Annotated in this window: 117 protein-coding genes, 2 pseudogenes and 1 riboswitch (1 of these 120 cut by a window edge); of the genes and pseudogenes, 47 read left to right on the forward strand and 72 right to left on the reverse strand. The window is 40.2% G+C overall.

Going from position 1 to position 99,692, the window contains the following annotated elements; genetic code table 11:
* Window positions 1–169, reverse strand: partial view of a molybdopterin-dependent oxidoreductase gene (locus tag ACNAZ4_RS09430; protein WP_415814034.1) — the start only. It extends 1,016 nt beyond the left edge of the window; the window shows 169 of its 1,185 coding nt (coding positions 1–169); the start codon lies at window positions 167–169; the stop codon falls past the left edge of the window.
* Window positions 170–880: 711 nt separating this feature from the next.
* Between ACNAZ4_RS09430 and ACNAZ4_RS09435 the strand changes: the two genes are divergently transcribed.
* Entirely contained in the window at window positions 881–1,354 is a 474-nt protein-coding gene (locus ACNAZ4_RS09435; protein ID WP_415814037.1) for a hypothetical protein, read from the forward strand.
* 180 nt (window positions 1,355–1,534) lie between these two features.
* Here ACNAZ4_RS09435 and ACNAZ4_RS09440 read toward each other — a convergent pair whose 3' ends face one another.
* Together ACNAZ4_RS09440 and ACNAZ4_RS09445 are read right to left on the reverse strand one after the other, a co-directional pair.
* A complete protein-coding gene (locus ACNAZ4_RS09440) occupies window positions 1,535–1,693 on the reverse strand; it encodes a DUF3934 domain-containing protein (RefSeq protein ID WP_415814038.1) in 159 nt (52 codons plus the stop codon).
* A 226-nt stretch (window positions 1,694–1,919) separates the two neighbouring features.
* Entirely contained in the window at window positions 1,920–2,750 is an 831-nt protein-coding gene (locus tag ACNAZ4_RS09445) for an MBL fold metallo-hydrolase (RefSeq protein WP_415814040.1), read from the reverse strand.
* A 387-nt stretch (window positions 2,751–3,137) separates the two neighbouring features.
* Here ACNAZ4_RS09445 and ACNAZ4_RS09450 point away from each other — a divergent pair, with 387 nt between their 5' ends.
* The 3 genes from ACNAZ4_RS09450 (at window position 3,138) to ACNAZ4_RS09460 (ending at window position 5,472) form a co-directional block, all read left to right on the forward strand.
* On the forward strand, window positions 3,138–3,779 hold the full coding sequence (locus ACNAZ4_RS09450; RefSeq protein WP_415814042.1) for a pyridoxamine 5'-phosphate oxidase family protein: 642 nt from the start codon (window positions 3,138–3,140) through the stop codon (window positions 3,777–3,779).
* Window positions 3,780–3,879: 100 nt separating this feature from the next.
* Window positions 3,880–4,218, forward strand: a complete 339-nt coding sequence (locus tag ACNAZ4_RS09455; protein ID WP_415814045.1) for a hypothetical protein — start codon at window positions 3,880–3,882, stop codon at window positions 4,216–4,218.
* A 150-nt stretch (window positions 4,219–4,368) separates the two neighbouring features.
* Window positions 4,369–5,472 carry an amidohydrolase family protein gene (locus tag ACNAZ4_RS09460; RefSeq protein WP_415814046.1) on the forward strand — a complete coding sequence of 368 codons (1,104 nt, stop codon included), beginning with the start codon at window positions 4,369–4,371 and terminating at the stop codon, window positions 5,470–5,472.
* Between the two features lie 65 nt (window positions 5,473–5,537).
* Here ACNAZ4_RS09460 and ACNAZ4_RS09465 read toward each other — a convergent pair whose 3' ends face one another.
* The 6 genes from ACNAZ4_RS09465 to ACNAZ4_RS09490 form a co-directional block, all read right to left on the reverse strand.
* Window positions 5,538–6,095: a thioredoxin family protein gene (locus ACNAZ4_RS09465; protein ID WP_415814047.1), complete on the reverse strand. Its 558-nt coding sequence runs from the start codon at window positions 6,093–6,095 to the stop codon at window positions 5,538–5,540.
* A 28-nt stretch (window positions 6,096–6,123) separates the two neighbouring features.
* Window positions 6,124–6,561 (reverse strand): GNAT family N-acetyltransferase, encoded by a 438-nt coding sequence (locus ACNAZ4_RS09470; RefSeq protein WP_415814049.1) that lies wholly within the window; start codon window positions 6,559–6,561, stop codon window positions 6,124–6,126.
* Between the two features lie 23 nt (window positions 6,562–6,584).
* A complete protein-coding gene (locus ACNAZ4_RS09475; RefSeq protein ID WP_415814052.1) occupies window positions 6,585–7,070 on the reverse strand; it encodes an NUDIX hydrolase in 486 nt (161 codons plus the stop codon).
* Window positions 7,071–7,197: 127 nt separating this feature from the next.
* The gene (locus ACNAZ4_RS09480; protein ID WP_415814053.1) at window positions 7,198–7,680 is read right to left on the reverse strand and encodes an AraC family transcriptional regulator; all 483 of its coding nucleotides are present in this window, start codon (window positions 7,678–7,680) and stop codon (window positions 7,198–7,200) included.
* A 57-nt stretch (window positions 7,681–7,737) separates the two neighbouring features.
* On the reverse strand, window positions 7,738–8,517 hold the full coding sequence (locus ACNAZ4_RS09485; RefSeq protein WP_415814054.1) for a nitroreductase family protein: 780 nt from the start codon (window positions 8,515–8,517) through the stop codon (window positions 7,738–7,740).
* A 38-nt stretch (window positions 8,518–8,555) separates the two neighbouring features.
* The gene (locus ACNAZ4_RS09490) at window positions 8,556–9,056 is read right to left on the reverse strand and encodes an acyl-CoA thioesterase (RefSeq protein WP_415814055.1); all 501 of its coding nucleotides are present in this window, start codon (window positions 9,054–9,056) and stop codon (window positions 8,556–8,558) included.
* 224 nt (window positions 9,057–9,280) lie between these two features.
* Here ACNAZ4_RS09490 and ACNAZ4_RS09495 point away from each other — a divergent pair, with 224 nt between their 5' ends.
* Window positions 9,281–9,676: a VOC family protein gene (locus ACNAZ4_RS09495; RefSeq protein WP_415814056.1), complete on the forward strand. Its 396-nt coding sequence runs from the start codon at window positions 9,281–9,283 to the stop codon at window positions 9,674–9,676.
* A gap of 149 nt (window positions 9,677–9,825) precedes the next feature.
* Here the strand turns inward: ACNAZ4_RS09495 and ACNAZ4_RS09500 are convergent, their stop codons facing one another.
* Both ACNAZ4_RS09500 and ACNAZ4_RS09505 read right to left on the reverse strand, forming a co-directional pair.
* Complete coding sequence (locus tag ACNAZ4_RS09500) at window positions 9,826–10,809, reverse strand: DUF4003 family protein (protein WP_415814057.1); 984 nt, start codon at window positions 10,807–10,809, stop codon at window positions 9,826–9,828.
* Between the two features lie 155 nt (window positions 10,810–10,964).
* Window positions 10,965–11,486: a hypothetical protein gene (locus tag ACNAZ4_RS09505; protein WP_415814058.1), complete on the reverse strand. Its 522-nt coding sequence runs from the start codon at window positions 11,484–11,486 to the stop codon at window positions 10,965–10,967.
* Window positions 11,487–11,830: 344 nt separating this feature from the next.
* Between ACNAZ4_RS09505 and ACNAZ4_RS09510 the strand changes: the two genes are divergently transcribed.
* Window positions 11,831–11,986: a hypothetical protein gene (locus tag ACNAZ4_RS09510; protein WP_415814060.1), complete on the forward strand. Its 156-nt coding sequence runs from the start codon at window positions 11,831–11,833 to the stop codon at window positions 11,984–11,986.
* A gap of 569 nt (window positions 11,987–12,555) precedes the next feature.
* Here the strand turns inward: ACNAZ4_RS09510 and ACNAZ4_RS09515 are convergent.
* Window positions 12,556–13,446: an acyl-ACP desaturase gene (locus ACNAZ4_RS09515; RefSeq protein ID WP_415814061.1), complete on the reverse strand. Its 891-nt coding sequence runs from the start codon at window positions 13,444–13,446 to the stop codon at window positions 12,556–12,558.
* A gap of 370 nt (window positions 13,447–13,816) precedes the next feature.
* Here ACNAZ4_RS09515 and ACNAZ4_RS09520 point away from each other — a divergent pair, with 370 nt between their 5' ends.
* Complete coding sequence (locus ACNAZ4_RS09520; RefSeq protein ID WP_415814062.1) at window positions 13,817–14,155, forward strand: n-acetylglutamate synthase; 339 nt, start codon at window positions 13,817–13,819, stop codon at window positions 14,153–14,155.
* A 146-nt stretch (window positions 14,156–14,301) separates the two neighbouring features.
* Here ACNAZ4_RS09520 and ACNAZ4_RS09525 read toward each other — a convergent pair whose 3' ends face one another.
* A complete protein-coding gene (locus ACNAZ4_RS09525) occupies window positions 14,302–14,934 on the reverse strand; it encodes a LysE family translocator (RefSeq protein ID WP_415814063.1) in 633 nt (210 codons plus the stop codon).
* Between the two features lie 263 nt (window positions 14,935–15,197).
* Between ACNAZ4_RS09525 and ACNAZ4_RS09530 the strand changes: the two genes are divergently transcribed.
* Window positions 15,198–15,635 carry a VOC family protein gene (locus ACNAZ4_RS09530; RefSeq protein WP_415814065.1) on the forward strand — a complete coding sequence of 146 codons (438 nt, stop codon included), beginning with the start codon at window positions 15,198–15,200 and terminating at the stop codon, window positions 15,633–15,635.
* A 176-nt stretch (window positions 15,636–15,811) separates the two neighbouring features.
* On the opposite strand, the gene ACNAZ4_RS09535 is transcribed toward ACNAZ4_RS09530, so the two are convergent.
* Complete coding sequence (locus tag ACNAZ4_RS09535; RefSeq protein WP_415814067.1) at window positions 15,812–19,027, reverse strand: M36 family metallopeptidase; 3,216 nt, start codon at window positions 19,025–19,027, stop codon at window positions 15,812–15,814.
* A 274-nt stretch (window positions 19,028–19,301) separates the two neighbouring features.
* Between ACNAZ4_RS09535 and ACNAZ4_RS09540 the strand changes: the two genes are divergently transcribed.
* The 4 genes from ACNAZ4_RS09540 to ACNAZ4_RS09555 all read left to right on the forward strand — a co-directional run bounded on the left by ACNAZ4_RS09540 (window position 19,302) and on the right by ACNAZ4_RS09555 (window position 23,675).
* On the forward strand, window positions 19,302–20,198 hold the full coding sequence (locus ACNAZ4_RS09540; RefSeq protein WP_415814068.1) for a carbohydrate kinase family protein: 897 nt from the start codon (window positions 19,302–19,304) through the stop codon (window positions 20,196–20,198).
* A 265-nt stretch (window positions 20,199–20,463) separates the two neighbouring features.
* Window positions 20,464–21,603: a YibE/F family protein gene (locus ACNAZ4_RS09545; RefSeq protein WP_415814069.1), complete on the forward strand. Its 1,140-nt coding sequence runs from the start codon at window positions 20,464–20,466 to the stop codon at window positions 21,601–21,603.
* Window positions 21,600–22,355, forward strand: a complete 756-nt coding sequence (locus ACNAZ4_RS09550; protein WP_415814070.1) for a YibE/F family protein — start codon at window positions 21,600–21,602, stop codon at window positions 22,353–22,355. The genes ACNAZ4_RS09545 and ACNAZ4_RS09550 overlap by 4 nt, the downstream gene beginning before the upstream one ends.
* A gap of 87 nt (window positions 22,356–22,442) precedes the next feature.
* A complete protein-coding gene (locus ACNAZ4_RS09555; RefSeq protein ID WP_415814072.1) occupies window positions 22,443–23,675 on the forward strand; it encodes an MFS transporter in 1,233 nt (410 codons plus the stop codon).
* 2 nt (window positions 23,676–23,677) lie between these two features.
* Here ACNAZ4_RS09555 and ACNAZ4_RS09560 read toward each other — a convergent pair whose 3' ends face one another.
* The 4 genes from ACNAZ4_RS09560 to ACNAZ4_RS09575 all read right to left on the reverse strand — a co-directional run bounded on the left by ACNAZ4_RS09560 (window position 23,678) and on the right by ACNAZ4_RS09575 (window position 26,614).
* Entirely contained in the window at window positions 23,678–24,583 is a 906-nt protein-coding gene (locus ACNAZ4_RS09560; RefSeq protein ID WP_415814073.1) for an AraC family transcriptional regulator, read from the reverse strand.
* A gap of 444 nt (window positions 24,584–25,027) precedes the next feature.
* Window positions 25,028–25,864 (reverse strand): STAS domain-containing protein, encoded by an 837-nt coding sequence (locus ACNAZ4_RS09565; RefSeq protein ID WP_415814074.1) that lies wholly within the window; start codon window positions 25,862–25,864, stop codon window positions 25,028–25,030.
* Window positions 25,865–26,054: 190 nt separating this feature from the next.
* Entirely contained in the window at window positions 26,055–26,438 is a 384-nt protein-coding gene (locus ACNAZ4_RS09570) for an ATP-binding protein (RefSeq protein WP_415814197.1), read from the reverse strand.
* Window positions 26,387–26,614 (reverse strand): hypothetical protein, encoded by a 228-nt coding sequence (locus ACNAZ4_RS09575; protein WP_415814075.1) that lies wholly within the window; start codon window positions 26,612–26,614, stop codon window positions 26,387–26,389. The genes ACNAZ4_RS09570 and ACNAZ4_RS09575 overlap by 52 nt, the downstream gene beginning before the upstream one ends.
* Before the next feature lie 177 nt (window positions 26,615–26,791).
* Here ACNAZ4_RS09575 and ACNAZ4_RS09580 point away from each other — a divergent pair, with 177 nt between their 5' ends.
* Window positions 26,792–27,250, forward strand: coding sequence for an NAD(P)/FAD-dependent oxidoreductase (locus ACNAZ4_RS09580; RefSeq protein WP_415814198.1), 459 nt, complete (start codon window positions 26,792–26,794; stop codon window positions 27,248–27,250).
* Between the two features lie 77 nt (window positions 27,251–27,327).
* On the opposite strand, the gene ACNAZ4_RS09585 is transcribed toward ACNAZ4_RS09580, so the two are convergent.
* The 4 genes from ACNAZ4_RS09585 to ACNAZ4_RS09600 all read right to left on the reverse strand — a co-directional run bounded on the left by ACNAZ4_RS09585 (window position 27,328) and on the right by ACNAZ4_RS09600 (window position 30,118).
* The gene (locus ACNAZ4_RS09585; RefSeq protein WP_415814076.1) at window positions 27,328–27,630 is read right to left on the reverse strand and encodes an EthD family reductase; all 303 of its coding nucleotides are present in this window, start codon (window positions 27,628–27,630) and stop codon (window positions 27,328–27,330) included.
* A 148-nt stretch (window positions 27,631–27,778) separates the two neighbouring features.
* A complete protein-coding gene (locus ACNAZ4_RS09590; protein ID WP_415814200.1) occupies window positions 27,779–29,149 on the reverse strand; it encodes a nucleoside recognition domain-containing protein in 1,371 nt (456 codons plus the stop codon).
* 29 nt (window positions 29,150–29,178) lie between these two features.
* Window positions 29,179–29,874: a FeoB small GTPase domain-containing protein gene (locus ACNAZ4_RS09595; protein ID WP_415814078.1), complete on the reverse strand. Its 696-nt coding sequence runs from the start codon at window positions 29,872–29,874 to the stop codon at window positions 29,179–29,181.
* Window positions 29,867–30,118 (reverse strand): FeoA family protein, encoded by a 252-nt coding sequence (locus ACNAZ4_RS09600; protein WP_415814079.1) that lies wholly within the window; start codon window positions 30,116–30,118, stop codon window positions 29,867–29,869. Before ACNAZ4_RS09600 ends, ACNAZ4_RS09595 begins: the two co-directional genes overlap by 8 nt.
* A 605-nt stretch (window positions 30,119–30,723) precedes the next feature.
* Between ACNAZ4_RS09600 and ACNAZ4_RS09605 the strand changes: the two genes are divergently transcribed.
* The 3 genes from ACNAZ4_RS09605 to ACNAZ4_RS09615 are packed head-to-tail and all read left to right on the forward strand — an operon-like array spanning window position 30,724 to window position 32,550.
* On the forward strand, window positions 30,724–31,320 hold the full coding sequence (locus ACNAZ4_RS09605) for a TetR/AcrR family transcriptional regulator (RefSeq protein ID WP_415814080.1): 597 nt from the start codon (window positions 30,724–30,726) through the stop codon (window positions 31,318–31,320).
* A 16-nt stretch (window positions 31,321–31,336) separates the two neighbouring features.
* Window positions 31,337–31,747 (forward strand): transcriptional regulator Spx, encoded by a 411-nt coding sequence (gene spx, locus ACNAZ4_RS09610; RefSeq protein WP_415814081.1) that lies wholly within the window; start codon window positions 31,337–31,339, stop codon window positions 31,745–31,747.
* 38 nt (window positions 31,748–31,785) lie between these two features.
* A complete protein-coding gene (locus ACNAZ4_RS09615; protein ID WP_415814082.1) occupies window positions 31,786–32,550 on the forward strand; it encodes a GTP pyrophosphokinase in 765 nt (254 codons plus the stop codon).
* A gap of 351 nt (window positions 32,551–32,901) precedes the next feature.
* Here ACNAZ4_RS09615 and ACNAZ4_RS09620 read toward each other — a convergent pair whose 3' ends face one another.
* Window positions 32,902–33,024, reverse strand: a complete 123-nt coding sequence (locus tag ACNAZ4_RS09620) for a hypothetical protein (protein WP_415814083.1) — start codon at window positions 33,022–33,024, stop codon at window positions 32,902–32,904.
* 165 nt (window positions 33,025–33,189) lie between these two features.
* Here ACNAZ4_RS09620 and ACNAZ4_RS09625 point away from each other — a divergent pair, with 165 nt between their 5' ends.
* Complete coding sequence (locus ACNAZ4_RS09625; protein WP_415814085.1) at window positions 33,190–34,083, forward strand: helix-turn-helix domain-containing protein; 894 nt, start codon at window positions 33,190–33,192, stop codon at window positions 34,081–34,083.
* Between the two features lie 84 nt (window positions 34,084–34,167).
* On the opposite strand, the gene ACNAZ4_RS09630 is transcribed toward ACNAZ4_RS09625, so the two are convergent.
* Window positions 34,168–34,614, reverse strand: a complete 447-nt coding sequence (locus ACNAZ4_RS09630; protein WP_415814087.1) for a hypothetical protein — start codon at window positions 34,612–34,614, stop codon at window positions 34,168–34,170.
* Between the two features lie 23 nt (window positions 34,615–34,637).
* Window positions 34,638–35,261 carry a hypothetical protein gene (locus ACNAZ4_RS09635; RefSeq protein WP_415814088.1) on the reverse strand — a complete coding sequence of 208 codons (624 nt, stop codon included), beginning with the start codon at window positions 35,259–35,261 and terminating at the stop codon, window positions 34,638–34,640.
* Window positions 35,262–35,590: 329 nt separating this feature from the next.
* Between ACNAZ4_RS09635 and ACNAZ4_RS09640 the strand changes: the two genes are divergently transcribed.
* The 4 genes from ACNAZ4_RS09640 to ACNAZ4_RS09655 all read left to right on the forward strand — a co-directional run bounded on the left by ACNAZ4_RS09640 (window position 35,591) and on the right by ACNAZ4_RS09655 (window position 38,212).
* On the forward strand, window positions 35,591–36,226 hold the full coding sequence (locus ACNAZ4_RS09640) for a helix-turn-helix transcriptional regulator (protein ID WP_415814089.1): 636 nt from the start codon (window positions 35,591–35,593) through the stop codon (window positions 36,224–36,226).
* A gap of 568 nt (window positions 36,227–36,794) precedes the next feature.
* The gene (locus ACNAZ4_RS09645; RefSeq protein ID WP_415814091.1) at window positions 36,795–37,223 is read left to right on the forward strand and encodes a MarR family winged helix-turn-helix transcriptional regulator; all 429 of its coding nucleotides are present in this window, start codon (window positions 36,795–36,797) and stop codon (window positions 37,221–37,223) included.
* Window positions 37,224–37,257: 34 nt separating this feature from the next.
* Window positions 37,258–37,893 (forward strand): nitroreductase family protein, encoded by a 636-nt coding sequence (locus ACNAZ4_RS09650; protein WP_415814092.1) that lies wholly within the window; start codon window positions 37,258–37,260, stop codon window positions 37,891–37,893.
* A 22-nt stretch (window positions 37,894–37,915) separates the two neighbouring features.
* The gene (locus ACNAZ4_RS09655) at window positions 37,916–38,212 is read left to right on the forward strand and encodes a putative quinol monooxygenase (protein WP_415814093.1); all 297 of its coding nucleotides are present in this window, start codon (window positions 37,916–37,918) and stop codon (window positions 38,210–38,212) included.
* A 221-nt stretch (window positions 38,213–38,433) separates the two neighbouring features.
* Here ACNAZ4_RS09655 and ACNAZ4_RS09660 read toward each other — a convergent pair whose 3' ends face one another.
* From ACNAZ4_RS09660 to ACNAZ4_RS09680, 5 genes are all read right to left on the reverse strand, one after another.
* The gene (locus ACNAZ4_RS09660; protein WP_415814094.1) at window positions 38,434–38,616 is read right to left on the reverse strand and encodes a hypothetical protein; all 183 of its coding nucleotides are present in this window, start codon (window positions 38,614–38,616) and stop codon (window positions 38,434–38,436) included.
* Between the two features lie 115 nt (window positions 38,617–38,731).
* Window positions 38,732–39,196, reverse strand: a complete 465-nt coding sequence (locus ACNAZ4_RS09665; RefSeq protein ID WP_415814095.1) for an ankyrin repeat domain-containing protein — start codon at window positions 39,194–39,196, stop codon at window positions 38,732–38,734.
* Between the two features lie 131 nt (window positions 39,197–39,327).
* Window positions 39,328–39,537, reverse strand: a complete 210-nt coding sequence (locus ACNAZ4_RS09670) for a hypothetical protein (protein WP_415814096.1) — start codon at window positions 39,535–39,537, stop codon at window positions 39,328–39,330.
* A gap of 153 nt (window positions 39,538–39,690) precedes the next feature.
* Window positions 39,691–40,440, reverse strand: a complete 750-nt coding sequence (locus ACNAZ4_RS09675; protein WP_415814097.1) for a GNAT family N-acetyltransferase — start codon at window positions 40,438–40,440, stop codon at window positions 39,691–39,693.
* A gap of 61 nt (window positions 40,441–40,501) precedes the next feature.
* Window positions 40,502–41,716 carry an MFS transporter gene (locus tag ACNAZ4_RS09680; protein WP_415814099.1) on the reverse strand — a complete coding sequence of 405 codons (1,215 nt, stop codon included), beginning with the start codon at window positions 41,714–41,716 and terminating at the stop codon, window positions 40,502–40,504.
* A 433-nt stretch (window positions 41,717–42,149) separates the two neighbouring features.
* Between ACNAZ4_RS09680 and ACNAZ4_RS09685 the strand changes: the two are divergent.
* Window positions 42,150–42,947: pseudogene (locus ACNAZ4_RS09685) on the forward strand (tyrosine-type recombinase/integrase).
* Between the two features lie 342 nt (window positions 42,948–43,289).
* On the opposite strand, the gene ACNAZ4_RS09690 reads toward ACNAZ4_RS09685, so the two are convergent.
* From ACNAZ4_RS09690 to ACNAZ4_RS09700, 3 genes are all read right to left on the reverse strand, one after another.
* Window positions 43,290–43,934, reverse strand: a complete 645-nt coding sequence (locus ACNAZ4_RS09690; RefSeq protein ID WP_415814100.1) for a hypothetical protein — start codon at window positions 43,932–43,934, stop codon at window positions 43,290–43,292.
* Between the two features lie 354 nt (window positions 43,935–44,288).
* The gene (locus ACNAZ4_RS09695; protein ID WP_415814101.1) at window positions 44,289–44,450 is read right to left on the reverse strand and encodes a hypothetical protein; all 162 of its coding nucleotides are present in this window, start codon (window positions 44,448–44,450) and stop codon (window positions 44,289–44,291) included.
* 86 nt (window positions 44,451–44,536) lie between these two features.
* Window positions 44,537–44,947, reverse strand: coding sequence for a tetratricopeptide repeat protein (locus ACNAZ4_RS09700; RefSeq protein ID WP_415814103.1), 411 nt, complete (start codon window positions 44,945–44,947; stop codon window positions 44,537–44,539).
* 271 nt (window positions 44,948–45,218) lie between these two features.
* Here ACNAZ4_RS09700 and ACNAZ4_RS09705 point away from each other — a divergent pair, with 271 nt between their 5' ends.
* The 5 genes from ACNAZ4_RS09705 to ACNAZ4_RS09725 all read left to right on the forward strand — a co-directional run bounded on the left by ACNAZ4_RS09705 (window position 45,219) and on the right by ACNAZ4_RS09725 (window position 50,146).
* The gene (locus ACNAZ4_RS09705) at window positions 45,219–45,611 is read left to right on the forward strand and encodes a hypothetical protein (RefSeq protein ID WP_415814106.1); all 393 of its coding nucleotides are present in this window, start codon (window positions 45,219–45,221) and stop codon (window positions 45,609–45,611) included.
* 271 nt (window positions 45,612–45,882) lie between these two features.
* A complete protein-coding gene (locus tag ACNAZ4_RS09710; RefSeq protein ID WP_415814108.1) occupies window positions 45,883–47,565 on the forward strand; it encodes a GMC family oxidoreductase in 1,683 nt (560 codons plus the stop codon).
* A 453-nt stretch (window positions 47,566–48,018) separates the two neighbouring features.
* Window positions 48,019–48,357 carry a L,D-transpeptidase gene (locus ACNAZ4_RS09715; RefSeq protein WP_415814110.1) on the forward strand — a complete coding sequence of 113 codons (339 nt, stop codon included), beginning with the start codon at window positions 48,019–48,021 and terminating at the stop codon, window positions 48,355–48,357.
* A gap of 535 nt (window positions 48,358–48,892) precedes the next feature.
* Window positions 48,893–49,060, forward strand: coding sequence for an aspartyl-phosphate phosphatase Spo0E family protein (locus ACNAZ4_RS09720; protein ID WP_415814111.1), 168 nt, complete (start codon window positions 48,893–48,895; stop codon window positions 49,058–49,060).
* Between the two features lie 690 nt (window positions 49,061–49,750).
* Window positions 49,751–50,146 carry a DUF3224 domain-containing protein gene (locus tag ACNAZ4_RS09725; protein WP_415814112.1) on the forward strand — a complete coding sequence of 132 codons (396 nt, stop codon included), beginning with the start codon at window positions 49,751–49,753 and terminating at the stop codon, window positions 50,144–50,146.
* Window positions 50,147–50,486: 340 nt separating this feature from the next.
* On the opposite strand, the gene ACNAZ4_RS09730 is transcribed toward ACNAZ4_RS09725, so the two are convergent.
* From ACNAZ4_RS09730 to ACNAZ4_RS09740, 3 genes are all read right to left on the reverse strand, one after another.
* Window positions 50,487–50,936: a hypothetical protein gene (locus ACNAZ4_RS09730; protein WP_415814113.1), complete on the reverse strand. Its 450-nt coding sequence runs from the start codon at window positions 50,934–50,936 to the stop codon at window positions 50,487–50,489.
* Window positions 50,937–51,268: 332 nt separating this feature from the next.
* Window positions 51,269–51,559 carry a helix-hairpin-helix domain-containing protein gene (locus tag ACNAZ4_RS09735; RefSeq protein ID WP_415814114.1) on the reverse strand — a complete coding sequence of 97 codons (291 nt, stop codon included), beginning with the start codon at window positions 51,557–51,559 and terminating at the stop codon, window positions 51,269–51,271.
* 160 nt (window positions 51,560–51,719) lie between these two features.
* On the reverse strand, window positions 51,720–52,682 hold the full coding sequence (locus tag ACNAZ4_RS09740) for a helix-turn-helix transcriptional regulator (protein WP_415814115.1): 963 nt from the start codon (window positions 52,680–52,682) through the stop codon (window positions 51,720–51,722).
* A 115-nt stretch (window positions 52,683–52,797) separates the two neighbouring features.
* Between ACNAZ4_RS09740 and ACNAZ4_RS09745 the strand changes: the two genes are divergently transcribed.
* Both ACNAZ4_RS09745 and ACNAZ4_RS09750 read left to right on the forward strand, forming a co-directional pair.
* A complete protein-coding gene (locus tag ACNAZ4_RS09745) occupies window positions 52,798–53,277 on the forward strand; it encodes a GyrI-like domain-containing protein (RefSeq protein ID WP_415814116.1) in 480 nt (159 codons plus the stop codon).
* A gap of 21 nt (window positions 53,278–53,298) precedes the next feature.
* Window positions 53,299–53,766 (forward strand): phage tail protein, encoded by a 468-nt coding sequence (locus tag ACNAZ4_RS09750; RefSeq protein ID WP_415814117.1) that lies wholly within the window; start codon window positions 53,299–53,301, stop codon window positions 53,764–53,766.
* 367 nt (window positions 53,767–54,133) lie between these two features.
* Here ACNAZ4_RS09750 and ACNAZ4_RS09755 read toward each other — a convergent pair whose 3' ends face one another.
* The gene (locus ACNAZ4_RS09755; RefSeq protein ID WP_415814118.1) at window positions 54,134–55,360 is read right to left on the reverse strand and encodes a phospholipase D-like domain-containing protein; all 1,227 of its coding nucleotides are present in this window, start codon (window positions 55,358–55,360) and stop codon (window positions 54,134–54,136) included.
* Between the two features lie 621 nt (window positions 55,361–55,981).
* On the opposite strand from ACNAZ4_RS09755, the gene ACNAZ4_RS09760 reads away from it, so the two are divergent.
* Window positions 55,982–56,488, forward strand: a complete 507-nt coding sequence (locus tag ACNAZ4_RS09760; RefSeq protein WP_415814119.1) for a DUF3189 family protein — start codon at window positions 55,982–55,984, stop codon at window positions 56,486–56,488.
* Window positions 56,489–56,658: 170 nt separating this feature from the next.
* On the opposite strand, the gene ACNAZ4_RS09765 is transcribed toward ACNAZ4_RS09760, so the two are convergent.
* From ACNAZ4_RS09765 to ACNAZ4_RS09810, 10 genes are all read right to left on the reverse strand, one after another.
* Complete coding sequence (locus ACNAZ4_RS09765; protein WP_415814121.1) at window positions 56,659–56,943, reverse strand: hypothetical protein; 285 nt, start codon at window positions 56,941–56,943, stop codon at window positions 56,659–56,661.
* A 108-nt stretch (window positions 56,944–57,051) separates the two neighbouring features.
* Window positions 57,052–57,402: a cell division protein FtsK gene (locus ACNAZ4_RS09770; protein WP_415814122.1), complete on the reverse strand. Its 351-nt coding sequence runs from the start codon at window positions 57,400–57,402 to the stop codon at window positions 57,052–57,054.
* A 74-nt stretch (window positions 57,403–57,476) separates the two neighbouring features.
* Window positions 57,477–58,016, reverse strand: coding sequence for a hypothetical protein (locus ACNAZ4_RS09775; RefSeq protein WP_415814123.1), 540 nt, complete (start codon window positions 58,014–58,016; stop codon window positions 57,477–57,479).
* Window positions 58,017–58,155: 139 nt separating this feature from the next.
* Window positions 58,156–58,401 carry a hypothetical protein gene (locus ACNAZ4_RS09780; protein WP_415814124.1) on the reverse strand — a complete coding sequence of 82 codons (246 nt, stop codon included), beginning with the start codon at window positions 58,399–58,401 and terminating at the stop codon, window positions 58,156–58,158.
* Between the two features lie 210 nt (window positions 58,402–58,611).
* Window positions 58,612–58,863, reverse strand: coding sequence for a DUF4236 domain-containing protein (locus tag ACNAZ4_RS09785; RefSeq protein ID WP_415814125.1), 252 nt, complete (start codon window positions 58,861–58,863; stop codon window positions 58,612–58,614).
* Window positions 58,864–59,046: 183 nt separating this feature from the next.
* The gene (locus ACNAZ4_RS09790; RefSeq protein WP_415814127.1) at window positions 59,047–59,226 is read right to left on the reverse strand and encodes a hypothetical protein; all 180 of its coding nucleotides are present in this window, start codon (window positions 59,224–59,226) and stop codon (window positions 59,047–59,049) included.
* Window positions 59,227–59,841: 615 nt separating this feature from the next.
* A complete protein-coding gene (locus ACNAZ4_RS09795; RefSeq protein ID WP_415814129.1) occupies window positions 59,842–60,411 on the reverse strand; it encodes a GNAT family N-acetyltransferase in 570 nt (189 codons plus the stop codon).
* A 111-nt stretch (window positions 60,412–60,522) separates the two neighbouring features.
* Window positions 60,523–60,879, reverse strand: a complete 357-nt coding sequence (locus ACNAZ4_RS09800; protein WP_415814130.1) for a DUF952 domain-containing protein — start codon at window positions 60,877–60,879, stop codon at window positions 60,523–60,525.
* A 243-nt stretch (window positions 60,880–61,122) separates the two neighbouring features.
* Complete coding sequence (locus tag ACNAZ4_RS09805; protein WP_415814131.1) at window positions 61,123–61,821, reverse strand: SurA N-terminal domain-containing protein; 699 nt, start codon at window positions 61,819–61,821, stop codon at window positions 61,123–61,125.
* Between the two features lie 157 nt (window positions 61,822–61,978).
* Complete coding sequence (locus ACNAZ4_RS09810) at window positions 61,979–62,809, reverse strand: hypothetical protein (RefSeq protein ID WP_415814132.1); 831 nt, start codon at window positions 62,807–62,809, stop codon at window positions 61,979–61,981.
* Between the two features lie 301 nt (window positions 62,810–63,110).
* On the opposite strand from ACNAZ4_RS09810, the gene ACNAZ4_RS09815 reads away from it, so the two are divergent.
* The 3 genes from ACNAZ4_RS09815 to ACNAZ4_RS09825 all read left to right on the forward strand — a co-directional run bounded on the left by ACNAZ4_RS09815 (window position 63,111) and on the right by ACNAZ4_RS09825 (window position 66,017).
* Window positions 63,111–64,124, forward strand: coding sequence for a serine hydrolase domain-containing protein (locus ACNAZ4_RS09815; protein ID WP_415814134.1), 1,014 nt, complete (start codon window positions 63,111–63,113; stop codon window positions 64,122–64,124).
* Between the two features lie 21 nt (window positions 64,125–64,145).
* Window positions 64,146–64,676 carry a hypothetical protein gene (locus ACNAZ4_RS09820; protein WP_415814135.1) on the forward strand — a complete coding sequence of 177 codons (531 nt, stop codon included), beginning with the start codon at window positions 64,146–64,148 and terminating at the stop codon, window positions 64,674–64,676.
* Between the two features lie 612 nt (window positions 64,677–65,288).
* Window positions 65,289–66,017 (forward strand): TspO/MBR family protein, encoded by a 729-nt coding sequence (locus ACNAZ4_RS09825; protein ID WP_415814136.1) that lies wholly within the window; start codon window positions 65,289–65,291, stop codon window positions 66,015–66,017.
* Between the two features lie 20 nt (window positions 66,018–66,037).
* Here the strand turns inward: ACNAZ4_RS09825 and ACNAZ4_RS09830 are convergent, their stop codons facing one another.
* Window positions 66,038–66,325: a 2-acyl-glycerophospho-ethanolamine acyltransferase gene (locus tag ACNAZ4_RS09830; RefSeq protein ID WP_415814137.1), complete on the reverse strand. Its 288-nt coding sequence runs from the start codon at window positions 66,323–66,325 to the stop codon at window positions 66,038–66,040.
* A gap of 182 nt (window positions 66,326–66,507) precedes the next feature.
* On the opposite strand from ACNAZ4_RS09830, the gene ACNAZ4_RS09835 reads away from it, so the two are divergent.
* Entirely contained in the window at window positions 66,508–67,455 is a 948-nt protein-coding gene (locus ACNAZ4_RS09835; protein ID WP_415814139.1) for a threonine ammonia-lyase, read from the forward strand.
* 48 nt (window positions 67,456–67,503) lie between these two features.
* Here ACNAZ4_RS09835 and ACNAZ4_RS09840 read toward each other — a convergent pair whose 3' ends face one another.
* The 7 genes and pseudogenes from ACNAZ4_RS09840 to ACNAZ4_RS09870 form a co-directional block, all read right to left on the reverse strand.
* A complete protein-coding gene (locus ACNAZ4_RS09840; RefSeq protein ID WP_415814140.1) occupies window positions 67,504–68,112 on the reverse strand; it encodes an alpha/beta hydrolase in 609 nt (202 codons plus the stop codon).
* Complete coding sequence (locus ACNAZ4_RS09845; RefSeq protein ID WP_415814142.1) at window positions 68,109–69,050, reverse strand: ring-cleaving dioxygenase; 942 nt, start codon at window positions 69,048–69,050, stop codon at window positions 68,109–68,111. The genes ACNAZ4_RS09840 and ACNAZ4_RS09845 overlap by 4 nt, the downstream gene beginning before the upstream one ends.
* Before the next feature lie 80 nt (window positions 69,051–69,130).
* Window positions 69,131–70,069: a ring-cleaving dioxygenase gene (locus ACNAZ4_RS09850; protein ID WP_415814143.1), complete on the reverse strand. Its 939-nt coding sequence runs from the start codon at window positions 70,067–70,069 to the stop codon at window positions 69,131–69,133.
* A gap of 28 nt (window positions 70,070–70,097) precedes the next feature.
* Window positions 70,098–70,495: pseudogene (locus tag ACNAZ4_RS09855) on the reverse strand (DoxX family protein).
* A 59-nt stretch (window positions 70,496–70,554) separates the two neighbouring features.
* Window positions 70,555–70,989: a MarR family winged helix-turn-helix transcriptional regulator gene (locus tag ACNAZ4_RS09860; protein ID WP_415814144.1), complete on the reverse strand. Its 435-nt coding sequence runs from the start codon at window positions 70,987–70,989 to the stop codon at window positions 70,555–70,557.
* 61 nt (window positions 70,990–71,050) lie between these two features.
* Entirely contained in the window at window positions 71,051–71,578 is a 528-nt protein-coding gene (locus tag ACNAZ4_RS09865) for a YceI family protein (protein WP_415814146.1), read from the reverse strand.
* An 806-nt stretch (window positions 71,579–72,384) separates the two neighbouring features.
* Complete coding sequence (locus ACNAZ4_RS09870; RefSeq protein WP_415814147.1) at window positions 72,385–73,098, reverse strand: toast rack family protein; 714 nt, start codon at window positions 73,096–73,098, stop codon at window positions 72,385–72,387.
* A 424-nt stretch (window positions 73,099–73,522) separates the two neighbouring features.
* Here ACNAZ4_RS09870 and ACNAZ4_RS09875 point away from each other — a divergent pair, with 424 nt between their 5' ends.
* On the forward strand, window positions 73,523–73,978 hold the full coding sequence (locus tag ACNAZ4_RS09875) for a hypothetical protein (RefSeq protein ID WP_415814148.1): 456 nt from the start codon (window positions 73,523–73,525) through the stop codon (window positions 73,976–73,978).
* Between the two features lie 26 nt (window positions 73,979–74,004).
* Here ACNAZ4_RS09875 and ACNAZ4_RS09880 read toward each other — a convergent pair whose 3' ends face one another.
* Window positions 74,005–75,273, reverse strand: a complete 1,269-nt coding sequence (locus tag ACNAZ4_RS09880) for a glutamate-5-semialdehyde dehydrogenase (protein WP_415814150.1) — start codon at window positions 75,271–75,273, stop codon at window positions 74,005–74,007.
* Window positions 75,274–75,291: 18 nt separating this feature from the next.
* Window positions 75,292–76,416: a glutamate 5-kinase gene (proB, locus tag ACNAZ4_RS09885; protein WP_415814151.1), complete on the reverse strand. Its 1,125-nt coding sequence runs from the start codon at window positions 76,414–76,416 to the stop codon at window positions 75,292–75,294.
* Between the two features lie 759 nt (window positions 76,417–77,175).
* Here proB and ACNAZ4_RS09890 point away from each other — a divergent pair.
* Window positions 77,176–78,177, forward strand: a complete 1,002-nt coding sequence (locus ACNAZ4_RS09890) for a DUF3231 family protein (protein ID WP_415814152.1) — start codon at window positions 77,176–77,178, stop codon at window positions 78,175–78,177.
* 277 nt (window positions 78,178–78,454) lie between these two features.
* Here ACNAZ4_RS09890 and ACNAZ4_RS09895 read toward each other — a convergent pair whose 3' ends face one another.
* From ACNAZ4_RS09895 to ACNAZ4_RS09910, 4 genes are all read right to left on the reverse strand, one after another.
* Entirely contained in the window at window positions 78,455–79,000 is a 546-nt protein-coding gene (locus ACNAZ4_RS09895; RefSeq protein WP_415814153.1) for a helicase, read from the reverse strand.
* Between the two features lie 189 nt (window positions 79,001–79,189).
* A complete protein-coding gene (locus tag ACNAZ4_RS09900; protein WP_415814154.1) occupies window positions 79,190–79,405 on the reverse strand; it encodes a hypothetical protein in 216 nt (71 codons plus the stop codon).
* A gap of 328 nt (window positions 79,406–79,733) precedes the next feature.
* On the reverse strand, window positions 79,734–80,639 hold the full coding sequence (locus ACNAZ4_RS09905) for a zf-HC2 domain-containing protein (protein ID WP_415814155.1): 906 nt from the start codon (window positions 80,637–80,639) through the stop codon (window positions 79,734–79,736).
* On the reverse strand, window positions 80,636–81,124 hold the full coding sequence (locus ACNAZ4_RS09910) for an RNA polymerase sigma factor (protein WP_415814156.1): 489 nt from the start codon (window positions 81,122–81,124) through the stop codon (window positions 80,636–80,638). Before ACNAZ4_RS09910 ends, ACNAZ4_RS09905 begins: the two co-directional genes overlap by 4 nt.
* A gap of 376 nt (window positions 81,125–81,500) precedes the next feature.
* On the opposite strand from ACNAZ4_RS09910, the gene ACNAZ4_RS09915 reads away from it, so the two are divergent.
* From ACNAZ4_RS09915 to ACNAZ4_RS09935, 5 genes are all read left to right on the forward strand, one after another.
* Window positions 81,501–82,145 carry a hypothetical protein gene (locus ACNAZ4_RS09915; protein WP_415814157.1) on the forward strand — a complete coding sequence of 215 codons (645 nt, stop codon included), beginning with the start codon at window positions 81,501–81,503 and terminating at the stop codon, window positions 82,143–82,145.
* A 674-nt stretch (window positions 82,146–82,819) separates the two neighbouring features.
* Window positions 82,820–83,062 carry an ATP synthase subunit c family protein gene (locus tag ACNAZ4_RS09920; protein WP_415814158.1) on the forward strand — a complete coding sequence of 81 codons (243 nt, stop codon included), beginning with the start codon at window positions 82,820–82,822 and terminating at the stop codon, window positions 83,060–83,062.
* Between the two features lie 318 nt (window positions 83,063–83,380).
* On the forward strand, window positions 83,381–83,680 hold the full coding sequence (locus tag ACNAZ4_RS09925; protein WP_415814159.1) for a DUF2089 family protein: 300 nt from the start codon (window positions 83,381–83,383) through the stop codon (window positions 83,678–83,680).
* Window positions 83,680–83,964: a hypothetical protein gene (locus tag ACNAZ4_RS09930; protein ID WP_415814160.1), complete on the forward strand. Its 285-nt coding sequence runs from the start codon at window positions 83,680–83,682 to the stop codon at window positions 83,962–83,964. Before ACNAZ4_RS09925 ends, ACNAZ4_RS09930 begins: the two co-directional genes overlap by 1 nt.
* Window positions 83,965–83,982: 18 nt before the next feature.
* Window positions 83,983–84,627 carry a stage II sporulation protein M gene (locus tag ACNAZ4_RS09935; protein ID WP_415814161.1) on the forward strand — a complete coding sequence of 215 codons (645 nt, stop codon included), beginning with the start codon at window positions 83,983–83,985 and terminating at the stop codon, window positions 84,625–84,627.
* Between the two features lie 74 nt (window positions 84,628–84,701).
* Here the strand turns inward: ACNAZ4_RS09935 and ACNAZ4_RS09940 are convergent, their stop codons facing one another.
* Window positions 84,702–85,577 carry a DUF3231 family protein gene (locus ACNAZ4_RS09940; RefSeq protein ID WP_415814162.1) on the reverse strand — a complete coding sequence of 292 codons (876 nt, stop codon included), beginning with the start codon at window positions 85,575–85,577 and terminating at the stop codon, window positions 84,702–84,704.
* A 352-nt stretch (window positions 85,578–85,929) separates the two neighbouring features.
* Between ACNAZ4_RS09940 and ACNAZ4_RS09945 the strand changes: the two genes are divergently transcribed.
* Complete coding sequence (locus ACNAZ4_RS09945; protein WP_415814163.1) at window positions 85,930–86,430, forward strand: ferritin; 501 nt, start codon at window positions 85,930–85,932, stop codon at window positions 86,428–86,430.
* A gap of 524 nt (window positions 86,431–86,954) precedes the next feature.
* Here the strand turns inward: ACNAZ4_RS09945 and ACNAZ4_RS09950 are convergent.
* Window positions 86,955–87,173 (reverse strand): hypothetical protein, encoded by a 219-nt coding sequence (locus ACNAZ4_RS09950; RefSeq protein WP_415814164.1) that lies wholly within the window; start codon window positions 87,171–87,173, stop codon window positions 86,955–86,957.
* 136 nt (window positions 87,174–87,309) lie between these two features.
* On the opposite strand from ACNAZ4_RS09950, the gene ACNAZ4_RS09955 reads away from it, so the two are divergent.
* Entirely contained in the window at window positions 87,310–87,855 is a 546-nt protein-coding gene (locus ACNAZ4_RS09955; protein ID WP_415814165.1) for a GNAT family N-acetyltransferase, read from the forward strand.
* A gap of 30 nt (window positions 87,856–87,885) precedes the next feature.
* On the opposite strand, the gene ACNAZ4_RS09960 is transcribed toward ACNAZ4_RS09955, so the two are convergent.
* Window positions 87,886–88,122, reverse strand: a complete 237-nt coding sequence (locus tag ACNAZ4_RS09960; RefSeq protein WP_415814166.1) for a YuzF family protein — start codon at window positions 88,120–88,122, stop codon at window positions 87,886–87,888.
* A gap of 165 nt (window positions 88,123–88,287) precedes the next feature.
* Between ACNAZ4_RS09960 and ACNAZ4_RS09965 the strand changes: the two genes are divergently transcribed.
* Together ACNAZ4_RS09965 and ACNAZ4_RS09970 are read left to right on the forward strand one after the other, a co-directional pair.
* Window positions 88,288–88,743, forward strand: a complete 456-nt coding sequence (locus tag ACNAZ4_RS09965; RefSeq protein WP_415814201.1) for a GNAT family N-acetyltransferase — start codon at window positions 88,288–88,290, stop codon at window positions 88,741–88,743.
* 241 nt (window positions 88,744–88,984) lie between these two features.
* Entirely contained in the window at window positions 88,985–90,868 is a 1,884-nt protein-coding gene (locus ACNAZ4_RS09970) for a M48 family metallopeptidase (RefSeq protein WP_415814168.1), read from the forward strand.
* A gap of 51 nt (window positions 90,869–90,919) precedes the next feature.
* Here the strand turns inward: ACNAZ4_RS09970 and ACNAZ4_RS09975 are convergent, their stop codons facing one another.
* From ACNAZ4_RS09975 to ACNAZ4_RS09995, 5 genes are all read right to left on the reverse strand, one after another.
* Window positions 90,920–91,099 carry a hypothetical protein gene (locus tag ACNAZ4_RS09975; RefSeq protein WP_415814169.1) on the reverse strand — a complete coding sequence of 60 codons (180 nt, stop codon included), beginning with the start codon at window positions 91,097–91,099 and terminating at the stop codon, window positions 90,920–90,922.
* A 136-nt stretch (window positions 91,100–91,235) separates the two neighbouring features.
* Window positions 91,236–91,463 carry a hypothetical protein gene (locus ACNAZ4_RS09980; RefSeq protein ID WP_415814170.1) on the reverse strand — a complete coding sequence of 76 codons (228 nt, stop codon included), beginning with the start codon at window positions 91,461–91,463 and terminating at the stop codon, window positions 91,236–91,238.
* Window positions 91,460–91,825 (reverse strand): MEDS domain-containing protein, encoded by a 366-nt coding sequence (locus tag ACNAZ4_RS09985; protein WP_415814171.1) that lies wholly within the window; start codon window positions 91,823–91,825, stop codon window positions 91,460–91,462. Before ACNAZ4_RS09985 ends, ACNAZ4_RS09980 begins: the two co-directional genes overlap by 4 nt.
* Before the next feature lie 159 nt (window positions 91,826–91,984).
* Window positions 91,985–94,048 carry a DUF4179 domain-containing protein gene (locus ACNAZ4_RS09990; RefSeq protein WP_415814172.1) on the reverse strand — a complete coding sequence of 688 codons (2,064 nt, stop codon included), beginning with the start codon at window positions 94,046–94,048 and terminating at the stop codon, window positions 91,985–91,987.
* Window positions 94,049–94,330: 282 nt separating this feature from the next.
* Window positions 94,331–94,597, reverse strand: a complete 267-nt coding sequence (locus ACNAZ4_RS09995) for a hypothetical protein (RefSeq protein WP_415814173.1) — start codon at window positions 94,595–94,597, stop codon at window positions 94,331–94,333.
* A gap of 416 nt (window positions 94,598–95,013) precedes the next feature.
* On the opposite strand from ACNAZ4_RS09995, the gene ACNAZ4_RS10000 reads away from it, so the two are divergent.
* Window positions 95,014–95,460, forward strand: coding sequence for a GNAT family N-acetyltransferase (locus ACNAZ4_RS10000; protein ID WP_415814174.1), 447 nt, complete (start codon window positions 95,014–95,016; stop codon window positions 95,458–95,460).
* A gap of 74 nt (window positions 95,461–95,534) precedes the next feature.
* Here the strand turns inward: ACNAZ4_RS10000 and ACNAZ4_RS10005 are convergent, their stop codons facing one another.
* Window positions 95,535–96,884 (reverse strand): TrkH family potassium uptake protein, encoded by a 1,350-nt coding sequence (locus tag ACNAZ4_RS10005; RefSeq protein WP_415814175.1) that lies wholly within the window; start codon window positions 96,882–96,884, stop codon window positions 95,535–95,537.
* Window positions 96,885–96,977: 93 nt separating this feature from the next.
* Window positions 96,978–97,128, reverse strand: a riboswitch (cyclic di-AMP (ydaO/yuaA leader).
* A 186-nt stretch (window positions 97,129–97,314) separates the two neighbouring features.
* On the opposite strand from ACNAZ4_RS10005, the gene ACNAZ4_RS10010 reads away from it, so the two are divergent.
* Window positions 97,315–97,470 (forward strand): hypothetical protein, encoded by a 156-nt coding sequence (locus tag ACNAZ4_RS10010; RefSeq protein WP_415814177.1) that lies wholly within the window; start codon window positions 97,315–97,317, stop codon window positions 97,468–97,470.
* Between the two features lie 131 nt (window positions 97,471–97,601).
* On the opposite strand, the gene ACNAZ4_RS10015 is transcribed toward ACNAZ4_RS10010, so the two are convergent.
* The gene (locus ACNAZ4_RS10015) at window positions 97,602–98,873 is read right to left on the reverse strand and encodes a DUF4179 domain-containing protein (RefSeq protein WP_415814179.1); all 1,272 of its coding nucleotides are present in this window, start codon (window positions 98,871–98,873) and stop codon (window positions 97,602–97,604) included.
* A complete protein-coding gene (locus ACNAZ4_RS10020; protein WP_415814180.1) occupies window positions 98,860–99,396 on the reverse strand; it encodes an RNA polymerase sigma factor in 537 nt (178 codons plus the stop codon). The genes ACNAZ4_RS10015 and ACNAZ4_RS10020 overlap by 14 nt, the downstream gene beginning before the upstream one ends.
* Window positions 99,397–99,692 lie beyond the last annotated feature (296 nt).

Consider the following 99,692-nt stretch of genomic DNA (forward strand, 5'->3'; position numbering starts at 1 on the left):
GGAAGACAACCGTTGCAAAACCGATCCAAATATGGGCATCCTTCAACATGACACGATACGAAGCCAACGGCCCCCTTAATGAAGGAATGAAAAGCAAGATCCCACTTATGAATAAAAATAAGGTAGCACATCCATTCAGATGGTGAAGTCTTTTTAATCTATTCCACATTTCGCTGCACCCACCTCTCGTTTATTCAGAAGCTTGAAGCTAAAACGTCTCCCTTTTTACACCGATTGCCCCTCCTTGGTACTGAACAAGAGGCAGGGAGGGTTTCCTTGTGCCATTCCGGAGAGAAGCCTTTTGTTTACATCTGCTTAAGTCATTGATCAACCAGACCATTCAAACAGGACGGGCATGATAGATAAATCGCACCAGTATCCATATGATACATGTTCCAATAATCTATAATTATAGACTACTAGCAATAGTATATTCTAATTTCAATGGGCTAGAATGGTACCGATGTAAGACACATGGACAGTTCAAGAATGATGAAAAACAAAATAAAGGCCTTCCCTGCCAATGGACATAACGGGTTCCCTTTTGGAGTGCAAAATCTAAAAAACAGAAAAAAAAACGATAAACCACTTGGATTTATCGCTCGGGTATTAAGTCCGTTTGGTCGGCACGCCATTCGGCCAGGCTGAATTTTTCTTCTTCGGTCAGCTCGATGTAGAACGAGTCCGGACCGGATTATTAATTGGTAGTTCTTTTGTTATCGAAAAATCCCAATAATTGAAAATGTCATCCTGTTGAAAATACATATATCATTCCGTTAGAAGGAACAAAAAGGACACCCCACAATTTTATACATATATACACTTTTAATGATAGGCGGTAAAATGTTGACATTAGAGGTGAGAGGGGTTAACTAAGATTATGCAAATGAACAGGAAGAAATATTACATAGGAACGTTTGCTGGAATCGTAATAATAGTCCTGATTTTATTTTGGTATTTTAGGATGCCTTTACCTGCTGATATTGTATTAAAAGGAATGGACAGTGTAGAAAAAATCAATTTTGGTGATTATAGAGATGAAAGATGGGATTATATCTATAATATTGATATTGTGGATGAAAAAAAAATAAACAAAATAATGGGTGAGTTCTCCAAAAGTCAATATACTAGGGTGACATATAAAAATATAATAAATGACGGTCGATATTTATCAATGGCAATCATTCATGATGGAACAATCTATAGAGTGGGAATTAATGACCAGGGTTATTTAAATATTGACGACGACGCAACCTATAAATTCACTAAAAATAATTCGACTATTTTTAATGAACTCAAAAAACATTTGGTCTCTGGGAACGAACCATTTTATGAGAATGATAAAACGCGTTAATTTAAAAAGCGTGCTGGAACTGATGTGACCCACGAAAGTTAGAGTTTAATATTACGCAGCGAATTGGCTGGTATGAAGACGGAATTGAACCGAGAAGCATAGGGACGTACCTTTTGCTTCCAAACACAAATACGAAAAAAGGAGCAAAAGGTCCGTCCCTTTGCTCCCATGAAATCTATATCAGTCATCATTACTCGTCTTGGACCCATCTGCGTGTTTTACACCTTTACTTTTGTAAGGTTTAGCACTTTTTGCTTTGTTTGCACTAGCTTGCCAGCGGTTCCAGCCTTTCTTGCCTGTTCCTCTGCCTGTTCCGCTTTTACCCTTGGTTTTACTCATTCAATCAACTCCATTATTCTTTACGTTGTTGTACCGCTCATTGAATAGTCTTAACCATTTTACATTGGTAAAACCAAAAAGCAATGAACTATAAGCATATTACATTAGATAGTATTTTACCAACACATTTTAAAGTAATTCGTCCTATGCTTCTTGAAGGTATTATCGGAAAATAAAGTTAAACGCCTGGTTTTTATCAACCAGGCGTTATTTTCTTATGATCATTTTAATTGCTGATATTAACGAACTTTCCCTCCAAAGCCTCAATATACCTATTAGCGGATTTTTGAACAGACTGATGGGCATCTTCCTTAATGACACGATGAAATGCGTTATATAGTCTGTCAAAATTGAGAACACTGACTTTGGCTGCCATCTCCTGAACCTTGTTAGCTGGCAATGGAATAAGGTTTGGATAACTATACATGAAACTCACCCACCGGCGATCGGCGACTATTTGAATGATATCACCAGTAAGAAGTACCCCTTGCTTGTTCACATCATTTTCCCAGTGTAAAACACTTCCCCCATTAAAATGACCACCCAAACGATACAATGTAACACCACCATCAAGCTCCAGAGAATCACCTGACCAGAAGATAATCCTGTCACTGTGCCTTGTGACCCACTGGCGATCGTTTTCGTGGATATAAATGCTTGCTCCGAATCGTTCAGCCCATTCAACCTGTGTCGAATAATAATGCGGATGGGATAATGCGATGGCATCGATTCCTCCTAGAGACTGTAGTTCATTTTCAGTTTTTTCATCCAGGTAAGTGATGCAGTCCCATAACAAGTTGAACCCTTCATTTTGAACTAAATAAGCTGTCTGCCCAATCGCAAACGAAGGAGTAGTCGTAAGGCTGTACAGTCCTTCCTCTTCCTCGACAATGATATTTTTATAGTTCCCTGAATCCACAAGCTTTTGAAGCGTAGTCCATGACTGTCCATCAGGATGGATGTACTGCCTTTCGTCAGCGCAAATTGAGCAACTTTCAGGAGCATGAGCAGAATTGGCATATTGGACACCGCAAGTATTACATATATAATGGTTCATCTTGAACACCTTCCTCTGATTTTTCTTATCTTAATTATAGGCAAACAAATAAGCGATCTCATCGGAGGAATGGTGTAACCTATCTACAACTTTTGGCTGAGAAACAGGAGAAGCACGGGGAAGGTTTCAGGTCTTTGATGTGACGTGAAGGGACCCTTCCAGCTTCAACTGGATAAGAGAGATCAAACGATTCGATTCCTTATGGTGCTTTCAAGGTAAGACAATTCAGGGTGGACGGAGCTTCGGTCCATTTTAATCAAACGTTTGATTAAGAGAAATATAAAGCTACACTGAGACGGTTTCCCGGCTTAACTCTTTCGTTCATGGATAGTAATGCACCGATATTAAATAAATGGTAAAATTGTTACAAATACCCATTTCGAAAGCATGATATCAAACTATAAAAATATAATCTCATCACAGGAAGAATTTGAAGCGTTTCGTTCTTCGATTGGAAAGCCAAGCCCGAGGGCGGCGAATAAAGTCATTTCTTTTATTGACGATCATTGTAAAAACTTCATTTCAAAGTCTCCCTTTTTATCTATGTCCACTTCTCACGCTGACGGCCATTGCGACGTTTCCCCACGCGGCGATTTCCCTGGCTTTGTGGCAGTACTTGACGAAAAGCATCTCTTTATCCCAGAACGTCCCGGAAATCGCAGGATGGATTCTGTTCATAACATCATTGCGAATCCTCATATTGGGCTGCTCTTTCTTATACCAGGGCTGGGTGAAACATTAAGGATCAATGGGAAAGCCTATATCTGCCGTGATGCTGACCTTCTCGAAAAAACAGCCGTCAATGGAAAGACTCCTTTGTTTGGTATTTTAGTAGAAGTCGAAGAATGTTACGCGCATTGTGCCAAAGCATTCATCAGATCAAAACTATGGCAGCCGGACTCATGGTTACAGACAGAAGCCCTTCCTTCTGTCCCTAGCATGCTAGTAGCGCACTCAAAGCTTCCAAACACGACCGCAGAACAAGTTGCAAAGGAATTAAATGAAGGATATACAACCAGACTTTATTGACCAGATACAAGAATCATAGAAGCAGGGACGTACCTTTTGCGCCCAAACTTGATCAGTTGAAAAGAAGCACGAGGTGCCTATGAGTAGGGAGAGGATATGTATGAAGAATACAATCAGAATCATTCTAATGATTGCCATGGCTATAATTTTTTTAGCATACTGTATTTTTGTTTTTAATTCTCCGAAGGATCATCCCATTTTACCCTCACTCACACTTGTGGGTGTGGCTGGAATAATCATTTCAATCCTGCTCACCTATAAATCTGCAAATTGGGTGTCCTTCTTATTCGACGCACTGCCGATGTATATCTTTTCGCTATTAAGTTTTGTTTATTCTATATTGGGGGCGCATCAGTACCTTAAATACGCCTTCTTCACTTTATTATTTATCTATTTAATTCGGCTTGTAAAAATAGGATGGAAAAATAATGATATTTAAAATGTTTAACGAAGCAGGGAAGCACCTTTTGCGCCCAAACTTGTTCAGTTGAAAGAATGCACGATTACGTCACCGTGCTTCTTAATATCCAATTTATAGGATCCCGATTACAACGGCAAAGGGGGAGTTACGATTAAGAGAATCACATTAATGATAAGCCTATTAATATTTCTTTCTGCTTTATTTTTCCTCTTCGATCGTTCCGTGAAAATTATGCCAGTTACCGAATATACAAAAGACCCCAATCTTCGTCTTGAAATAATAAAGATGCGCAAACAAAAAGAGGATGGCCGAGATTTGATTGACGTATATAAAGACCTGCCTTTGATTGATGTGCATAGTCACGACGTACATTTGGTGGATCGAAATGAGAAAAGAATACAGGATTACGGTTCCTATATGAATGTTTGGGATACTTATGGCATTGACCAGACCGTATTATTCGGCGATATATCAGAACCATCTGCTGTCCAATCCGACCGTTTAACCTGGAAATATTATAAAAAATACACCGATTATATCATTCCTTCTTTTGCGGGAATTCCTCTGAATAAAGATGAAAACGGGGTTGAACTTGCAAAGGAAAAATTAGAGCAGGGGTACTTAAACATTGGGGAGATTATAGCCTCTTCTACTTATTCGCCATTTGCAAATGTACTATGGAAGGCTAAACACCCATATGATGGTGCATTACCGGAAATTTATCATCTTGCTGGTGAATATAAAGTACCTATTTTGCTGCATATCGATCCTCCGAATGGAGTGCCCATCAATTCCCTTAAAACAGCGTTAAAGAACCATCCAAAAACAACCTTTATCTTCGCACACGGGAATGTATATAATTCTCCTGGAAATTTGGATTCACTTTTAAAACATTATGATAATCTCTATATTGATTTTTACGCAGGGTTTTCACGTTATCATAAAGGCAGCGAACAAGACCTAGAAAATTTTGTACCGTTGATTGAAAAATACCCCGATCGCTTCTTTTTAGGCTCAGATTCCGGGTACGATATTGGATTAGAAAATGCTTATAGAGCGATGTATGAATTAATCGACCTGTTAACTCCAGAAACAGCGGCAATGGTAGCATCAGAAAACTATAGAAAATTAATAGAAGAACAGCCGCCAACAGATTATCAGATTAAAGAAATAAAAAGATTATCCAAGCAACTTAACCTTAAAGAAAAAAGTTATCGTCTAAATAAGCGGCAAGCAAATGAACTCATTTTCTCTTTAGAAAAAACCAAGTAAGAGGCATAGAGACGTACCTTCTGATCCTATAACTAATCAAGGTACGTCCCCGTGCATTTGATATCCTACTTCAAAATAGCTAACACCGTCTCCTTAAAACTATCATAAACATCTGACCAAAGGGCTTGTTCCTCTGTATACCTTTTTCTTAAAGAACCAAAGGCTTCTTTTTGTTTTCCCGCAAAGGATGGATCGTCTTTTGGCGGCAATGAAGCACGAACTTCATCCACAATTTGCTGGGCTTTGGGTGCACGAGGCCCCCACTTTCCAAGTAATTGTCCTTGATTATTCAAGATTAAAATCATCGGAATGGACCGTCCGCCGTTTGTTAAGTGACGATCAATTAGATCTGTATCTGCATCCCGTAACGCGACGCGCACTTCAATATCTGCCGCTTCAGCTAATTTGCGGATAATGGGATTGATCATCATCGCATCTCCACACCAATCCTCAGTGATCGTAAGGAAATGAAGCTGATGTTGTTTTAACTGTTCAGCAAATCCATCTGCAGGAAGTTGAAATTGTTCATAAACGGCATAGCTTTCCTCTTTTAACATACTCATCTCATTCATATAAGTTCGAATTGATTTTCCCTCTTCGAAATACTGTTGTTCGGTTTTCATCTAAGTTCCTCCTATGTTTGTCCTAATTTTACAATGTTTTTCTAAATGAATAGCACCATTTATCATAATCCAATTTCTCTTCGTAAAAACGGTGGGCTTTGTCTCGCTGAATTCCTGATTCCAATGCCACATACTCAGCTCCATTTTCTTTTGCCCAATTATGAATATAGCTTAATAATTTCTCTCCAAACCCAGATGATCGGTAAGCATGATCCGTTACTAGATCATAGATAAAAACGTGTCGTTTATTATAGAAGTTCACTCTCCAGCTCAAACCAGCTAAGGATACAATCCGATTATCTTTATATAAAGCATATAAAGTATATCCATCCTTCCTCATTTCCTCTAATAACTCCAGATATTTCTCTTGGGTCAATTCAGTACGTAACTGCTTCATAATTGGAAAAGCTTCTAACCATTGTTCTTTATTCGTTAATTCTTGAGTGGATTCCGCCGTAGAACTCACATTTACACCCCCAAGTATTTTATTCATGGTCTTACTACCGATAAAACTGCATGTTCAATCCCCCTGCTGTCCTCCAACTTTTGCAACTGAGGAACAACAAATTCGGGTACGATCTTGTACTTATCGAGTTCATGTATCTCAATCCATCTGTGAACGTATCCTTCTTCCATTCCTTTGAACTCATTTTCATAGTTAACTAATTTATGATCTTCCGGCATTTCCACAAGATAATGCATACCTAACTCCTGGATTTTTTTATTCCCTGCCTTTGAAAAATATTCCACTACCCAACAGAGTTTCATATGGTCGGCTTTCAAGTTGAACTCTTCTATTAACTCCCTTTTTAGCGTCTCCTCTGTTGATTCAAAATGTTCGACCCTTCCCCCTGGTAAAAACCAACTTTCACTGTTAACCGGCCTTTGAAATAAGACCTTTTCATTTTGAATGATAATCGCAGCAGATCTTAAGTGAAAGCTTCTATCTTTATCTATTGAGAACTTGATCATCATTTTGGTTCCACCCTCACTTTTAACAATAAAACGACTCTTGAAATTATTATTCGCCACCCGAAATGAATACCCCTTCTTTCCGTTCCTACAAAGAAAAAATGTCACCGATGATTGGTGACACTTTGTTCTAAGACCTTCTCTTCTCAACGGGTATAAATAAATCAACTCTGCATTTCCCTTCAGGATCTTCGGATGGGTTATTCATATTGAATTCCAGGTTATGTCTTTGGTAATCGGCTGCATATTCGCTATTTGGCAGCCATTCGCCAAACATATATTGATAGGCAGAATGTAGTTTTTCAGGTTTTTCATAAAAGGAATACAGCGCATATTCCCCGCCATCCAACTTCCTGAATTCAACATTTTTATGGTCTTCTTTAATAAATCCGTCAGGTAATGTTACGCAGGCATCGTGACGGCAATCCTTGCTTTCCACTTGCTCCGGATTATCCAAGGATATGCCGATGAATGACTGCTGCGGAGGATATAGTCCATTGCTGGCCGCCCAATTGACCAGCGTTCCCCAGTGTTCCTGGGGTTCAAAATAACTCCCCGTACGTCGGACATAGGCTATTTCCATTTCAGGTAAGTTCTTGATTAAGATATTCATTTTTTACATCCTCTTAAAAAAGATTTGGTCTGCCGCTAGTTTTGTGGTTTCCCATCATTATTCATTATTCATGAAGTTCTGTCTCTCCAGATACTTCAGCACGGTTTGTGAAAACTCCTGATGTGATTCCTTCGTATACTTGGCTATCGTGTAGATCTGTGCAAGATTTTTCAGCCCTAATTCTTCTGTCATTTCTTTAAGTTTCGGGACGGCCATGTAGCGGTTCCATCCTTTTTCATTTCGATCTTGATAGATTTCCTGGATATCCTCATCCGAATAATCGCGATACTGATCGTAGTGAACGAGTCCCTGCATTGGCAGCCGATCACGCGGGGCAGGGTTTTCTGCTGGATACCCTAATGAATAGCCAACAATAGGTACGACATTTGGCGGTAAGTTCAGCAATTCACCAATCTGATCACAATTGGCTAGCGTAGAGCCCATATAGCAAATGCCCAGCCCCTCATTTTCCGCTGCTAAAGCACAGTTTTGTCCGGCCAGGGCTGCATCAATGGCCCCAATCATAAAGCTCATGTAATTATCAAACTGTACAGGTGCATCGTTGAGTGCAAGCCATTTCCTCATCCGATTAAAATCAGCACAGAATGTTAAAAGGATCGGCGCATCAACAACCATCGATTGCTCCATATGCGCATGGTATAATTTTTCCTTTAGCTCTTTGTCTTTCGTGACGATGATCGAATACGATTGCATATTGCCGCTGGATGAAGCACGAATACCCGCCTCCAAAATCCGGTCCAGCAGCTCTTGACTAATTTCTCTATCCTCATATTCCCGGATCGATCGGTGCCCGTGGATCACATCATACAATTCCAAAACAAATCACTCCTAATGATCAGTAACTTTTGTTTCTATTATTCTAGTTCAACTAAATATTCGTTCAATCGCTCTTTTGTTTCAGAGGAAAGCGGCGCAGACTTCCTAGTGTGCTCGTCCATTTGCACGATGACGGTTTCCGCCACTGCAGCAAGCTTTCCTTTTTGATAGATTCCTTGAAATAATGAAAAGGAACTGTTGCCAACTCTTGTAATGGCACTGCCGATTTCCACTGTCCCAGGCCATCGTATTTCAGAAAGCAAGTCCAGCTTAAGATTCGCTATGACAAACGACGCGTTTTCAGCATGCAGCGGCTCCTTTGCATAGAGAAGCTCCGTTCTTCCCGTTTCCAGGAATGTTGAAAACAGTGCGTTATTTACATGTCCCTGCCGATCCGTGTCCGCATACCGGATCTTGTCATATGCCTTTAATGGGAAATCCTCATATTCCGGCCTCAACTGCATCACCATCATTCCTCCTGCCTCAATGCTTCTAGATACATTGTTCAACACCTTGACCAATAAATCCTTCTTCAACATTTCTGCTCCTTTATCGAGAGGTGGAAGGACCGTCACAGATGTCGTTTAACTGCGCAAAATTTGTACAGCGTGGAATAGCGCCCATGCTCTCTAAAAAAGGTTAACCTCTAGTACTTGGCAATTTAGTATAAATCATCAGTTTAATACCATAATGAAAAAGGAGTACCCAACAGTTATGTAGAAATACATTCTAGAGGAAATATTTATCTAATTAGGAGGTAATCATGGGTAGATTAATACATTTTGAAATACATGTAGATGACATGGACCGTGCAAAAAAGTTTTATGGTGAAGTATTTGGATGGACATTTGAAGATTGGAGTGAATTTGCTGGTATGCCTTATTTTGGGGCAGTGACTGGTGGTGAAGATGAACCTGGAATTAACGGTGCTTTAGTGCAACGTCAGGGTCCTCCTCCAGAGTCAAACCAGCCTTTGAATGGTTATGCATGCACAATGGGAGTAGAAGATTACAATGCGGTCGAAACAAAGATTCTTAATAATGGCGGCATAGTAGCATTGCCCAAATACGCTCTGCCTGGCATGGCGTGGCAAGGGTACTATAAAGATACAGAAGGAAATATATTTGGCATTCATCAACCTGATGTAAATGCAAAATAGAGTAATTCAATTAAGAAATGGCACATCATTCCTGCCTTTTCTTATTTCATTTTTTCTTATAGATACATAGGTCTGCAGCTGATACTCCTACAATGAATCAGTTGAAAAGAAGCACTGGGACAGGACATCCCAGTGCTTCCAATATTCGATTACTCTCCTCCATTTGAAGAAGCTGCGACTGCTGCACCTGAAATCGCTGCAATCGACGCTGCTTGCTGAGCCTGGATCAGTGTTTCGATTGTCGTTGAAAGGCTGGTTTGAAGCAGGAATGAATGATCGATTTTGTCACTGATGACGAAAGTAACGGCCATCATGAAATTGATGTCTTTCCTCCATTTAAAAAGCTTCTCCTCGTTCAGTTGCTGCCATATTGCTTTTATCTCCGAAAGATTATCGTTCCCTTTTTCAATCAAGGTGAGCAGTGCAATCTGCGGGTAGAACATGGATTTGGGTTTGATTCCTTCTTTTTTCATTCTGTCATAGATTTCAGCGGACAGAGCAACCATGTCATCTGCCTGGCTATCTTCATTCAGGGATAGTATATGGCTCATGCTTTGCAGATCATTTCCTTTCCGGAAACCGTTTTGCGAAAGCTTGCTGTACAAGTCTTCAATATGAAAAATCATCTCATCCGTCGGGCGGTCGTGTTGAGCCAGCATGACAGCAAGCGGATAATCGCTGTGCCCAGTCAAAAACAAATGCTCCTCCCTCATTTTCTTGTAGATTACTCTTGCCCGTTCAGAAAGAGACGTAAGGTTTTCTGGATTTGCTGTGACCATGAGCATGGCCGCAATGTAGGTGAAAGTATTTTTGCTGAATCCTGCTGAGACCAATGCATTGTATGCAGCGATAAACGCCGGATATTGATCTTTGGGATTTTCAAACTTTGTCTCCAGCATGGCGGCAAAGGTAAAACGAGACTCAGAACGCAGTGGCGAAAACAACCCAGACTCCCTTTTTATATAATCCGCAAGCTCCGTAAATCGATCAATATCAAAGGTCCGGTTATTGGAGATATACAAAGAAGCAACCATCATCAAAACCGATTGATCACTAACCTTCCAACGGTATCTCTCTCTTAGCTGGGAATAAATTTGGATATAATCCTCAATACACCTGTTTGCTTTTTCCATAGGAACCTCCATTGATCAGTCATATCTTACATACGGTTCAGAATGGAAAAAGTTTTGTATTTTTATGGCTAAGTACGGTTTAACTGTCCCAAGATTGTCTCACAAAAAAAGAACCACAGGGTACGCCCCCATGATTCCACTTCGCTTTCTCATTTTTAGGATGATGGTGAATTGTTGAACCACTTTTGCAAATCATTCACAAGTTCTGGCGCGGAATCAGCAGAAACTTTCCTGGGTTTGAACCCGCCCAGCTCCACCACTTCAATATGGTCTTCCCCTTCAATCTGCACCACACAATAATCTTCATATGGGGAAGCCTTAATTTCCCTGACATTTTTGTCTTGATAGAGTTCTAGAATGCCTTCAAGGTCATGAGGCGACGGGTACCAATTCTTTTGTTCTACACCCTTTGGAACGTTGCTTGAGGATGCCGATAGCTCCGACCTCTCCTGATGGAGTTGACCATAAATTTTTTGCAGCAAAGCAATGATTTCAGAAAACCCAATGAAAAGCATCCCTATGACAATACTGTAAAACAGGACAGACAAGGCGCCACCCCAATATAGACCGCCCTCTGGTGATTGGGACCCTAATATAAATAGCAGGATAAGGCCGCCGATTATTATGGCAATCCCAATGAATCGTAACACTTTGGCAACAGAACTCTGTTTCTCCACTTGTTCTCCCCCGTTTCATCCCTGGATTTTTTTTATGCATCCCAGGTGGATTATTAAAATCTACTAATCTTACATTTTATGACATCACTAATGAATATTCGATTTCGAAATATAAAATCCTTCTTCCATTGAACCAAGAGGCACAGCGACAGTTCTCGTTTCTCACGCAGGAACTGATGTATTGAGATGAGCCATTTAAATTTTGTTTAGGTCCATGTGTACGGAAAACAATCCCCATGTCTCTTCCACTGAAAATTTTCTCTTTCAGTCAACATAAATTTAGTTTCAACAAATCGTTTTTTAGGTAAAAGTATCTAAAACTTTCATCACAGGAGGCGTCTTATTTGGCGAAAGAGGAAATAGTCATTTATCAAGGAAAAGAATATGCTATTGTGCATCAATATGATTCTGGCTATGTGGAAATCAGAAAGCTAACAAGCAGGAGCATTGAACTGGTACACGAGTCGGAATTAAAACCACTCAGTAATTCTGATTCCTAGAAAAATGGTGATTTCATAAAAATAAGACGCAGAAACCTTTCCCTAAGGAGGAAAAAAGCCCTTTTTGTGACCTCTTCACCATGCCAAAGGGTATCTTTATTGGTGAAAGATATCCTTATGAAGCCTCCCTTCCTTGCATAAGGGTATCTTTATTGCCGAAAGATGACCTTATGAAGCCTCCATATCCTGCATAAGGGTATCTTTATTGCCGAAAGATGCCCTTATGAAGCCTCCATATCCTGCATAAGGGTATCTTTATTGCCGAAAGATGCCCTTATGAAGCCTCCATATCCTGCATAAGGGTATCTTTATTGCCGAAAGATGCCCTTATGTGACCNCCAANCNACGCCAAAGGGTATCTTTATTGCCGAAAGATGCCCTTATGTGACCCCGAATCCACGCCAAAGGGTATCTTTATTGCCGAAAGATGCCCTTATGAACCCCCATCCCACACCAAAGGGTACCTTTATACACGAAAGATACCCTTATGAGAACTCGAATCCCCGGAACCGTCCCCTTATCACATAGTTAATAAAAAACCAGCGGAGCTCGCCCGCTGGTTTAACTGATCACTTTGTTTTATAAAACCTGTCCCTAACCCTTTTTAAACGGGCATGATACCTCAGGATATCAAGCCTGGCTTTTTCAGCTTCCGGTGCAATCGGCCGCAGCTTTTCAATTTCCCAGTAGTCCACAATGACATCTAGTACCTGATCGAAATATTCCAGTGGGCCGTAATTGGCTTCCTTGGCAATGATGGACATCCGGTCTTCGAAATCAGGCATGACGGCACCGGGCATTTTGAAGTTCATGATGACATTCCCCAAGTAGTAGCAGTAATTAGGCTCTAGTTGCAGATGATATTTTATGACATCCCGGTAAAAGGCGTAATGCAACGTCTCGTCCTTTGCCAGGCGCCGCAGCAGGCTGGATAAATCCCGATCGTGCGGGCCTGCTACCTTTGCCACATTATTATAAAAGACCATGGTGGCCAGCTCCTGCAAAGAGGTATAAACCATCGTCTCAAATGGCGTATGGAAATCAGGGTTCCAGCCATTTTCAACGGTTTGCTTATGCAGCTGATGGAGCCGGTTCGGATTGACATTCCGCGTGATTAATAGATACGTTTCCAGCAAGTTTGAATGCTGATCCTCTTCTGCTGTCCAGGTATGGACAAAATCCTTGATGACCGTTAACGATCCTTTGAAGGTCTGATCCAGATAAGACGTAAACCACGGTAAATTCACTTCCGTTAAAAGAGCTGTTTCAACAGCGATGATGACGGATTCAGGCAGTGTCACCTGGCTTTCGTCCCATGGTACACGCCTGAAATCCTGCGCCTTATCCCACGGTAAAAATTCATGATAGCCCCAGTCTATTTTCTCAGCTCTCTTCTTATGCTCCTCATATAACTCCCTTACCTTGGGTTCAAGTCTGAAATCTAAATGGTTAGTTAGCAAAGTACACCCTCCATGACGAATAAAGTTTGTTTCATAAACCGAAATCCAATCCTGAAAACTTTTTACAACTAACTTATAGGACCTGTTACTAATTTAACTATATCATATTAACACTATAGAAAACTAAGATTTAAATTCTTCTATTTAATTCCGGGACTTTTAGCCTCTGTTACTAATGGAGGTTTCAGGTCCTTTACCGAACCAACGACGCGGCGAAAAAGAGATTGAATAACTGCATTGTGTTATATGGGATTTGCCATTTATGATGTAAATATGGAACTATCACATATAAAGTCATTTCAATAGTTGTATTCTTCTTGGCCGTAACTAAGATAGAAACATTAACATATTAAATAAGGGGAGAAAAAATATGATTAGTTATCACAATCGTACATTTGTATCAATTGATAATACTGCTAACGGGGAAGTATCTTCCAAAACAACCTTTAGATATAAGCAAGAAGGGAATATTATCTCAGCAACGTACAGTGGTGGAGAAATTGTCAAAGGCTTACTAATTGGTATTGTTAAAGAAGATGGATGTTTAACGTTCAGGTATAACCATATTAATAGGAAAAATGAAATTAGGGGAGGAGAATGTGTTTCAACTCCTGAAATCCTGTCTAACGGCCGGATTAGGCTGTTTGAGAAATGGAAATGGCTAGATGCAGAACAAACTGAGGGAACTTCAATTATTGAGGAAGTTTAAATATAAATTCAATAGTCCTGATTAAACAGCGGAGGCCATTGTTCGATAATGGCAGTCGCATTACAGCCTTGCGGAAGAATAGGATATTTTATTTATCCAACAAAAAAACCCCTTGATATCATTAAAATCAAAGGGTCTTATCCATCTTAATGATGAGCCTTTTCAAGAGCCAGTTTTATACCAAAACCTATCAGTATTGCACCTGTGATTCCTTCAATTATATTTTGAGTTTTAGGTTTTTTCATGAAGGCGCTAATTTGATTGATTAAGGAGACATAAAGCACAAACCACGCAGCAGTCAATACAGTATAAGTGATGCCCATCATAAGGAACGGAATAAAGGTATTACTTCCAGGTTCCACGAACTGAGGCAAAAAGGTTAAGAAAAAGACAGCAACTTTGGGATTTAGAATATTGGTAAGGAACCCTTGTTTAAAACAAGATGCGTTAACATGCTGGGGTTTTGTGACCACTTCAACGGTGGCTGCTTCTTCCTTTTTTCTCAAAGACCATAAAGTCCTGACACCAAGATAAATTAAGTAAACAGCACCTGCGAATTTGAAGATAGAAAATAATAACGCTGATTTTACAATAATTGCCGAAAGTCCTAATACAGCAGCAGTAGTATGGATTAGAAGGGCGCAACAAGTACCTAAAACTGTTTTGAACCCTCCGATTCTCCCTATGGCAACCGTATTTTTTGTCGCAATGGCAGTATCCGGACCAGGTAAAATAATGAGAAAAATACACATGAGGACAAACAGATAAAAGTTTTCCATTTAACTACCCCCTTTTTGGTGGCGATAATAGGTAATTCTTACACTGTATTATCTATAAACCGTATTATTAATCGAACATAATTCTTATTGATTTGTTAAAAGATCCGGTGATTTTGCCCAGGAAGGATTAGCACCTTATGTATTGACATCTCTATTGTGCTATCGCACAGTTTGTTGAAGAAGGATTTCCGTTTTAAGAATTGCAAATAGTCCCAGCACGTCTACAGGTTTTGAAAATATCAGGAAAAGAAGAGGTATGAGATATGAAGATAAAAAGAATCGATCATGTAAGTATAAATGTAAATGATCTTGCAGAGGCTAAAGCATTTTTTATTGATTTAGGACTTGAAGTACAGGCAGAATGGGAAATGGCTGGAGAACAGTTGGACAGAATAGTTGGGCTTACTGATGTTAAAACGACATGTGTAGGACTTGGGATGCCAGATGGTGAGGCATGGATAGAGTTAGTCAAATTTCATACGCCATCCGATGAAAAAGGGATTCAGCAATCTTCCGCTAATACGCTAGGTATCCAACATATTTGCTTCACTGTTGAAGATATTGAAGCGATTGTTGCCAAATTGAAAAAGAGGGGCACGGAAATCTTTAGTGAGATCCAGCAATATGAAGAAAGTTATAGGTTATGCTATGTTCGTGGTCCAGAGGGAATTATTTTAGAGTTGGCGGAGAAAATTGGATAAATCTTCAAATACTTAGACTTTTTAAAAATTCCCCCTTCAACTAGAGCGGGTGCGTTCCCTTCAAATTCTATGCAATATAACAACCAACAAAAAAACAGCATGCTAAATCCTTTGCGATTTAACATGCTATTCCGGTTGTTATAGCATTGATCATACTCCGAAAGGCTTTCAGATCCCTAATAAGGACTAGCGGCTGTAAAAGTAAACGGTACATTTGCTCCCGAATATAATCCGACATACACATAGCGTGTGCCGCCCGGGATGACCCCTGTTTCGTCAGCCCCAGATGTGGCGACACTTCCAATCAGCTCAAAGTTCTTATTATAGAAGTAGACATCATAGTCATATGACCCATCATTGCTTCCCTGCAGTGTGAAGTTATGGATGCCGTCACCATACTGCTCCGGCAGGGTCACAACATATCCATCTGCCCCCTGGGATGCCGGCTCTGGATTTTGCGTTGTCACGAACTCATTCTCTGTAATGGCGAGAGTCGCTGGTACTCCTGCCAGACTTCCGATTCCTGTTCCTGCATTCCCTGCCTGAACCGTGCCTTCGGCTACAAACGGTGCTTCTGGTTCTAGTTTAAGCGGTTCAATCTTTGATTTTTGCTCAGAGAAGGCTTGAACCTCGGCCACTTGAACAAAGCCTTTTACATTGTCCTGCGCATCATGCGCGACAAATCTAAGGTATTTTGCCTCTACTGGCTGTGGAAGATCGATTCCCTGGTAGTGAAGGTCGGCTATTGTTGGTCTAGGCTTTCCAGCTTCAAACTTCCCTTTCCAGACGGTTGTGAAGTTTTCACCGTCAATTGAAGTTTGCAGGCTGAAGTTTTTCAGTGTGGCAAATCGTGAGCCTGAGATATCCTTCATGGCACTCACTTGAACATGAGAAATTTCCACCGGCTCATCTCCTGCAAGATCAACGGTGAAGTCCGCACCAAGGAACCCATTTTCTTGCGTATTTGAGGCGAACACACTTGCTTCCGTATCGTCAATCGCAAACTTAACTGGATTGCTGTCTGATGATCCAGATACGTTGGAAATCGATGCCCCGTTAAAGGATGAGGCGACGTTTGGTCCAATTGTGAACGTTAACCGGTTCTTTTCCCCTGCCTTGATGGCTACATCACGAATGGTCCTTGATCCAAAACCTTTTGCCTGAATGGTAATGTCATAGGTTCCTTCTGCCATATATGCGCCAAAGTCACCCTTTTGCCCAGATACCGCAATCGGGCTTGTTCTTGCCTCGAATTCACCGATGATGATTCGTGCATCCTGGATCGGTTTATTCGTAGCTGCGTTAACCACCTTCCCAATCAACTGCCCATTTCGCTGTCCATCTGGATGGTTGAACCCTGGAACTGGATCTGTATCATCGCCGCCCTTGGATAATGCATTGGCCCCTAAGCCGCGTTGTGCGAATGCGGTCCATAGAGCATCATAGTGCTTTCCGTCATAGCGTTCAAAATCTGCGGCAATTATGGCGGTTCTCATATCTTCCATCGATGGGTCAGGAACGGAGATTGGCATGGCATCCATGACAAGGTGCTCGATGACTGATTCCGCTTCCGTTTTCCCTAGTCTATCAATCAATGTATCTCTTACATGCCATAAAATCGCTGCCCAAATATCGCCGTCTGAATGAACCTCTGGGCCGCCAACATCATAGCCAACATCCCCATAATTGTATGGTGCCTCATCAAGTGCATAACTGCGGATGCCTCGTTCTGCGTTCCCTGTCACATATGCTCCAACAATTGGCTTTTCCTGCAAGCCTTTTTTCACTAGATAGTGCATTCCAAAGAAGTCGCCCCAGCCTTCGCCCATCGAACCTGATTGATGGCTGCCGAGTGCTTCTCCGCCTGCAACGAAACGATTCGTCAGCGCATGGGCGTATTCATGATAAATGATCCCGGCATCAAAATCACCATCTGCATACTGCCCTTCGAATGACCCTGGTATCGGTTCCCAAAGGAACATTCCGCTCCATGCCGGAATTCCGTCTGGCAGCGTCAGCATGTAGGCATTATCTCGGCCAGTATATGTTGGCTCCCCGCCTGACAGCGCTCCTGCCTGGACAAGGCCTAAGACTGCATCGCCGTCCACTCCGCCTTTTCCGAAGTTCGAAAGCTGCAGATTCCCCGCCGCTTCTGTCCATCCCAGGTTGTAGAAATAGTCGTGGAACAGATTATGATGGTAAAACAAGTTCGTCGCTGCACTGTTTAAGTCCTCTGCATAGGATGGAGGTGTCGTTTGCCCATTTGTCTTTTGCCAGGAGTTTTTAAATATGAAGCTAAAATCGCCGTCTAATGCCAGTGGACGGACAGCCTGATCTACCGGAACCAAAAAGTTGCTCCAATTCGCATACGAGTTGGCGTTGTTTCCGAAGGTCGTCAATCCCAAGCTTGTGCCCGGAATCAACCATCCTTTTGGTGACGCCTTTGGATCTCCTTTAAATGACTTCGCAACCTGTTTTCCGCCAACTGTTGCACCAGGGTAGTTCTCAAAAATCAGCCCCTCGGTTTCGAGTAGATAATCAACGAGCGAACGTTGATATAAAAGTTTGCCATTCGCGGCATCAATCACCATCTCAAAACCTTCATTCAACTCCTTGATGAAAAGCACTCGAAATGCTGGACGGACACCCTCTGCCGTTATAAAAGCAGCTTTCTTCACTCGCTGCTCAGCCGGCAGCACACCTGCTCCAGCAAAAACGTCCCAGCCTTTTTCCGAACGTAACAGCTTGGGAACAAAGCTTACATTTGGCAATTCCAAATCCACAGCTTTCTTTAACGCATCTGCTGCTGAAAGCTGGAAGTCTGCAATCTGGCCTGTTTTACGGCTTAGGTTTCCTGCTGCGGAAAGGATTTGGCCATCTTTATTGACGGCGATGATCACACGTCCTCCGTACACTGACTCAATACCATTGAAAGTCTGTTGGAGGGTAACAGGATGCAGCCCTGTTCCAGGCATTTCAAAATTTTTGCTGACGACAAATGAGTCAATGTCTGAGGCTTGAAGACCATATAGCGCCGCATTTTCCTTTAACCAGTTGCGAGCAATTGTCTCCGCACTCTCATTGGAAGGAGCTGTTAAATATCCCTTTTCTTTCATAATGGTCGATGGGGTACCAAATACCGCGTTCCACTTAATCTTCGTTCCCGTTCCCACTGATCTCACCAGTATGTTCGCGGCATCTAGCTGTTTCTGATTTGGCAGAACACTGTCTACCACATTTCGGACATCATACAAATGGGACTCATGGTCTTCTTGGATTCCCTCTGCAGTCACAGGGCCTTTTACCTGTTCAGCATGGATACCGCTTGTTAACAAAACCTGGCCAGCAAGCAGCGTCGAACATACAGCCGTCACGAGATTTCGTTTTCTCATTTATACATAACCCTCCTCGAAAAATCTTGTTTCAAGGAAAGAATACGTGAGTCTCCTTCGTTTTACCTCTCATGCAAGGGCAAAATACATACTATAGGTCATGAAAATACTACTAAGAAACTATGGAGGATAGGACTTGTGGATAGGTTACAGAGACGGTTTGTGCCGGGACACCCGGACGGTTCTCAGGTCCCCTATGTCTCACATGCTTTTAAGCAGCTTAATTAGCTGGTAAACTATTCATAAATCTTTTACGGACGGAAGGAGCAACACTTTGAATAAGCATGGGATTATATCATTGGGCGAAGTAATCGTTGATTTGATTGCGACGGATCTTTCCAATACAACGTTTCAGCGATTATTAGGGGGAGCCACTGTTAATGTGGCAGTCGGGGTTAGCAGACATGGCATTCCATCGTATTATTTATGCAAATTGGGAAGCGATGAAAGCAGTGAATTTGTTAAGGGGCAATTAACGAAGGAAAAGGTTGATCTTTCTTTTTGTTCTTATGATTTCAATAAAGAAATCTGCTCGGTTTATATCCACTTAAATGAGTTGGGAGAACGGTATTTCCATTCGTATGTTAACGAAACGCCCGATGAGTGGATCACTGCGGAGGAGCTTGATCTTGAACCGTTTCAAAAAAGCAAGCTGTTTTACTTTGGTTCCGGCACTCTTTTTCACCCAATTGCTAGAAAAACAACGGAACAGGCTATCCACTATGCCCGAGAAGAGAATTTAAAAATTGCATTCGACACTAATATCCGGCTGAAACGGTGGGAAAGTGAGAATCAGTGCAGGGAAACGATTCTCTCCTTTGTGCAGAAGGCCGATATTGTAAAAATGACGGAAGATGAATTGCTGTTTTTAACAGAAACAGACACTATTGAAACCGGGTTGGAGCATATGGCTAAATTGGAGATCCCTTACCTCTTTGTAACTAGAGGAAAGGACGGAGCATACGCTATCCATAAAAATAAGATCGAGCATGTCCCTGGAATTCCGGTAAATGCAATTGACACAACAGGTGCCGGTGACGCGTTCATGGCGGCCCTCCTATCCCGTTTTCATGACAATGGTGTTCCTAACAACGAAGCTGAATTAACGGAGTACACTGAGTTTGCCAATAAAGCCGGAGCGCTATCTGCCACTAAATTGGGGGCATTATAAATAGGAAAGTTCGCGTCTCACAACCACATTTTATTACGACGCCGACGGACCTTATGCTCCCCGTGTCTCTCCAGCCCCCAATTCAATTTGACTTAAAGAAAACACTACTGTTACTATGTTTTTGTAATGATAGGCTTGTTTATCGAAACTGGAGCCGTTGTACCCACCTCATTCTGGAGAATCGTGATTTGGTTACAATCATTTGAATTGCACCTCTTCAATTGACGAAGGTGCTTTTTTATTTTTGAAATTCTGGAGGTTTAATTTGAATCCGCTCAGTAATCTATTTAATAAAGTGTCTTACAAGCAGATCCTTTTTGTGGCCTTGTTTGTTCTTTTGATCGCGGCGACTATTATATTCGTCCATCATAATTATTTCCTGTATGACCGCACGATTGTGAAGGTGGTTGAGACAGAACTGGTCGAAAAGACGGAAGTGGAAAATTCGCTCGGCAACAAGGACTATCTTTTTACCCAGCGGATAACCGCGGAAATAAAAAACGGCGATGAAAAAGGCAATCCTATTTTTCTAATGAATGAATTTTCCAACTCGAAAGCGTATGATCATGAATTCGAAGCCGGGGACGAACTGTTCGTGGATATTGATTCGACATCAGTGGATACAGGAGAATTACAGGGTACCATCAAGGACGTGAAACGCGATAAATATCTTCTGTATGTGGCATGGGTGTTCGTTCTCGTGCTATTGATGGTCGGAAGGAAGCAGGGGATATTGTCGATCATCAGTCTGGTGATCAATGCCATCATTCTTTCGTACGCGCTGGACATCTATCTGTCCCACCCTCATTGGAGCCTGCTGCTGATCTGCAGTTTGGCTGTTGTTCTTTTTACCGTGATTTCCTTATTGCTGGTTAATGGCTTTAATGAAAAAACCTATGCTGCCGTCATTGCAACGCTTCTGGGAACTTTTGCTTCCCTGTTCATCGTCTGGCTCGTCCTATGGGGAACCTCGGAAAAAGGGCTGCGTTACGAGGAGCTTCAGTTTATTACCCGGCCGTATAAGATGGTGTTTCTCTCGGGTCTGTTCCTTGGATCCCTTGGAGCGATCATGGATGTCGCGATTACGATGTCTTCTTCTATTTTCCATATGTTCGAAAAGAACAACAACATACCAGTCAAGGCGTTGATCAAATCGGGAATGGAAATTGGCAAGGACATCATGGGAACGATGACAAATATTTTGTTCTTTGTCTATGTCAGCGGCTCAATCCCGATCCTGATACTTTATTTTAAAAATGGTTCACCATTGGGCTATTCTCTTTCCATGAACCTTTCGCTCGAAATGGCCCGAGCATTGGCAGGCGGAATTGGAATCGTCCTGACCATCCCAATCGGTCTCTATGTGACCATCTTTTTCATCAATAGAAAGAGGGCTCGATTATGAATGCTCTAGTTGTGCTGGGTGCCATTTTATTTATCTTGATGGCCGTAATTGGAAGAGGCAAAGGCGTGCGTTCCTTCTTAGCAATCTTCTTCAATTTCAGCGTCATTTTCATTGCCATCATTTTCATGAATGACCCAAAAGCGAATCCGATTATCATCACGTTAATCGCCTGTATTTTCATCAGTGTCATCAATCTGTTTTACATCAATGAAGTGAACAAGAAAACAAAAACGGCGTTCATCTCAACGGTGATTTCAACGATTGTTTTGCTTTTGTTTATTTTTATCATTGCCGATCTGGCCAGAATCCAGGGCTTTGGTGAAGAAGAAATCCAGGAGCTCGGAGCGTTTTCCCTTCATATTGGGGTAGATTTCGTTAAAATTGCCGTATCGGTCATCATCATGAGCACGATTGGCGCGATAACCGATGCCGCGATGGCAATTTCATCGCCGATGCGCGAGATTCATTATCATAACCAGGATATCAGCAGACAGGATCTGTTCAAATCCGGATTAAGCATCGGCAAGGATATTTTGGGGACCAGCACCAATACATTGTTCTTTGCCTTCTTCGGAAGTTATCTCGCCCTGCTGATCTGGTTCAAAGACCTCTCCTACTCAACAGGAGAAATCATCAATTCGAAAATCTTCAACGCAGAGATGATTACCATCCTCTGTGCCGGAATCGGCGTGACCCTTGTCATTCCGATTACATCCTGGATTACCGCCTATTTTTTAGTTGCAAAAAAGTGAACCATACAACAGCAGATCCAAAAACCGCAAATTTGGAAAAGAAATCATCTCCCGCCCTCTTTATAATCTTTTTAGGGGGAGATGATATTGACTTTTATCAAAAAAATGGACTCATATCGTGTCTATATCTATACAAGGTTTTGGTCTCAGTTCTTTTTTACATTTATCTTTACGGTTAACTTGCTGTATCATGTGAAGGTCGTTGGGCTTGATCCCTTGCAGCTGGTCCTGGTGGGGAGTGTTCTCGAGGCGGTTGTGTTCCTGTTTGAGATTCCGACTGGGTTTGTCGCGGATTTGAAGAGTCGCAGGCTTTCTGTGATTATTGGGTACTTTTTGATTGGGGCTGGGTTCCTGATTGAGGGTTCGTTTCCGTATTTCGCAGCCGTTTTAGTGTCTCAAGTTCTCTGGGGAATTGGCTACACATTTACAAGTGGTGCGCATCAAGCGTGGATTGCCGATGAGATCGGAGAAGATCGCGCTTCCCAGGCGTTTGTGAATGGAGCTAAGGCTGGCAAGCTCGGCGAAGTAATCGCGATTCCTTTGAGTATGCTGATTGGTTACTATTTTATGGTCAACCTGCCGATCATCATTGGCGGATTATCCATGGTTGGTTTGGCTGTTTTCTTGCTCCTTTTTATGAAGGAAGAGAACTTCAGACCTGTCCAACCTGAAAATACATCCACTTGGACGACGCTGAAAAGCAATATGAGCCAGATGGTCCGTTACACAAAGGCCAGTTATCTGATGCGGATTCTTTTCCTGATTGCCTTGTTTTTCGGGTTATATAGCGAAGGATTTGACCGGCTATGGATTTCTCATTTTCTTGAAGAAACCCATCTCGCCTACTTGACGGAAGGAAATTTAGTCATCCTGATCGGCAGCATCAATTTTGTCGTGATGCTCCTTTCATTTGTTTGCCTTCATTTTATCAGCCGCAGTTCTATCCATCATCACCTGAACACCATCTATGTTTCCTTACTGATCGGATGTGTTCTGATTATCACGTCGCTGACCGGCTTTGCCCTTTCGACTGGTATCGTCAGTTTGCTGTGCTTTTACCTGATCATACAAGGGACAAGGTCTGTCATGGCACCACTTGAGGATACATGGCTGAATAGTATGATTCCAGATTCATCGACACGTGCTGCTTTCTTTTCGGTAAAAGGCCAGGTTGATGCAATCGGCCAAATTAGCGGAGGGCCGGCGGTCGGATTGATTGCCGCCAATTTTTCGATTAAAGTCGCCATGATTGCCAGTGCCCTAATTTTAACGCCAGTGATCTATTTCTATCAATTGGCCATAAAAAAATCTCGAGGATGATTTCATTCTCGAGATTTTTCTTTGATTGGAATATGAATCTCCATATATACCTTTTTAAAATCCCAGTAATGACAATGCTCATCATAATATTCAAAGTCAAAGCCGTTTTCATCCACTTCATAGGATGAGTGCGGAAACCAATCTTCCAGTATGTATCTCCACGTCCCTTTGATCGCCGCAGCGAAATGGTCAACTTCCACCAAAGGCGTCCGGAAAATCGCATAGACAGCCTCTGGGATTGGGATGGCGGTCAATCCTTCGGGTAAGTCTGTCTCATCATCATGGTCTACAGCAAATATGTATCGGCACACGTCATCATCAAGGCTGCGGCTCAAATTGATGCAATACTCCCCATGCTTTTTTGGCGACAACTCTTTATATAAGTACGTTTCAATCGAACCATCTGTCAATCCTTCCTGCTCCCAAAAGGCCGGCACGTTTCGGTCAGCAGGGAAATTCTCGATACTGAAGATTTTTCCGGCGACATTAAAAGCATTCCGGCGGAGAATTTGAGGCTGTAAGACAATGCCCCCCGTGTTCTTTTCGTGAAGGCTCATCAGATCCAGTTTTTGCGGCAGCGATGTCGGGCCATGCTCCTTATAAAGACTCGGCGGACTTCCAAAACACTTTTTGAACTCCCTCGTAAAGCCAGAATGTGTTTCAAACCCATAATCCATGGCAATCTCGATGACCTTTTTCCCATTCACCAGTTCATACAGCGCAAACTGGAGCTTCCTTTTCACCACATAATCCATCAAGGTATAACCCGTCTGCTTCTGAAAAACCCGCGAAAAATGAAAAGGAGAATACCCAACCATTTTTGCCAGCTGTTCAGCACTAAGTTCCTCTTTAATATGATCCTCTATATAATCAACGACACGTTGAAGCAAAAGTAACTGCTGAATCATCCTCACCACTTTACGGTTAATCTCTGTCTTCTCCCTTACAATTTTACAAAACTTTCAGGACATGCGGAAGAATGAGATGCCAGAAGCGCCCTCATGGCTGAAAGATGCCCTTATGTGGACCGATAACCGCTCCAAAGGGTATCTTTTTCGGGGAAAGGTGCCCTTATGAAGCACCGATCACCACCCAAAGGGCTTCTTTATCACCGAAAGATACCCTTGTGTAGCACCATTCACCACCCAAAGGGTATCTTTATTGCCGAAAGGTACCCTTATGTGACCTCAAACCCTTCCCAAAGGGTATCATTATCCCCGAAAGATACCCTTATGAAGCCCATCCTCTAAAAAATAAAGGCTCTCCTGGTCATTTTACGATCAAGGAGAGCCTTAGCTCGGAAATAATATTCACGTCATGTCACCATCTATCATTTTTCACTGAAACATCACTTAAGCGATCTTCACGTTCAACAATTTTTCCATAGCAAGATGCACGCTGGAGGTTACTGGGATGGCTGAAACGTTCACGCCTAAATTGACCATTGTTTGTGCGATTTCTGGGCGTATGCCGGAGAGAATTGTATTGATCCCTACGAGTGACAGCGCCTTTACTACTTTAAAAATCCTGTCCGCTACCATGGTATCTATGATCGGCACACCGGAGAGGTCGATGATTAAATGCCGCAATGATAATTCACTGCCTTTTATTAGGGCTTTGTTCATTAATTCTTGGGCTCTCTGGGTATCGATATCTCCAATGATCGGGAGTATGCCAATCTGATTGGAAATTTTGATGACGGGAATGGACAGTTCCAACGCTGAAGCTTCAGCTATATTTATCCGCGTGAAAAACACTCGTGTGTAAGAGATGCTTAACCAGTGTACGGCGCGGTCAACGACGGCATCAAAGTTTGATATTAAATCGTAAAATTCGGCGATCGGCAAATTAAGCTCTACAGCTTCGTCCTTGATGATAAGGCCTATAAGATTCCGATAGTCCCTGACTTCATCAAGAGCGATTTCCAGAGGGAGGTTGTAGTTGACTAAAGTATCCACGGCTTCCCGTCCCCATTCTTTTAATACTTTAAAAGAAGTCTCTAAATCACTTGCAACAGAAAGTGCATATATGTTAATGATGTCCTCACGCCACTCTTGCAGCTGCGAGTCAATCTTAACGGAAGTCTGATGGGAATTAAGCTCAGTTTTATGTTTAATGAGCCTTTGTTTTTCTGAAAGAATTTTATCAGATATACTCTGGAGATGATCAATTTTCATTTGTTCACTCATGGCTTCTCACTCCCTTGAAAGGTATAGTCCTATTTAGGATAACATATCCATTAAATAGGAATATACAATTGGTTTTTTGTACCAATTGTTCTATATAATGGAGCGAGTTCAAGTGACAGGAATCGACATCCTGCGTCTCTTCCCTTCCATAAAAAAGAAGCATAAGACGCGTCGTCTTATGCTTCTACCATTAGCTCTTTAAAATCGGCAGGCTGATGGTCACCGTTGTCCCTTCATTGATCTTGCTTTGAATGGTCAGCTGTCCTTTGTGGGTTTCGATTAATTTCTTGCAAATCATCCAGCCAAGCCCGATCCCTTTTTCATGATTGGCATAATGGGGTTCACCGAGTGTTTTCAGTCTGTCTGGGCTGATTCCTTTTCCGTTATCCTTGATTGTTATATTGACACAGTCGTTTTCGGTGGCTGCTTCGATCGCTACTTTTGCAAAAGGAAGGTTTTCGATGGAATCCATGGCGTTTTCTATTAGATTATCCAAGATATCGATCAGCTGCTGTTCGTTGCCTAGCAGCTCGTCTCTCGCGTCAGCCCTGTTGCATCTAGGCTGAGCCTGGATTCTGTCTCACGATTTTTATAGACCGCTTCTTCGAGCAAATCCACTATTATGACTGGATTAAGCTGTGAATTCCCTTTCCTGCCCAGCTGTAAAATTTGCTCAATGAATTTTTCAATATTAAGAATCTCTAATTCCATCAATTGATAATAGTGATCAGGAATCCGGTCGTTCATCAATTGCAGGAACCTCCGCCAACAATCAGAACATCACATTTCACATCCTCCTCTAACCGAGGATAGGACGGAGGAGAAGGGAATGTTCCCGGCCAATAATACGTTACCAGACATAATATCCATGTGTTTCCCCCTAACTAAAAAAAGACTATAGATATTATTTCCTTTCTTTTAAATGGCATTCAGGGCAGTTCGGCTTCGCAATGTGCCTATTATCTTGCGGACTCTGGCTTGAAAGTGGCTGTGATTGAGAAAGGGAGGATTGGGAGCGGCAGCACGAGTTCGAATACGGCGCTCATTCAGTATTCTGGGGAAAAAATGTTCACGAACCTGATCAATTCCTTTGGCAAAGAGTATATATCAAGGCATTTGCAGCTGCTGCGGGAAGCGATCAATGAAATAGAAGCAACTTCAATGGCCGCTGCCATCCCTAGTGAATTTTCGCGGAGAGATTCGCTTTATTCTGCAAGCTGCAGTGAGGATGTCGAAACGCTGAAAAAAGAATACGAATTTTTAAAGCAGCAAGGCTTGAACGTGGATTTTCTTTTAAAAGAAGAGATTGAGGAGAGATACCCCTTCAGCAGGGGTGCGGCGATTTATTCCTATGGCGATGGCGAGCTGAACTGGACAGGCCGCTGATAGCGAAGAAATAAAAAGCTTACCTTCCTAATAATGCACAAAGGGACACCCATTCGGTGTCCCTTTGCTGCCCATAGCTAGTCGACAATTGCTACTACCGGTGGCTTATTCAGATAAGTGACAAGGTTTTTCACGTCTGCCTGCACTTCCTGGAATTCAGGAGTTGCCAGCGCCTGGGTCAGGACTTCTGGATTTTCGAACTGCAATTCAGCGATCAAGTATAATTTTTCGTCCGTATTCATGGCTTGCAGCACACGATGAACCTCAGCCCCTTTTAAATTCGGGACTTTCTGGACGAGCGGAATATGAACGTCAAAATAGTGCTTTTCAAATCCTTCCTGGTCCTTCGGTTGATCATATATAACTATCATTTTCGCCATTTTCATCCCCCCTAAAATATTCAAGAACTAATCTCATTATAAAGTATCTTTTGTTCTTTATAAAGAATTCCTCTTCAACAAATTTAGGAGAAAAGACACAGTGCGTTATTAGCAACCAGTTCTTCTTGATTAATTGAGCTCCCCTTTTCTACACCCACCCAAAATAACGGGCCGCCTGAGCAATAACGAAGGTTACTCCAAGCGCAATCACGGTTGGGATGATGAAAGCCATGAAGGTCCATTTCTTGCTTTTCGTTTCTTTGTAGATATTAATCAGTGTGGTTCCGCATGGATAGTGCAATAAAGAGAAGAGCATCATGTTCAATGCGGTAAGCCAGGTCCAATTATGCTCCAGGAATATTTGTTTAATGTTTTCGATTCCGCCCGCATCCACCAGCTCACCTGTTGACAGATAGCCCATCAACAAAACGGGCAGCACGATTTCATTCGCCGGCAATCCGATGATGAACGCCATCAGGATATAGCCATCCAGCCCAAGCGTTTGTCCTAATGGATTGAGGAAATGCACAATATGCAATAAAACGCTGCTGCCATTTACATCGATGTTCGCCAATACCCAGGTCAGAATCCCTGCTGGTGCTGCAACTTTTACAGCTCGATTAAGCACGGCGAGGGAATTATTAAGTGAAGACCGGATGACGGTATCGAAGATTTTCGGCTTTCGATAGGGCGGTAACTCTAGCGTATAGTGAGTAGGAACACCTTTCAGGAGCGTTTTTGATAGAATCCAAGATACAGAGAAAGTGACTACTATACCAAATAAGACGATCCCAACAATGACCGATGTGGATACAAGCGTTTTGATTCCTCCGGTGAAATTGGCTGCCATAAAGAGGGATGCCAGAAGGATGAGTGTGCCCCATCGCCCGTTACATGGGACAAAGTTATTGGTCAGGATGGCTAGCATTCTCTCACGCGGTGACTCTATGATCCTCGTGGACATCATCGCCGCGGCATTACAACCAAACCCCATCGCCATCGTCAACGATTGTTTCCCATGTGCTCCAACGGTTTTAAACAAGCGGTCCATATTGAACGCCACTCTTGGCAAATAACCGTAGTTCTCCAACAGAGCAAAGGTGGGGAAAAAGATCGCCATCGGTGGCAGCATCACGCTGACAACCCAGGTGGTTCCCCGGTAAAAGCCGAGCACCAGAACCCCATGAAGCCAATCTGGAGCATTTAGGAAGTTGAAGCCCATTGTGATGTACCCTTCCACCCAGCCGAAAAAGTCAGCAAGCATCGCTGAAGGAATATTCGCCCCGGCAATCGTTAAATAAAACACCGTACCTAACATCAGCAGCATGATCGGGAATCCCCAAATCGGCGATGTCAATACAGCATCCAGCCTTTCCGTACGCTGGTCATGCCTTGTTTTTGAATAGATTACACTGGCATTGATGGTTTCTCTGCTCTTCTCATAAAGCGCCTCGACAATTTTATCTCTTGTTTGTGGAGAAGAATGTTTTTCTGCTTCGCTAAAAAGGTCACTTAACATCTGCTGTTTTTCGCGTGCTGTATATTCCATCAGCTTAAGGCCTCCTTGATTCCATTCCTGTACTTCAATTCTTCCAGTAAGGTTTGATCACCGTCCAGCAGCCGTAGCGAAAGCCACCTGGCTGGCACCCTCTCTCCAAACACCTTTTGAACCATCGGCAAAAGTGAGTCTATTTTACGTTCTGTTTCCTCATCATAGGTGATTTTGATCGGGGAACACGGAATCACCCCGCTGATGACTCGTTCAATTGTGTCCAAAAGCATCGGGAGGCCGGTTTTATTCCGGGCGGAAATCTTGATGACAGGAACGCCCAGCCGTCTCATCATCAATTTTTCATTGATCCTGATCCCCATTTTCTCAGCCTCATCGATCAGGTTGATACACACAATCACTTTTTCCGTCACTTCCAGGACCTGAAGAGCCAAATTCATATTCCGCTCTAAAGCGGTTCCGTCCAATACCACGATGGTGAGGTCCGGTTTTTCAAAAACAATATAGTTCCGTGCTGTTTCTTCATCAAGTGAGTTCGAGAAGAGGGAATATGTTCCCGGTAGGTCAATCATCGAGTAGGACTTCCCTTTATGCGAAAACGTCCCTTCCTTCATTTCGACCGTCTTCCCTGCCCAGTTGCCTGTATGCTGCTTCAATCCCGTCAGCGTGTTGAACAAAGTGCTTTTCCCCGTGTTCGGGTTTCCCGCCAAAGCAATCCTGTACTTGTTATCCACGGCTGATCAGCTCCCCTTCAATGCAAATGCTTTCCTCTTTCCTTAATGCGATCGAGGTACTGGAGACACGAAAAGCAATCGGATCGCCTAACGGACTTTTCCTGAGAACCTCGACGATTGCTCCAGGCACAAAGCCTAAATCAAGCAATCTCCTGCGCATGACCCCTTCCAGCCTAAGAGCAGAAATCTTTATCAAATCGCCTTTAAGACCATCAAACAACGTCAGTTTATTAGCCTTAACCATATTTATTTCCTCCACCTCAATATTTTTCCCTAATGCAACTTTTTGATTTGATTTAAGTATATGCACATAGATTGATATTGTCAAAATTTTTATGAAAAAGAGAGCAGGTACAGTGGCACAAAAAAGGAAGCACAGGGTACGTCCCCATGCTTCCCTCTTAAAAGATTCCGCACTTTAATCCTCCACTTGTCCCTCAATGTCAAACAGGAATCGCCCTAAGCACTAGCCGCGATCTCCCCGAGTTTTATATACTCCCCGATAAACACCAAAAATGCACCGATCACCAGAATTGCCGTACCAAGAACAATGATACTTTGGGTAGAATAGCTTTCCATTCCGCACCTCCAAAAGTCATTCGCCCAATATCGTATTCTTTTTTCATTCAATGGTGCAGGTCTGCTCTTGGAACAAAGGATTCGCCCTTTTGTACGAGTCCGAGTCCTCCTAAATTAGATTTCCCGACTCCATCCCTCTTTTTCAGGAAATATGACATGTTGTCACATTGACATATGACACAGTGTCATATATTATTTTAGTTATAATATGACACTGTGTCACATCACTAAATTGAGGTGATTACCATCCCTAAACAAACGTTTTTCAATTTGCCAGAGCAAAAAAGGCAAACGCTTCTTGAAGCAGCAGAAACCGAGTTCACGAGGGTTCCCTTTTTCGAAGCTTCGATCGCGAATATTGTGAAATCAGCCGGAATCTCGAGGGGCAGCTTTTATCAATATTTCCAGGACAAGGACGATTTATATTTCTTCTTATTAGAAGATAAATTGAAAATGGCCAAAATCTATTTCAGTGCATTATTGGAAAAACATCAAGGGGATTTAATTGAGGCCCTGATTGAACTGCAAAATTACTTCCTGCTTGCTTTATCGGATGAGGAAGAAAAGCAACTTTTAAAAAACGCCTTGCTCTACACCACACACAGAGTGGAAAGCTCCTTTACAAGTATCTGGGATACCTACCTCGAAAAAGAGGAATTCAAGAAGGTCGGGGAATTGATTAATAGAAGTTACCTGGATGTCACTGCAGAAAAAGAGTTGCTACATATATTCAAAATCGTCTCTGCACTGGCCTTTAACAACCTGATCGAAAAAACAGTGAAGGGCTTATCGGATGAAGAGGCAATACAATCCTTCAAACTTAGCATGAATTTGCTAAAACACGGAATTTACAAGCGAAACCTATAATCGGAGGTGCAGGATCATGACTGTTACGATCTATGGATTAGGATGCAGGTCCACTAAGAAAGCAAGAAAATGGATGATTAACAACGAAGTCCCTTATGTCGAAAGGAATATGATGGAGGAGCCTCTGACCGTTCATGAACTTCAGGAACTGTTGCGCATGACAACCGATGGCACCGATGACATCATCTCTAAGAGGTCCCTTCCCTACAGGACCTTGAATATCGACTTTGACAAACTTTCATTAATTGAGTTACTGGAAATCGTCCATCAACATCCGCGGTTGTTAAAAAGCCCACTGATCGTGGATAACAAGAAGCTTCAAGTTGGGTATAACGAGGAGGAAATCCGGCAATTCCTTCCGAGGAAGGTTCGTAAATTCCAGTGGCTGCAATGGAAAATGGAACACTTACACCCTCTGGAAGGATAGCAGGAAACTGAATTTCAACTTCAAGGAGCAGTGTGCATATGGAAGAATTGACTCAGCAGTATACCATCAATCCTAAAAAAATGAGGAACGAGCTAAAACGGTTTTCTTTGATTTATAAATTCGCGCTGGATGAAATGAATACAAAGATCAATATTCTAAAAGAAGAATTCATCCACATCCATGACTACAATCCAATCGAACATTGCAATTCAAGGATTAAATCACCCGAGAGCATCATGAAAAAACTGCACAGGAAGAACCTTGATTTGTCGATTGAATCGATCAGGGAAAATATTAAAGACATTGCCGGGATCCGGATCATCTGTCCCTTCATCACGGATGTTTATAAAATAAGCCAAATGATTGAAAACCAAAAGGATATCGAGCTGGTCGAACGAAAGGATTATATCAAGAATCCCAAACCAAACGGTTATCAAAGTCTGCATCTTATCATAAAAATCCCGGTCTTCATGTCCGACCGCGTCGAAATGGTTTTTGTCGAATTGCAGATCCGCACCATCGCCATGGATTTCTGGGCAAGTCTGGAACATAAAATCTACTATAAATACGACAAGGAAATACCCGAAAGAATTAAAAAAGACCTAAAGGACGCAGCCATATCCGCTGCTGAGCTGGATTTGAAAATGGAGAATATCAATAATGAAGTGGCCAATTTAAAAGGGCAGGATGATGCAAATGAAGACCTTCTTCTTTTCCCTGAGACTTTGAATTTACAAAAGAACAATGTTCGATCCTTCCTTAATGGGTTTCTTGTGGATGTACCCAAAGAGGTGAAAAAGTAATCAATCTCACTGTTACTGTCGCGAAGCAAAGGTGGCGTCCTTTGCTTTTTTTTACCAATCCCTTTGCTATAAGCTATAGGAGATTGGAGGCTATATGAAGAAAAAAATGATTATTCCTTTCCCTTCATACATTATGCAGTCATCAAATTCAACCTTGGTTCTCCCCATTCTCCTCTCTCCAATACAGATTTATATTAAGATTTTCATAGATATCATTAACCACAAAAAAGCCAATACAAAAGGTATTTCTACCTTTTGTATTGGCTTTTCCCATTGGTCAAATTGAGTTGAATTTTTATTAATATGATAATTTTCCAACCAATATGTTTATCACATTCAATACTGAAATAATCAATGCTGGTTTGGAAGATCGTGAAGTGGCTCAATATCGTGAGATTTAATTGTTACTTGCCCATTAATAGTTACAGCAGCCAATAGTCCCACTGCAAGAATCATGCTAACAACCTTTTTCATAGAATATCACTCCTTGATAATTTCTAACACCATCATATATCATTTGTAAATTTTTCGGATTTTCAGTTTTATGGGGAATAATATCGAATATTAACGATAAAACGTCAAATTTTGTAACTTTATTGGTAAAATATAATCATAGTTATAACATTGGAGGGGTAGTTTGTGAACAGGGCAGATATAATCGGAAAACAAATTAAATACCTTCGAAACCAAGCTCAGATAACTCAAAGCCAGTTGGCTGAGGGAATCGGTACCCAAGCTCAAATAAGTAAAATTGAGAGCGGTGAAGTAATTCCTTTGTGCACGACCTTATATGAAATCGCTCATAAGTTAGGTGTTGATGTTAACTACTTTTTTAATCAAGCTTATTTCCCAAGGTTTGATTATGTAAAAGAAATAATATTTCAAATCAGGAAAGCAATCAGGGAACGTAATTATGAAGAAGTTGAGCATATTATAAAAGCTGAGGAAGGACACATAGCGTTTAAGATCCCGATTAACCATCAATTTATGCTCTGGCATATGGGAGTAGTAGAATACTATATAAGAAAGGATGTTAATAAATCTTTAGACCTTTTAGAATCAGCTTTTATGGTTGGAAAAAGTAAGAGTAACAGTCTTCCTATTTCCATCCAGGACATTGAGATTCTAAACAGTCAAGCCATTATCTATAATGAAATTTCCGATTTCGCTCATTCTGTGAAAATTTATAAGAACGCCCTGAATTATTTAAAAAACATGCCGGAAATACCGGATAAAAGAGTAGTCATCCGTCTTTATTATGGAATCGCTAAATCCCTTTTCAAATCAAACTTGTTCAAAGAATCCATAATATATTGTGATAAAGGGATTAAACTCTGCTTGAACGAAGAGCTCCTTTACTTATTAGGAGAACTGCATTATGAAGCAGGACAGAACCATCAGGCTTTAAATAACCACATCCAAGCCTTGGATCATTATTCCCGCGCCAAAGAAACATTTCATATTTCCGAAAACAAAAATTTTCTTGATGCTACAGAAAGAAAGCTTTCTCAACTCTCAAAACAAAATCATTGATGGTTTTGTTTGAATCTATTATTTTCAATACATAATAAGAGACAGCAAAACACATTGCTGTCTCTCTAAGTATATTCGGAGTGCTTAATAGCCCTCCACTGTACCTGAGTATCTTGTTGATTTCGCTCTGTATAGAGGTGGCTTATCATACCCTGTCGGCACCGAAACTTCTGTTACTACAATTCTCCAGTCACCACTTCCTGCACTGCTGTTTAAGGTTACCTGAGAAGTAGAGGTAACTGTTTTACTTACCATAGTTGACCACCACAACCCATTATCTCTTTGTAATTTTACTACTACGCCCTGTTTACCTGCAGTTTGAATGAACTCATCAACCTTAAATTTTACACTTACACCATCCTTCATTGAGTAAAAGTGATGGTAGTTGGAAGGTACAGAAGTAGTACTTGGTGTTGTAGTCCCTCCGAAATTTGTAATAAAAACATTCGCAGATGCTGGAGTTACAACTGCAAAGATTACTAGAAGTCCTAAAAGCAATGATGACAGTTTAATAGACGCCTTTTTAACCATTTATACCAGCTCCTTACTGTAAATTAAGAGGTAATTTTAGCAGTTGTAATTCTGTACTCTCGATTAGGAGCATTAACTTCAACTACTAATGTCGTGTAATAGCTAATAGGTAAGTATTTGAGAGCTGTGAATTTTCCATTACTGGTAACTCTTGCCACCTTAGCTGATGATCCATTGATAATACCATCTAATCCTTCCACTTTAGTAGACTCGGACCTGGAATACATAGTACCGGTTGTTTCTGCACGGGCGGTAACCGCTGTTAAATAACTACCATTCCAGGAAAAGTTCCCACCGACAGCGTGAGAAAAATTCCATCCGTTGGTATTTGCAACATAAGCTTGATACTCTTTTGAGCCAACCGCTGCTATTGAGATTGAGGAATAATGTAATTGACCTTCTTCCAAACTAGAAGGAACACTGTTTTTTTCCTTAAATCCTACTTTTAGGTTTTTTCCTTTTAATTCGAAGTTATTTTCACCATTAGCCAGTTTTACGTTTGCTTTTTCTACCAGTTCGTTAAGCTCTAGGTTTAGAGCATCAATCTCCTTGGCCGTTGGATAGTGACCTTTCTCTGCTGCGCTTGCTCCATTGGCAGAAATGAATAAAATAAATCCAAATGCCAAGAGAAACAGAATCTTTTTCACTAGAATTCCTCCCTATTCTTTTCAAAGGTATACCTTTATTAAGTTTTGAGCTCATTACCATTATCTAGGTAATTCTATTAATTTGTCACCGTAATTCCACCTAGGAAATCCGCAATATTTTGAAGTGGAAATATCTAATTTATGAAGAATTCACAATATAAATATAGTTATATTAATATTGCCTATTTGGTGAAAAACGGTTATTTTGGGTTTGAATTTAAGACACAGAGGGCAATTGTCTGAATTTGCGGATTTCACTAAAATCAATTACTAATATAAAATTAAAATCAGAGAATGGACTATATATATTCATAAAGGGGGTGTGAGGAATGACGAGGGTATTAATCATTAATGAAAATGAACTTTTTGGATTAGGAATAAAGCAGCTATTAGAAAAAGAATCAGACTTTAAAGTTACTTTTTTACAACCACTATCTAAGGAATGTAAAAATACAAAAATCATTTCCGCTTATGATGTTTACCTATTAGAATCCACTCCCATGAGCCTTGAATTGGCAAAGCAAATTTTCGAAATTAATCTAAAAGCTCGAATTGTAATGTTTTATGATAGATATATCTCTCACCTTAAGCAACTTGTTAGCGTAGGCATAAGCGGATTTATAAAAACAACAACATCCATTACTGAACTCATATTAACATTGCGCCTTGTTAATCATGGACATGCTTCATTTCCATTGCCATTACTGGATCAGTTAATTACCGCCAAACAAGATTTCAGCTCCGATAGTATTATTCCTGATAACGTCTTATCAAAAAAAGAATTGGAAATACTACACTGTATAGCAGCCGGTAAAAACAATCGAAAAATCTCCGAAGAATTATTTTTAAGTGTCCGCTCTGTTGAATATCATTTAACAAAAATATTTAAAAAGTTGGATGTTGAATCGCGTTTAGAAGCTCTCTCTAAAGCTATTAGTCTTAATATAATACAAATTAGTAACTAAGCCACAGCTAACTGAAGCGAATATATTAGGAGGAATTACAAATGGAATTATATATGATTATATTTGTATTTTTTGTATGCTTTATCATCAGTGCAGTTTTAAATATTCTCTTTAAAATGACACAGAGAATTAATTGGATAATGTCCTTGCTATTAAGTCTATTTCTGTCGATCGTCTTTGTTGCAGTACTAGGAGTCAAATAACTATTTATGAGAATTGTTCCCGTACAGGATGAAAAGAAAAGAAAAGAATTTTATAAACAAAAATGAAACTACGAGCAATATAAAACCTCGCTACGCAAAAAAATCAAGCATGGCGAGGTTTTTTAAACTTGTTTAAAAAACAAAACTGTACTGAAACATTTGGACGTACTTACTCTCTGCTTTCCTCAAATAAAACCACCAGCATAAGATCTGCCTCTTTGCTTTAAAATATAGGAGAATGGACGCCTTTTTTTTTTGCGGCATTCTTTTTCCCAGGATTCATCATTTGACTTCACGGTTAATTCGTACTATATTAGTTGACGTATCAATAATTGAGCTATCAATTAATTAAAGGCGGGTTGCATATGGAGAACAGCAGCATGGACAATGAACTCATCATCCAAAGGTTTTCTGAGATTAACAAAATGGCGATGGCGAAGTTCGAGCGCTGTGCGGGCATCAGTCCTTCTCGGCTTGAGATTCTCCGGGAGCTTTATCACTCAGAGGAAATCACGCAGAGAGCACTTCAGAAAAAAATCAATATTGACCATGCAGCAGTAACCAGGCATCTGAAGCAGCTTGAAGATAATGGTATGATCATCCGCAGGAAAAATCCTGAAGATCAGCGTTTTACCTTTGTCCAGCTGTCTGAAGAGGGAAAACGGAAAGTGAGCGCGTACTGTGAAGAAAAACAACGGTTCATTTCCAGCTTGCTCAAAGGTTTTTCACAAAAAGAAAATGAAGTTCTTCTCCAAATGCTTACACGCCTCCAACAGAATATCGAAGAGATTTAACCATACACCAAGACAATTATAAGGAGAGTGCAACATGACTACACATACCCAGAACGACTTCAACGAAATTATCACAGGCCGCCGCTCCATCAGGAACTATGACCCAACGGTAAAAATCAGCAGAGAAGAAATGACGCAAATTCTTGAGGAAGCGTCATTGGCACCTTCATCCGTCAACTTGCAGCCATGGCGTTTTGTTGTGATTGATTCCAAGGAAGGAAAAGAAACCCTTGCACCGTTAGCTAAATTCAACCAGAGACAGGTCGCATCTTCCGCAGCTATGATCGCAGTGTTTGTAGACATGAAGAGCGAGGAATACCTGGAAAGAATCTATAATACCGCAGTGGAAAAAGGGTTCATGCCTGCTGAAGTAAGAGACCAACAAGTTCCCGCAATCGCAGGACTTGTAGAAATCATGACACCCGAGCAAAAGAAAGAAATGTTCCTCATCGACGCTGGACTCGTATCCATGCAGCTGATGCTCGTAGCTCGCGCGCACGGCTATGATACCAACCCAATCGGCGGATACGAAAAGGACCAGATCGCTGAAGCCTTTGACATGGATAAGGATCGTTTTTATCCCGTCATGCTAATCTCAATCGGCAAAGCCGCTGACCAGGGGTACCAATCCGTCCGCTTGCCTGTAGATGTCATTGCACAGTGGAAATAATCGAAAAAAGGAGAAATGAATCATGATTATCATTCATGCCGGTTTTCAAGTAAAAACAGATGTAGAACAGGAATTTCTAAAAGAAATAAAGCCGTTAATTGAAGCATCAAGAGCCGAACAAGGCAATGTCTCCTATGACCTTTTAAAAGACACCGAAAAAGCCGGAGCCTATACAATGGTTGAATTATGGAAAGACATGGAGGCCGTACAGACCCATAACAAGGCAGAGCACTTCACCGCCTTCCTGGCCAAAGCACCACAATTCATGGCTGCTCCAACAGACGTAAAGCTATTTTCTGCTGAGCCGATTTCTAAATAGAAAAAATCCACAATTTTCATATACGAATTAGCAAAACAAATCGCATATATTTAGCAATAAAGAAGGAGCTGGATTTGAACGATCCCAGCTCCTGTTTTTTTCTTTTGTATTCTTTGTTATGGTAAAGCACCCGTATGTTTAAGTGCATTTTTTCACAAACTTAAATTTTTATTAATTGTAAGAATCAGTTTAATCTTCTTGATGACCTGACCTGTCTCAATCTATAATGTTTCATTTTTTTCACTTATATCTTTTAATTGTTTTTTTATAGCTCTAAGTTCTAATTTTAAAGCCCTTACTTCTTCAGAATTATCTATTCCCTTGCTTATGGCATATCGGAGCATAAAATATAAAACCATTAAGCCAATAATTCCAGAAAAGAATAGTGAAAATATAAATTCCAAAGTACGTCTCCCCTAACCGTTCCTATAAAAAGTGAAATAAACATTCATATGCAAATGAGGTGCCGAAGCTACCTCAGTTGTTAACTCAACACCATTAAGTTAAATAAGATATATATTAGAAATATTTTTCCAAATCATAATTTGCGATAGTTCTAGCAAGTTCAATAGGAGATACCCCATAATTATTCTGTAAGAGTTTATCAGCCCCATACCTTAATAATAAATGTATCATTTCTCCTTTTCCATTCGAGTAAAAGACAGCGTTAGACAAAGGAGTATTGCCGTTAAGGTCTTTTAAATCAACTTCACCTTTATGATCTAATAATATTTTTGCAATATCTAAAGAATAGTTCTGTGAAGCAAAATGTAATGCGGTATAACCATTACCATCTCGTAAGTTTACATTTGCCCCCTTTTTCAACAATAACTTCACAACTTCATTTTCTTTATGAATAACAGCATACATCAATGCAGTTCTTCCTTCTACTTCATCAGTCGAATTTATATCATCTATAACGTCAACTAGTGATTTTACTACATCCCATTCTCGATTAATTGCAGCATCTAATAAATTTGACAATATACTACCTCCTTACTTATAAAGATAATATATTCTTGTTGAAAATAAGAATTCCTTCTTGAACTAAACTGCTTCGTTTGTTTAAGTGAATTTCTTCGCAATCTTTAAATTGATATGACTTCATTAGCGATTTAGTAAATGTAGTCCATTATTTTTTGAAATCCAAAGGGTAAAGTGAAAGAAACTAGTAATCCTATTACAATAGAAGAAGCAGCAAAAACAACAAATTTACTAAAGGAAATTTCTTTCCTTTTATATGCGGTAAGAAATACTTTATTTAGACTAAAGACAGTAATAAAAATTATTATTGCTGAAAATATACTTGCTATGATTACCGCCATTCTACAGCTCCTTTTAAAACTCTTTTATTGATATTATAACAAAATTATCCAAATACTTATTCAACATTACTGCATCTATAGCTTAATAAGGAATTCAACAAAAAAATGCATAAATCCTTCCTGATCAACGCTCCCTTTACTCTTCAATAAGTTTTAGTTTTCCCTTTTGAAAACCTTATTTCGTTCTATAACTGTACATCCATTATTCCGGAATGTTTTAAGCATTGGAAGGTTGTTGTGACCTGTACTGCCAATATAATGGGTGGCCTTAAAGTCATTTTTTAATATTTCTAATGCTTGTTGATGAAGAAGTTTGCTTTTTCCCTTCCCTCTTTCGCTTGGAATGATTCCAAAATAAAATATCCTTCCTTCTTCTGAAGTCCCGGGTTCTATATGGGGCATAATTACTCCGATTGGATTTCCCTTATCATAAGCAATAATACAAGATTTCTTATAGTTGGGTCCTAATTCCAACTCTACACTTCGCATTTGTTCGTCAACATTTAGCGAAGAAGGTGCATTTAATGAGCCTTTCATAGATTCCTCCCAAACCCTTTTAAACTCTGCTAACGAAAGTTCGTGTAAATCCTTTAGTAAGAACCCGTTTTTAACCTTAGATGAATCATCTAACAGCTTGTGGACAGTAACATTTTCATCATGTAACTTAAACCCATTTTCTATTAAAAGAAAGTCTACTTCTTTGTTAAATTTACTATTAACCAGTATATTTACATTTTTACAGTTCTTTATAAATGACTGTCCCATCAGATATTTTATAAGTTCAATTAGCTCTTGATTCGCAAGACTTTTTGTATCTTCAATAGTTACAAAGTTTTCTCCTTTTACAATTTTTATTCTTGCCAATAAATCAGAATTGCTTTGTGATTTCTTTACCTCCATCATTTCAGCCCCTTAAAGTTATAAAGGCATGGGACCACAGATGATCCGCAGTCCCACTCTATCATTAATTATTCAATTCGATTATATTCCTAACAAACAAGTGCTTACTTTTAAAAACAATTAAACTGACCGCTGCAAGCAGTATTCCTGAGATCATAAACACGATTCTTATGCCCAGTAAATCTGCTAACAGTCCCATAACAAGAGAACCAACGCCAAAGATTCCAGTACCGATAGCGCCTAACGAAGTATAAACCGTTGATAACTGTTCTTTTGTAACGCTGGTTTGTATCACTGTTTGTTGAGGTATGCCTTTAATTTGTCCAAAAATCCCTACACAGAGCGACAATAGGAGTGCAGCGATTGGTATGCTGTTTAGGCTAAATAGTAATGTAACTAAGGAGCTTAGGATTGAACCTATAAATATAATGGTCCCCAATTTCTTTTCAACGATTGAAGAATATTTAATACAATAAACACTTCCTAAAATCAATCCTATAAAGAAGGCGCCATTGATAAATCCCCACCACTGTCCACCAACCTCTAAAGCATCGTTAACAAACACAAGGAGTATGGCTGCTATCCAAACCGTTCCTGCGATTGTCTCAAAGAAGTCTAGCCAAGCAATCTTTCTTAATACTGGAGTGTTAGATAAAGTTACCCATCCCTCCGTAATCTGTTCAAATTTCCCTTTAGCCTCAATTCTATTATCAGAAACACTTTCTAAAAGACTGAGCAAGATGCTTGCTCCTATAAACAAACCTCCTGCTAACCATACCAGTTGCTGTGAGCTCATAATAATTAAGAATAAACTCCCTATGAACCACATCACTGCTTGTATGATCTGTGTAACAGTTTCTGCAAGTCCATTGGCTTTAATTAATTGACTAGGATTAACATAGTATGGAATTAATGTCTGCCTTATTGGATTTGCGCAACCATCTAGTAAAGCAATCAATCCTATGATTAAGAAAATCAAATAATAATTTGATGCTGTAATTCCACCTAACATTACTCCCAGAATAAAAAGCAGAATAGTCTTTCCGATTTGCGATCCAGCCATTAACCATTTAAGATTTACTTTCCCCACCAAAAGTGGTGTTAACAGACTAGATATAAACATGGAAGAAGTAATTGTAAATGGTACAAATGAGGAAGCTGTTGCCGAGCCCGTTAATACAAAAATCGTACTGATGATACTGACCATATACAATACATCGCCAATATTAGCGAGCGATTGACCCAATAGTAATAAAGAAAAGTTTTTATTCAAGTTCATTTTATGTCCCCCAATTTCTGAAATGAATGTTTTCTAAAATAGGGACATTTTTAAATTGGATTGTTCATTAAATATTTACTCCTTTCATATATCTGATAAATCTGGGGACTAGATTTATCACAAGAATTGTTAGTATCATTATTAAATGTTTATATGAACTTCAGGCATAATTAAGACACTTAAAAACATTGTATTTATAAAATTTATACTGCACACTCATATTGAATTAACCTGCTTAGGTTAGCAAAACCGCTTCCTGTATTTGTACTTCTCCATATACATTTCAACACTTCGAATGAATTAGCTCATTAGAAGACTTAGTTAAATTAACTAAGTTTGTTAGATATGATACAAATTCTATTCACCAAGTCTAAATTTCTATAAAACTGGCAAGAATACCTTCTAATATCCTAATTAAATGGGAGGGATTGGTTTGTTGCTATCAACTGCTTGGAAGTCCTATGAAGCAGATAAACGTATTGAAGGATTCTCACCATATACCTTAAAAGCATATGGTATTCAGGCAAAGCTGCTCATAAGCTATTTTAAGGACCCAATTATTGCTACCTTCAATACAGAAGGATTAAAGAAATATCTTGTTACTCAAGGCAAGGATTTAAAACCCTCAAGTTTGGCCCACAGAATCCGGTTTATGAAGTCATTGTTTCGCTGGTGTCACGAGGAAGGCCATTTAACCATAAATCCAGCCGCAAAGATCAAGGAACCTAAAGCCGGCAAGAGAATCCCGAAGTTTCTATCAGAAAGGGAAATTGAACTTTTACGTGAAGCTTGTATCAGCCCTATGGAAAAGGCACTATTCGAATTGATGTTTTCTACTGGCTGCAGAATTGGAGAAATCGCTGCACTTGATCGAAATTGCATTAATTGATCTAACCGCTCTGCCATCGTCAGGGGAAAGGGTGACAAGGAACGAGAAGTGTATTTTAATATCCGGGCTGAATTATGGCTTAAGCGATACATTGATAGCCGCCAGGATAAAGATCCGGCCATTTTTGTAACAGAGAGACAGCCACACAGGATGAGTATTGCCCAAATGAGGTATTACATTAAGAAAATCTCAGCGCGTGCCGGCATAGATAAGGAAATTCATCCCCACCAACTCAGACACAGCTATGCTACCCATTTATTGAATAATGGAGCCCCAGTTGAAGTTATCCAAAGCCTTTTGGGCCACGAGAAAAGTGAAACCACTCGAATATATGCCCAATAAAGCGGAAGGCTGAGACAGGAGTTTTACCAGAAATATTTCTAACAAAGCTAAGAAGCAACGCAAAATTATACGTTGCTTCTGTACTCTTGCACCCATTAGTTTAAGTACATTCCTTCACAAACTTTGCTTTTCTATCCCTTCTAAAAAGAAGAAGCAACTGTTTACACAATCTTATGGATAAAAGTCAAAATATACACTCTCTTAGAGAAGGACCGTTATTTCACAAGGTTCAATAAATTTTGTTTTCATTCAGTACAGATTTCTCCGGAGTTTTGAATAACTTATAAAGAATTAGAAGGCTGCTTTAAGAGCACCCATCTAATTCTTGGTATTAATTTAACCTTAGAAAAGGTTACTTAAATCTTCTTCTTCTAAGATGCCATCCGGACGGAGTGTGATCTTTTTGGCAAATGATTTTGAGTTCTTAGCAAGGTTTTGAAGTCCAGCCAAGTTACCTGGCAGAGTCTTGTGTGATTTCTTGCACTTTTCATTCTTACAGTCCTCGATATCTACATCTTGTTCTACAAGAATAACAATGAGTACAAATCCCACATCGGTAACCGCAAAGAATGTTAAAACAACAAATTCTCCAATAACCGGATTGTCAGCAAGTATTAAAGTATAGGCTCCTATTATTGTGTCTAAAATCCCTTTGCCGGAAGTTGTTAAATACTCGGTATTATCAACTTGAAAACATTCTGGTTTATTTACAGTAAGAGAGTTAAATTGACCAGGGATAACCACAAAGCTTTCCTTTATTGTACAGTCAGGACAAATTTCTGCAAAAATAGTCGGACCATTTGTGAAACCTTTACATTCACACTTTTTACCTTTGTCGTCATCATCCTTTTTGTCCTTTTTATCCTTGTGCCCATCCGAACTTCCACAGTTGACGCTCACTGTTTGGTTAATATTAATATTGCCCAGCAGGTCTTTGAGAAAATCTAAAGTCTTGTTATCTCCTGAGTTTCTAGGATCATAACCCATATCTATCCCTCCTTTCGCTTATTTACTATAAAAGTATGAAGAAAGGAGGGATATAGTGTTGGCACTTGTCCTTAAGCAAAACCCCATTTTTAATATTTAGAGAAATATAGGTCCGGTGTGCCAATGACTAGATATTTCATAACCACACAGCGTTGAAAATAAGTATTTTAACACTCTGCAAGTAGTATCAGCACCCGGTATTTCTATTTGCTTCAGCAGAAAGGTGCCTCAACCCCGTTAGTTGAGGAGCACAGTTTAGCACGCTTATTTAATAGCGGCTTAAAAAAATTATAATAACCTCTACCTCATTCCAAATATGTACCAATGTTTCCACAGTAATTTTCCCATTTTGCATTAGTTCTTCAGGCGTTTAAAAAAAACAAACTCTTTATTATGCTCGCCTAGCCCAAAGCCTTCTTCTACATTAAGTGTTCCGTATAATTTCCCTTTATACCTGAATTCAATTTCGTGACCTATTTTAATATCCCTTACTATTTCGTCATATGGAAAATTCATAAATGCTCACTCCTCTGCATTCATATTACAGATCGGAAAAATTTCTTTTGTTCTTCCACTAACCTGCCTCGTTAGCTACATAAGGTTTACTGGTTCGACATTTTTTGAAGGGCGGCCAACTTTTTAAAATTCTTATCATAACTCTGGCGTTGAAGTAGGTTTTCCAGCCAATATTGTGCCTTATGTTGTTCTCCATTCTTGATAAACGTCTGGATTATCTTTTTAAAGTTTCCACTGTACTTAAAATTTTCATTTTTCATCAATTCCAGAGCTTTATTAAAACAATCCGAAGCCTTATGATATTCTTTTGTAGAGGAATATAACAGTCCAAGGTATATTAGACCACTTGATGTTTCTTCCTTGCTAAAATTTTGCTGATTGGCAAGGTTCATCACTTTTATTGCTTTCTTTTTTAAAAACCAATTTTCAAATGTATTAGCTCTATATACATAATCCTCATACTTTTTAAGTGGTTTTATTAGTGAGAAGATTCCCATAATCGATCCTCCAGTGGATTTAGTGGAATATCCTTGTTGAGCTAAACTGCTTCTATAGTTCAATAAGGAATTCAACAAAAAAGGTGCTTAATCCTTCGTGGATCAACGCACCCATTAGTTTAAGTGCATTTATTCACAATGTTCGCTGTCTATACAAAGATGAAGCTTGCTGACTCTTACAAGTTAATGAGACTAACAGCAATTTCGCTAAAAATTTCTAATTGTTGTAAAATAGTGTACAGTAATTTTATTTTAAGGGAGGGTAATGAAAATGAAAATTTTGTATGATGAAACATACACTTCAAATGAAGGAAATCGAGCAAGCAGGAATATTTGGTATGGAGATGCTGATATAACAGTTGATGGTGAGCATGGTAAAATCATTAATCTTAATGAAGATTTTATGGATAATTTATGCGAAATAATAAAAAATGATTTATCTAAAAATACAGCAAATAAGCCTACTGAAACTAACTGGTATATTTATGGAAGTGGTGTAACCCTGGAAAATATTGGAGAAATTAACCTTCCGACAATTATGGTTCGTGAGAAGTCTGACGAGTTTATAACTAATTTTAATATCAGTGACCATGATTTTGCTGTAAATATTGATGCTATTCTGCTGTTTAAGGCTGAATTTGATAAACGTTTAGCTGGTAATTGAGGAGTAATAACACTATAAGCATTTTCAAACTATTTGAGGGAATGATTTTATAATGAAATCATTCTCCTTTTCATGTGATGGGAGTCTTTTTGTGTGGAGGAAAAGGACATTTAGAAATACAGATTGTGAATAATTACACTAGCTTGAATTTTGAAGATTGTAATACTTTCTTATCTTTAAATATGGACACTCACACCTAGGTGGATATTCTTCATACAAATAAAGTAAGGGTCGTAAACAGACTTAATACACATTGTAGAGGAATGATGAAATGTCCGAAAAAAATACCTACGATTATATTGTGATTGGCGCGGGGACTGCAGGTGGAGTAATTGCAAAGAAACTAACCGATGATAAAAAAAGCACTGTCATTGTTCTGGAACCAGGAACAAATATGGTCAAAGAACTAAGTAGTCCTTCTGGGGCAGCATCAGGGATTTTAGCGTCTGATAATAGGCATTCCTTTAATATGCTTACAAATGCAGAGCCAGCTATTGGGAATCAACAGCTAAGAATATCCAGCGGCAGAGCAATTGGCGGGAGCTCCGAACATAATGCCATGTATGCTGTACGGGGAAGCAGTGACCTTTATGATGAGTGGGCACAAATAGTTGGATCTCAATGGAGTTATAACAATGTCAGTTCTTTATTCTTGAAAAATGAAACTTATACAGGGAAGACGCAAGAACCCGAAGAACGCGGAAGAAAAGGCCCCATTTTTGTCAGACAGCAAAGCATTCCCGTTGACGGGCTTACCTATACGCTAGCAATAGCAGCATCAGATGTACTAAACATTCCCATTGTCGAAGATTACAATACTGGTATACGGGATTGTACATTTTTTAGATCGCAATTTTTAAATAAGGAGGAGAATGGACACTTCGTTCGTTCATCCACAGCCACTGGATATTTAAACAGAAAAATTGTAACACGAGGAAATGAGTTCCATCCAGATGAAGTTGGGATTGGGCGAAGAAATTTAGAAATCTTGGCTAAAACAACCGTTAATAAAATTTTATTTGAAAATGATAGAGGAGTTCAAATTGCCGTGGGCGTTGAATTTGTTCGTAACGGTAAAACAAATAGAGTATACGCTAAAAAAGGGATCATTGTCAGTGCAGGTAATTTTTCCTCTGTTATATTACAACGTTCTGGAATCGGGGATCATGATGATCTGGCTAGAGCAGGAATTGACACATTAATTGATAATCCGAATGTAGGGCATAACTTTCAATCCCATTTTACCGTTGGATTAGGTGTTGAAGTAGAAACTCAACGGATTTTAGATCTCATTTCTGCAGATCCAAGTAATCCATTTCCATTAGGGGCTTTTAAAGGAGAAGGCAGAAGTGGCGGACGCCGCCTACAATTATACGGCTCGACAACACCTTCGTTTGTCCCGGCAGCAGATGTCTTAGCTAATCATTGGGGATTTAGTCCAGCAAAGCGGAGCAATATAATGAGCATTGGCATTTTTGATCTTAACCCTTCAAGTAGAGGCAGTATTTTGGTTGCACATAGCGACCCTGAGGCATACCCTTCCATAGCCCTAAATCCGCTAGGGGAACCTGATGACATGGATTTCATGGTGGAACAGTATTTGGAGACTTACCGCATTATGAAAAAAGCCCGGGAACTGGATCCTGATGGCATTTACAAGGTCGTCTACCCGCCTGAAAATGTCTTTCGAAATAGAAATAAGGAAGAACAGCGTACACAATTAGAAAGTTATGTAAGAGCTTCATATCGTAATCTCGCTCACTTTGGAGGCCAATGCAGGATGGCCAGTAGCATTAGAGACGGAGTTACAGACGGATATCTCAATGTCTTTGGTACGAGAAACCTAAAAGTAGCAGACCTCTCTATTTCCCCTATTTTACCAGATGGTAACACGTCTATGCCTTCCCAAATGATTGGTTTAAATGCCGTAAAATTTATTAAGGAACAAAAATGATTTGGTATTTAAGACTGGTCCACCTGTTATGAAAAATAAAAAAGGCGTTGGTTAGAAATTGACCAACGTTTTTCTCATAATATATTTGTAATATCTCGTGGTCAACAATATTTTTGTTCTATCCCCTCTAAGTTAATAAAGTTTAAAATGCCGCCATATTTCAAGCAATATCCCTGAGCAGATGAATTTTATCCATAGAAAAGCTCAGCTTTCCCTAGAAGACAATATTCTTTACTAACCTGCCCCATTACCACCATAAGATCTTTAAGAAAAAAGTGCATTAATCCTTTTTGGTTTTATGCAACTGTTGGCTAACAAGCACCTTCTCTTCTATTGCATGTACTCCCAACGTACTGTTCATTTTCTTCTCATACAATGCTATTCAATACACCCTTGCTAAATAATAAAGGTTTGAGGTAAAACAAACATTATTAAAAAATGGAGTTGATCTTCGTGGCGAGATGGATTGACGTATCAACATCAAAACACCAATTAAAATTGTATGACGGAAACAGAGTGATAAAATCCTATCCGATAGCTACTGGCAAAATATTAACTGCGACACCGTTTGGCACTTACACTATAATAAATAAACAACCAAATCCTCCTAAACATGTCTTTGGGGCTTTGTGGATGGGATTATCGAGACCTCATTATGGAATACATGGAACAAACAATCCATCATCCATAGGTAAAAGCGTTTCTCACGGTTGCATTAGAATGTTTAATCATGATGTTCTAGACTTATCATCTCGTGTTCCAATTGGTACTAGGGTCATCATTCACATATAATTCTCTTAATCCGCTATTCTGCATAGATTGTATCTTACGACTACAGCCCAGTAGTACTTTAAACTAACCTGCATCAAGTTTGTTTAATAAGGAATTCAACAAAAATGTGGGATAACCCTTTCTAGCTCACCCCACCCGTATGTTAATACTAACGTTCTTTATCATTTTTATTTCTACTTAGATAATTCAAAGTGTAGTATACAATCCAAAAAAACTAATGCTGTAAGTATTGCTAGTGGTTTTAATTTCGAGGTAAATAAATGACTAGTAATATTCCAATAATTAAGAACGGGACTAGGAATAACCAATATCGCTAATTTTTTTACTCTTTAAACATATATATCTTTCCCCCTTTGTTACCTTTTCTTCTTCAACATTACTGCATTTTTTTGAAGGTAAGCTCACCTTTAGTTTATAAATAACAAGTAACTAGTTTTGACTTCTTTTGTCGGATTGGTTTAATTCCTGAATATGGTGATATAGTATTAAATGTATTTTTTTGTATATTTATTTTTTACAGGAGTTTACTATCACAATGAAAAAACCTTGTAGCAAATCGAAGCTTTTATGTGCCAAAATCCAATTATTAAGAAGAAAGATGATAAGATGTGGCCAATTTAAGGGTTATACTCACCCTGAGACATTAAAGTTTAGTGAAAAACTAGACAAATTAATTTTTCGATATCAACGTGAAAACAAATAACAAACACATACATACATTACTTTTTGTCACATCTTTTTTGTAATTTTTCTGTCTCGATAATATTAGTTACCCACATAGAAATACTAAATTTCAGAGACATAGAGATTCCGATTCTTCATCTCATCCTTGAAATTGTTATATTTATGTTTGTTGGTATTATGGATGTAAGGATATCAAAAAAAACTTAACGAAAGCTTTTGTGGGACTGTTCATTGCAAATTGTGTACAATGGTGCTAATGTTGATAAACATAGTGTATTGTCCTATGTAAAGGAGAGTAAGCTATGGTAAGTGTGGAGGAACGCTTACTAATAATTAAGGAGCTTGGACGCTTACTAATTGATCTGAACAATTGCAGCGATAACCAAGTCCGTAACAACATCTACCTAGATATCCTTCTTCTTCGTAATGCCTTAGTCTTGACTGCTATTTAGTAGCAGTCTTTTTTAATGCACAACTTTGTCAAATTAACATCTACTACTTGCTTATTAAACATTACTGCCCCTATAGTTCAATAAGGAATTCAACAAAAAAGGTACTTAATCCTTCCTGGATCAACGCACCAGTTACTTTAAGAGTGATTTTTCACAAAGTTAGTAAAACAAAATATATTTAAACACACGAATATGATGGTGTATTCTGGTAATATATAGAGGAAATTATTTCTATTAAGAAAGGGAGGTGATCGTTAATGGATGTAACATTTACAGTGACTAAATGGGACGAAAAGCCACTAGAAGACACTAGAAAAGATTTCCCTATTAATATTGCCCACGTCGAATATGAAATTGTCGGTGATTTAAATGGAAAAGCTTTAGTTGAATATTTATTATATTATTTAGAATCAAATGTAGATGATGGTCACTTGGCCACGGCAAAAATATCCGGATTTCTTCATTTTGATGGGACTTATAAGGGAAAACAGGGGACATTTACAGCAGTTGAACAAGGAATATTTGATAAAGGAAATCTAAATTCTCCAGGTAAAATTATCAAAGCTACTGGTGACCTAATAAGCTTAAAAGGGGCCTATAATTATAAGTTTAAAGGCCAAACCAGTAATATGATTCTAGATTTTGAATTCTAACAAAAGACCCCAAGGTAGAGTAAAAAGGATATTCTTTTAACCAAGAAATATCCTTTCTCTATTTAACTAACCTGCATCGTTAGTAAAAGAGTAAACCCCAGCTAAATAATAGCCAAGGTTTACTTAATTTTTATTTTTTAAAAGCTTTTATAACGAAATAAATAATGGCAACAGTGATACCTGTAGATAACAATAACGGCAGCCAAGTTCCGATGACACCTTCCAAAGTAACTCCTCCTTTAGAAGTGTTTACGAGTCTTCTATGAAATAAGTTTCACCTTATAGCACAAACCTGCCCCGTAAGTTATAAAAGGGCATACGGACTAAACCTTGTTGAAATTTATAAATTTGCATAACCTACTGCTTGTAGAATAGATTCTGCCAACTGACCTGGCTTGTAGTCTCTATCAACATCGATAATTTTATCCTCTAGTATGGTATAGCCCCGTTTCTCTTTTTGAAAAGGTTCAACTGTATAACCTTTTACGAAATCCCAATATATAGATATAAACTTCAAATTTTTTGTGGCTTTTGAATATCCTTTTAGTCCCATTACTTTTTCGATAACCGACTCTTTACTCTCATCATCAGGTTTTATTACGCCAAATAAATCGAGAGCCACGTTTACCTTTTGCTCCAATTCTTCATTGCTATATGGAGCTGCCAATTTGAAAACTTTCTCAACTTCAGACAATGAGCCTTCATATTTCTTGGAAGGACTGTTTGGGATAATAAATAGATTACCAACGCTATCAATAAAAATAGAAACTATCCCATAATTAGCTCTCAATGATTTCAACTCCTTTATTGAACTTACCTGCATCGTTAGTTCAAAAAAAAGTTCTAGTAAATATGGCACCCCAATAAAGTAAACTCATAGTAAAAAAAACGACAGCAAATGTCATTATGGGTTTTGGTAATTTATTATAAAAGTAAATTAATCCTAGCCCAATCATTATGTGGATAAATACAAAAAGAACATGACTCATTAAAATTCACCTCTTCCTAAATTGTACCATTCCCCCAAAAATTGAATAAACTGTTCTTCAACTATCCTACACCGTTTGTTGAAGAAGCAATTAACAAAAGTTGCCTGAATCCTTCTTCTGGTCAACGCACCTGTTAGTTTTTGAATGATAACCTCTCTTCCTTCAATGCAGCCCTAAGTTTAGGTAATGAAGTTGGTCCCATTCCGTGTAATTGCAATATTTCTTTTTCAGTAAATTCAGATAGTTTCTCAAGAGTCAAAATTCCATTGTTCTCTAAAGCTCTTCTGGCTGGTGCTCCAAGTCTTGATAGAAAGCCACTGTTAGGTTTACGTTCTTTCTCACAGGAAGGGCAGCTAGAACAATCGCTACTTTTATAGAATTGGTGCCCCTTTTCGCAAGTTTTCAAAGTTTTCGAAGTTGGCATTTGTATACGGCTCCTCCAAATTTTCATTTACAGAATGTAACTAAAAGTTATATAACATCATTTTGATTCGCTGTGAAGGTAAAGAAAGAACCTGATTTATCTTCAAGAGGGTTTTTGAATAGTGGTCCCAAACATTTTTTAAGATGTTATCTGGCATTGCTTATGGGCAGAATAAGCCAAATCTCTCTTTTAAACAATCTAAGACTTCTTTTGGCACTTCCCTTACTTTGATATCCCTGCCTAGGAAAAGTATCCAATTCGTTAATTCGGTTACTTCTTCTGGATTTTCAGCATTAATAAAAGCCTTTATAATGGCTGTTGCCTGGAAAGGGTTCGTATAGGAAAGTGAAACGTTTATGGGATGATATTTTTTATACTGAGCAATCGCCTTTGGTCCGAGTTCAAGGACAAGATTTATTACTTCTTCTTCCTTACCTAGTTTTTCTAAAATCTCTTTCTTACTTACTCTTTTTTTTGTTGGGTAGGGTTTGACGCTAGTGAGCTTGTCGACATAAAAAATCTTCTTCACTTCTTTTCTTAAGTCAAACCCTTCAATAAGCCAAATGGTTTTTTCTCGATAAAGATGCAAAAGATAAATGGGATAAGACTTCATTCCTATCTCTTCAAATGTGGTAATCAATAGATATCGATCCATAAGAAGGATTTGAATAAGTTTTTCTAACATCGGATGGGGAAGGTCTGACAAATCTAGCAGGTCAGGATTATTCGGATTGGTCCCTTCAAATAACATTATCTGATTTAACTGAACAAGGTCATCCTGCTGGTTTTCTGATAAAAGGCCAAGTAATTTTTCAGCTAAAGATCGCCGACTCTTAAGATAAGGAAGTTGTTGATTTCTTGTAGCCATAAAGGCAATAAAAAGAGCTTTAATCTCATTATCAGTAAAGCGGACGGTGGGAAGGACCGAGTTCTTCATGACAAAATAACCCCCATCCCTTCCTACTTCAGCGACAAGGGGCATCCCTAGTGATTCTATTTCTCTAATATCTCTAATAGCGGTCGAACGAGAGATGTTAAAATCTTGCATGATCTCAGAAATTGTAAAATGTGAGCGGTTGTTGATATACCGCATAATGATATTAATCCGTTCAACTTTTTTCATGGATTTCTCCTAAACAGTATCATTTTTTGAAATGATTTAATACTATTATAAAACTATCAGGTGACGACAATACAATTCATTTGATTAATATTTTTAAAAAAGGAAGGTATTGAATATGGCAGATTATTTCTTAGAAGAAAAAAACAGCTTTGCCGTTCTAGGTTTTGGAACCGAGCTTAAGAGTCATTATACAGACTATGCAGGCATTATTAAGGAAAAGTCAGACTTTTGGAAGTCGGTTAAACAAGATGGAAGGCTTGATGCGTTAAAAGCAATCGCGATCAATGACTATATCTTTGCTGTAAACGAAGCCGTTAATAACAAGATGATGCATTATGCTGGGGTTATGTCAGAAAAATCCCTACCGGAAGCGACCAGAGTGATTGAATTTCCTAAAGGTTTCTACCTTGTTGTAAAAGGTGAAGCGAAAAATGCTGATGAGCTGCATAATACGCTAACTGGCATTGCTTTTGGTGAAGTATTGCCCGAAGCAAAGGATTGTGCATATGTTGGCGGGCCAAATACAACAGTTGAGATGGAGCAGCGAAGCGATTCAATATACGGTGAAATCTGGATTCCTGTTATTATGAAATAAAGATATAAAGGGTGGTTGGAAATGGCCTATATCGTTGATTTTAAAAATGTCTCAACAGTTGGTTTAGAATCTTCACCAGTAATAAAGGCGCTTGCGGGTTTACGTGCGAATGAAGCCCGTTACTTTATGAACAAATATAAGCACGAATTTACAGTTGTCCCAGTTAGCGAAAGCAAGGAGACCCTTGATTATGTGAATCGAATACTGAAAGAAGAACGGAATATTGAGTTTGCGGCAAAACCTTTAGAAACGTCGCGGTTTCAGGTCGAAAATATCAACTGGGCCTTCGTCTTTTATGCGGATGGTCTTGCAGTCAATGTCTTGTACACATTGGATGGCCCTAAACCGAAGCGCGCCGTTGGCTTTAAGCTTTCTGAGGGTATGGAGATACCAAAAGAGCTAGATGGAAAGTTTAAGTTCGCCAGGCAGAAGTCGAAACTAGCTGGAACCATTCGGGGCTCGTTTTTTGTCATTAAAGGAGTATATTAAAGGAAGCAATAACATTCATAGAGAAACTCATTTCCCAGCATGAGTAAAAAAGCAAGGATCACGAGTCATTCAGATAACAAAACAGCACTTCTTTACTAGGTAGAAGAAGTGCTCCTCGGTTTTTCGCTAAAATCACACAGTTGAAATTAAACTAAACTGCTAATTTTTGTTATAAGGTCATCCAGAAAAGTAGATATTTCTGGATGACCTTTTTCTATATCTATCCCCTGATACCGTGAAAGGATTGCTGCCCGAAATTATGGATATAGATCGGTACTGATCATAAAAAAGCTCGTTTATAGAATCAGTAAAATGATTTATTAAATATATGCATTGTACTCCTTCTTAAAATAAATACACCTAATTTTTACAAATAATACTCAATCATTTTTGCAAACTTTTCTTTCAGTTTTTCTTTTACAGTTAATTGATTGACGTCAGAAGATGTTATTCGCTTTGAATTTTGGATGTCTTCAGTGATTACTGACTTTATTTTAGAAATAAAAACAGGGTCATGGATATAACAGTTCATTTCTTCATTTAAATGAAACGAGCGCGAATCAAAATTTACGGTCCCTATCATCAATACATCTTTATCAATCAAGAATCCTTTACCGTGTATCACTCCCTTTTTATAACCGTATACTTCCATACCCTGTTGTAATGCTTTTCGAATATATGGATATGATGCCTCTTTAACTAATAGTGCATCCGAATGAGGTGAGAATAGAATTTTAACACGGACTCCTCTTTTTCTCGCATCCACTAATGCCTTCCAAATAGTTCTGTCATTTAGTATAAAATAGGGTGTGACTATAGTAATGGACTTTTTTGCTTGATGAAACAGCAATGCATAATCTTGCTCAAGTTTTTCTCCGCTATAATATGCAGTAAATCGATGCGAGGTTGCTCCCTTTTCCTTTCTTTCGCTGCTTATAGGAATCTGTTGCTCTGTGTTTTTCTTCCAGTCCAACACAAATTGACTCTCTAGATCCTGTACTCCTTCTCCTTGTATTTGAAGGTGATAATCCCTCCAGTGACCAAGTTTTTCTTTTTCCCCTAAATACTTCTTACCGATGTTAAATCCGCCAATATATCCTATCTTTCCATCAATAGTTGAAATACGGCGATGATTTCGATGATCTAAAGAAGCAAATATATAAGGAAAAGCAGGCTTATTATAATACTTAAAATGCACTCCTGCTTTAACCAATAATTCTCTTTCCTTTTTCTTTAGTAAAATTCCACCCAGCCTGTCCACTGCGTAATATACTTCTATTCCTTCCTGGCTTTTTTCTCTTAATAAATCCAAAAATTGATGACTAACTTTATCATCAGCAATAGAGAAAAAGTAGATATACACGTGGTGTTTTGCTTTCCTTATACCTGAGAATAATTGATTGTTTAACTGTTTCCCGTCTGTATATAAAGTAATATTACTTTGACGAATTGGGTATTGAATAGGCTGATGATCAAATACCTTCCCTTTTTCGGCTGTTGCTCTGTCGATTTTACCCCAAATAAACAAAACAGAACATGCGCCAATAAATACAATTAGGAGTATTCGAAAGATTTTAAGTATCTTTTTCAGCATACGTAATCTCCTTTATATATTATCGCTTTCTGTTAGTTTTTGTTATCGAGAGAAAACTATACCGTTTGCTTTCCAGGAAGCGGAAGTTTCGTAATAATTGCTGTACTGTTAATTCCCCTTATTATCTTAAGCTCTGCCTTTTAACTTGAAAAACATAGTTTCAGCATAAAAAATATGATCGAGTGGAATGATAAGGTACATAAAATCAAATTATTCGTTCTGCTAATAATACATATAACGTACAGGTAAGTGAGTGAAGTGGAGGATTTTTTATACTATCTTTCGAAAGAGTATTCGGTTTCTAATTATAGATAGTATCCATTTAATAATTTGTGTCACCCTAACAATAAGAGGAGCGCGGAAAGGGGCTTCCGACAACCTATTATTAATACTATTGCCGCAAGGATTAGTTTATTTTTATCAATGTTTGTACTTATCGTTACCTTTCGGCCAGGATATTTATTGGTTTATTTTAGGGGAAGAACCCAAACCGTTCTTGATGCATCTTTAAAAACGCAAATAAAGGCTTATAGCACTAGTAAATATAAGTTGGCGTTTATCCAATAAAAAACTACTCTGATTTTCTTTCATGAATTAGGTAATTAGAAAGGATGATAATTGGTGATCTATATATATGATGATTACGCTGGAACACATAGTACTGCAATAGCTGCAGCATATCATTTAAAAAAATTGCCTACGGACCGAAAACTTTCTAAAGAAGAGATTTTGAATATCGACTATTTTAATAAATTAACAAAAGATGATTTTGGAAAACTTTTCTTTCATGGGTTAGATGAAGAAGGAAATTCAGTTTATACTATTGGAAGAAAAAGGAGTAAACTAGTTGTACCAGCTTTAGGGAATCTTTTCTTATTACTGCAAAACAAAGGTAACAATCAAGAAAGGATTATCTTCTCGAATACATCGCCAACTGTTCCATTTGCAATGACCATGGGGGGTTTCTTCTCAAGGGGAATAGGGTTAGACTTTATTGGAGTACCATTATTAATCGCAGGGGCAAAACAGAGTAGCAATAATATTTATAATTTGGTTGAGTATACTAAACTGAGAGGTAAATCTTCCGATGAAAAAATAATCATATTGGAAAATAAGAATTTCAAATAAATAGTAACAACTTCGTTACTATTTACGTATAGGATTCGAAACAACTAATAAAATTTTAAAAAGGGTAGCATACATCGCAGCAAATTTAGAGATGACAATAGTACTGGTATATGCTGAGTTCTTAGATGCTTTAGGAAAAATTGAAGAGCAGTTATCTCTTACCCATATTGTCATTTTGTATTAAAAGATTCCATTGCCTCTTGAGAAATGTACCCCGAATAAATATTTGTAATAGGGTCTGGCATTGAATGATTTACGCGGAAATAATAACCGATCTTCCATTTATCTTTAGTTTTTTCTAAATGAACATGAATATTCCTTGTATTCTTAGTACCGGTTTCCAATACTGTCGTTTCTACTAGCGCTTGGGCAAAATCCCCGTTATCAACGCTAGGTTCAATCGTTAGTATGTCGAAAGATGATAAATAGGAATTCGTATTGTTATGATTCTTCACTCATAAAAACCTCTTCATTTCCCTCTTTAATTTTTTAGTAATTCCCTTAACCAAGCACGAAGCAGTAACCCTTCCTGGTTTTTCGTACCAAATATTTTAAAGCTCGTATTATACTATAAGCTTATGGACTATGCCCCTTAAATACATAAATAAACCTATTAAAGCCAAACAAAAACCTATGAAAAATGTCCATGGATTATCTTCTTTTTCTCGATCAAAAGTCCCATATGTCATGAAACAAAAGATGATTGTTATAATGGGAAAAGCTACATAAATGGGACCAAAGGCAAATGACGCCCCACCCATAAACATTGATATGATCCCAAAAGGGTTTTGTCCCTTAATACGATTTATATATTCCCGGTCCGCTTGTGAAATCCCCTCGTTACCTTCACAATATAATCTCTCTTTAAGTTTTGTAAATCCAAAAATGTCACTTACTTTTTTAAAGAATGTCATAAGTCCCCCTTACATTTTTTCAACTCTAGCACCTTCTATGTGTAATTATATTTATTTCTTCACAAATTATATTTTTACATTTCAGCAATTACATTACCTACTTCGTCTAAGAAAGATATTTTAATATTATTGAAGTTATCTTTATTCTCGTTCATCATTAACCAGATTCCAGTTTTATCGTTAAGCATAATAATATCTGCATCATGTCCATTTACTTTTATGGTCTTTATTTCATTAACTATATTCCTTGGTATGACTGCATGTAAAAGAATATCTCCATTCCCATCAACAACAGTTGAATATGAGTCACCTTCATTTCTATTGTCAGAATAATATGTTCGTTTCCAACCAAATACCTCTTTTTCAAACTGAACTATAGAAACTTTATCACTAACTTCAAATATTACAAATGTAGAATGACCTTTTCTGTAAAACTTTTTATCACCAATTTCTTTCTGAACAACTTCCGTTTTAAATTCGCTGTTAATGTACCTTTCGAAGGCTTCATCGACAGTTTTAGAACTTTGACTGACCGTGTCTGCAATTGCAAATATTGCATATATTAAAATGATCGTTGCGCCAATAATTAAGGTTACTTTTTTAGATTTCCCCATACAACCCTTTACCTCCATCCTCATTCTAGTCTTACTCTTGAACTTTCGAAGCAACCTGTTTCATTCGTTCAATGAGGATTTCAACAAATTGATGGTTAATCGATTCCGGGACCATCGCACCTTCTGATTTATCGGTAATCTAACCAGCAATTCCCTTGGCTAGCAATAGGAAAAATACAAAAACCAACACTCCCCCATTCATCAATCCACCCACTATTATTAAAAACCACTTCTTAGATAGCACCGCAAATACAATACCCAGTAGCGAAAGTGACCCTAAAATGATTATACCTATCAGCATATTCGCATTAGGTCCTCTTAAAATTAAAAATGAAACAAAACTGGTTATAGCCATTAGAATAGAAAGGATTCCAAACTTATTCATTACATCACCCCTATAATAGTTATAATTTCATTACACTACTAGAGTTTGGGCTCATTTCATTTAAGGATTGCTTCTGCGTTTGTTGGATAAGGCATTCTATAAAAAAAAAGTGCCTAATCCTCCTGAACCACCGCACCATTTAGAGGAAGTTCTCCTGATTCAATGTCTACGCATGCAGCCAATTATGATAAAACTTCTCTAACCTCTCAACTACACTTGTAGGGCGGTATACCCTTGTTCCGCAACTTCTGCCGGTCCCTCTAGCGCATTCCGTCTCTTATAGGCATCCGTCCTATACGATTTTAAACTGGATGTCGACGAATAGGAAACACCGCTGCCGGGAATCCCCTCAGTCGACGTCTTTCTCCCGCTGCTGTGAACCGAGTACCGCAATTCTCTCCTGCCGAAACTCAACCCGACGCTACCTTGAAACTCTTCCGAAAACGCAAAGACATATTCCAATCCGCCCCTTTTGTAAGTCCAGTTAGTAAAAGAATACCATAAAGCAGGTTTGTTTTTTACATTTAATTTCCAACCGAAGGAAAGAATGGCTGATCATGTTTCACCTTCCACCTGGATATTTTTGAATGAATGTGCATTTATGCCTTAAGAGTGTGCAATTCCCCCCTGGAGCATTTAATTTTGTCATCTGAGTGACTTTGGGATCTCTACTCCATCAAGTTCTTTTTCTTCTGTTGTCAAAAGAATCCTATCAACTTGGTCAATTTTAAGTACATCTCCTAAGTCTTGCTCACGGTATGTGTAGAAAGTAAAAATTACAACAACGAGAATGATTAGTGCGGCAATTAGTACATATTTCTTCAACACAATACCCCCTCACCTACTAAGTTTCTTCAACATTACTGCCCCTTAAGTTACAAAAGAAGTTCAACAAAAAAGAGCTTTAATCCTTCAAGGATCAAAGCACTCGTAAGTTGAACTATAGAATAGAACCTTCACTAAGATATAGCCAGAAAGGATAGATATATACATAGAGCTGATGCAGATAATAAGATGACAAAAGTTAAACGGTTACTCCTAAGTTTAATTCCATATGCACAAAAAAAGATAGCGGCGGCCAATTTGGAGAAACTTTGATAATAAGCATTATTTGCAAAAAATGCACTGCTAAAAATTATTGAAATAAGCAAAGTTATAGAGATTAGGATTTTAAACCATAAAGGCTCTTTTAGGAATTGTTTAATCATAAATTTAACCCGCAGCATGCTTATAACTCCTCTTTGAGGAACTTTTAATATTAGTTAAGATATGGTGAATTTTACAAAATAGAACTTCCCTTGATGTAAGGTCGAACATTGAAATGAGTTGAACAGAAATGTTCCTCCACTATCCTGCATCAATAGTTCAATAAGGGATTCAACAAAAAGGGTGCTTAATCCTTACTGGATCAACGCACCCTTAGTTGAATTAAGAAAAAAATCAATTCGCATTTTTTATATAGTCTTCATGAAGAAGACCGTAAACCGCACAATCTTTATAATGATTCTTGGCATTGCGAATCATATGCTTAAACGTTCCTTCTTGCACCATTCCAACTTTCCGCATAATCTTGCCAGAGGCTGGATTGTCAGTATTATGTGCTGCTGATATTTTGTGAATGTTCATATGTAAAAAGCCAAATTGAATGACAGCTCTCAATGCTTCAGTTCCATACCCATTGTTCCACCATTTGTAACCGATTGAATAACCTACTTCACAATTCTCAGTCATGCTATCAAAATTGAAGAGATCAATAGCTCCAATCAATTCACCACTTGCTTTCAGCTCTATACCCCAATAACAGAAATCTTGTGAATCATACTTACTTACGATCTCGTTTACCCTCTCAATTGTTTCCAATACAGACTTGTGTGCCCCTTTTATAAGATTATCCATTACGCGATCATCTGAAAGCCAATGATCAAATACACTTTGAGCATCTGAAAGTTCAATTTTTCTTAGAACTAATCGATCTGTTTTTAGTAATGGTGTACCTAAATAATTTATCATTTTCTCACCCACCTAACCAATCATATTAATTAACAATTCTGCCTCGTTAGTTCAAAAACAAATTCGATAAAAAAAGCCGTTAATCCTCTCTGAATCAACGCACCATTCAGCTTAAACAGAAATATGTTGTTGCAATTCTTTGTTAAGAATAAAATCCCCTTGTTCGCTTTTTAGGAAGGGTAATACTGTATCAACTGAATCAACATTTAATTCACCATAAATATGGGGATATTTTATACCGCAATTATCATCATCTTCCCATTTAATATTTGCTTCAACTTTGCTTGAGTCAATGCAAAGAAGCAACAAAGGTTCATCTATATCATTAAAATTAGGAGCAACTCTCCAAAAATTATCAATAGAAGAACAGTGAATAAAACCAAAAGCCTCAATTGATTCCCTGCCGAATTTAGAGTTTTCCTTAACTTTATCCCACTTACTTTTGGTCAAACAATGCAAGATAATCATCTTTTCGCCTCATTTGCATTTTTTAAATTTCAGAAAAAAAACTTTCTTGAAAAACAGACTTTTTTAAGCCTTGTTTATCTGGAACGTAGTGTAATTTTAAACTAAAGTGTTTGAGTGGTAAATATCCAATAATGTATGCAGTAGACTTTGCAGTTCGACTAAGGCTGCTAAACCGTCCCTATATCCATAAAAAAGAGGATAGACAAATGTCTATCCCCCACTTAAAATCCCGCGGCATGAATCCTACGCATTATGGATTTTCACTTTATCTTCATTGTCTTTGCGGATCTTTTCCACGAGCTTGGTGACTTTTTCATCTTTCTTTTGTGCAAGGACTTGCTGCTCAAGCTGTGGTTTGATTTTTTCTAGTTCTTCCGGCTTTTGCTTCTGGCCTTCGGCTTGTTGCTTGTATTGATCATACAATGCCTGGATTTCTTCATCGGATGCTTCTACCTTGCCGATCTTGCTGTCCAGATATTGTGTGACGGTCATTTGCTTTTTAAGCTGGCCTTTAAGTTCTTTCTCGGAAAGCTTGTTCTTTTTCAAAGCTTCTTCATACTGTTTTTCATCTTCGAAGTTGGTTTTGATCTTTTCCAATTCTGCATCGATTTCTTTTTGTTCAACGGAGATGCCGTCCTTCTCAGCTGTCTGGAGAAGCAGCTCCGCATTGATCATTTGGTCCAGAACAGACTTTTCAAGCTGTTCCTTCATCTTGCTGTCCATCTGATCTGCCGGCATGCCTTGCTGTTCGTAAGAAGCCTTCATGGCATCCAATTCTTTTTTATATTCTTTTTTTGAAATACCTTTTCCATCTACTGTTGCAACTAAATCTTCTTTATTTTCTTTTTCAGCATTCCCTTTCGAGCTATCATTGCTGCATGCGCCAAGCACTAGAACGGCGATGCTCAAGAAAAGAACGCCTGTTAAAAATCGCTTCATCATAAACAAACTCCCCTTTCAACCAACATGTCCGTCATACTACCATATTTCGCGACTGAATAGAAGGCTTTAAAGGAAATGACATAATATTGTAATAAAATGATCGGTAAAATAGTCCCGAAATTCATATATAATAGTTCGGCTCCTACAGCACAACCAATCAGTCACCACTCAAAGGGAATAACGGATATTCCCACTGATGCGTACACTCTTCCAGCATATAATAGCCTCGCTCTTGATTCGGCACGATGCGGGTGCACTGCTGTCTTGGAATGGGTCCCTTGTCGCCTTCGCTAGTTACATCAATCCAGCTCTCACCGGTTGCTTCGTCATAACGCGATGTCAGCCGGTTTCCATTGACCATAATGGTGTGGCCGTTCTCCTTCTTCTCGACTATCTTCATGAACGTCTCGATCTCACCAGTGATGTCATCTACACGATGCCCTGGCTTGGACTGTCCAAGATGAACCTCTTTCATTCCCTTCCAGGCAGGAAAACGAATCGTGCTCTCCGTCACCCATTCAGCCATGTCCACACCGAGGATACCTTCCGCGTCCAAACCTGGATGTTCCGTTCCCTGTACAACCATGGTGATCGATTCATCCTCAAGCAAGTTGCCAATCAAACCAACCCTTGTCTTGTAAAAATGGTATTGGTACGTCGTTTCGCCCAGCGAAAAGAATCGGTATTCAATGACGACGGACTGGTTGTCCCACGGTGATTCAATATTCGTATAGTGATTTTCTATCACCAGAAGCATGAGTCCGTGAATCAGCATGGCCGGAACAATCACGACCACCCCAATGGCTGCAAACAATTTTCTGCGACCGGACGACCGATAAGCGGTGACCGCTAAAACTACCCCATTTACTGCCAAGGGAATCAAATACCCTGTTGGCTTCAAGAACAGAAAGAAGTATCCTGCCATATGCAAGACGACAAGCAATAAGTCCATACCCGCTAAAAACCATAATGCTCTTTTAGTGTTCATCGATTCTTCCCCGCTTTTATTTAAAAGGCTCTTTTCTCAAACTTTGTTGCTATTGTCTACAAAATAGAATTTAATCACCTAAGATTATTCACACAATTAACGCTTATGCTGAGAAAAGAGCTTGCAAACTTAGTACCGACATACAAAATGGCTATTACACGTTAAAATCGGCTTTAGGATTTTAACAACAATCTTTACAAAAACAGCCATTTAAAACATTCATCAATCCTGACCGTTAACATCCAACTTTGTCTATTTATGGTAACATAAAAGCAGGTCATATATGGCACTGGAGGATGAAATGAAGAATTTAGATCAGGTATTATCAGATATTCAAACGAAGGTCGATTTCTCAGGTACGGTTTTCGTCCAGCAGGAGAATGATCCGGCAGCAACTGCAAGCTTTGGTTTTTCCAATCGGGCTGATCAGGTAAAAAACAACACAGACACCCGTTTCGGCATCGCTTCTGGCTGCAAGCTTTTCACGGCGATTGCCATTTGCCAGCTTGTTGAGGACGGGAAGCTCACTTTTGATACGAGATTGAAAGATTGTGTTGATGTGGATTTCCCTCATTTCAGTGATGAAATTACGCTTCACCATCTGCTGACCCATACATCGGGAATTCCCGATTATTTTGATGAAGAAGTCATGGATGATTTTGAGGAACTTTGGGTGGAGAGACCGATGTACCACATCAGGAGCCTCAGCGATTTTTTGCCAATGTTCCAGAATGAACAGATGAAAGCCGCCCCCGGTGAATCTTTTCACTACAATAATGCGGGCTATATTTTACTCGGGTTGATTGTTGAACAGGCTTCCGAGAGAACATTCACTGAGTATGTCGAGGAACATATTTTCAAAAGAGCTGGCATGAAGGATTCGGGCTATTTTTCCTTTGATCAAATGCCAGCCAATACAGCGACCGGCTATATCGATCTTCCTGACGGGACATGGAAGACCAATATCTATTCCCTGCCGGTAAAAGGCGGTCCTGACGGCGGGGCCTATATCACCGTTAATGACATGGCCAAGCTATGGAAAGCACTCTTTGGGAAGCTTTTACTAAAAGAAGAGACTTTGGCCAGACTGCTCACTCCCCACGCGCAAGTCAACGAAACAGGCTTTCACGGATATGGAATCTGGATCAAAAAAGAACCCGGATATGCAGTAAAATACCATGTGATGGGTTACGACCCAGGAGTCAGCTTCCACTCCGCCTACTACCCAGAAACCGAGGCCACCGTAGTCGTCTGCTCCAACAAATCACAGGGAGCGTATGACATCATGGCAGCTGTGGAAAAGGAACTCATTTAATTCACTTACGTATGAATTTGCGTGATTAATAGAAGGTGGTGCTGCAAAATCGTTTCACGATGGAAAATCTATCAAGGCGCAATGATCACCATCCTGGTCATTCTCGCCTTCCTGGCAGACTTGTATAAGGACAATTTTTCAACCAATACCGGTGCATATCCCTACCTGCAATTTCTTTTAACAGCTTTATTCATGGCCGCTGTGTTAGGCTTGATTAGCGTGATCTTGTACTTTCAAACAAAGACAAGCCGAACATTTCTAATCCACCCGGCATGGGATAAAATGCATGTTATCGTGTTGTCAGTTTTATTTTTATCCATTGTCATTTTCATTAGCCTGGTCATTTTTACTCCATTGGCTTCTGTAGTGGAACACAGCCGCTGGATTCTGTATATCATTCTTTACTACTTTCTTTTTTTAGCCAGTGTTTTAACCTTATCGCTTGTTCATAAAAATAATAAAAGTTTAGGGAATCAACAAAAAATCAGATCATCATTTGTTTGGACATTATTGATCCTATTGCTGGTGATATTCTTCCTTCCTGGATTGTAGCCGTAAATAGATAAAGAGGATAGCTCAGTGGCTATCCTCTTTTGTATACACATATCATAAGCCTGCGCTCATTCAGGGTGCATGCCAAATCACGCAAGGATTTTTCTCTACATCAATGTTGAATTCTTTCAAGAACGATGACCTTATAATGCTTTTATTTTTAGCAAGGTCATGTAATTTAAGATTGTTCTAATAAATAGCCGGAGGAATTCCGCTTATTTAGGAAAATAGTTGTAAACTTGCTGAAATAGCCGGAGAAATTCCGCTTATTTTATTCTAAACCGCGAAAATTGAAGACTTTTAATTGAATAGACGGAAAACCTCCGCTTATTTCCGCTTAAAATAACTTCATTTTAAAAATAATCGGAAAACTTCCGCTTATATTTTACTCTTCGTCTTTTACGCAGTTAAACCATCATCTTTTATCCCTGACAACAAAGTTTACGAGAACAGCTTAATTTTTGTTTATCCACCAAGAACACACACGGAACAGAGGGACAGTGATGTGCACCAATAAGTTTTATTCCCTTCCCTGAAGGCTAAATGTAGTTATGCACTTACTTGTTGTGGAATAGTATGAACAAAATACTAAAAATGAAAGCTGGGATGAGGATGGGACGATTTCTTTTGATTCTGCTTGCCACGATCGTTGTGGTCGTGGTCAATGCGCTTGCGAATATTCTGCCGATCAACGGGCAGAACACCGGGGAAATTTCGAATAGACTGGATGTGTTATTTACTCCAGCTGGATATGTTTTTGGTATCTGGGGATTGATTTATTTTTTATTGTTTATTTGGACAATCAGGCAGTTTCCGGCTTCACGAAGGAATTTGCCAGTCTACCAAAAGTCCACTCCGTTTTATGTGCTAAGCTCTGTCCTCAATACCGCCTGGATTCTTTTATGGCATTACGAGTTTTTCCTATTGACGGTTTTTGTGATGATCGGTTTGCTGCTGACACTTATCAGGCTTTATCAGCTGATCAAAAATGAAGAACATTCTTTTTGGGATCTGCTCCCTTTTTCTGTCTACCTCGGCTGGATCAGCGTCGCCACCATTGCCAATATCAGCTATTACTTGAAATATATCGGCTGGAATGGCTTCGGTCTAACCGATGTTGCCTGGACACTGACCATGCTCGTGGTCGCAACACTTCTGGCGATTTACTTTCACTATAAAAATGAGGACCGCATCTATCCACTGGTCTTCATCTGGGCGTTCATCGGAATCGGTGTTAAAAACGCTGCCGCCCATCCGTTAGTAAGCACCACTTCCTATGTCTTATCTGCCATCATCTTGATCACGATTTTATTCGGACTGTTCAGGAAACGTGGACACTAGCCATCGTTTCAGGACCCCAGCTAAGGTGCGGATCGAAAAAATTCATCCATAAAATCCATGATGATGGCATAGCTGAAAAGACCAATCGGCATAAGATTGACAATCAAAACAAAGATCCTTTTCAGTAATTTCTCTTTGCTGAACATCGAAATGATGCTGAATGGGATGCCAACCAAGGTAAGGATAAATGCCAGGGATCCGAACTCTCTAGGCAAAGATGTGTAAATGGACAGAGGAATCACAATGATTGCAGTTATCGCGATAAAGAATGACATGTTCGTGAAAATTTTAAGCTCTTTCCTTTTCAAGTGATTCACCTCTTTCTTCCTTATATAATCATCTCATATTGGATTCTATCTTTTAAATGATTTTATCGCTTCCCTTCATGCCTCCGTTTAGAAGGATATTCAAAGTTGGTATTGAATAGAGATAGAAAGAATAAGATCTTGTCAGCAGATTAATGGCTGTGAAAACAAAGGGGGAATTACATATGATCTCATTAAATGAAGTGAAGGAAGCACGGGAACGGATTAGCGACATCATTCATGTAACACCTATCCTAAAATCGGACCAGCTCTCGAGCCTATGCGGCAACCAGATTTTTTTCAAATCAGAGCACTTGCAAAAGACTGGCTCGTTCAAGATCCGCGGCGCCAGCAATAAAGTGAAACAAGCCGTCGAAAATGGCGCAAAGTATGTAACGGCAGCTTCCTCGGGCAATCACGGCCAGGCAGTGTCCTATGTGGCGAACAAATATGGAGTGCCGGCAACGATTGTCGTTCCAGAGGATATCAGCCAATGCAAAATGAACGCCATCAAAGCCTACAATGGCAAAATCGAAATATGCGGCACTACATCTGCGGAGCGGCTGCCAAGGGCCAAGGAAATCGCCGAGCAAGAAAATGGCGTATTCATCCCTCCATATGACGACCCGTTTATCATGGCTGGTCAGGGAACGGTGGGATTGGAGATCCTGGAACAAGTACAGGATGTCGATGCGGTGATTGTTCCGATCGGCGGCGGCGGCCTTCTTTCAGGGATACTCACTGCGATAAAAGAGACCAACCCAAAAATCAAAGTGATCGGGGTAGAACCCGAGATTGCCAATGATACGCATCTGTCACTTAAAAACAAGGAAATCACCTCGATCCCAGCCACCTCAACGATTGCTGATGGTCTGAGGAGCAGCCAGCCTGGTGACATGACCTTTCCTGTCCTGATGAAATACCTCGATGACCTTGTCCTGGTCAGCGAAGAAGAAATCCGCCACGCCTTCAGCTTCGTTTTGGAACGAATGAAACAGCTGATCGAACCATCAAGTGCGACAACAGTCGCAGCTGCCATGCACAACAAATTGCCTTTTACCGATAAAAAAGTGGTGACCGTCATTTCGGGTGGGAACGTGGATTTGGGGAAGATTTATGGTCTAATTAGTTAAAAAGGGAAATGGGGACGGTTTTCCCGTCCCCAAAGTTACTTTCTGCTCTTATTTCTCACGACCAAGGTACCACTGCGCCGCAGCTTCAACTTCCTCTCGCGTCAACTGATGGCCTCTATTTTCCCAATGAAGCTCCACATCGGCACCAGCCTTCTCCAGCAGGGATTTCAGTTCTTCAGATTCACTTGGCGGGCAGATTGGATCATTCGTTCCTGCCGCAATGAATACCGGTGTTCCTGTAAGATCCGGCAGTTCGATGCCCCTTCTCGGCACCATTGGATGGTGGAGGATGGCTCCCTTCAGGGCATTTTGATAGTGGAACATCAGGCTTGCTGCGATATTCGCTCCGTTTGAATAGCCGACTGCAATCACATTGTTACGGTCAAAGCCGTATTTTTCAGCTGCTTCATCAAGGAATTCATTCAATTCCTTCGTCCGGAAAATGAGATCCTCTTCGTCAAACACGCCTTCTGCCAGCCTCTTGAAAAACCTTGGCATTCCATTTTCCAATACGTTCCCGCGGACACTTAAGACCGAGGCTTCATCATCAATCATTCCTGCCAGAGGCAGCAGGTCCAATTCATTGCCTCCTGTGCCGTGAAGCATTAATAATGTTGGTTTTGTTGATACCTTACCTTTGTTGAATATATGTTTCATTGTTTATCTCCCTCCAAAACACGTGACTCCACTTGTGGAAGCTTGTGCTCTAATTCTTCCCTTTTTGACTCGAGCCATGACGGCAGCATCAGTTTTTTTCCGAGTTCATCCGCCGGCTCATCCACCGCAAAGCCAGGTTCATCGGTCGCAATTTCAAAAAGAATGCCCCCGCCTTCATGAAAATACAGGGCCTTGAAGTAGTTGCGGTCGAGAATCTCTGTTGGGTAAAATCCCTTCTCCACGAGAAGCTCTCTCCACCTTTTATGGTCCTCTTCATCTCTTGCTCTCCAGGCGATATGATGGACCGTTCCTGCTCCCATCAATCCGCGCACCGAAGGAGTGAGCTTGATGTCGATTCTGTTGCCAATCTCTGATTTGAACCTAAGGAAGCTCTCTTCCTGGCCAACAGGCTCAAGTCCAAGAATATCCTCAAGTACTTCCGCCGTTTTATTCGGCTGTGCTGAAATCAATGTCGCTCCGCCAAACCCTTTGATCGCCACCTCAGAAGAAACGCCTCCAAAGCTCCAGGGATTCTTGGCCCCATCATTCCGTTCGACCAGTTCAATTTCAAGCCCGTCAGGATCCTGGAACTGCAAATAAATTTCGCCATAACGGACATTCTGAATGAACCTGACTCCAAATTTTTTCAACCGATCCTTCCAAAAAGCGATAGATCCAGCGGGAATGACATAGCTGGTCACACCCACCTGTCCGGTGCCAATCCGCCCATTCATCTGGTTTTCCCATGGGAAGAAGGTAATGACGGTTCCAGGATCCCCGGCTTCATTGCCAAAATAAAGATGATACACCTCCGGACGGTCAAAGTTAATCGTCTTTTTCACAAGCCTGAGTCCTAATACGCCAGCATAAAAATCAATATTCCGCTGCGCATCGTTGACCATGGCCGTAATATGGTGGATTCCTGTTGTCTTTTGCATTTCTTTTCACCCCTTCTCCCATCGGAAACTACTTGAGCCTTACGATTTCAAAAACCCTCCGACTATCCTGCTCACAGCCATCAATCCAACTCTCTCACTTCAATCGGGATGAGCCTTCTCTCCAGCTGCCCGCGATACTGTTCATATTGCTCCGGCAGCATCAATTTTTCACCCATTGTTTCCTGTGTTTCATCATGCGCGAATCCCGGCGGGTCAGTCGCAATTTCGAACAGGATTTCTCCATGCTCCCTAAAATATATCGCATTGAAGTAGTTTCTGTCCCTTACAGGGGTGACACCATAGCCATTGTCTGCGACGTATTGCTGCCAATCAAGCTGGTCTGCGTCATCGACAGCCCTCCAGGCAATGTGGTGAACCGTTCCTACACCCATCTCACCGCGGCCGATCGGTGTCAGTTTCAGGTCAATCACATTACCGATGTCTGCAGAAGAACGGAAGCGGATGAAGTCTCCCTCTTTTCCGACAAGCTCAAGACCCATCACTTTTCCAAGCAGATCTGCTGTTTTTTCCGGCTGCGTCGATAACAGTGTCGCTCCGCCAAATCCTTTGATTGCAACATCAGGCGTTACCTCTCCGAAGCTCCATCCATTGTTTTCCCCTTGTTCCCGTTCCACAATCTCCAGGTGGAGGCCATGGGGGTCATCGAACTCTAAATATTGTTCACCAAACCGCTCCATGATTGTATATGGCACCTTGAATTTTTCAAGACGGTTTTTCCAAAAATCCATTGACCCCTTCGGAACTACATAGGAAGTCACTCCTACCTGCCCATCGCCAATGGCTCCCTGGCGCGCGCCTGCCCATGGAAAGAAGGTGATGATGGTTCCAGGTTTGCCGCCTTCGTCCCCAAAATAAAGATGATACGTTTCCGGGTCATCAAAATTGACGGTTTTCTTTACCAAGCGCAGCCCCAATACGCCACTGTAAAAATCAACGTTTTCCTGCGGATGGCCGACTATTGCAGTAATATGGTGAATGCCCATTGTTTTTTTGGTCATTAGTAACACTCCCATTTATAAAATATAATTAGAATAAAATAGCGTCTATAGCGTATCTGCCAGGGCCAATTAAAGCTAACCCAATCGTGACAGCAACCAACGTCAAGTTATATTCATAGCCATTTGAAGTGGACCACAAACCATTTGGACCATGCACTTTTACAATCGCCATCACCATGGTACCAGCAATCATCAAAGCTGCGAGCGGCGTCAAAAGTCCCGCTGCCAATAATATTCCCCCGACAAGTTCAGCCAACCCTGCGAAAAGTGCCATCGTCACACCTGGCTTCATGCCAATCGATTCAAACCAGCCGCCCGTTCCCTTCAATCCATAGCCTCCAAACCAGCCAACAGCTTTTGCGCACCATGTCCAATAAATAATATGCCAATTACCAATCTTATGATTAACAAACCTAAATCCATCATGATTATCTTCCTCCTGGGTTATTATCTTGAATTCGAGATATATATTTGAAAAAATTTATCTATAAGTCTTTTGCCCGATAGCCGATTCGTTTTAATAAACAGATTGTCTGATTGACTTCATCGGCATCCAAATCTGCAAAAATCCTGCTCATTTCCATCTCATGCTGAGGGAAAATGTGATCCATCAGCTCTTTTCCTTCATCCGTCAAAACCGCATAAGTGACGCGGCGATCCTCGGGACATCCCCGTCTTCTCACATAATTTTTCTCCACAAGCTTGTCAATGACATAGGTGATACTGCCGCTCGAAATCAGCACCTTTTTTCCAATGATTTGAATCGGCTGCTCCCCTCTGTGGTAAAGCAGCTCCATAACGGAAAATTCTGTAGGATTCAATCCATGCTGTGCCGCGTCTTTCCGGATCACATCGTGAATAGCCTGCGCGGCACGAATAATGACGGTTACTGCTTTTAACTCTTCTCTTGCCTTTTCCATCTTTCCAACTCCTTTACATTATGCTGGATTCTCATGTCATCCAGCATAATGGCCAAAGGTTTTAAGCTGCAGGGTTTACTTCCAATTCAACTTTGATCTTGATGCCTTTTCCCACTAAAACGCCGCCTGTTTCAAGTGCTGCATTCCATGTGAGGCCAAATTCTTCACGGTTGATTTTTGTTTCTGCTTCAAAGCCGTAGACTTCAACGCCCCATGGGTTTGTGCCTTTGCCGCCGAATTCCACATCGAATGTAACTGGTTTCGTTACATCCTTGATTGTTAGGTCGCCAGTTACTTTGTAGTCATCTCCATCTCTTGTAATGCTTGTAGATTTAAAATCGATAGTTGGATATTTCTCAACATCAAAGAAGTCTGCAGATTTCAAGTGATTTTCACGATCTTCATTACGAGTGTCAATGCTAACTACGTCGATTTTGAATGCTATTGAAGCAGTCGTTAAATCTGTAAGGTCCGCCGCCTCAACGTCTGCAGTATAAGAATCGAAATGACCCTTCACCTTCGAAACCATCATGTGTTTCACTTCAAATCCAATTGCTGAGTGTGCCTGATCAACTGTCCATTTTCCCATTTTAAAATTCCTCCTAATATTTTTTATCTCGAATTCGAGATATAGTTTTAAAAAAATATCTTGAATTAATTTATTTTTAATTCGAGATAAATTTATCATATTTTCCTCTAGGGTGTCAATAGATAATTTTGAACACTGCTATTATCTGACTTCAGTTTTGTTCGAACATGACATCACTTCGGATAAATTGAGCGCCTTTGACTGCTATTTTGTCTGAATATCAACCTACTTCAGAAAAAGTGAGCCGCTCTGGCTGGGGTTTTGTCCGAACTTGCCCTTACTTCGGACAAATTGAGCGGCTTTGACTGCAGTTTTGTCCGAACATGACTCTACTTCAGACAAAATAAGCGGCTTTGGCTCCGGTTTTGTCCGAACTTACCCTTACTTCGGACAAATTGAGCGTTTTTGGCAGCAGTTTTGTCTGAACATGATTCTACTTTGGACAAAGTGAGCCGCTCTGGCTCCGGTTTTGTCCGAACTTGCCCTTACTTCGGACAAATTGAGCGCCTTTGGCTCCAGTTTTGTCTGAACATGACCCTACTTCGGACAAAGTGAGTCGCTCTGGCTGATGTTTTGTCCGAACTTACCCTTACTTCGGACAAATTGAGCGCCTTTGACTGCTGTTTTGTCCGAACCTGATACTACTTCAGACAAATCGAGCCGCTCTGGCTGATGTTTTGTCCGAACCTGACTCTACTTCGGACAAATCGAGCCGCTTTGGCCGCAGTTTTGTGCGAACATCACCCTACTTCAGACAAAACAAAAAGGACAGTCCACAAATCCCGGAACCGTCCCCTAACCTAGCTTTATTTTTCCGTTTTAAAAGTCACTTCGCCTACACCTATGTCAGCTTTCAGGTCAATCTTTACCTTCGCATCTTCATAGGCTTCATTTACATAAACGCCATTTCCTTTTGAAATCAAATCTTCAAAAGTCGCTGACCCGATTCCTTTGTTGGCTTTAATTCTGACGCCTGTATCTTTAGGAAGGATAACGGTCATCTCACCGACTCCCGATGAGATTTGGGCGTCGAAGCTTTCTTTCCAGTCTCCTCCAAGATCGACGGTAATTTCACCAACCCCGGCATTCACTTCTAGGCTTGTAAGCTGAATCCCTTTCAGATCAAGATCGGTTTCTGACGCGCCTGCGTTCACGACAAGATCGACTGGAACATCTTCATTCAGCTTCAAATCCCATTCATTCCTCATCTTGCCGATTTTAAAATGCTTTGGCTGGTCAATCTCCACCTTGCCGACTTTCCTGTTCAGGTCATAGGAAACCTCAGGCTTCATTTTTTCGGGTTCATAGATCGCTTTACCATCCACCCACTCATCAGCACCGCCAGCAACATTCATTTCCCCGGCACCGAAATTCAACACAACCTCCAGCTCCTTCGCCTGATCTTTCTTCACGACGATTTCATCACCACTTTTATCACTGGCAAAAATCACTCCATTACATGCTGACAATAATAGAACAGAAGAGATCGCGGCCAATCCGAACACAATTATTTTTTTCATTTATCTCGCCTCCAACTGATTATAGGTCAATCATAAAGCATCCCCTATAATCACTTAACAGGCTGGGGCTTTAACTTTTAATCAGCCTTCAGACCTAGTTGTGGAAAAATAAACCAAATACTTTTAAGGACATGAGTTCTATCCCCATGTCCTTTTCTTACAGCCCTTTCTTTATAATGCCTGCTCTGTCCTCCATTTGTGGAGGTTCTTCAAACCAGCCATTTTTTATCGTGATTTCAATGCCTTCCTGAGCATAGAAAAATTGACAGTTTTCCTTAACCCATACCTGTCAAAATATCGGCAACAAACTATCCTCTCCCTCTCTATACGATTGAGCAAGAAGATAGTTCCAATTTTCTGTAAATTATAACCCAAGAAAGACATTTATTCTGATAAACTTGGTTAAAAGAGGGGGAAGATTAAAATGGAATTACAAGTCTGGCAGCCAGTCACATGCCTGGTGAAGGGCAATATTATCGGAGCAACTTTTCAATATTTTGATACGGCTGATCAGGGTGGTCTTAAAATTGTCCTGACGGATATCAACGGAACTATCGTGGAAGTGATTTATGATAAGCATTCACCAATTGTAGGAGACTGTGTTTGGACGTTTAGATACGCAAATGAGATAGCAAGGTCTGACCTGAATAAGTTCATTGACCGCGCCGATCACTCCAAACTAACTGATCCGTCTGCGCATCATTTTTATAAAGCTTTCCAATCAGACTTTATTTCATGGTATGATCATTTGTCCTGGCTCGGCAGTGATGAGGCACCAAACGTTGAGCACCATATCTATATGTATAATGACGGAGTTTTCGAAGTCATCAGCGATTATGAGCCAAGATTCATCGTAAAAAAACAGGGTGACGGTTCCTGAAAAACAGGAATCGCCACCCTTTATGATTATCTCACCAACCCGTCCCCGACCATGACATACTTCCGTGTAGTCAAAGCGGGCAGCCCCATTGGTCCTCTTGCATGAAGCTTCTGTGTGGAAATTCCGATTTCTGCTCCGAATCCCAATGCTCCTCCATCTGTAAAACGAGTGGAAGCATTATGATACAGTGCGGCTGCGTCAACAACCTGCAGGAACTTCCTTGCGTTCACAGCATTTTCGGTAATGATTGCTTCTGAATGCTTTGTCCCGTACTGATCGATATGCTCGATGGCTTCATCGATGTTGTCGACGACTTTTATGGCCATGTCGAGGCTCAGATATTCGTCGGCCCAGTCTGTTTCCGTTGCCGGGACCACGTTTGGCAGTGCGGCTGCCGCTTTTTCATCTCCGTGCACGGTGATGCCATGTTCCTGGAATGCTTCAGCAAGCTGCTGTTTGTTATTCTCAAGCCATGCCTGGTGGACGATAAGTGTTTCCGCTGCGTTGCACACGGCCGGACGGTCTGTTTTGGCGTTGATCATGATTTTGAGTGCTTTTTCAGTGTCCGCTTCTCCGTCTACATACAGGTGGCAGTTGCCTACTCCAGTTTCGAGCACAGGAACGGTCGCATTTTCGACGACTGCCTTGATCAGTGCTCCGCCTCCGCGCGGGATCAGGACATCGATATGCTCTTTCATCGTGAACAGCTGCTGGGTTGCTTCACGATCTGTTGTTGCGATGAACTGGATGGCGTCTTTTGGCACCTTTGTGTTTTCCAGTGCCTGGTGCATGATGTCAACAATGGCTTTGTTAGAAGACAATGCAGAAGAACCGCCTTTTAAAATGATTGCGTTGCCTGATTTGAGCGCCAGCCCTGCTGCATCGACGGTCACGTTCGGGCGCGCTTCATAAATCATGCCGATGACGCCAAGCGGAACGCGGATTTCTTTTACATTGAGCCCGTTTTCGAGCGTCCAGTCTGAAAGAACGTCCCCGATTGGATCATCATGCTCCGCTACTTGACGCAGCCCTTCGGCAAAGTCCACTATTCGTTCGCGAGTAAGGGCAAGCCGGTCCATGAATGCGTCCTCGAAGCCTTTTTCCCTTCCGTTCTGCAGATCCTTTTCGTTCTCCGCTAAAATGGCTTCGTAATTGTTTTCCAGTGCATCAGCGAGAATAATCAGTGCTTCATTTTTATCGTCAGTTGAAAGGATGCCCAGCTGTTTCGCTGCCTTTTTCGCTGAAATCGCCTGCTCTTCTACTGTCATAGTCTTGGTCATGGTCAATGTCATCAAAACGCCTCCTGTAAAATTTTAGACTGATACCGGTAATGCAAAGTCACGTGAACAAACAAATGTGTCCTGTTCGATCGCTTCTTTTCGCTCGCATTCTTCTTCAATCAGTGTTTCTTCCAATTTCACGCTGGAATAATTCATTCGTCCAAGGCCGATCTCTTCTCCGTCTACATCCATTACTCTGACGACTGCCCCCTCACCGAACCTTCCTTTTACCTGAAGGATGTCGGATGGCAGGATGTTTTTCCGGTCTTCGATGATCGACGCTCTTGATTCAGGGCGGAGGATCACTTCCCCCTCAGGTCCGGAATGGAACGCGATCCATTGCTGGTTGTTATCGAGGTTGAAGCCTTCCGGGTCCTGGTTGAAATAAGTTCCCCTGGCACATCCAGTCACTGCGTCCATCAAGATGTTTTCGCTGTCGGCTTTTCCTAAAAATGAATCGATTCCGGATGCCATCGCAATTTTTACCGCGGATATTTTCGATTTCATCCCGCCAGTACCAACCGCGCTTCCGGAACCGCCTGCTGCCGCTTCGATTTCCGGAGTGATTTCACGGACCTTATCGAGCAGCTTAGCATCTGGGTTCGTATTCGGATTTGCATCATACAAACCATCAATGTCGGAAAGGATGATCAGCTGATCTGCTTCGATCAGCGCCGCAACCTTCGCCGATAATGTGTCATTGTCACCGAAACGAAGACGGTCGACCGTAATCGTGTCATTTTCGTTGATGATCGGGATGATCCCTCTCTCCAGCAGCACGTTCAACGTATTTTTCATATTGTTATAGCGATTCTCATTCGCGAAGTCGCTTCTCGTGATCAAAATCTGGGAAGCTACGTACCCATGAGATAAAAAGAGTTCTGAGTAAGATTCCATCAACAAGCCCTGACCGATCGAAGCCGCTGCCTGTTTTTCCGGCAATGAAGTCGGCCGATCAATGCACCCAAGCTTGCGGTACCCTGCTGCCACAGCGCCTGATGAAACGACGGCTGTTTCATAGCCCGCATCCTTCAAGGCAACAATCTGGTTCGCCAGGTTCTCCAGCTTCCTGCGGCTGATTTCCCCGTGCATACTCGTCAGCGAACTGCTGCCAATCTTAATTACAACTCTTTTTATCTTCCTGTCTTGCTCTACCATCCAATACCTCCTTGTAAATCTGCCAAAGCACTCCATTCAAGAAGCGTTCGTTTCCGTTCGTTTTTGCCAACGTTATCTATGGTAACATCCTAAAGAAGACATTCAAGGGATACGGAGCCATTCGTGAGCATACGGCCGAGATAGTGAATGTAAGCGATAACATTTTAAAGATACAGCGGGTTAAGTCGTGCTCATCCTTACTCAGCATGGCTGAGGGAAGAATATGGAGATATATCGGAAGTTTCGCAGTTTCACAAAATGACATCCTTTTAATAAGAATTAACAATGGGGGTATCCTATTGCGGTATGAAGAAGCTCCCCGAAGGATTAACTGGGGCTGTTTCAAATTTGCATATCATATTGAAACCTAACAGAAACTTCTGTGAGTCTTCAATTTACGGTAGATTTTAACCAGCAACTTTGCTAACAAAAATAATAGGGAATCTAAGCACCCTTTAGTTGAATAAGGACTATAATCCTAATTATCATCCTTTTAATTTTTTCTGATGAACAGTATGGTTTTCCTGGAACACAAAATATACATCCTCTAAATCTAAATACATTCTAATTGAAAAAAATAAATAAATGGTCATTTAACATTCAACCTATCTTCATTTTCCCTTGTATTCCTTCTCTTTTTTTATTAAATATTACAAGTACATTATCCAACTCGGTAATAGTATAACTAATCCATTTTTGTGATAATTATCATTTAATAAGGGAATTCTACTCTTAAATTTAGATTAATGGAGGAGTAAGATGGAAAACAAAAGGGAGTTTGTAAAACTTACTAGCTCTGAAATAGCATTACTTTGGACCACATATACCAATGACAGTATTGTCTCTTGTTTAATAACTCACTTTATTGAAACAGCAGAAGATCCAGAGGTTGTTGAAATACTCAAACAAGCACTTAATATAGCAGAGGCTCATATGCATTCAGTAAAAAGCTTGTTTGAAAATGAAGGAATAGCAATTCCACTCGCCTTTCCTATTGAACAGCATGTTGTACCTCATGCACCTAGGTTATTTTCGGATGTAATGTATGCAGAGTTATTAAAACATATTTGTTCATTTGGTCTGGCATCCCATATGAGTGGTGTAGCAACCGCACCTAGAGAGGATGTTAGAACTCTGTATGAACAATTTTTTAACGATGCCTCATCACTCAACAATCGTGTTATCGAAACTATGAAAAGCAAGGGAATCCTAATTCGTATGCCTAACATGGAATACCCAAAGCATGTAGAAATGCTACATAATCAGCATTTCCTTGCTGGATGGTTGGGTAGACAGAGGACTTTAATGGCAATTGAAGTAACACATTTGACAGCGTGTTCTCTTCACAATGTAATGGGAAAACATCTGTGTATGGCTTTTGCTCAAGTAACAGATGATGCTGATTTAAGAAAATACTTTTTACGAGGTAAAAAAGTATCAACGGATATCGTACGTGATATTCATGATATCTTAGTAGAAAGTGATGTTCCCATCCCTTCAACATGGGATGCAACAATATCTACTTCCACAGCTGCACCTTTTTCTAACCAATTGATGATGGTGTTAATTGGTACAATGTCTAACTTAGGGATATCTTCATATGGTGTTGGTCTGTCGACATCAATGCGTAGGGACCTCGGGGCTTTATACGCTGATTTCATACGAAAAGCAAGTTTCTATGGAGAAGATGGGATGAACATTATGATAAGTCGGGAATGGATAGAACAACCCCCGACGTTCGTTGATCATGAAGCTCTCTAAAGAACAACTGGATTAGAAAACAGACACCTACTTAGTAAAATATTTCTAAGGTCAAAAAATTACTGATGGGTAAAACCTGAATTCGTAACAGTAAAAGGTTTAATCAGATAGGGGCTCAAAAGTGAGCCCTTTTATTTTGTCTGCAAAATCTCCAAAGTAAACAGTTTTTGTCTACTATGCACTATAGAATGACGAATTTCTTATTCCACATTACTGTTTCACAAACTAATTATAGGAATGCTGCCCGTTAATCGAAATAGAAAAAAGCAATTCCCTCTTAGACCTTTGTTTGACAAAAGATAAAATGATCATCAGGATTCCAAACGTGTAGATGATCTGCACTGTATCCTCGGAGCCACAACACGCCGTTAATTCGTCTAAGATAAAAACCTTTTGGAAAATCATCGTCTTTAGATAGTATCTCCGACGCTATTGTGACAGAGCCTGACGGAGCTTGATTCCGCTGTAAAAGATTCCCCGAATTACCTTCAGGCTGATCCAGATAGTCCAGTCTTAGGTAAGGTCCCAGCTCAAGCGGGCACAATTCCAAGCCTAGTTCGCTCGCTTTTTTAAAGATCTGATCCGTAGTGGCTCCATCAGGAAAGCCAAGGTTGCCAACGGTTAATTCTACGGTTTGAAGATTGTACTTTGTATCAGAAGTCTTAAATTTATCATCAGCTAACAGCCGCTCTCCATACTCATTTATCAAGATAGAGTATTGTTGCAATTTCTGGATAAGCTGCGATTTTGTGAGTTCCCCAACCTCTATTTTTCTATTAATAACTGGACAATCAGGGTATACTTTCTCATTTTCAAAACGCAATCGTAGTCACTCCTAACATATTGGTACATAGACTGAAAAAACGATATAAGGGACTACATTTAAATATTCTAAATTCGCCCATAAATTTCCTTATTAAACTAAACTGCTTCTTTAGTCGAATAAGAAAAAGCCACCAATTTCGGCAGCCTGAATTTCAATTCTCGCTCTAGGAAATTGATAAGGACATTTTTATTGAAGTCCATATTTAAGTATTTGATATCTAATAACCTCGTTGCCAAATGTAAACCATATTAAAAGTAATAACACTATAACGCCCATCACTAAACTAAACCAAGCAAAATATTTATTTTCCTTATTTATTAAAGGGTATTGAACAATTAACAATGTCCCAAAAGCAAGGGTAATTACAACGGAAAGTTGTCCTGTTAGTGTTTCAAAAACCATAGAATCCCTCCCTTATCAATACAAGTATTTTAACATTATTTTCTAATTCCTTGTTCAACCATCCTGTATGTTAGCTAAATAAGGAAATCAATAGAAAAGGCCGTTAATCCTCCTGGATCAACGCACCCGTTCGTTGAAGATGGACTCATTAATCAGAAATAATGAGTCCATCTTCTGCAACTTGCCCCTGAACAATAGAATTTGGGTATTCAACCAATTCAAAGGATACTTTTTGGCCATGTTTTCGAACTTTGAAACATTAGGAAACTTTTCCGAATCAAGTAAAATAGAACTGTAATTTAGAAAAAATCGCTGAAAGCAACAACTATTATAAAGTGCTTTTCGGCTTCTTGATTGATAATTTTTTTAATATGTTCCTTCCAGCTAATAACGCAAAATATAAAGAAATTGTGACTAGTAATATTGCATAAAAGTCTCGTCTAGCAAGGTAAGTTGTAGAGTGAAGACCTTTTATAGTTAAGTGAGCAAACAGGTAGGAGATGGGCAATAGAATAATTTTTTCTAGTCCATTTCTTATTTTTTCATTCTTACGGAATATGGCCAATCCAATTCCACAAATAAGTAAAAATCCTATAGCAAACATCACATAGTAGCTTAGAACTAGCCGAGGTAACGTAATGACAGAACCATCCGTTATTGGATCTCCATAAATTAAAATATTTTCACTTCCATCGGTATTGTAATAATAGATTGAAGCGACCGTTTCTCCATTCGGGTTTAAGACAGTATTTTCTAGGTTGTTTTTGCTTATTTTATGTTGCCAAATCGTTTCCCATGTAGTTATATCATAGACATAACCTGAATTGTCTGCTGCTGGATATTGTTCTACATGGAATCCGGAGACTTCTTCACTAAAATTCAAAAGTACAGTTCCGTCATCCTTTTCAATGATCGAAACCGCATTTTCATTATAAGAAATGTATGCTGGCTCTGTCAGATAAGCCATTGTAACCACTGCAAAAACCAATGTTACCATGACTGAAAGAATAATCGTTTGCAGCTTTTCCCTTCGCAATGTATTTTGTATATTTCTTAAGGGAGCTATATCGGTATCTATTGGCAGTTCTTCAAGCATCCTCATTTCTTCAAGTCGTTTTTTGCAGTTTTCACAAGAAGCTATATGTTCTTCAACGATATCTCTAGTATCTTGACTTGCCATATTCTCGACATATAAAGGCAGTATATCCCTAATCATATTACAACTAATTTTCATCGATAATCCCCCAATCGCGCTTTAATCTTTTCTCTAGCACGGTGATAAGTAACACAAGCCCAGTTATCACTTTTTGCATACAATTTGCCAATTTGCTTAAATGACAGTTCTCCAAATACACGGAGCGTAAAGACTTTTTTATATGGCTCTTTTAAATTCTGGATAATTTCATGTACCTTCATAGACGCTTGCGAAGTGGTTATTTCTTGTTCTACATTGTCTTCACTAGCTGATTCCGGAAGTGACTCTAAATCTACAATGTTTTTTTTCTTACCCAAGTAAGAGTAATAACTGTTTTTGGCAATTTGGCATAACCAAACACGGATATCACTATCCCCTCTGAAACTGTCTAGCGATGTTAGTGCCTTCATAAAAGTTTCCGAAGTGATATCTTCAGCGATATGCTTATCGCCAGACAAACTATACACATATAAAAATACATCTTTAAAGTATGTATTATAAACATCCTCAATCTGTGTCACCATCTCACCTCCTTACATATAAGACGCGATAAACTCAAATATCTTACAAAAATATAAGAAAAACCGTACTAAATACGTAACGGGTTCGGTTATTGGGGAGAAAATAATAAATAACAACCTAATTGGGGACGCAATGAACATACGAATTGGTGTCTCCTTTTTTGTTGTTATATTAATATTTTAAAAGATTTAACACACAAATTAGTATATCTATACGCAAACCAATTGGAGACACCGCATGTATTTATGCGGTGTTGTTAGAGCCGGTGCTAAAACTTTTGCGATTAAAAGGAGAATGGAAAATTTATGTTAAAATAACTTTATAGATGAAATAGTAAACTGATTGTAATTTTACAACATAACACAAAGGAGAGTTTGAATGGCCTTAGAGGTACATAACAAAGAAATCCAAATCCATTTTAAATCTTACCTACTTTATGTTGGACTTGGATTGGTTGCGGGTATTATAACTCGTTTATCAGATTTTTTTCCAAATGATGACTTATGGAGTTTTAGCTCCATAGCCACTTTATTTGGCTTTTGGATGTTAACCGTAACATTGGTTATATATTTTAGTAATTCCAATATAAATGCGGCGATTAATGTTTTATTGTACCTATTTGCTATGAATTTCAGTTTTTACTTTTTAAATTATGTACTCGGCTTTTTTGTTCCAATGTTTGATAATGACGGATTTCAATGGAGTTTATTTATTTACTTTAATATTTTCGCCTTAGTATGCAGTGTTAGTAGTTATGCACTTTACTTTTGGAACAAAGAGAACAAAGTCAGTAATTTTTTGTACGCATTACCAGTAAGCGGATTAGCTGCGGAAACAATTGGTGTTAGTATCTATTTATATAAATACCATACCTTTTTGTTTCAAGTCATTTTCGACTCCATTAGTCTAGTAATAATAGGCTATTGGTTCTATAAAAAAGCAAATAATAAACTGATTTATTTAGCAACCATAGTGGTTACCACTTTAATAGGTTATTATCTGGTTTACCGTCCTTTTCTCTAAACGATTTTACTGAAAATATGTCATAAAATAGCAACTGAATAATTCAGTTGCTATTTTTAATGTTAATTTTATGGCGAAATCGGTGTTATTAATATAGAAAAATCACCTGTGAATTGGAGTTTTCTCCCCATCAACCGAACCCATTACAAAATACGTCCGGTCTTTTTTCTTCCACCATAATTATTGGAAATCCTGTAGTGGAAACTCCTAAATCCCCCTTTATAATATTCAGGGACCATTTCTCCTCCACATTGTTCACACTGAAATCGGTTTAGTTTAAGTGAAATATATACAATCTTTATACTAACTAATATCTTATTGCCAAGCGATTTTTCACAATAGGGCCCGTTTATTGAATAAGAAAAGCGCCCCTTCTCAATTGAAGCATCGCATCATCTATGAAGTTATACCATAAATTACGTTCTTTCATCTACTGAATAAACAATGCTAATTGTGAATCATTACACTTAAACTAACACCAGTTAGTTGATTGACAGTCAGGTATTAATACAATTGAGCCAAATGGTTTGGATGGTATGTTCGGAAACGGATATTGATTGAGCGTTACCTTACAGCAATTAAAGATGGACTCTATGACTTAAGCGTTTGCCGGCGCAGGCTCATCAACTCTTGAATATATTGTTAAAAGACTATTTTGTAAGGAAGGTGATATCATGAAAAGTTTTATCCAATGCTGTATTGGAGCTGGATTGGCCTTATTGGGTTTTATAGGGATAGGCTATGGCCTTGGGATTGCAGGCGCTGCAGCTCTAGAAGGTATAGCGAGACAGCCTGAGGCAACAGATAGGATCGCTAATGTTCTTTTCTTTTTAATAGTGATTCCGGAATTGATTTTGGCCTTTTTATTAGTTAAGACCGCATTAAGGATTCATAATTGTGGAAATTACAAAGATTGAGCTGGAGAGTAGTGGTTTTCCGCCACTACTCTTTGCAGTTTGGAGTTGACCAATGAATATTTAGAAGCCCGTAGACACTTTGTAACCTCAAAGTTTCCGCGTGCGGTAGAAATTATTTTCGTTTCCCAAGATTCTTGAACAAGTCTTTTTTTTATCCAGAGAGGCTGAACCGTCATTACTATGATCCGAAAGAGACATAGGATCGGTTCTCAAGTCTTTGATAATACCCTTCCCCCCACTCTTTTTTATTTTTTGAAATAAATATTGAATAATATTAAACTTTTCTTTAATATTATTTATATAAGGAGGAGTGAACAGGTGAAACGCGATGAGGTACCAGAATGGATTCTTGCCTTGGATCAAGAATCACTCGAATTTATCAGGAAGTTCGTTTTGAATTCCGGCTCGCTAAAGGAAATCTCCACAATCTATGGAGTTTCCTATCCAACCGTCCGGACAAAGTTGGATAAACTGATTAAGAAAATTGAGCTGAATAGTAAAAAGGAAGATCTTGAGTTTGTCAGTATGATTAAAAACATGGTGCTGGATGAACAAATCAGTTTAGACGTTGCAAAGCTGATTATCGAAAAATACAAATCGGAAAGGGTCGATTCTTAATGCCTGCTATTTATGGATGGTTGATTGCAATCGCAGTGATTGGAGTCCAATTTTACTTATCAAGGAGAAGTCATGTACTTTTGGGAGCCATCATACCTGTTTTGTACATCGCCTTTATATCGGTGTGGTTTTACAGGAGAATTGGTGCAGAAGATACGCTGCCCCTTATCTTAGCTGGTGTTGGCGGCTTGGCCTTCCTGCTAAGTCTCTGGATCAAAGGCAGAGATCATCTGAAGAGGCAGCGCCAAAAGGAATTGGAAAAAATACAATTACAAGATATGTAATCTTGAAAGGAATAGATCATGGCAATTGTCGATTCTATAAAAACAACAAGCATTCAAACCTGGAAACACGCATGGCTTCATATCAAAAGGTCTTTTTGGAAGTATTGGTTCCTGTATTTCATCGTCTTTGTCATGGCTTACCTTATTACATTATTCATAAACCCGAATTTGAAAGAGCTCCTTTCAGGTCTGGATGAAAATTTCAAGGAAGATGCCCCTGGTAAGGGATATTGGGAAACCACCCTTTTTCTCTTCAAAAATAACTGGCTCGTTTGCCTGCAGATTCTGATCCTTGCTATCATCCCCATTCGGCATCTGTACATATTGCCGCTCATCACAACAAGCGCGATGATTGGCATGACGCTGTACCTTGTCCAGCAGGTTGATTTAAATGTCCTCCACACATTCGGATTCGGTTTTCTGCCGCATGCGATTCTCGAGCTGACCATCTTTATGCTTGCCGCCATTTATGGCAATGCGTTGAATAAGAGTATTGTGACTAGACTGACCAATACCTTTCGTAAAAATAAGAAAGGCACATCACCATTCCGTCTCCACTTCAAAGAAGCTTTTTCCGCCTTCATCTTCGTCATCACACCATGCATTTTCATCGCTGCTTTTATCGAAGGGTTTGTTTCAAAATTTTCTTTAACTGCATTTTAGCCTTGCTTGAATCCCACACTGGGGATAATGAAAAAGGGAATCGTCTATAAACCGACGCTTCCCTTTGTACAACCTTACTCTTCCCCTTTAATCAACTTTTCCCGATCGACAAACATAGGCGGCTGCTCGAGCCAGCCTCTTTCAATGATCATCTGGGCTCCATCTTCAGAATAGGTTAATGCTCTTAGAATAAAACCGCTATACAACGCCCCAACATCCCTTCTCATGCTAAGGGACAATGCGAATCCGTAAGCAGCCACGCCTAATTGGGACAGGATGCCCACCACAAACAGCATCAGCTGGTCAGAGTATGGCGGTTCGGTTGAATCACTGACGATTGAATCCCAGGTCATCGAATTGGGGACATTGCTTTCCATCAACACATGATGGCTCTCCCTCAAGATTTTGTCGCAAAGCTGGACACCTGAATAAAAATATGATTTCAAATCAGGATCCTGGGCTACCTGGGCAAAGCCGATCAGTGTGGACTTCCCAAGTTCATTATGAAGCGAGGTCAAATAGAGATGATTCACTTCGTTTCCTAACAGCGGCCGTTTTTTGCCGAACCAGCCTGTCAGGAAATATTGCTTGTCCACAAAATCCACCTTTTTCGGATAGTTCATGTATGGAGGCCGGATGTAAACCCCTTTCTTTTTCATCAGTGTGGTAATCTCACGGTTAATTTCCGTTGCCTGCCTGTGGAATTTTTCAAAAAGACCACGGATATCATCCCTCGATGAAGTCGCAATGGCACTCGAATGGCTCGTCAACCCAAACTTGCTCATATGCTGCATGTACTCCATGTAAAAAATATCCGAAAAGAGCCGTGGGGCAGACAGATTCACATGCTTCTCGACGGAAAATCCCTCTGGCCTCGCAATGCCCTCCTGCTCATAAATTTCGCTAATATTCTCCAGATGAGAATCCGCTACTTCTATCGTAAATTCCAAAAGTGGTTTTACCTCTGCATCCTCCACACATTGAGTGAGTCAAAATACATTTGACGACACTGTCGTTGACATATGTATCCCATAAATTCGAAATCTCCGCGCAGGTTAAATGAACCTTTTGATCTGATACTTCCATACGATCTCCTCCAGAAAAACAGCAAGATTTTCTATAGTTTTTCCTGATCAATGCCAAAAATGTATTTTAATTTCCTAGAAGTGCATCCCTTATTCACGGCACATCAAAACCGTTCCTTTGCCCTCGGTTTCAATAAAACTGGGTATACAAGTTTCACAAATGCCTATTTCCTATAAACTAAACTGTAGATTTTATTGAAATCGGGGAGTGAAAAAAATGAATGAGGATCTTCAAAGCTTGTTTAATGATTTAATTCAACTTGAGCATGTTTCTTCAACACTGTATCTCGCGATGTCTGCTGCGATGGCCAGACAGAACTATACCGGTATCGTCCATTGGCTAAGGCTGCAATCAGAAGAAGAGAGAACACATATGCTGACCTTGGTTGATTTCGTCGTGAACCGGGATGGAACTGTCCAGATCAACAGCATTCCTGCCCAGCCGACTGACTTTGGCACTCCGCTTGAGACCTTTCAAAAAGTGTTAGCACATGAACAGTATGTCACCAATACTTACCGACAGGCCTATAACTATGTGAATCCAATCGACCCGCAGGCTGCTTTGATTGTCCAGGACCTTCTACGCGAACAAATAGATGAAGAAGCTCAAGCCAAAACAATCATTGATCGCCTAAAACTTGCTGGAAATAACCCTTCCGCCATTTTGTTGATCGACCAAGAATTAGGCACAAGAGCCGCTGCCCCGGCAGCAGGCTGACTTCTGGCAAATGCCTGATGCTTCTTTTTAAAAAGGGAAGGACATGGGATCCGTCCCCTTTGGGCTAGACATTTAAAAGAGACAAGCTTGATCGCTCATCTCAAAATATCCCCCTATCGCTCTTAATCAAACGTTTGATTAAAAGCCTGCCAACCTTAGAGGGACGTGGGTTCTGTATATAATTAGCGGATGATATTTGCAATCATCCGAATGTTATCTGTAGTTTTTAAAAAAAGCGGACATATTCCGCTTAAATTGTGAACTCCCCTTGTTCTTTAAAAAATTAGGGGAGTTTTTCCGTTTATTTAATCCAAATCATCGGATTTTATCTATTTTAGAGCAGTTAACCGGAAAATCTCCGCTTATTTCTGCTTCAAAGGGGGCCTTCCGACACGATAACCGGAATTTGTCCGCTTATCTATTCTCACCCTACACGAACAGAGCCAGAAACCTGAAAAAGAAAGCCCTTCTTCCCTGAAAGACAAAGAGTCCCACCGCAAAATAAAAAGCATCCCGAAGGATACTCAAACATAGATTTTAAGTGGTTCCACGCTGATTTTCAAAACGACGGTCGATGGGTCATGGACCATGTTTATTTTCTCTACCATATATTCTTTTTTGTTGATCGTTACCGTATTGCTCGCCCGAAGTGCTGCAATATAGTGCTCCCAGTGCTTTATATTGGCACTTAAAAGACACTTTTCTTTCAGATAATAATCCACCCTGTTCGGTATGCGATTCAACTCTACACCCCCTTTTGGTAGAGTTTATGAACGAATGTACCCAATCATGACAAGCTGTTGTCCTTTGTTTTCGTTATCGAGAATGGCTGGATTGCGATATAATCAGATTAAGAATCCTGGTTAGAAAGGAAGGTGGATGATGGCAATCCGTTACAAGTTGATCCCTAATGAGCAGATGGATACCGTGAAGCATCTATGCAATGAGTTGATGTCCTACCAAAAATCACTAGCCACTATACGTCCAGAGCTTTTTAATGGCATGAGCTTTGAAACCAGAATGGTTCCTTCGGTGAAAAACGCGAAGGCAAATCAGATCATTGCTGCGATGGATGGTGATGAGATGGTCGGATACGTGTATAGCAATGTTTCCCCGAAAGAAGTATATTCAAATGATTTCGCTACTTTTTTCGATATGGACTCGGTAAAAGGAACTGAAGTTGGCTGCCTTTCGCAATTTTATATCAAAGAAGGCTATCGCAGCATGGGAATCGGTTCTGTCCTGTTTGAAAAATCAAAGAGCTGGCTGGATACATTTGACGGTATTGACGACCAGTTCATCTATGTATCCAACGGGAATGATGACGCTCTAAATTTTTACATAAGTAAAGGCTTTAAAACAAGCCATCAAATCCTTGATGGCTTCATTACCGTTCTCAGGAATACAAAAAGGGCGTCCCTATAAAGGGGGCTCCCCTCTCATTTTTCCATTTGATCAAGACTCTGGCATGATCCAGACGATTTCGCGGATCCGGACAAAAAAGGTTGAATCATACTCCTGTACCACCACATGATCTGGCTTGGCATCCTTCACCATGCCGCTGACCGAACCACGTGTTGTATCAAGCACCACTCTTTTACCAATAAGACTTTGAAGAGCTGAATGGACATACGGCTCAACGACGACTACGTTCATCGGTCCACTCTGTGAATACATTCCATTAGGCATCATCTAGTATCTTCCCCCTTCAGGCCAACCACAATTTTCCCTGATTATCCTATGACCATCTGGCTCGTATCGTTCCTTCCCTCGACATTATGAAAAACTAGTTGTCTATCTATTCATTTTCAGGTTATGATAACTCTAATTTTTCCAAATAAAGCTGGGGGTTGCATGATGAAGATTAAAGTAGATGATTTAACCAGTCCTGAAGTTATTCGATTAATCGGGGAGCATTTGCACGGCATGACGCTCCACTCCCCGCCGGAGAGCATCCATGCCCTCGGGCTGGAGGCATTAAAAAAGCCTGAGATCACCTTCTGGACGGCCTGGGACGGGGACCAGCTGATGGGCTGCGGTGCTTTGAAGGAGCTTGACCGCCAGCATGGTGAAGTGAAATCGATGAGAACGGCAGCTGCCCATCTTCGTAAAGGTGTCGCACAGGCGATGGTCGAGCACATCATCTCAGAAGCCAAAAGCCGCGGCTATCAGAAACTGAGCCTGGAAACAGGTTCAATGGAAGCCTTCCTACCCGCAAGAAAGCTTTATGAGAAATACGGCTTCGATTATTGCCCGCCTTTTGCAGATTATAACGAGGATCCGAATAGCTTATTTATGATGAAGGAATTGTAAAATGGGCCTCCCGCAAGAGACCATGGGATGGTTTTGCGGCTTCGTAAAGAGGCAGCAAAACTCCCCCCTTGTAATGGTCTTACTCTTCCTACCTTTGAATCTGGCACAAGTTCCATACACACATTTAATATCGGATTTCCTCTCTTTCTAATAATTTGTATATTTCCAATAAAAAACATCTTTTAGCAAGAACTTCCTCCCTGATATAATACTATCGATAACTTAATAAAGGGGAATGAGAATGACAATTCAAGAGTTTGAAACACTGGTGAACAAGCTTGAAAAACAGGCTTCTGCCAACCCTAAGATTTACAGATTCAAGGTCATCATGCTCACTGGACTTGGTTTTGGTTACGTTGCGTTATTTTTATCGTTATTTTTATTTTTGATGGCCATTTCAATTACCATGATTGTGGATGGGAATTTTACCTTTGGGAATGTGAAAGTTTTGCTCTTGACGGGAACTTTGTCGTTCTTCATTATCAAAGCCCTGATCGTGAAAATGGAAATGCCTGAAGGGTATTATCTGCAAAGAGAGGAAGCTCCACAATTATTCGAGATGATTGATTCTTTGCGCCTTAAAATGAACACTTCGCCTATTGATGAGATTGTACTCGACAGTGAATTCAATGCATCCGTCGCCCAAATCTCCAGCTATGGATTCATCGGGAAAAAGCGGAACGTGCTGGTCATCGGCATCCCGCTGCTGTCGACTCTTTCCAGGGAGCAATTTACGGCTGTTCTTGCCCATGAACTTGCGCATATTTCGAATTCTGACACGGCCATGGGTGCGAGAATCTACCGCTTGAGGATGAGCTGGGGACGTTTAATGCACTCCCTTGAAGAAAACGAACAATTCGGCACCTTCATTTTCAGGAAGTTTTTCCAGTGGTATTACCCGAGGTTTGATGCCTATACATTCGCGATGGCCAGACAGGAAGAATACGATGCAGACCGCTCGGCAGCATCGGTCACATCCCAGCAGGCAATGGGAAAAGCACTGGCTGTAATCTCTGTGGCCGCTCCCTATTACTACCGTGATTTCTACAGCGAATTGTTTGAAGAATGCGCGAAGACGAACAGTGTCCCTCAGCCGTATTCAAACTTTGCCGAGAAGTACCGGTCACTCAGCGAGCAAAAAGCAAGCCAATATTACAGCGAACAGCTGGAAGCGGAAAGTTATGTGACCGATACCCATCCTTGTTTAAAAGACAGACTTTCCGCACTTGGTGCAGAAGCACGGTTACCGGAAAGTCAACAAGATTCTGCGCTTGATGCATTCTTCGCATACCCTGGCCGGGTCCTGAATGATTTTAATAAAATGTGGGTTGACCACAACCAGGATGACTGGAAAGAAGAAATTGAAAACTTCAATGATTCAAAGCAGCGATTTGAGGAATTATCCAGCAAACAAGTTGCCACCCTTGAAGAACTGCTCGAAAAAGCCTTTTTGACAGTAGAGTTCAATAGTCTGGAAGCTGCGATTCCACTGTATGAGGAAATCGCGGAGAAACACTCGGAAGACCCGCGAACCGCTGGAGCGTTGATGACTTTGGGAGAGCATTATCTGGAGTCCAGCGACACAGCGGAAAAAGGAATCCAATTGATCAACCTGGCTATGTCATACGACTGGGAATTGCGTTTGCCAGGGCTTGACGTATTATGCGGATACTATTATGAAACAGAACAAACCGAGTTATTTGAAAAAACAAGAGAGCGTCTGGAAGAGTGGGATCAACTCGTAGAAGCTTCCAATGAAGAATGCGATTTTATCCAGCCAAAAGACCGCTTCATCACTCACGACAAAGAAAGCCAGGTAATACTCGCAGGAATGAATCAGCTTGCACAATTCAAAGAAATCACAAATGCATATCTCGTACGAAAGCAACTCAACTCAATCCCTGAGCGCAAGCAATACGTGCTCGGACTCGACCTGTCACTCCCGAAAAGCACGGATCTCGATGAAGCCGAAGAAGCTTTATATGAAAAATATATTCATGGTCTAGGAGAATTCGAGGATACCTGTGTCATCATCCTCAATGACAAGAAGGACTTGCGAAAAAGCATGCTGAATGTGGAGAATTCCCTCATTTATACTGTGGAAGATAACGAACAAGCCTCTTAATTATGGAAACAGCGAAGTCACTGGGACTTCGCTGTTTTTATGTCATTTTTTTCATCCATTCAAATAAAGATAAACAATCAGAAAGATGATTAATCCAATCATGAAGACTGAACCAAGACTTGCGCTGAACACGACATAAACCTTCGTGTGGAGGATGACATGAACAATTAAAACGATAAGCAAACCTAAAAGCAAAAGGATGGTCAATTGTAAATTCTTATTCCTATTCAAACGATCAGCACCTTATAGTCCGTTTTATCGAAAGGCAATAGTTGTCCATATTCTTTATATATTTGACCGTGATAAACTTTATACCTTCCCAGACAAAAAACAAAAGGACGGTGATCCCGTCCCATTGAATTACCTCTTATTCACTTTCTTCGGCTGCCAGAACCGTCTCCAATTCACTATATTGTTCGGATGGAACCAGCTCATCTTCCACCAGGACATAAGGATGTGTTTCCATCAGGATGCTTCTGAGGTGATCTGGCATTTTCACCCCTTCATACGCGCAAATCAACGGGAAAAACAGTTGATTTACAGCTCCATCTACTATTCTCTCAAAGTCTTCAATGATACTCAGAGGCTCTTTCATTGAAGCCCACTCGACATGTGCCCATGAACGGAAAGAAATTTCATTTTCCACATATGGCTGAACTGTTTTCTCAAAGTACTCCGTATCGCAGGAGGATGATAACTTCCACTTGAATAATAAAAATCGAAGTTGTTGACCCAGTGAACCATTTTCATTTGGGCTTCTGTTAATCGTTTGTTCAGTTCTCCATGCAGGATCTTGTAAATACGATCATTTTCAATCAGGATCACATAATCCCCTGACAGAACGCCTTCTTCTATATATCTTACGGCCTGTTCTATGTAATTCCTCATATCATCATATGAGTATAGTATGTGAACATTCTTTTGCTCCTCTAACAACTGAGCCATTTTATATGCCAAGCGATCACTCCTTTTTTGTATAGCATCCATTTTACGCTTTTTCTGAAGAGAATACTATTTGTTTTGGTAAATTTGTTCCTAATGATAAAGGGACGGTGCTTCCGTCCCATAGAGATACATATACCCGGGACACCAGAACCGTTACCAATTCTTCTTCCCTTATTCTTTTTCCTCAGACACCTTAACCGGCGCCAGGTCCCAGACTTCCTCGACATACTTCAAGGCATTATAGCCTGAAATCTTGAGTTTCATATCCTTCTTTTCGAGCCCTTCGATCCCCAGCTTATGTTCTGTGACAAAATAACGAGGTTTCTCTAATCTTTCATAATCGACAGGTCCTGAATGCGGGTCGTATTCGACGCCATTTTTATCTATTAGCACTCCCTTAGTGTCTACATATGAGATGCTTGGATAGGCTGCAGATCCGTCCTGGAAATCGAACTGAAGCGATTCGTATTCGCGATTTTCCAAATCCTTATCACTGATCACTACATTGGTCATTGGTCCGTCTTCGACCTTATCGATGGTGATGCTGCTGCCAGCATATTCAATCGTGTGTGGGAACTTTTGGTTTCCGCCCAGGTCGATGGTTTCAGGCTTGACGACTGATAGATACACCGATTCTAACTGTGCTTTAACCTCTTTTGGTTTTTCACCAAATAGCGGATCAAAGTACGTTTGATACGCCATCCATTCATTTTCGTGCTGAGCATCCATAAACTGGCTGCCATACAAGTCCGCTTTCATTTCTTTCTTGTTTACTTCCAGCGTACGGAAATTCACCCCATCGATCCGTTTCTCCATTTTTTCAGTATTGATTGCATACTGTAAAATCGTTGTCGTTGGAGCGATCACCAATTTATCCATCCGAACCGGGACACCCTCGATTTCTTTTTGCTGATGGATCGTGTATTCCTGGGATGGCTGTTTTTTTGCCGGAAATTCGAATGACCAATTACCTGTTTTATACTCACCAGGCATAAAAGCAAATCTGTAGCCAGGGTCGTTCGTCAATTCCTGAATCCTGGTGATCCTCAGCTTGATCAGCCCATCATCCTCTTCAAGCGGCCTGAGGGAAACTTTTCCGTAAAACACATTCTTCGCATTTTTGTTCATTTCTGCTTCAGCATCAGGAAAAGAATACAGTGGATAGCTTTGCGTTTTCATAATGTCAGATTCGTTCTCAACGGAAACTCCATCATCAAAACCCATGAAATATTGCTTGTCTTCCTCTAAAGAGTGAATTTCATAAAAAACCAACGTCTGGAAGTCATCAGCAACCACACCCTTGATTTTCAACAACACGCCTTCACTTTCCGCCTCAAGGCTCAGCCTTTCACCAAGCCCTTCCTGCAGAAAGGAACGTAATTGTTCATCATCTTCCGTCCATGCATAATAGGCCTTCGGCAGCGCACCAGTCATGAAACCTAGTGCCAATAAGAAGACAAAAGCACCTGAAAAAATAAGGGCCCATTTCGTACGTTTTTTGGTCTTCTTTTTCCGGTGTTCCTTCTTTTCTGCCAGCCTTTTCTTGACGTTTTCCATGAGTTGCGAAGGTACAATCAGATCAACCTCTTCAACCTGATTCAACCTGGCCATCGCCACTTCCTGAAAGCTCCCCAAATCTGCCTGACATTCCGGGCAATTATAAAGGTGCATTTCGAATTCAATCTTCACCGGACGATCCATCGATTTTTCCAGATAATCGATGTAATGCCTATGGTACTCTACACAGCCATGTAAATCGGTCCCATACAGCTTGTTCCGGACAGACTTAATCCCCGAGAACAGAAGGCCCTTTATTTTATCGGCCGAAATGCCAAGGATTCGTGCTGCCTCCTCAAGGGTAAAACCTACTGCATAGGTGAGGACAAGCGCTTCCTTTTCATCACTGTTCAGGGAATCGATTGCTTCGAAAAGATCCTGACGCGTATCCTCATGAACTTGCAAGCCACCATCCAGCGAAAGCTCACGCGCAGTCTCAATAAAAATGGTTGTCACCCATATTCTGAAGGAAACACCCCCTTTGTACCTTGGCCACTCCTTATGTACCTTCACAATGCACCGGTAAAAAAGCTCCTCCATCTGCTGCTGATTTTGAACGTAGAACCAGCCCAGCGTATAAAAATAATCCTTATACCTATCAAACCAATCAACGACAGATTCAATCCCCTTCTCCTGGATCGACGCTGTCGAGATCGGCTCTACTTTTTCCAGTATCATCTATCTTCCCCCTTGGGAACGGTAAGGCTGTCCCTAACTTACTTTTTGAAAAGTCAGTCATTTTTAAGCATCAAGAGCAGCATGCCACGACTTTCTTAAAATCCTTCTCCCTGACCCAAATTTCGTCATCTTGAATACCCTTATCTGAGAACTGTATATCACTTCAACAATACCACAAAATGGCAGACAGAGACATAGGAACCATGCTGTGCCATTTCAAAAAGATAAGTAGCAGTTACCTAAGACTACCTAATTAAAAGTAAGTTGGTATGCTCTTTATATTCACTGAATTCCATGCTCAGGATAAATCAATTCATGGTCTACGAAAATCCGGCACTCTACGGTGATTGCACCACCGAGGCTGACCTTAATTTTCTGTTTTTCACCTTCATGACTTTTGATCACCCCATACAAAGTGGCTCGATCAAAAGCAAACCCCAGATTCTGATCCTGCAATTTACCATCGACATAAAGCCTCTCGCCATTAAACCATGTATTCTCCACTTGTATATGATGACCCTTGTATGTAACTTCAAATATCTTTTTCATTATCCAACCTCCGATCCCTTATTTTATATACGGGTATATAGACTGGAAGTTTCAAGGAAATTTAGGTGCATATTGGTATTATTAAACTGAAAAAAATCGATGAAAATTTCCAAATCGCCAAAAAAATCGGTTTTCGCCAATAAACACTTCATTATCGCCAATAAAATAGGATTTTCGCCAAAAAACAGGTGAAAATCGCCAATAAGATCATATTTCCGCCAATAAACATCGCAAGCAGACAATTGAAGCAACGCTAACATTTAAAAATAAAGTATCGGCCACCCATGTTCTTGGTAACACTGCAGACATAAGCAGGGTATCACCATTCGTGAGACCTGATTATCAGAAAAGGACTTCGTGAACAAATGTCGTATATTAATAAGGCTAGTATTTATAGTCATTAAGAGGGTGAAGGTATGGGGTTGAGCTTTAAAATCGCGTCCGAAACGGAGATCCACGAAATCTATGAATATGCTGGGGTAAACCGTAAAGAAGCAACGAATCATGATTCAGAAGATAATCGGCAGAAAATGATTGAAGCATACGAGCATTCTGTGAAATTTAATGCCTATTTTGTTTGCTTGATGGATGACGCCACCCTTGTTGGATGGGTTCAAATCGATAAAGCTTTTGATTACTTAACGGGTGATGAAATCGGCTGGATCAATGATCTATATGTCAAAGCGCCCTACAGAGGCAAAGGCTACTCCAAATTATTGATGGAGGAAGCTTTAAAAGAATTTCGCAAAAACGGATATAGTGATGTAAGACTGAACGTTTATTCCCACAATGAAAAAGCCATGAAATTATATGAGAAAATGGGATTTAAGGATGTCAGCAAATTCATGAAGATTTCTTTATAACATCAAAAACGCTGTTGATTCTGATCTCAACAGCGTTTTTCTATGTGGCCGTCTTGTCTGCCCTCTTCAAATTGCTATCCAACAATCAATCTTTCTTTTGGATAATGGCACTTCGGCTCCGCTTTCCCACGGTTGAACAAGAAAACGAAGGAAAGGATCCCGATTCTTCCGATGAACATCATGGCTATGATGACGACCTTTCCGACGTAACTTAAATCAGGCGTAATCCCCATTGACAAGCCAGTTGTCCCAAAAGCGGAACTGACCTCGAACATGATCTCCATCATCGAGAACTTTTCTGTTGCATTCAGAATGACCACCGCTGCAAAACAGAGGATGATCGCCAAAAAGCTGACGACCACTGATTTCCGAACGTCTTCTTCATGCAGTTCACGGCCAAATACTTTAATAGAGTTATGCCCTTTTGCAAAGTTGATAATGACCAATAAAATCACAGCGAAAGTGGTCGTCCGTATTCCCCCGCCTACCGAACTTGGCGAAGCTCCAATGAACATCAAAAAGCACAGAAGCAGCAATGTCGGGTCAGAAAAATCACTGACATTCATCGTAGCAAGGCCGCCATTCCTTGTGGATGACGATTGAAACCAGGCAAAGAAGAAGGATTCATGCCAATTGTAATCTTTGAAAAAGTGGTTATACTCAAACAGCAAGATGGCGAATGCACCGAAGAACATCAGCGCAAAAAAGGTCATGGAAGTCACCTTGGTATACAAAGAAAAATGTGCTCGATTGTGTTTTTTGCGATTCAGGAAAAAATCCTTCAACTCCACCAAAACAGGGAATCCGATCGCTCCCAGGGTCAGCAGGATGATATTCACAGTTTGCACGAAGTAATCATGCGCAAATGGAATCATAGAGCTTCCCGTAATATCAAAGCCTGCATTCGTCGTTGCACTTACAGCCGCAAACATTCCCTGAAGGTATGCTTCCTCCCATGTCGAAAAAAACCTTAGAAAATAAGTCCCTAAAATCAACGCTCCCAGTGCCTCGATCATCAGGATGATGGTTAATATCTGCCTCATCAGTTTAACCAGACCCGACATATGGGACTGGTTCTGGTCCGTCATGATCAACTGCCGGTCTTTAAGGCCAATTTTTTTACGCATCACAAGCCAAAAAAATGTACCGAGCGTCATGATCCCGATCCCCCCGAACTGGAGGATGAACATCAGGATGAAAACACCTGTTGTACTGAAGGTATCCGGTGTCGACACGACCGTCAGTCCAGTTACACTTACCGCACTCACTGCAGTAAACAAGACATCTATGAATGTCCAGCTCACCCCCGGCTTCAACGCGATCGGCAAGCTAAGTAACGCAGCTGAGATCAAAACAGCGAAAACATAAAATAAAACAATGATCTGAGCCGGTTTTAAACGATTCTTTTTCAATATATTGACCAAAAATACCCCTTCTTTACATTTCAACTTATGATGGAAGTCCCCATCCCTAAAAATCAAAAAAAGACCATCCCAAATAAAGAATGGCCAATAAGACCCTTCCCTCAACCGTGCTTACGGAGTTAGCTGTCGGATTAGGGATTGAGAGCATCCCCTTTTAGCATCACATGCGCTAAAATTCACCCCAAGATAAAATCGCTTTATCAAAAATGGTTCCCCCGCTCATAGGATTCAGCAAAAAGGTTTTCGTTATTAAAATGAATACATATAAATTACTCCTATATTATATTGGTGTCAATGCCAATTTTACATTTCAGACCAAATAAGCATCTAGGGACGGCTCTTCCAAGGACCCCATCTCCCAAGCACATATAAATACTGCTTTAGTAAATACTAATACTGATAAAACGATAACTGAGGAGGAATCTATAATATGGAACAGAATCAACAAAAGCCGAAAAGTAGCACTGCGACAACTCCCCAATTTGCCGGCACAGATGCCCAGCAGGTAAAACAGCAAATCCAAAAAGATGTAGAGGCTGGCCAGGGGGCAATGACCTCCCGAGAAGCAGGAGCCATGCGGGATTAAAAACCACTTTCATGAACTGCACCGAAATTGTCAGACACAAAACTAACAATGGAGGTGCAGTTCATCACGGTGGTTTTTTCTATGCAATCATTTCGATCTTACGTTCATGCGTTGGCTTCTGAGCCACTTCATTATCGGGCAGGAATATCAACCTTTTTATTGTATTGTTTCACATAGTGGATGCCTTCAATCAGAAGGTATTCCGGCTCGGACTTCGTATCGAATACCATCGTGCGCTTATTAAGGATCCTCCCATCCTCTTGTTTTTCCTCAGTCTGATTGATCGTCGTTTTCAGCTCAGTCTGCTTGTTGCCGCTTTCGATCTTTACTCCATCCAACAATAGATTGCTGTCAGTGGCGAATGTGACTTCTACTCCTCTTTCAGTCACCGATATGTCTTGAATCCACAGCTCATTTCCGCCCAGGCTGAATCGGCCTTCTGCAAGAGGAATCTGTTCATCCAGCTTCTTATAGCCAATGAAATCTTTCACGACCAGTTCAAGCGACTCTAACTTTTCCGGCAGGGCATCGAAACGCAACTCAAACTTGCTGCCACTCATAGAGGTCTCTACCCCGCTGCCGAGTTGATCCATGAATCTTCCATTCGCCATTAACTCAACACCCGTAAAGCCATAGTGGATTCGATCGAATGCCGGGACATCCATCGTCCCCTTGATGACCGTTGTAGTGGGAGTGGCCGTGATCGTCTTGAACGTCAGTGTTCCATTATCGACTGCCACCGTTTTTTTAATAGACTGCTTGATCTGTGTTTGCATCGCTTTGTTCGGTTCATAAGGGAAAGTGATTTGCACTTCCTTATTTTCTGGACCCTGGTCGAAATGCAGGGTCAATTTTCGCGCAAACGGATTAACAGGCTCAAAATGCCCGGTCCCCTTCAGCTCAGTTCCCTCATCATTCAGCTTTGCCACACCGCTCTCCACGTGGGCGTTTGTCAGGAAACCGGTGATTTTCCCTGGAGAGAAAAGGTCACTAAGTGTGTCTTCAAGCCCCTGTGGATTAGACAATGTGTAATACATGACCAATTGATTCTCATCCGTCATGATTCCATCAATCACCAGCTCTGTCCCATCAAATAAAGTCGTCCGCTGGTCAACAACCTGCCCCATCCCTTTTTCATTCAAATCCTTCATAGTTCCACTGATGACATCGTCAAAACCGAACAGCTTTTTTCCATAGTAAGCAAAGGCGTTGTAATTATAGCCCGCGAGCATGAAGAAAATGACCGCAACAGCAGCCAGTTTGAAGTAAGGATAGGTGCGCCTTGGCTTCCGATTTATTTTTTCATCCAGCGCGCCCCTTAATCTCGCTTCAAAACCGGCCGGAGCTTTCACAGCATCGACCCGCTTCTTTTCCTCACTCAATACTTCCTCAATTTCTTTCATCGCCTTCACCTCCAAAGTGTTCCTTCAATTTCTTCAACCCTTGAAAAACCCGCGATTTCACAGTTCCCAACGGCACATTGGTCATCTCCGCAATCGTCCGATTATCAAAATCGAGAAAATATTTTAATTGAATCGCTTCTTTTTGCTCGTCATTTAAAATAGAGAGCATTTCGCTGATTTCCATTTGCTGATTCGGATTATTAAGAGACTGAATCCGATCATTTTCATGAGAAGAATGCCACTCATCGACCAACACCAGCTTCTTCTGCTTGCGAAGTGTCGCCTTGCAGACATTCACAAGAATCGTCTTGCTCCAGCTATAAAACGATTCCTCCTTCTTTAGCTGACCAATGTTTTCATACAGCCGGACAATCATCTCCTCAAGCGCATCCATCGCATCATGCTGATTTCCCATATACGTGTAGGCCAGCCGATACATCTCATCCCTCTCCGCCATGATCAGCTCCAACAACGCCTCTTTACTACCCCTCTTCGCCTTTCTCACCAACCGAACAACATCCATCCCATCACCCCGCTCCTATGTAAGAGTCATAACCTATGTAAAAAGTTCATTATTTTTATAAATTTATATATTAAAAGGAACACGGATATCAGCGGCAGCAGTTTCCCCTTTTACTTAAAGCTTGTCTGCATTTTATTTGACAGCTTTTCCTCTTAACACCCCAAACCTGTCTGAATCACGGGCTTATTCTGACAGCTTTTCCTCACAGAACACCAAACCTGTCTAAATCNNGNGNTTATTNTGACAGCTTTTCTGCTTTGAACCTCAAACCTGTCTGAATCACGGGCTTATTNTGA

The organism is Mesobacillus thioparans, assembly GCF_965138835.1.
Taxonomy (GTDB): domain Bacteria; phylum Bacillota; class Bacilli; order Bacillales; family Cytobacillaceae; genus Mesobacillus; species Mesobacillus thioparans.

Excerpts from the sequence above, each read along its gene's own strand:
- ACNAZ4_RS09565 (WP_415814074.1), bottom strand. The coding sequence starts at position 25,864 with ATGAGTGAACAAATGAAAATTGATCATCTCCAGAGTATATCTGATAAA.
- ACNAZ4_RS09955 (WP_415814165.1), top strand. The coding sequence starts at position 87,310 with ATGATGGCAATCCGTTACAAGTTGATCCCTAATGAGCAGATGGATACC.
- ACNAZ4_RS10015 (WP_415814179.1), bottom strand. The coding sequence starts at position 98,873 with ATGAAAGAAATTGAGGAAGTATTGAGTGAGGAAAAGAAGCGGGTCGAT.
- ACNAZ4_RS09530 (WP_415814065.1), top strand. The coding sequence starts at position 15,198 with ATGAAGATAAAAAGAATCGATCATGTAAGTATAAATGTAAATGATCTT.
- ACNAZ4_RS09775 (WP_415814123.1), bottom strand. The coding sequence starts at position 58,016 with ATGGGGAAATCTAAAAAAGTAACCTTAATTATTGGCGCAACGATCATT.
- ACNAZ4_RS09825 (WP_415814136.1), top strand. The coding sequence starts at position 65,289 with ATGGGACGATTTCTTTTGATTCTGCTTGCCACGATCGTTGTGGTCGTG.
- ACNAZ4_RS09445 (WP_415814040.1), bottom strand. The coding sequence starts at position 2,750 with ATGAACCATTATATATGTAATACTTGCGGTGTCCAATATGCCAATTCT.
- ACNAZ4_RS09435 (WP_415814037.1), top strand. The coding sequence starts at position 881 with ATGCAAATGAACAGGAAGAAATATTACATAGGAACGTTTGCTGGAATC.
- ACNAZ4_RS09780 (WP_415814124.1), bottom strand. The coding sequence starts at position 58,401 with ATGAATAAGTTTGGAATCCTTTCTATTCTAATGGCTATAACCAGTTTT.
- ACNAZ4_RS09750 (WP_415814117.1), top strand. The coding sequence starts at position 53,299 with ATGGCCTATATCGTTGATTTTAAAAATGTCTCAACAGTTGGTTTAGAA.
- ACNAZ4_RS09630 (WP_415814087.1), bottom strand. The coding sequence starts at position 34,614 with ATGGTTAAAAAGGCGTCTATTAAACTGTCATCATTGCTTTTAGGACTT.
- ACNAZ4_RS09670 (WP_415814096.1), bottom strand. The coding sequence starts at position 39,537 with ATGGCGGTAATCATAGCAAGTATATTTTCAGCAATAATAATTTTTATT.
- ACNAZ4_RS09810 (WP_415814132.1), bottom strand. The coding sequence starts at position 62,809 with ATGAACACTAAAAGAGCATTATGGTTTTTAGCGGGTATGGACTTATTG.
- ACNAZ4_RS09725 (WP_415814112.1), top strand. The coding sequence starts at position 49,751 with ATGGATGTAACATTTACAGTGACTAAATGGGACGAAAAGCCACTAGAA.
- ACNAZ4_RS09890 (WP_415814152.1), top strand. The coding sequence starts at position 77,176 with ATGGAAAACAAAAGGGAGTTTGTAAAACTTACTAGCTCTGAAATAGCA.
- ACNAZ4_RS09990 (WP_415814172.1), bottom strand. The coding sequence starts at position 94,048 with ATGATACTGGAAAAAGTAGAGCCGATCTCGACAGCGTCGATCCAGGAG.
- ACNAZ4_RS09875 (WP_415814148.1), top strand. The coding sequence starts at position 73,523 with ATGGAATTACAAGTCTGGCAGCCAGTCACATGCCTGGTGAAGGGCAAT.
- ACNAZ4_RS09930 (WP_415814160.1), top strand. The coding sequence starts at position 83,680 with ATGCCTGCTATTTATGGATGGTTGATTGCAATCGCAGTGATTGGAGTC.
- ACNAZ4_RS09525 (WP_415814063.1), bottom strand. The coding sequence starts at position 14,934 with ATGGAAAACTTTTATCTGTTTGTCCTCATGTGTATTTTTCTCATTATT.
- ACNAZ4_RS09745 (WP_415814116.1), top strand. The coding sequence starts at position 52,798 with ATGGCAGATTATTTCTTAGAAGAAAAAAACAGCTTTGCCGTTCTAGGT.
- ACNAZ4_RS09655 (WP_415814093.1), top strand. The coding sequence starts at position 37,916 with ATGATTATCATTCATGCCGGTTTTCAAGTAAAAACAGATGTAGAACAG.
- ACNAZ4_RS09535 (WP_415814067.1), bottom strand. The coding sequence starts at position 19,027 with ATGAGAAAACGAAATCTCGTGACGGCTGTATGTTCGACGCTGCTTGCT.
- ACNAZ4_RS09675 (WP_415814097.1), bottom strand. The coding sequence starts at position 40,440 with ATGATGGAGGTAAAGAAATCACAAAGCAATTCTGATTTATTGGCAAGA.
- ACNAZ4_RS09870 (WP_415814147.1), bottom strand. The coding sequence starts at position 73,098 with ATGAAAAAAATAATTGTGTTCGGATTGGCCGCGATCTCTTCTGTTCTA.
- ACNAZ4_RS09475 (WP_415814052.1), bottom strand. The coding sequence starts at position 7,070 with ATGATGATCAAGTTCTCAATAGATAAAGATAGAAGCTTTCACTTAAGA.
- ACNAZ4_RS09615 (WP_415814082.1), top strand. The coding sequence starts at position 31,786 with ATGGAAGAATTGACTCAGCAGTATACCATCAATCCTAAAAAAATGAGG.
- ACNAZ4_RS09695 (WP_415814101.1), bottom strand. The coding sequence starts at position 44,450 with ATGAATTTTCCATATGACGAAATAGTAAGGGATATTAAAATAGGTCAC.
- ACNAZ4_RS09840 (WP_415814140.1), bottom strand. The coding sequence starts at position 68,112 with ATGAAACATATATTCAACAAAGGTAAGGTATCAACAAAACCAACATTA.
- ACNAZ4_RS09860 (WP_415814144.1), bottom strand. The coding sequence starts at position 70,989 with ATGGAAAAGGCAAGAGAAGAGTTAAAAGCAGTAACCGTCATTATTCGT.
- ACNAZ4_RS09550 (WP_415814070.1), top strand. The coding sequence starts at position 21,600 with ATGAATGCTCTAGTTGTGCTGGGTGCCATTTTATTTATCTTGATGGCC.
- ACNAZ4_RS09935 (WP_415814161.1), top strand. The coding sequence starts at position 83,983 with ATGGCAATTGTCGATTCTATAAAAACAACAAGCATTCAAACCTGGAAA.
- ACNAZ4_RS09450 (WP_415814042.1), top strand. The coding sequence starts at position 3,138 with ATGATATCAAACTATAAAAATATAATCTCATCACAGGAAGAATTTGAA.
- ACNAZ4_RS09915 (WP_415814157.1), top strand. The coding sequence starts at position 81,501 with ATGGCCTTAGAGGTACATAACAAAGAAATCCAAATCCATTTTAAATCT.
- ACNAZ4_RS09640 (WP_415814089.1), top strand. The coding sequence starts at position 35,591 with ATGACGAGGGTATTAATCATTAATGAAAATGAACTTTTTGGATTAGGA.
- ACNAZ4_RS09920 (WP_415814158.1), top strand. The coding sequence starts at position 82,820 with ATGAAAAGTTTTATCCAATGCTGTATTGGAGCTGGATTGGCCTTATTG.
- ACNAZ4_RS09755 (WP_415814118.1), bottom strand. The coding sequence starts at position 55,360 with ATGCTGAAAAAGATACTTAAAATCTTTCGAATACTCCTAATTGTATTT.
- ACNAZ4_RS09770 (WP_415814122.1), bottom strand. The coding sequence starts at position 57,402 with ATGACATTCTTTAAAAAAGTAAGTGACATTTTTGGATTTACAAAACTT.
- ACNAZ4_RS09905 (WP_415814155.1), bottom strand. The coding sequence starts at position 80,639 with ATGAAAATTAGTTGTAATATGATTAGGGATATACTGCCTTTATATGTC.
- ACNAZ4_RS09800 (WP_415814130.1), bottom strand. The coding sequence starts at position 60,879 with ATGATTATCTTGCATTGTTTGACCAAAAGTAAGTGGGATAAAGTTAAG.
- ACNAZ4_RS09845 (WP_415814142.1), bottom strand. The coding sequence starts at position 69,050 with ATGCAAAAGACAACAGGAATCCACCATATTACGGCCATGGTCAACGAT.
- ACNAZ4_RS09455 (WP_415814045.1), top strand. The coding sequence starts at position 3,880 with ATGAAGAATACAATCAGAATCATTCTAATGATTGCCATGGCTATAATT.
- spx (WP_415814081.1), top strand. The coding sequence starts at position 31,337 with ATGACTGTTACGATCTATGGATTAGGATGCAGGTCCACTAAGAAAGCA.
- ACNAZ4_RS09705 (WP_415814106.1), top strand. The coding sequence starts at position 45,219 with ATGAAAATTTTGTATGATGAAACATACACTTCAAATGAAGGAAATCGA.
- ACNAZ4_RS09680 (WP_415814099.1), bottom strand. The coding sequence starts at position 41,716 with ATGAACTTGAATAAAAACTTTTCTTTATTACTATTGGGTCAATCGCTC.
- ACNAZ4_RS09805 (WP_415814131.1), bottom strand. The coding sequence starts at position 61,821 with ATGATGAAGCGATTTTTAACAGGCGTTCTTTTCTTGAGCATCGCCGTT.
- ACNAZ4_RS09815 (WP_415814134.1), top strand. The coding sequence starts at position 63,111 with ATGAAGAATTTAGATCAGGTATTATCAGATATTCAAACGAAGGTCGAT.
- ACNAZ4_RS09440 (WP_415814038.1), bottom strand. The coding sequence starts at position 1,693 with ATGAGTAAAACCAAGGGTAAAAGCGGAACAGGCAGAGGAACAGGCAAG.
- ACNAZ4_RS09700 (WP_415814103.1), bottom strand. The coding sequence starts at position 44,947 with ATGGGAATCTTCTCACTAATAAAACCACTTAAAAAGTATGAGGATTAT.
- ACNAZ4_RS09720 (WP_415814111.1), top strand. The coding sequence starts at position 48,893 with ATGAAAAAACCTTGTAGCAAATCGAAGCTTTTATGTGCCAAAATCCAA.
- ACNAZ4_RS09585 (WP_415814076.1), bottom strand. The coding sequence starts at position 27,630 with ATGGCGAAAATGATAGTTATATATGATCAACCGAAGGACCAGGAAGGA.
- ACNAZ4_RS09650 (WP_415814092.1), top strand. The coding sequence starts at position 37,258 with ATGACTACACATACCCAGAACGACTTCAACGAAATTATCACAGGCCGC.
- ACNAZ4_RS09965 (WP_415814201.1), top strand. The coding sequence starts at position 88,288 with ATGAAGATTAAAGTAGATGATTTAACCAGTCCTGAAGTTATTCGATTA.
- ACNAZ4_RS09970 (WP_415814168.1), top strand. The coding sequence starts at position 88,985 with ATGACAATTCAAGAGTTTGAAACACTGGTGAACAAGCTTGAAAAACAG.
- ACNAZ4_RS09480 (WP_415814053.1), bottom strand. The coding sequence starts at position 7,680 with ATGAATATCTTAATCAAGAACTTACCTGAAATGGAAATAGCCTATGTC.
- ACNAZ4_RS09945 (WP_415814163.1), top strand. The coding sequence starts at position 85,930 with ATGAATGAGGATCTTCAAAGCTTGTTTAATGATTTAATTCAACTTGAG.
- ACNAZ4_RS09865 (WP_415814146.1), bottom strand. The coding sequence starts at position 71,578 with ATGGGAAAATGGACAGTTGATCAGGCACACTCAGCAATTGGATTTGAA.
- ACNAZ4_RS09560 (WP_415814073.1), bottom strand. The coding sequence starts at position 24,583 with ATGATTCAGCAGTTACTTTTGCTTCAACGTGTCGTTGATTATATAGAG.
- ACNAZ4_RS10010 (WP_415814177.1), top strand. The coding sequence starts at position 97,315 with ATGGAACAGAATCAACAAAAGCCGAAAAGTAGCACTGCGACAACTCCC.
- ACNAZ4_RS09620 (WP_415814083.1), bottom strand. The coding sequence starts at position 33,024 with ATGAAAAAGGTTGTTAGCATGATTCTTGCAGTGGGACTATTGGCTGCT.
- ACNAZ4_RS09690 (WP_415814100.1), bottom strand. The coding sequence starts at position 43,934 with ATGGGTTATGATCCTAGAAACTCAGGAGATAACAAGACTTTAGATTTT.
- ACNAZ4_RS09590 (WP_415814200.1), bottom strand. The coding sequence starts at position 29,149 with ATGTTAAGTGACCTTTTTAGCGAAGCAGAAAAACATTCTTCTCCACAA.
- ACNAZ4_RS09740 (WP_415814115.1), bottom strand. The coding sequence starts at position 52,682 with ATGAAAAAAGTTGAACGGATTAATATCATTATGCGGTATATCAACAAC.
- ACNAZ4_RS09795 (WP_415814129.1), bottom strand. The coding sequence starts at position 60,411 with ATGATAAATTATTTAGGTACACCATTACTAAAAACAGATCGATTAGTT.
- ACNAZ4_RS09460 (WP_415814046.1), top strand. The coding sequence starts at position 4,369 with ATGATAAGCCTATTAATATTTCTTTCTGCTTTATTTTTCCTCTTCGAT.
- proB (WP_415814151.1), bottom strand. The coding sequence starts at position 76,416 with ATGGTAGAGCAAGACAGGAAGATAAAAAGAGTTGTAATTAAGATTGGC.
- ACNAZ4_RS09490 (WP_415814055.1), bottom strand. The coding sequence starts at position 9,056 with ATGTTGAAGAAGGATTTATTGGTCAAGGTGTTGAACAATGTATCTAGA.
- ACNAZ4_RS10000 (WP_415814174.1), top strand. The coding sequence starts at position 95,014 with ATGGGGTTGAGCTTTAAAATCGCGTCCGAAACGGAGATCCACGAAATC.
- ACNAZ4_RS09980 (WP_415814170.1), bottom strand. The coding sequence starts at position 91,463 with ATGAAAGAGCCTCTGAGTATCATTGAAGACTTTGAGAGAATAGTAGAT.
- ACNAZ4_RS09835 (WP_415814139.1), top strand. The coding sequence starts at position 66,508 with ATGATCTCATTAAATGAAGTGAAGGAAGCACGGGAACGGATTAGCGAC.
- ACNAZ4_RS09850 (WP_415814143.1), bottom strand. The coding sequence starts at position 70,069 with ATGACCAAAAAAACAATGGGCATTCACCATATTACTGCAATAGTCGGC.
- ACNAZ4_RS09600 (WP_415814079.1), bottom strand. The coding sequence starts at position 30,118 with ATGGTTAAGGCTAATAAACTGACGTTGTTTGATGGTCTTAAAGGCGAT.
- ACNAZ4_RS09735 (WP_415814114.1), bottom strand. The coding sequence starts at position 51,559 with ATGCCAACTTCGAAAACTTTGAAAACTTGCGAAAAGGGGCACCAATTC.
- ACNAZ4_RS09500 (WP_415814057.1), bottom strand. The coding sequence starts at position 10,809 with ATGGAAAAAGCAAACAGGTGTATTGAGGATTATATCCAAATTTATTCC.
- ACNAZ4_RS09465 (WP_415814047.1), bottom strand. The coding sequence starts at position 6,095 with ATGAAAACCGAACAACAGTATTTCGAAGAGGGAAAATCAATTCGAACT.
- ACNAZ4_RS09960 (WP_415814166.1), bottom strand. The coding sequence starts at position 88,122 with ATGATGCCTAATGGAATGTATTCACAGAGTGGACCGATGAACGTAGTC.
- ACNAZ4_RS09495 (WP_415814056.1), top strand. The coding sequence starts at position 9,281 with ATGGGTAGATTAATACATTTTGAAATACATGTAGATGACATGGACCGT.
- ACNAZ4_RS09910 (WP_415814156.1), bottom strand. The coding sequence starts at position 81,124 with ATGGTGACACAGATTGAGGATGTTTATAATACATACTTTAAAGATGTA.
- ACNAZ4_RS09900 (WP_415814154.1), bottom strand. The coding sequence starts at position 79,405 with ATGGTTTTTGAAACACTAACAGGACAACTTTCCGTTGTAATTACCCTT.
- ACNAZ4_RS09520 (WP_415814062.1), top strand. The coding sequence starts at position 13,817 with ATGATTAGTTATCACAATCGTACATTTGTATCAATTGATAATACTGCT.
- ACNAZ4_RS09710 (WP_415814108.1), top strand. The coding sequence starts at position 45,883 with ATGTCCGAAAAAAATACCTACGATTATATTGTGATTGGCGCGGGGACT.
- ACNAZ4_RS09645 (WP_415814091.1), top strand. The coding sequence starts at position 36,795 with ATGGAGAACAGCAGCATGGACAATGAACTCATCATCCAAAGGTTTTCT.
- ACNAZ4_RS10020 (WP_415814180.1), bottom strand. The coding sequence starts at position 99,396 with ATGGATGTTGTTCGGTTGGTGAGAAAGGCGAAGAGGGGTAGTAAAGAG.
- ACNAZ4_RS09995 (WP_415814173.1), bottom strand. The coding sequence starts at position 94,597 with ATGAAAAAGATATTTGAAGTTACATACAAGGGTCATCATATACAAGTG.